Below are 115,343 nucleotides of genomic sequence, written 5' to 3'. Positions count from 1 at the left end.
ACGTCATATTCGACAGATCGAGGCCGCGTATCTGATAGATCCCTTCGACGACCTGGTACAGACCCTGTTTGACCACCACGCCGGACTGGCGCCACAGACTCGGGTGCACCGACGCCGGGCACGGCTCGCGCAAGAAGTCGTAGGAGTCGTTATCCCACACCACCGTTCCGTCAGCAGCGGTGACAATGCCCGGTTCGAGCGCGGCGATGAACCCGCGGTCCGCGTCCGCCAGGTCGGCGGTGTCCGCGAACGGCAGCGTCGTGGCCGCACGCCGCTGGCTCTCAACGATCAACTCGCTCGGCTCGGTCGATGTCGTCATGTCCACCCTCCTTGTCAGCTGAACTTTCTGGGCCTGCCGCTGATATATCGAGCCTCGGTGCTTCAGGGCGGTGTTTCCGTCGATGCGATCACTGCCACGATGACAGCAACGACCAGCACCGCCACCGTCGTCGCGGCAACCGCGCCGCGGCCGTGACCGAAGCGACCTTCGTGCAATGTGCGATTACGCGAAAAACACAATCCCGCAAGCGCCGCCATCGCGATAGCCGCACCGATCGTCGCGACGGCAGCGGGTCGCCACCCGCTGGTCACCGCATGATTGAGCAGCAGCGCGGCGACAGCCATCGCGCTGGTGGCAGTGCGCCGCCAAGAGAGCGCGGTGCGCTCTGCGGCCAGACCGTCGCTCATCGCAGCAATACCGCAATACAGGCCAGCGCCGACACGATGGCGATGCCCAACGACAGGATCGGCACCATGACGGTGTTGGGCAGCGGCTCGCCATTGCGCATCGCCGCGCCGACGCGCCGCCAATGTCCGTACGCACCAACCGCGACGATTACCGCGAGCGCGATGCAGCTCATCGCGAGCGCCCGCCGCAGGCCCGCCATCCGGAACGGTTGCACCAGCGTATGTACCGCAACACCACCGGCGAGCAGCCCGAGCGATGTGCGGATCCAGGCCAGGAAGGTCCGCTCGTTGGCGAGGGTGAACCGGTAATCGATTTCCTCTTCGCCCTCTTCGGATTCCTCAGCGGGATTGGGGAGAGTCACGTCACCTCGGTTTCGACTATCGACCCCTCGGCTTCGGAGGGGCGGGGCCCGTTGGCGCGCACCCATAGCCAGGTCACCGCGAGCATGACGACCAGTGCGGGCTTGCCGAGAATCAAGGCCACGGTGCCGAGGATAACTACCTTGTTCGCCAGATACAGCGGCAACATGACGGCCACATGGACGGCCCAGAACACGAACCAGGCCAGGGTGATTCGACGATGCAGGGGCAACCGGACCGCGGGATCGGCCGGTTGCGCCGGTTCGAGCCGGATTCGGCGGCTCACTGTGTAGCTCAGCGGTTTGCCGGTGAGCAGGGTCGATCCGAACAGCACGGTCAGCACGAGGCACAGTGCCACTTCGGGCAGGTAGAAACCCCGGCCCTCGCCGGTGATCTCGACGAAGAGCGAGAAGACCAGGATGACCAATACCGAAGCAGCGACGACCCGGACCGAATCGCCCCTGATCAACCGGAAGGCCGCCAATACGACGGCGATCAGGATGGCGATGAAGACACCCACTTCCGCGCCCGCCACGGAATAGCCGAGCAGAAACCCGATGGCCGGTGTTGCCCCATCAATGATGTGTCGCGGACCATGCATCGCCTGGAACCTGCCCCAGATCTCGACGCGCACGTTTCTATGTTGCTGCCGGTCAAGGGCCGCAATGTGCTGCTCGTCGGGATTCACGGACACCTCTCCATCGCTGGCCGGTTTCCTGCCGTAAGCAAACAATCCGCTACGTCAGGTTACCGCCGTCGATGTGGTCGTCCACTGAGTTCGCTGCTCGCGGATGCGACCTTGCGGCAGATCCACCGTCAGAGGGGGTTGGCGTCCTGGAAGGTCATCGCGAGTCGATCCACGACCGACGCCATGAGCGCACGTTTGGGTAAGCCGACGGATCGCAGCTCATCGGCCCAGGCATGGTCGCCGAGGGACAACTCGGCGCCGCCGGGCCGGGCACGCATACCGGACGGTTCCATCTGCCACTGTGTGCATCGGGTGATCCCGTCGATATGGGAGTAGGCGTCGAACGATGCGGCACCGTTGCGGCGTCCCGGGACGGACAGGCCGGGCCGGACGGTGAGATCGACGATCAGTTGCCCGTTCTGGTGCAGCACGCCATGACGCACACGGCCTTCGTGCTGTGCATCGAAATCCGCGATCTCCTTGGGAAATCCCCAGATCCCGCGGCCCGCGGCGAGTGTGAATTCACCATCGACCGGGAGACGATGGATGAAGACACCAGCTCCGCCCGTGGACAGGGCCCGGAGATCGCCGAGTGCGGCGGCGGGTCCGGAGGTGTGGTGGCGGACCATGAACGACACGCCGAATTCGTTGTACGGACCCAGATCTCCGTCGATGTAGTCGACGAAGACGAGCGTGCACATGGCGCGCCCGCCGGGCAGCCGAAGAATCTCCAGCCCGGAATAGTCGATCACCCGCTGCGCGGCTGCCGCGGACACCGCATAGGTCGCCATGAACGCGTGCGCGAGCCGGATCCGCACCGGCATCCGGACTTCCTTGCCCAACACGGTATGGGTGCTCATCGAACCTCCCGCCGTGGGCCGCGGCGTGAGCCGACTGCGGGCCGGTCAACGAATCGTGCGGCGTTCACGAATCCTCCAAACTAGAACCCGTTTCAGAATAGCGATAATTTCACCCCACCTTCATCAGTTCCCGCCACGCGAACACATTTCAGAATTTCGACCGGCCCGATGTTCGCCAATTGTCGCGGCCTACTTGATGGACAGCGCCTCGACAAGGTCCGCGACGGCATCGAAGGCGATCACACCATCGAGCGGATTGGAGTAGGTGCGCAACCAGGTGATCAATCCAGCGCGCCCATGGGCGAGCGCAATGATGTCGAAAACGTGTTCGGCGCGCTACTGAACGAGGCACGAGAGTCGGGAGTGGTCAGAAGCGATGTGAACGGCGAGGACGTCCAGGCTGTCGTGGTCGCAGCGCTCGCGGCACAGCGGTACCGCAGAGACGATGGGCGGATCGCGAACCTGATACTGGGGTGCCTACGGCCTTAGCCGACCGGTCAGGCGCGAGGATGGGCCTGGTCGTGGACTTTCTTCAGGCGCTCGATGGAGACGTGGGTATACAGCTGGGTGGTGGCCATGCTGGCGTGGCCGAGCAGCTCCTGCACGATGCGTAGGTCGGCGCCACCCTCGAGCAGGTGGGTTGCCGCCGAATGTCGCAATCCGTGCGGGCCCATATCTGGTGCGCCGGGGATCGCCGAAACGACCTCGTGGACAACCGTTCTGGCCTGGCGTTGATCGAGGCGTTTGCCGCGGCGGCCCAGCAGCAGGGCGCGACCCGAATCGGCGGTGGCGAATGTGGGGCGGCCGTACCGCAGCCAATTCGCGATCGCTGCATCGGCCGGAACGCCGAAGGGCACCGATCGCTCCTTGTTGCCCTTGCCGAGTACGCGGACCAGGCGCCGCTCTCGATCGATATCGTCGAGATCGAGTCCGCACAATTCGCTGACCCGGATTCCGGTGGAGTACAACAGCTCCACGATCAGCCGATCGCGTAAGGCCATTGGATCACGTTGCACCGCACCGGATTCCGCCGCATCCATGGCCGCCACGGCCTGCTGGGTGCCGAGCACCGCAGGCAACACCCGATGCGCCTTCGGCGAACCGAGCCGAAGTCCGGGATCGATCGCGAGCCGCCCGGTACTGGTCAACCACGCAGTAAATGTCCTTGCCGAAGACGCCCGCCGCGCCACGGTGGTGCGCGCCGCACCACCGGCCGACTGCGCGGCCAGCCATGACCGCAACAACGCCAAATCCATCTCTCGCACTGCCGAATCTGGCGACCGCGCAACCAAATGCCCCAGCAACGACCGCGCATCCCCCACATACGCCCGCGCCGTATGTGCCGACCGGTTCCGCCCCAACCGCAGATGCCGCCCATACTCCATCAGCAACCCCTCGAGATCCTCCGGCAACTCCATCTCTCTACCGTCACCACCCCACCCGCTGTTGGCAAGTCAGCACGCCGCACCGACAGCGGATTCGTCTACCTTCCACCCGCACCCGAGCAGCGTCGGTCCGAGGTGCGAGCGCTGCAAAGTCTCGAAGGGCGAACCTTTCACGGTGTCAGCGGAGCGGGAGGGCCAGCACCGTCGAGCGCACGGGCATGACCCGGTGCTCGAGCTCTTGGGGTTCGAGAGCGCGGGACAGTCATTGTTGCGTCTTCTTCGTGGTTCGGTACCAGCCGTTTTCGTCCATTCCGACGAGTCCGGCCAATTCGAGTGCGGGGAGAATGGCGCGAACGGCGGCCAGTTCGAGACCGGCGTCTTCGGCGATGGCTCGTGGCTGGCGGGAGCCGATTTTCGGCAGTACCGCGAAGACCGATGCTTCGTCGCCGAGCAAGCGGTCGCCTGGGTCGGACGACTGCTGAGTCGGTAGCGAAAGACGCAGCGGGCCTGCTTCATCGATGACCTCCTCGGCGCGGGTGACCAGCAGAGCCTCACCTTCGCGGATCATGCGGTGGCAGCCCACCGAGGATGCCGAGGTGATGGGACCGGGGATGGCGAGGGCGGGGCGGCCGAGGCGGCGGGCCCATTTGACAGTGTTTCGTGCACCGCTGCGCAGCCCCGCCTCCACCACGAGAACGCCGTCCGCCAGGGCCGCGATCAGCCTGTTGCGGGCCAGGAATTGGTTCTTGTGGGCAACCGTGCCGGGCGGGTATTCGCTGATCACCAAACCGGTTTCGGCGATCTCGGCCAAGAGCCGCTCATGCTGGGCGGGATAGGCGCGGTCGACGCCGCAGGCGAGGACGGCAATGGTCGGGGCGCCAACGGCCAGAGCGGCGCGATGCGCCATACCGTCGATACCGAAGGCAGCACCGGATACGACCGTCCAGCCTTGCGCGGCCAGATCACCGACGATCTCACCGGTGGCACGATCACCGTACCCGGTACTGCACCGCGCCCCGACCACCGCGATGGCGCGCTCACTCGACTCCAGCAGCGACCGCGGCCCACGCACCCATAGCACCAGCGGCACGGCCCCGTCCCGATCGCGTCCCGGCTCGAGTTGGCTCAGACCCAACATCCGCCAGGCAGGCCATTCCGGATCATCCGGAGTAACCAAACGTCCACCGATCCGCTTCATCACCTCGAGATCTCTTGCCGCACAATCGATCTCCCGCCGCCTCGAAGTAGGCCCCAACAACGACTCCGGCAACGCACACTCCCGCACCGCCCGCGCCGCCTCCACCACCCCAACCGACTCGATCAACAACGACAGCGCCGCACACGGCCCCGCCACCACGCGCGACAAATATGCCCACGCCAACCGTCGCTCATCCCTGCCAACAACCACCTCGGTATTCGCCGACCCCCGATCGTCCAGGTCCACAATCCCATACCCTGAGCGAGGGGATCGCCCGCTCACCACCCCACCAGCACACCCCGCCGCCCCTGATACGTATCCCACATCCGCCCCCTCGGCACCTCTCGCCCAACCGCAATCCGTCCCAGAGATGCCGTCATCCGCCGCATGCTCGCCTGCTGCCGACGCCCCAGCTGTCCAGTCCTCATTCATCGCCCACCCCGCCGTGGAAGTTCGACGCCGCCAGCGCTCACTGTGCACCCCGCTGTCGAAAGTTCAACGCCGCCAGTACATCCTGGGCTCCAGGAAGGTCCGCGCCGCGGAGGTCACAGATTGTCCACGCGACGCGGATGGCGCGGTCGGCGCCGCGGGCGGAGAGGCGACCCAGGCGGAGGGCGGCCTCGACCGGGGCCGTTACTTCGGAGGGCAGCCGGAATCGTTGGCGGAGTATGTGACCTGGGACTTCGGCGTTCGTAGCCCAGCCAAAATCCCTCCAACGGTGTACTGCGGCTTGCCTTGCCGCCGCTACTCGGCCGCGCACGACCGCACTGCTCTCGGCCTCCGCGTCGGCGAGCGATGCGCCCGACTGGCCGTGCATCTGGACCCAGATGTCCATGCGGTCCATCAGCGGTCCGGACAGTTTGCCGAGGTATCGGCGGCGGGCGAGCGGCGGGCAGATGCAGTCGACATCGCGGGCCGGTGCGCAGGGGCAGGGGTTCGCGGCGAGCACCAGTTGGAATCGGGCCGGATAGCGCGCCACTCCGTCGCGGCGGGCGATGCGAACTTCGCCCTCTTCCAAGGGAGTTCGCATCGCTTCCAGGACCTTGGTGCCGATCTCCGCGCATTCGTCGAGGAACAGCACGCCCCGGTGGGCGCGGCTGACCGCACCCGGGCGTGCCGTCCCCGATCCGCCGCCCACCATAGCGCTCGCCGAGGTCGAATGATGGGGCGCGACGAAGGGCGGCATGGTGATCAACGGGTGGTCGTCGGAGAGCGCGCCAGCGACCGAGTGGATGGCCGTCACCTCGAGGGCTTCGGATTCGGTGAGGGGCGGCAGTAGGCCCGGAAGACGTTGCGCCAACATGGTTTTGCCGATTCCGGGCGGTCCGGTGAGCAGCAGGTGATGACCGCCCGCCGCGGCCACCTCCAGTGCCCACCGCGCCTCGTCCTGGCCGACCACCTCGCTCAGATCGCCGCCGTAGCGACCGGTGTCGGGCAGGATGCCATTGGGTTCGACGAGGACGCCCTCGCCACGCAGCCACGCGACAACGGTGCGCAGGCTGGCGGCGCCGAAGACCTCGATACCATCCACCAGACCGGCTTCGGCCAGCGCGGATTCCGGCACGATCACCCGAGACCAGCCCGCACTGCGCGCCGCGATCACCGCGGGCAGTATGCCGCGCACGCGGCGCACCCGGCCGTCGAGCGCCAATTCCCCTAACAGCACAGTCTTTCCGAGCCGATCGGAGGGAATCGCGCCCGCCGCGTCGAGTACCGCGACCGCAAGGGCCAGGTCGTAAACGCTGCCGATCTTGGGCAAGGTCGCCGGGGACAGCGCCAGAATCACCCTGCCGTCGGGCCACTTCTCCCCCGTATTCGCCACCGCCGAGCGCACTCGATCCCGGGATTCCTGCAGCGCGGTGTCGGGCAGTCCGACCAGATGCACCGAGGGCAGGCCCTGTCCGATATCCGCTTCGATCTCGACCAGTTGACCATCCACCCCGGTCACCGCGACCGAATACGCCACCCCCAGCGCCATCAGAACACGGCTTTCAGGTGGTCGATGACCGGACGGTGGCCGCGGTGCAGCAACACCGAAACGACATCGAACCGGATATTGCGCCACGGACCGTCCTGTTCGGCCAGCCACACCAGCGCAAGCCGCCGTATCCGCTGCTGTTTATCGAAGGTGACCGCCTCGGCGGGCGTGCCGAACTTGGCCCCGGTTCGGGTTTTGACCTCTACGAAGGCGGTGACCTCGGTGTCCTTGGCGATCAGATCCAGCTCGCCGTATTTGCACCGCCAATTCCTGCCGATGATCTCCATCCCGGCGGCCTGCAGGAATCGTGCCGCCAGCTCTTCCCCTTGTGCGCCGAGCGCCCGGTTATCTGCCACCAGCCCAGCGTGCCCGGACCGCACCTCCGGTCGACGCCAGCGACCTGGGCGGACAGAAAACCTGTGGATAACCGCTGAGCTGTGCACAACCCGAGCGCCCGGTATTCACGTGCGCCGTATTTGTCGGTACCCCGTGCTATGGAGCCGGATCGGCGCCCATGCGACCACCCCGCAGTGTGGGCGCCCTACTCCGGCAACCGCAGATCCGGCTTCTCCAGTTCCTCGATATTCACGTCCTTGAACGTGATCACCCGAACATGCTTCACGAAGCGCGCGGGCCGGTACATATCCCATACCCAGGCATCGCTCATGCGCACCTCGAAGTACACCTCGCCGTCGGCGTTCTGCGGCCGCAATTCGACGGAGTTGGCCAGATAGAAGCGGCGCTCGGTCTCCACCACGTACGAGAACTGACCGACGATGTCCTTGTACTCCCGATACAGCGAGAGCTCCATCTCGGTTTCGTATTTCTCCAGGTCCTCGGCACTCATCGGGTGGGACGTCCTCCTTCTCGCCGCACTGCGTATATTGACATCATCTCGCATGCGCCGGGTCGGTAGCCACTCGGCTATCCGGTTCGGCGCCGTCGACCAGAACTGCACCGGCCAAAACCTCATCGGCCAGTACCGCGTCGGCGTACTCGGCGGCGGCGACCGGCCGCAGCCCCGCCGCCTCCCGCACATTGCGCCAGGATCGGCGGTGCTCACTGCTCGGTCCGAGCCGTTCGAGCGCGGCGGTATGTTCGGGCGTGTTGTAGCCCTTGTGCGCGGCGAAACCGTAGCCGGGAAAGCGCTCGTCGAGTTCGACCATTATCCGGTCCCTGGTCACCTTGGCCAGAATGCTCGCCGCCGCGATGCAGGCTGCGGCCGCGTCACCACCGATGACCGGCAGCGACGGCACCGGAATACCGGGCACCCGGAATCCGTCGGTGAGCACATATCCGGGCGTCCGCCCGAGCCCGGCGACCGCGCGGCGCATACCTTCGATATTGGCGACATGGATGCCGATCGAGTCGATCTCCCAGGCCGGAACGACCACGACCTTCCAGGCCAGCGCCAGCCGGGTGATGACCGGGTACAGCTGCTCGCGCACCGATTCGGTGAGCTTCTTGGAATCGTCGAGTCCGGCCAGCTTGTCGTAGGCCTTGGGAGCGAGCAGACAGGCGGCGACCACCAGCGGTCCGGCGCAGGGGCCGCGCCCGGCCTCGTCGACGCCCGCGACGGGTCCTAGTCCGCTGCGGATCAGTGCTGCCTCCAGGGTGCGCAATCCGCCTGCCCGACGCATGACAACGCGCGGCGGCCACCCGTTGCCCGGAGTCGCGCCCTTAGCCTGTGCCACTCGACCCTGCCCCACCGTCTAATTATCCTGCGGCCCGCACCGATCAGTTCGTCTGGGGATCCTGCGCTTTCACCGGGCCGATGCGGGTGGGTGGCCAGATCTTGAAGACGGTCTTACCGCGGACATTGTCGATCGGGACGGTGCCCTGCAGATTGTCGCTGACGTGGGCGCGCGAGTCGGCGGACTGATTGCGGTTGTCGCCCATCACCCACAGGTTGCCCTCGGGCACCTTCACCGGGCCGAACACCCGGCCCGCAGGGTATGTCGCATTCTGCTGTCCGGGATACCACGGGTAGTCGTTCTTGACATACGGCTCGTCCAAGGGCTTGCCGTCCACCAGGACCCGGCCCTGTGCGTCACAGCACTGCACGGTCTGGCCGCCGACGGCGATCACCCGCTTCACCAGATCGTTCTCATCCGGCGGCACGAGCCCGAAGAAGGAAAAGAAGTTCTGCACGCCGCGCACTGCGACATTGCTCGACCGGATGGACTGGTAGCGGGTATTCCACGACGGCGGACCGACGAACACCACGACATCACCGGGCTCGGGATTGCCCCAGTAGTAGCTCGGCTTCTCCACGTAGATGCGGTCGCCGATGAGCAGGGTCTCTTCCATCGACTGGGACGGAATGACATACGGGCGTCCGACGAAACTGACCATCAGGGCCGCGATCACCGCGGCGATGACAATGAGGACCGGCAGTTCCTGCCAGAAAGGGCGTTGCTTGCGCTTCGCGCGTCGCGAGCGACGGCCCGCACCCTCGTCGTCCGAACCGGACACAGTCATCGACCCACTTTCGTCTGCCACGCCGAACAGATTAGCCCGGCACCATGACTCACGTCCGGTGCCGGGCTACTGAAGAACTATCGTGCCGAGCTGCGTTGTGCTACAAGGTCAGCGCTTTTCCTTGATCTTGGCAGCCTTGCCGCGCAGATCGCGCAGGTAGTACAGCTTGGCCCGGCGGACATCACCGCGGGTCACGACATCGATGTGGTCGATGTTCGGGCTGTGCACCGGGAAGGTGCGCTCCACGCCGACACCGAACGACACCTTGCGGACGGTGAAGGTTTCGCGGATGCCACCGCCCTGGCGCCGGATCACGACGCCCTTGAAGACCTGGATGCGCTCCTTCGAGCCTTCGATGACCTTCACATGCACGTTGAGCGTGTCACCCGGCCGGAAGTCGGGGACGTCGCTGCGCAGCGACTTTTCGTCGACGAAGTCAAGGGTGTTCATTTCATCCTTCTGATGTTCGCACGAGCAGAGGACCCTGGCGGCACTCGCGTACTCGACCGGTTCATGCTCCGAATAAGGGGTGCTCCATGGGCCGAAAGCACCCAGGGCAACCTGTGCATTGTGCCAGATCGGCGGGGCACCGGAAAAATCGCCCCGGTCCTGCCGCGGGAAAGGCCCCGCTCAGCGGGTGACCGCGCGGTGCACCGCCGCCGCCTCGGTCACGCGGCCGACCAAACGCCGGGAGCACCCTGCACCAGCGCATTCTCGTGAACGCGAGAGCCTTGGGGGTGGTCAGTTGTGGTGGGAGTGGTCGGCCATGGGGAGGTGCCAGTGGGCGGGAGCGGGTGGGGCGGGGACTACGGTGCGGGCCAATTCGGCTTCGGCGGCCTCGCGGACGTGGACTACGTCGGGTTTTCCGGCGACCAGGTCCTGGACGAAGATTTTCGCGCGGATTACTGGGCGGCGGTATCGGCGTTCGCGGACGATGGCGCGGTACATCAGCCGTCGCTTGCCGGGGTAGCGCCAGCGGGCCCATGGTGCGCCCGGTCTGCTCAGGCGTAGCGCGCCTACGACGAGTAGGGGTAGGAAGTACATGCCGAACAGGCCGGTCCAGATCTTGCCTTTCGCGATGACGACCGCCGCGAGCCCGAGGTTCACCACCGCGAAGACGACGATGGAGATCCGGACCTCCATGCTGGGGTCGCGGCGGAAGTCGTTGACATCCAGTAACCACAGCGGATGGAAGCCGAGCAGCAGCAGTCCCGTCACGGCGAGCGCGACGAAGACCGCGTCGACCGAGGTGCGGCCCTGTTCCTCCCAGTACACATCGCGCAGATAGAAGATCAGCGCGAATTCGTCGAGGGTGAGGGCCGCACCGACACCGAAGGCGGCGGCGAGCAGGCTCGCGGTGAGCGTATCGGCACTCTGGTAGGTCGTGACCAACCCGATGCCGGACAACAGCACGAGGATGACCCCGAACACCATGTGGTGGATGTGCACGCCGCCGGAGCGCAGATTTCCGGGCCACCAGCGGACCTGCTTACGGATCAACCGGACGCTGAGCCGGATCAGCAGGAACCCGACGATAAATCCGAGCAGAAAGCATGCCAACGGCAGACGACCATGCGCGATCACATCATCTTCGAGCCACCGTCGCATGGCCGCCTACAACCTCCGCCCGTATCGCCCTACTGTCCGAAACCGGCCCGCCGCAGTGCATCCGCCATCGAACCGCTCGGCGCGGGCGTGTTACGACGCTGGTTGCCCTGGTTGCGGCCCTGATTCTGCTGGCGCCCCTGGCCCTGCTGCTTACCCTGTCCATTCTGCCGCTGCCCGCCGCGATCGGGTCCGCCCCGACCACCCTGGCCACGTCCACGGCCGCCCTCGGCCTTGACGGCACCCGGTTCGTCGTCCAGCCGCAGCGACAGCCCGATGCGCTGACGTGCGACATCAACCTCGAGCACCTTCACCTTGACGACATCGCCGGACTTCACGACCTCGCGCGGATCCTTGACGAAGTTGTGCGACATGGCCGAGACGTGCACGAGTCCGTCCTGGTGCACGCCGATATCGACGAAGGCACCGAATGCGGCCACATTGGTGACCACACCCTCGAGCACCATGCCCGGCTCGAGGTCGGCGACCTTCTCTACGCCCGCCGCGAATTCGGCGGTCTTGAACTCCGGACGGGGGTCGCGACCCGGCTTCTCGAGTTCGGTGATGATGTCGGTGACGGTGGGGATACCGAACTTCTCGTCGGTGAAATCGACGGGCTTCAGCGCGCGCAGTGTCGCGGTATTGCCGATCAGTTCCGACATGCCGCGTCCGGTCGACTCCAGGATGCGCCGCACCACCGGATAGGCCTCGGGGTGCACGGCGGAGGTGTCGAGCGGATCGTCGCCGCCGCGGATGCGCAGGAAGCCCGCGCACTGTTCGAAGGCCTTCGGGCCCAGGCGTGGCACATTCAGCAACGCGGTGCGGCTGCGGAACGGGCCGTGCTGATCACGGTGCGCCACAATGCTTTCGGCGATCGAGTTGGCGATGCCGGATACTCGCGACAGCAACGGCACCGACGCGGTGTTGACGTCGACACCGACCGCGTTCACCGCATCCTCGACCACCGCGCCGAGCGAGCGGGCCAGCAGCGTTTCGGAGACGTCGTGCTGGTACTGGCCGACGCCGATGGACTTCGGGTCGATCTTCACCAGCTCGGCCAGCGGGTCCTGCAGGCGGCGCGCGATCGATACCGCGCCGCGCAGCGAGACATCCATATCGGGTAGTTCCTGCGAGGCGTAGGCAGATGCGGAGTACACCGACGCGCCCGCCTCGGACACCACGATCTTCGTCGGCTTGTTCTCCGGAATGCGCGAGATCAGTTCGGCGGCAAGGGCATCGGTCTCGCGCGAGGCAGTGCCATTGCCGATGGCGATGAGCTCGACGCCGAACCGGGCCACCAGCGCACCGAGTACGGCAAGGGACTTCTCGGTCTGTCCCTGCGGCTTGTGCGGGTAGATGACCTCGGTGGCGACGACCTTGCCGGTCGCATCGACGACCGCGACCTTCACGCCGGTGCGGTAACCCGGATCCAGCCCCATGGTGGCGCGGGTGCCCGCGGGTGCGGCGAGCAGCAGATCGCGCAGGTTCGCGGCGAACACATCGACGGCGTCCTTCTCGGCCGCCTGACGCAGCCGCATGCGGGTGTCGATGCCAAGGCTCACTTGAAGTTTCGTGCGCCATGCCCAACGCACCGTGTCCAGCAGCCAGTTGTCGGCGGCCCGGCCGCGATCGGCGATATCGAACTTCACCGCGATTCGGCCCTCGTAGACCGATCGCGCACCAGGCTCGAGTTCCTCGGTATCCGGTTCGAGCTGCAGTTGCAAGATCTCTTCCTTCTCGCCGCGCAGCAGCGCGAGGATCCGGTGCGAGGGCAGCTTGCTGAACGGCTCGCTGAACTCGAAGTAGTCGGCGAACTTCGCGCCCGCCTCCTCCTTGCCCGCGCGCACGCTCGAGCTGACCTGACCGCGGTTCCACATCAGCTCGCGCAGTTCGCCGACCAGGTCGGCATCCTCGGCGAAACGCTCGACCAGGATGGCACGGGCGCCGTCGAGCTGCTCGGCGGTGTACTGCGCCGGATCGGTGGTCGGATCGCCGATCAGCGCGTCGGCGACCGGCTCGTGACCGGCCTCGCGGGCGATCTGCGCCTTGGTGCGCCGCTTCGGCTTGTACGGCAGGTAGATGTCCTCGAGCCGGGCCTTGGTCTCGGCCATCATCAACTGCCCGAGCAGTGCGTCATCGAGTTTGCCCTGGCCCTTGATGGATTCGATGATGGCGCCGCGGCGCTCGTCGAGTTCGCGCAGATAGCTCAGGCGCTCGTCGAGCTGACGGAGCTGGGCATCATCGAGGCCGCCGGTGACCTCTTTTCGATATCGCGCGATGAATGGCACGGTCGAACCAGCATCCAGCAGCTCGACGGCGGCGCGGACCTGGCTCTCGCGCACGCCGAGCTCCTCGGCGATGCGCTGGCCCACGCTGGCCAGCGCTCTGGTCGCGGCCGGTGCGGCGGCGGTCGTGTCGGTGTTCGTCGCTGAACTGGCGATCTCGGGCGCTGTCGTCACGCCCGAGACACTACCGTTGTCACCCGACAAACGGCCCACGCCCAGGTAAACCGGTACGGGCATGCCCGAATTGCGCGGTGTCACCGTCGGTCGGAAAGGTCCGGTATGGCCTTGGACAGCTCGCGCCTCCTGGGCCTTCTGCCGGTCGTGAGGTGCTCGAACAGTGTAGTCGCAGGCCGACAGTCGAGCAGTTGGCGGAGTTTTGGACGTCCCCGGCGAGTCACCCACGTATGCGCGAAATCAGCGGTCGCTCGGTCTGCGCGCGTCCGAAGAGGCGAGCATTGCCGCACCCAGCTCACGCATTTCAGCCTTACGGATCTTGCCCGTGACAGTCATCGGGAACTCCTCCACGACGTGCACATAGCGCGGGATCTTGAAGTGCGCGAGCTTGCCGGTGCAGAACGCGCGGACCGCGTCGGCGTCCAATGGTGTTGTGCCGTCCTTCATTCGGATCCAGACCATCAGCTCTTCGCCGTATTTCGGGTCGGGGACGCCGACCACCTGAGCGTCGAGGATGTCCGGATGGGTGTAGAGGAACTCCTCGATCTCGCGCGGGTAGATATTCTCGCCGCCGCGGATCACCATGTCCTTGATCCGGCCGGTAATGGCCAGGTATCCGTCATCGTCCATGACGCCGATATCGCCGGTATGCATCCAGCGGGCGGCGTCGATGGCCTCGGCGGTCTTCTCCGGTTCGGACCAGTAGCCGAGCATCACCGAATAGCCGCGGGTGCATAGTTCGCCGGGCACACCGCGCGGCACCGTTAAACCTGTTGCGGGCTCGATGATTTTGACCTCCAGATGCGGTCCGACCCGGCCGACGGTCGCGGTGCGGCGGTCGATGCTGTCATCGCGGCGGGTCTGCGTCGAAACCGGGGAGGTTTCGGTCATGCCGTAACAGATGCACACCTCGCTCATCCCCATGCGATCGATCACGTGCTTCATGACCTCGACCGGACAGGGTGATCCGGCCATGATGCCGGTGCGCAGACTGGACAGGTCGACATCGGTGCCCGAATCCAGTTCCGCGAGCATCGCGATGAACATGGTCGGCACACCGTAGAGCGAGGAGCACCGCTCCGCCGCGACCGCGTCCAAGGTCGAGACCGGATCGAACGAGGGTGCCGGAATCACCACGGCCGCACCATGACTGGTGCTGGCCAGGTTGCCCATGACCATCCCGAAGCAGTGATAGAACGGCACCGGCACACAGATCCGGTCCTGTTCGGTGTAGCCGCAGAGTTCGCCGACGAAGTAGCCGTTGTTGAGGATGTTGTGGTGACTGAGCGTCGCACCCTTGGGGAAGCCTGTTGTGCCGGAGGTGTATTGGATATTGATGGGGTCGTCCATGGACAGGGTCGCGGCGATCGCCGCAAGTCGCTCAGCATCAATATCGGTCCGCGCCAACGCATCCCATTCGGGCGTGCCGAGCACCAGCACCTGCTCCAGACCCGGACATGCCGGGCGGACCTGCTCGATCATGGCAACATAGTTCGAGGTCTTGAACTCCGGCGCGGCGATCAGCAGACGCACTCCGGCTTGGCGCAGTACATATTCCAGTTCGCTGGTGCGGTAGGCCGGGTTGATATTGACCAGGATCGCACCGAGTTTCGCGGTGGCGTACTGGGTGAGGAACCACTCCGCGCAATTCGGCGCCCAGATGCCCACACGGTCGCCCTTGCCGATGCCACGCGCCGAAAGCCCGGTCGCGAGTGCGTCGATCGCGGCCGCGAGTTCGCGATAGGTCCAGCGACGACCGGTTGGACAGTCCACCAGCGCTTCCCGGTCCGCATAGGCGGCGGCCATGCGATCGAAGTCGTCGCCGATAGTGTCGCCGAGCAGCGGGGCTTCCGCGGTGCCGGAGGAGTAACTCGGGAGAGCGGACATCACCGAACCCCCTGCTGCCGCAGGATGAACCGCTGCACCTTGCCACTGGGCGTCTTGGGCAGTGCCTCCACGAAATGCACCTTGCGTGGATAGGCGTGCGCGGCAAATTTTCGTTTCACCAGGGCCTGCAATTCGGCCTCGATTTCGGCGTTGCCCTCGAATCCGTTGCGCAGCACCACGAATGCCTCCAGCACCTCGCCGCGCAGTTCGTCGGGCATGCCGACCACGGCGGCCTCGACCACCCGCTCATCCAGTACCAATACGCTCTCGACCTCGAACGGGCCGATGCGGTATCCGGCCATGATGATGACATCGTCGTCGCGGGCCGAGAAGCGGAAGAAGCCATCCGCATCCTGTGATCCGGCATCACCGGTCAGATACCAGCGGCCGTCGGCGGTGTAGCGCTGCGCGGTGCGTTCCGGAGCGTCGAGATAGCCGAGGAACCACAGCAGGGGGCTGCGTTCGGTATCGATGGCGACCCGGCCCAACTCGCCGATCGGCGCTTCGACATCGGCAACGTCGGCGAGCACCGCACAATGCCAACCCGGCATCGTGCGCCCCATCGAGCCCTCTGGCGCGTCCACCCGCAGCGCATCGTGCCAGGAATTGCAGATGACCATGCCGTGTTCGGTCTGCCCGTAGTGGTCGCGAACCGCGACGCCGAGGGTATCGATCGACCAGGTCACCACATCCGGGGTCAGTGGTTCGCCCGCCGATGAGGCCCGCCGCAGCCGGAGACCGGATGGGGCAGCGGCGCTATCGGCGCGCAAGGCGCGGTAGACCGTCGGCGCGGCGGTGAAATTGGTGACGCCGAACCGTTCGAGTACCTGCCAGGTCAGCGGTGCGGAAAATGCGGCGTGCAGCAGCAGACTGCGGATACCGGAGGCCAGCGGGCTCAGGATCGCCCAGTACAGGCCGTACGCCCAACCCGGGTCGGCGGCGTTCCAGTAGACGTCGTCGGCGCGGACGTCGAGCGAGAACTCCTGGTACGCATGGAATGCCGCGAGCGCACGCACCGGAATCGGTACGCCCTTCGGAGTGCCCGTTGTGCCGCTGGTGAACAGCTGAACCAGCAGCCCATCGCCACCGACGGTTGCGGCAGCGGCTCGCGGGTCGTCAGCCGAATGTTGCGAGAGCAAATCCGCGAACCTCAGCGGTGTCGCCGCCCGTACCTCGGCGTCGCGGCCCGCAATAGGCGTCTGCTCCTCGGCGACATGCCCCGGGACTGTCGCAGTGGCATCCTCGGCAACCGAACTCGCTATCGGCTTTTCGGCGGAGTCCTGGGCTGCGACGGTCGCTGATGTGCGACCGGTCGTCCGACCGTCCCCCACGATGATGACCCGCCACGTCGGCTCGGCCGGGATGTCGTCACCGGGGACGAGTTTGCTCGCCTGATCCGCGTCCGCGATGACGAGCGAGGCACGGCTGGCCTCGAGGCGGAAGGCGATGGCAGGCGGGGCGAAGGCGGTGAACAGCGGGACGTGCACCGCGCCGCGGCGCCAGATGCCGAGCAGCGCCACCACCAGATCCGCGGACTTCGACATCAGTGTGGCGACTCGGTCACCCGGTTCAATGCCGAGATCGGCGAGGGCGGCGGCAAAACGCTGGGAGCGTTCGCGCAGCTCACCGTAGGTGAGATCCGTTGCGGTCAGATCGGGGTCGACGATGGTGAACGCGACCCGGTCGGCGGGATGCCGGTCGCACAGCAGATCCGCCGCGCTGGCATCGGGTCCGTCGTAGGTCTCCAGTAACTCGCGCACGCGCGCGCTCAGGTCCGCAGTCATCTCGCCTCTCCTCATCGGTGATCCAGACCACCTCGATGTCCAATAGGATGTGGGTCACATCACGTCCGGCACTACCCCCGAAAAGGGGTGAGTCTTTTGACCCACACCAGCGCCCTGCTGCGCCCGCGCGACGGCGACGCGCTGCGCTCCGAGATCCGCTGGGTGGCGACCAAGGCGGGGGTGCCGGTGGTATTCGGCGGCGAGGTGCACGATGACGCATTGCTGCTCACCGAATTCGTCGGCACCGTTACCAATGGTCTGCGCGGACTCACCGTGCTGCGCACCTCCGGACTCGGCGGCCGGGTCATGGATATGCGTCGCCCGGCCTCGGTCGCCGACTACCGCAACGCCTCCTCGATCACCCACCACTACGACGGCCCGGTCTTCGGTGAACGCATCCGATCGGTCGTCGCGGTCCCCGTGGTGGTCGACAACCGCTCGCGCGCGGTGCTCTACGCCGCCAACCGCGGCGGCACACCGCTCGGCGACCGCACCGCTGATCTGGTCGTCGCGGCCAGCCGCCGCCTGGCCACCGAGATCACCATCCGCGACGAGGTCGACCGCCGCCTGCGCCTGTTGGAGATGACGACCCCCGCGCCCGATACCGCACCCGCCATCGCCGAGGAACTCCGCGATATCAGCGCCGAACTCCGCGGCGCGGCGCGCTCGGCCGCGGATGAACAGCTCCGCGAACGCCTGCACTCGATCTGCGAACGCCTCACCCGGGTCCTGGTCGGCGACCCGCGGCCGGACGCCCCACGCCTATCCCGCCGCGAACTCGATGTACTCTCCCAGATCGCCCTCGGCTGCACCAATCAGGAAGCCGCCCAACGCCTTTCCCTCGGCACCGAGACGGTGAAGAGCTACCTGCGCAACGCGATGACCAAACTCGACGCACACTCGCGCCACGAGGCCGTGGTCACCGCCCGCCGCCTCGGTTTGCTGCCCTGACGGGCCGCTTTCGGCGCGCGCAATGATCACGGCGTGAAATTCTCGGGGTGGAAATCGACATCGGCACGCGTGCACCGCCTATCGCGTGGTTGCGTGCCGGGCTCGCGGCCGGGCCGATGGCGGCATCGCTGCGTGCGGGTCCGATACGCCGGAACACCACGGGCCGACTCGTCGGACACTCCGGCGGTGAACCTGTCGAGAATCTGAAGTCGGCACGGTGGGGCACGCTGATCCCCGACAAGAACGGCACCTTCGCCATCATCCCGACGGCGTGGCCGCCGCGATGTGGTCAGCGTCCGCCGGTGCAAAACCCTTCGGGGGTGTACTGGCAGGGACGCTCGTCGCGTCCTTTGTACTGTCCATGGTTGCTGCTGAGGGCGCGCTGCCCCTCGCGACCGGAGTCCCGATCATGCGTATCTCGATCCGCGGCCACTCTGACTACGACGAGTTCTGGCATACCAAGATCAGATACAACCAGCACCGCGCCACCGATGAGAGTTGAGGCCATTACTCGACGCACCGTCCCGAGCCCAGCTGCTGTCCGCACAGTCACCTACCCGTCAGTCGATGTACCGTTAGTTAACGATATATTCATCGACGGGTTGATATCTGTTCATTCGGGTGCGACACGCGGATGGGCGCCGCGGCGAAGCTCAGCCGCCGTCCTGGTTGGCGAGCAGATCCGGACGCCGTTCGCGGGTCCGAGCCAGCGACTGTTCATGTCGCCATGCGGCGACCTTGACGTGATCTCCGGACAGCAGGATCGGCGGAACATCCAGACCGCGCCAGGAGACCGGGCGGGTGTAGCTGGGACCTTCGAGCAGTCCATCGGAGAACGAATCCTCTTGGTGGGATTGCTGATTGCCGAGCACGCCGGGGAGCAGGCGGACCACGGCCTCGGCCATGACCAGGACCGCGGCCTCGCCGCCGATGAGGACATAGTCGCCGATGCTGACCTCCTCGACGCGAACCCGGCGGGCGGCATCGTCGAAGACGCGTTGATCGATGCCTTCGTAACGACCGCAGGCAAATACGAGGTGTTCCTCGCTCGCCCAGCGTTGGGCGGTGGCCTGGGTAAAGGGCACACCGGCGGGCGTAGGCACCACGAGCAGCGCGTCAGCGGGGCATACCTCGTCGAGGGCGTCGCCCCAGACGGTCGGCTTCATGACCATGCCCGGCCCGCCGCCGTATGGCGAGTCGTCCACGGATTTGTGCACGTCATGGGTCCAGCGACGCAGATCGTGCACGTCGAGCGAGATCAGCCCCTTGTCGATCGCCTTGCCCAGCAACGCCGTTCGCAGCGGCTCCAGATACTCCGGAAAAATCGTGACGACATCGAGTTTCATGCTGCCCCCTGCTTCTGGCGGGAGATACCTATTGATCGCGCCCATCGATGTGGGCGCACGCCGCTACTCGGGATCGAGCAGGCCTTCGGGCGGATCGATGACCACGAGGTGATCGGCCAGCGAGACGGTCGGCACGATGGCCGTGACGAACGGAATCAGAATCTCCCGGCCGTCGTCCGCGGCACGCACCGAAAGCAGTTCACCCGCGGCCGAATGCAGTACCTCGGTGACCTCGCCGACGACGGTGCCATCGGTGAGCTGGACGGTCAGGCCCTCCAACTCATGGTCGTAATACTCGTCCGGATCCTCCGACGGCGGCAGATCCGCGCTGTCCACGACGAACAGCGTGCCGCGCAGCGCATCGGCGGCGGTGCGATCGGAGACCCCGACCAGCTGCACGAGAAGTCGGCCCGAATGCTCTCGGGCCGACTCCACGGTGAACTCACGGACTTCGTTGGACCGCGCCGCCCGACCGCGCAGCCGCACACCGGGTGCGAAGCGCGCGTCGGGATCATCGGTGCGTACCTCGACGACCAGTTCGCCGCGCACACCGTGCGATTTGGCGACCCGGCCTACGACGAGTTCCATCTAGGCGTCGGTATCGACCACGTCGACCCGGATGCCCCGGCCGCCGATACCGGCAACGAGGGTGCGCAGCGCGGTCGCGGTACGACCGCCGCGACCGATCACCTTGCCCAGGTCCTCGGGATTGACGTGCACCTCGACGGTGCGTCCGCGGCGGCCGGTGATCAGCTCGACCCGGACGTCATCCGGATTGGCGACAATGCCACGAACCAGGTGTTCAACGGCATCGGCGACTACGGCGCTCACGACTCCGCCTCGCTGACGCTCGGCTCCGTCGTGCGCGCCGAGGGCGCAGTGTCTTCGGTTCGCTCGCTGCGCTCGCTCACGACTACTCGGCAGCCTCGGTCTCGGCGGCCTCGTCCTTCTTGGCCTTCTTCTTGGGGGTGACGGCCTCGGCGACCGGCTCGTTATCGGCGGCGGCCAGCGCGGCGTTGAACAGGTCCAGCTTGGACGGCTTCGGAGCCTTCACCTTCAGGGTGCCCTCGGTGCCCGGCAGGCCCTTGAACTTCTGCCAGTCGCCGGTGATCTCCAGCAGGCGCTGCACGGCCTCGGTCGGCTGCGCGCCGACACCCAGCCAGTACTGCACGCGCTCGGAGTTGATCTCGATCAGCGACGGCTCTTCCTTCGGGTGGTACTTGCCGACGTTCTCGATGGCGCGGCCGTCACGACGGGTGCGGGCGTCGGCGATGACCACGCGGTACTGCGGGTTGCGGATCTTGCCGAGGCGGGTGAGCTTGATGCGAACAGCCATGTGCTGATCTGCCTTTCAGTGGATGGTCACGGCACAATTCAGCGACCCGCACGGTCTGCGAGCCCGGTTTTGCGCTTGGAGTGTGTGACCGCCGCGCGGTACGTAACCGGAGACGGGCTGACACTTGTCCAGGAGGACGATGGTCCATTCTGCCAGACTGGCCACCCTCCCCTGAAATCGCGATGTCAGGAAGCGGTAACCCGCCGAGCTAGGACGGGCCGGACGTGACGAACCCTCGGCTGGGCGCGGTGGCGGCGACTGCTTTCGTGGACATGAAGGGGCTGCCCCACCACATTCGCCAGCCGAGTGGGCGGATGGTGACGTCGATCGCACCGGCGTCGGTCATGGTGGTCTGGTACTCGGTGGTCTTGCTGATATCGGCGAGCAGGAGGCGGCCGCCGGGGCGCAGGACCCGCAGCGCCTCGCGGACCGCGGCGGCGCGCCCTTCGGACTTCTTGATGTTGTGGATGGCCAGACTCGACACGACCACGTCGAATGCGCCGTCGGCGAACGGCAGGTCGGTCATGTCGCCGGTATGCAGTTCAACCCGATCGTCGAGGCCCTCGGCCGCCGCATTCGCCGCCGTGGTCTCCTGACTGTTGCCGGACTGGTCGGCGGAGCGCCATAGATCCACGCCGACCGCCCGCCCGGTGGGCAGCCGCCGTGCGACGGCCAGCAGTACCGCTCCGCGACCGCAGCCCAGATCCAGGACCCGCTCCTCGCCGCGCAGCGCGAGATCATCGAGCAGTCGAGCCCAGACCTGGAACTTGCCGCGCCGAGTGGCGTGCAGATACAGCCCGAACTGCGCCGCCATGACAAGGGTGATCGCGGCCAGCACCCACACCACGACGCCGCCGGATAGTGCCAACCCGACGATCACCGTCGCGATCAGGTACCCACCCGTGAGCGCCCCGAGCACGAGCAGCACGGGTGGCGCGTCGACACCATAGGACGCATGTCCTCGGACAGCCGTCATGAACCGATCCTAGCGATCACCAAAGCCATTGGCGGCGAAAACATCTCACCGCGTCGACCGCCACTGGCGGCCGACACCACCCGCGAGCAGAATCCACGGGCCGAGGCGAGACCGCCCTAGCGAACCAGTGGCGCGAGCGTGCGTCCCGCGAGATCGACAGCACCGGGTTCGTGACCGGTGGTCACCATATTGACGATGAGGCCCTGGACACCACTGTCGAGCACCCGGGTCTGCAGTTGCTCGGCGACTTCGGCGGGGGTGCCGACGAATTGGCGGTCGGCGATGGTCTGCTTGCGCTCGTCCTCGGAGAGGGTGGACAGGTCGACGCCGATGCCGCGCAGCATATCCTGCTGTTGTTTGCGCGCACGGTCGCCGTCTTCATCGATCATCAGGAAGCAGAGGAAGCTGACTTCCAAAGTCGCCGGGTCGCGACCGATTTCGGCGCAACGCTGGTGCAGCGCCGCCATCTTGCGCGGGAGTTCGGAGGCGTTGGCGACGATATTGATGTGATCGGCGAAGCGGGCCGCAAGCGCGAAGGTCTTCTTCTCGCCGCCGCCACCGAGCAGGATCGGCAGATCGTTGCGCAGCCGAGGCTCGTTCATGGCGTTATCGGTGTGGTACCACTTGCCGTCGAAGGTCGAATGTTCGCCGCGCAGCATCGGTGTGATGATCTGCAGCGCCTCGTCGAGGCGCTGGAATCGTTCGGTAAAGGTGCCGAATTCGAAGCCGTAGGACTGGTGCTCGAGTTCGAACCAGCCCGCGCCGATACCGAGTACGGCCCGGCCGCCACTCACCAGATCGAGGGTGGTTACGGTCTTGGCCAGCAGCGCGGGATTGCGGTAGGTGTTGCCGGTTACCAACGCCGACAACTGAACTCGTTCGGTGGACGCGGCGATGCCGGACAGCGCGGTGTATGCCTCCAGCATCGGATCGCTCGGCACACCGAGACCGGGCAACTGGTAGAAGTGGTCCATTACGAAGACGGTGTCGAAGCCAGCGGCTTCGGCCTCCCTGGCCTGCGCCACCACAGTCGGAAACAGTTCGCTGACGGGCCGGCCATAGCTGAAGTTGGGCATCTGATAGCCGAGGCGAATGGTCACGGAACCGACCATACGCGCCCGCCGCCGCGAGTTCCGGTTCTTGCTCGTATCAACCCGCTGACCTGGGCAGCAGCACGTCCGGACCGGCCGTCACACGAGCTGTCCTACAGTACGCCCACCCGGCACGCGGCAGAGGTCACCGGTGGCCGGTGACCGGGTTGCGGCGCTTGACGACCCGGCCCCGCAGGACGACGTACTGGGGATCGATGAGCGCGGCCGGGCTGATACGTGGATCCTCCCGGTAGACAACGAAATCCGCCGGTGCACCAGCTTCGATGCCCGGTCGGCCCAACCAGCTGCGGGCATTCCAGGAGGCGGCGCCGAGCGCATCGTGTTCGGACAGCCCGGCCCCGGACAGCGCGGCGATCTCGTCTGCGATACGGCCGTGCCGGATGGAGGCGCTGGCATCGGTGCCCGCGAAAATCGGCACACCCGCATCGTGCGCATTGGCGACCGTGCGGCGGACCCGCGCGTGCAGATCACGCATATGCGCGGCGTAAATGGGGAATTTGCCTGCACTGGCGGCGATTTCGGGGAAGGTATCGATATTGATGAGGGTCGGCACCAGTGCAGTTCCGTGTTCGACCATCATCTCGATGGTGTCGTCGGTGAGGCCGGTGCCGTGCTCGAGGCAGTCGATGCCGGCATTGATCAGCCCCGGCAATGCGTCCTCGCCGAAGACGTGAGCCGTCACCCGCGCGCCATTGGCGTGTGCGGCGTCGATCGCCTCCTTCAGGATCGCGTCGCTCCACAGCGGCCGCAGATCGCCCACCGACCGGTCGATCCAGTCCCCGACGACCTTCACCCAGCCATCACCGAAACGAGCCTGCTCGGCGACGATATCCGGCAGATCGCGCTCATCGTCGACCTCGATGCCGAGCTCGCGGATATAGCGCCGCGGTCGCGCGATATGGCGGCCAGCGCGAATGATCCGCGGGAGTTCCTCGTGCTCGTCGATGAAGCGCGTGTCGACCGGTGAACCCGCGTCGCGCAGCAGTAGCGCGCCCGCATCCCGCTCGGTTTCGGCCTGTGCGATCGCCCCGGCCCGGTCCTCGTGTCCCCCGCCGTACCGAACCCCGACGTGACAGTGCGCATCGACCAGCCCCGGCACGATCCACCCCGCGTCGCAGAGGGTTTCGGCCCCCGTGACCGGCTCGAACGACACCACACCGTCGCGCACCCACAGATCACGCACCTCGGCATCAGGGAGAACCACACCTCGCAGATGCACAAGCAACCTCCTCGACGTCGTCGGCCGCCTCCAACCTAGTGCCGACACCCCTTGACGGCCACTTCGTCGGCCCGCGCAACGTTTCAGCCGGCGCAGACCGCGTTGGCATCCGTGCCGCCCTCCTACGCGCCGGGCACCCGGGTAGCGGGCACCCGGCCGAGCCGGACGAATTCATCGCCGCAGACCGCGCCCAAGTCCGGTGCCGAGCCGCGCGCAGCACGACCTGCCCTGCGCCGCAACAACATTGGCTGCGGACCGCAGTGCTACTTCTTGGGGAAGTTCAGCTTCGAGATATCGAAACCCTCGAGCCCGGGCGGCAACTGGTCCAATCCAGCGGGCATACCGGACAGATCGGGCATACCGGCAGGCATGCCCGGCATCCCCGGGAAGCCACCGCGCACCTTCGGCGGCGTCGGCCCACGGCCCCCCTTCTTGCCCTTCTTGCCCTTCTTCGCATTGGCCCGTCGCGACCCGGGCAGCCCCATCTGGCGACCCATCATGGTCATCATCTTCTTGGCCTCGAAGAACCGGTCCACCAGCTGATTGACTTCGGACACCTGGACGCCGGAGCCATTGGCGATGCGCAGGCGGCGGGATGCGTTGATGATCTTCGGGTTCGCGCGTTCGGCCGGGGTCATGCCGCGAATGATCGCCTGCACCCGGTCGAGCTGCTTATCGTCGACCTGGGCGAGCACATCCTTCATCTGACCCGCACCGGGCAGCATGCCGAGCAGATTTCCGATGGGCCCCATCTTGCGGATGGCGAGCATCTGATCGAGGAAGTCCTCGAGCGTCATCTCGCCGCTGCCGATCTTGCGGGCGGCTTCTTCGGCCTGCTGCTGGTCGTAGACCTGTTCGGCCTGTTCGATCAGGCTGAGCACATCACCCATGCCGAGGATGCGCGAGGCCATCCGGTCCGGATGGAAGACATCGAAGTCCTCGAGCTTCTCACCGGTCGAAGCGAACATGATCGGCGCGCCGGTCACATTGCGGACCGACAGCGCCGCGCCACCGCGGGCGTCACCATCGAGCTTGGTGAGCACCACGCCGGTGAAGCCGACGCCGTCGCGGAAGGCCTCGGCGGTGTTGACCGCGTCCTGGCCGATCATGGCGTCGAGCACGAACAGCGTCTCGTCCGGCTGCACGGCATCGCGAATGCCAGCGGCCTGTGCCATCAACTCGGCGTCGATGCCGAGGCGACCGGCGGTATCGACGATGACCACGTCGTACTGCTTGCTGCGGGCCTCGGCGACACCGGCCTCGGCCACCACGACCGGATCGGCTGCCGAGATGCCGAGCGGATTCTCGCCACCACCGACGGAGGTACCGGGATGCGGCGCGAAAACGGGCACACCCGCACGCTCACCGACGACCTGGAGCTGGGTAACCGCGCCGGGGCGCTGCAGGTCGCAGGCCACCAGTAGCGGCTGATGCCCCTGCCCCTTCAGCAATTTCGCGAGTTTGCCCGCCAGGGTCGTCTTACCGGAACCCTGCAGACCGGCGAGCATGATCACCGTCGGCGGGTTCTTGGCCAGCGTCAGCCTGCGGGTTTCACCGCCGAGGATGCCGATGAGTTCCTCATTGACGATCTTGACGACCTGCTGGGCCGGATTGAGGGCGGCCGAAACCTCGGCACCCTTGGCCCGCTCCTTGATCTTCGCGATGAAACCGCGCACCACGGGCAGCGCGACGTCGGCCTCGAGCAGGGCGAGACGGATCTCGCGACAGGTGGCGTCGATGTCGGCCGGTGACAGACGCCCCTTACCGCGAAGATCCTTGAGGGCACCGGTAAGCCGGTCGGACAGGGATTCGAACACCGATCGCGCTCCTGATCTCGTGGGACGTCACTTGGTATCCCAGGGTAATGGGACAGCCCACCAGTTCGCGCAAGCGGTGCACTTTCCAGGGACTATTCGAGTACGCGACGGCGCGGTTTGGCAGTTTTGCGGTAGTCGTGGTTCTCCAGCGCAACCATGAATACCGCCTCGCGGGCGGTCAGGCCCAGTTCCAGGGCCAGGTCGTCGAGCATGGCCCAACCGGTGCCGGTCGGCACATCGTGCGTGGCGACAGTGGTGGCGATCGTCATAGCGGTGACAGCCTGTTGTCCGGACAGGGTCCGGCCGGGTAGCCAGGAGACGACCCAGCGATCACCGCCGACGCAGCGCGCCATATGCGTGGTCTCATCACTCGTCATCATCGACGCCGAAACGACTTCAATTGCCACCGACCTGCTCCCCTCATGCTCGCGATAGCCAGACGCTCTGATACTAGGGTGCGAGGGGGCCAGCGCCTACCGTTTCAGCAAATCATCTGCAAATCTAAATTAGCTCGGTCAGGAGCCCGTGCTCGATCCGGGCGCCACGCCCTCGGGCGGCTTCGGCGCGGGCCGGGGAACCACCGCCAAGATCGCCTTCTCAATGGTCTCGCGGCGCTGCGGGGTGTCCTCGACCAGGTCGAGACCGAAGGCGTCGACCACCGCCGAACCCATGGTCACCACCTTCGCCCACCGCACGTCGGCACGACATTCGGCAAGCGCCGCCGCCAACCTGCTGAGCAGCCCGATCCGGTCCTCGGCGCGCAATTCGAGCACCAACTGGCCGGTCGAGTTGGCCGACCAGATCACCCGCGGCTGCGCCTGCGCATACGGGCTCGGCCGGGCGCCGGTGGCCTCGCGCTCGCGCTTGGCCAGCAGCGCGTGCAGATCCAGATCGCCGGCGGTCGCCCGGATCAGCTCCTGCCGCAACAGCCCGACGTCCGGCGGATCACCGAATTTGGGCGACACCACGAAGGTATTGACGGCCGAATCGGCTTCGCCGCCGACGGTGGCCGAGAGCACCCGCAGTGAGTGCAGGGCCAGCACCCCGGCAGCATCCGAGAGCAGACCCGGGGTATCCGGTGCGATCACCGTGACGGTGTAGATGTACTTGCCCTCGCCGGGCCGCAGATCGACATGCACACCACCAGCCGCGGCCTTGGCCAGCAATTCGGGTGCGATCGGCTCCGGCTCGGGCAGCTGGTCGCCCGCCATCACCAGGCGGCAGCGCCGCACTAGCTCACCGATCAGTGAAGCCTTCCAATCGCCCCATACCCCGGGGCCGGTGGCCAGCGAATCGGCCTCGGCCAGGGTGTGCAGCAGTTCCAGCAGCTGCACGTCACCACCGAGGGTGTCCACGACGAACTGCACGGTATCGGGATCGGCGAGGTCACGTCGCGTCGCGGTGTCCGGCAACAGCAGGTGGTGGCGCGCGATCGCGCTGAGTGTCTGCACATCCGACGGCCACAGCCCGAGCCGCCGCCCGATGTGGGTGGCCAGTTCGGCCCCGACGACGCTGTGATCGCCTGCCCGCCCCTTGCCGATATCGTGCAGCAGCGCACCCAACATCAGCAGGTCCGGGCGGGCGACCCGAGTGCTCAGCGCACTCGAATAGGCGACTGTCTCCATCAGGTGCCGGTCCACGGTCCAGGTGTGCAGCACATCGCGCGGCGGCAGGTCCCGCACCGCGCCCCATTCCGGAAGTAGCCTGCCCCACAGGCCCGTTCGGTCCAGCGCCTCGACCGCATCGATGGCGCCACGGCCCGCGCCGAGCAGGATCAACAGGTCGTTGAGCGCATCCTTGGGCCAGGGCTCACGCAGCTCCGGCGCGTCCTCGGAGAGCCGATTCAGTGTCGTCGCCGACATCGGCAACCCCGTCTGCGCCGACGCCGCGGCCACCCGCAGGATCAGTCCGGGATCGCGCTGCGGCCGCGCATCCCGCGCCAGCACGACCTCACCGGCATGTTCGACCACCCCCTCATCGAGTGGTCGACGCACCGGCATGCGGCGCAGTCGCGCGAGGCCACGACGCGGCAGCGCATTGGCGGCGGTGCGCAGACCGACATCGACGGAGTAGCTCACCGTCCGCGCGGAATCACTGAGGGTGCGGGCGAGGTCGAAGCGGTCACCGATGCGCAGCGCCGCGCCGATCTCGTCGGCATCCTGGGCACGCAGCTGATCACGCGCCCGACCCGCCACCCGATGCAGCTCCGTGCGAACATCCAGCAACCGCCGGTGCGCCTGTTTCAGACCGCCGCCCGGCACGTCCGGACCGAGCCCTGGCATGGCGTCGGTCAGCTGGGCGATGGCCAGTGCGTCGAGCAGTTGGATATCGCGCAGTCCGCCGCGCCCGTTCTTCAGATCGGGCTCGGCGCGATGGGCAATCGCGCCGCTCCGCTGCCATCTGGTCTCGGCCTGTTCGATCAATTCGTCGAAGCGCGAACGAATTCCGGTCCGCCATTCCCGACGCACCCCACCGATGAGCAGATTGCTCAACTCGATATCACCGACGATATGCCTGGTCTCGAGCATGCCGAGGGCCGCGACGAGATCGCCGGACGCGACGCGCAGCGCCTGTGGAACGGTGCGCACGCTGTGATCGAGTTTGATGTGCGCGTCCCACAGCGGATACCACAGCTGATCGGCCACCTCGGCCACCCGCGCCGGATCGACATCGTCGTGCAACAACACCAGATCCAGATCGGAATACGGCAGCATCTCCTTGCGACCGAGACCACCGACGGCGACCACCGCCAGACCGCTGTCGCGGGTGATGCCGAGTTCGGTGCCCTTGGTGGTCAGCCACAGTTCGAACAGATCGACCAGCGCCGAACGCAGGGATTCGGCATCCAGCCGTGGATTTCTGGGCAGTCCGCCCTCGAGCAATTGATTACGTGCCCGGACCAGATCGGCCGCGCCGTTGGAGACATTCGTGCCGCCGTCCTCGGTTACCTGTCCGCCGTCTTGCTCGTGACTACCCACAAACCCACCGCCCATCAAGATGCGTGCGGCCCCGCCCCGACCGGGCAATCCGGTGGGAGCGGGGCCGCCGCTCGATTTCGATATCTGCCTACAGAGCGTCGGTACCGCGTTCCCCGGTCCGGACCCTGATGATCGACTCCACCGGGGTGACCCAGACCTTGCCGTCACCGATCTTGCCCGTGCGGGAGGCCTCGACGATCACCTCGACGACCTTGTCGACCGAGGCATCGTCGACAACGACCTCGACGCGAACCTTCGGAACGAAATCCACGGAGTATTCCGCACCGCGGTAGACCTCGGTGTGGCCCTTCTGGCGACCGTAGCCCTGTACCTCGCTGACGGTCATGCCCAGCACACCCGCCTGCTCGAGCCCGGATTTGACGTCCTCGAGAGTGAACGGTTTGACGATAGCGGTGATCAGTTTCATGTCGTCATGCCTCCTTGACGGCGGTACGTGCCGTGCCACCCACAGCAGCGAAATCGTATGCCGTTTCAGCGTGCTCGGACTCGTCCATGCCTACCGACTCGGCTTCCTCGCTGGCGCGCAGCCCAATGGTGAACTTCACGATATAGGCAATGATCAGGCTCGCGATGAAGGAGAACGCAAGTACCGCACCGGCACCGACGGCCTGGCGCCACAGCTGGTCGAAACCGCCGCCGTAGAACAGGCCGGTCTTGCCCGCACCCGCCTCCGGCGCGGCGACCAGGCCGACCATCAGGGTGCCGATGATGCCGCCGACAAGGTGCACGCCGACCACGTCGAGCGAGTCGTCGAAGCCGAACTTGAACTTCAGGCCGACCGCCAGCGCACACACCGCACCGGCCACGAAGCCGATCACCAGCGCGCCGACCACGTTCACCGAGGAACAGGACGGGGTGATCGCGACCAGACCGGCCACCACACCCGAGGCCGCACCCAGCGAGGTGGGCTTGCCGTCGCGGAACTTCTCCACCAGCAGCCAGGCCAGCATCGCCGCGCAGGTCGCGAGGGTGGTGGTGATGAAGGTCGAACCGGCCAGACCGCCCGAGGTGACCGCGGAACCGGCGTTGAATCCGAACCAGCCGAACCACAGCAGACCGGCGCCGAGCATCACGAACGGCAGGTTATGCGGCCGGAACGGGGTGCTCGGCCAGCCCTTGCGCTTACCGAGCACCAGCACCAGGGCCAGGCCCGCCGCACCGGCGTTGATGTGGACCGCGGTACCACCGGCGAAGTCGACCGCGAGCAGTTTGTTCGCGATCCAGCCGCCCTCGTGCACGACGTTGCCGTCGGCATCCTTGACATCGAAGTCGAAGACCCAGTGCGCGACCGGGAAGTAGACGACCGTCGCCCAGATACCCGCGAACAGCAGCCAGGCACCGAACTTCAGACGGTCCGCGACAGCACCCGAGATGAGGGCAACCGTAATGATCGCGAACATCAGCTGGAACGCGACGAATACGGTCGCGGGAATGGTGCCCGCGAGCGGGATATTCACGGCTGCGGTGGTGACGGCGCCGCTGGCATCCTTCACTTCGGCAACCGAATTGCCGCCGATCAGACCCTTGAGGCCGAAGAACTGCGCCGGATCACCGACTACGCCGAACTTGTTGTCGCCGAATGCGGCCGAGTATCCGTACAGCGACCACAGCACGCCGACCAAGCCCATGGCGCTGATGCTCATCATGATCATGTTGAGCACATTCTTCGAGCGGACCATGCCGCCGTAGAAGAACGCCAGACCGGGCGTCATCAACAATACGAGTGCCGAACTCGCCAGCATCCAGGCGGTGTCACCGGTGTCCGGTGCACCGGTAAGGGGAAAAGCCACCTTAATGTCCTCCTCATCTCGGGCCCAGCCGACTCCGGCAAATGGACCTGCAGAGAAGGGTCCTCATTCGGTGTTTCATCCACAGAGCTGTGGTGTTTCACCTGCGTGAACGGATGGAGCAGTTGTGTTGCTACCACGTTTCGTAATGTTCGCCCCGGGTTTCCCGGCGGGTGTGAGGCGGTGTTGCCGGAGGTCGGGATGCGTTTACCGAGGAGTAGATACGGCAAACTTCCGGCTCTCAGCGCTCGACCCCCGCTCCCTGATCGGTAGCGGGGGTCGAGCGCGCGCACACGAGACGGTGCCGCGCGACGGGCTGGCTATTCGGTTCAGCCGAGAAGTGCGTCGACGAATGCGCCGGGTTCGAACGGGGCCAGGTCGTCGGCGCCCTCGCCGAGGCCGACCAGTTTCACCGGCACGCCGAGTTCGTGCTGGACCTGGAAGACGATGCCGCCCTTGGCCGTTCCATCGAGTTTGGTAAGCACCACGCCTGTGATATCGACCACTTCGGCGAAGACCCTGGCCTGCATCAGACCGTTCTGGCCGACGGTGGCATCGAGGACGAGCAGCACCTCGTCGACCTTGGCCTTCTTCTCCACCACGCGCTTGACCTTGCCTAGTTCGTCCATCAGACCGGTCTTGGTGTGCAGGCGGCCCGCGGTGTCGATCATGACAACGTCGACGCCGCGGTCGATGCCCGCGCTGACCGCGTCGAAGGCGACGGCCGCGGGGTCCCCGCCCTCCTTGCCACGGACGGTGTCCGCGCCGACCCGCTCACCCCAGGTCTGCAGCTGATCGGCGGCCGCGGCGCGGAAGGTATCGGCCGCACCGAGCAGCACCCGGCGACCGTCGGCAACCAGGACGCGGGCGAGCTTGCCGGTGGTAGTGGTCTTTCCGGTGCCGTTGACGCCGACGACGAGCAGGATCGACGGGTGATCGTCATGGGGGAGCGCGCGGACCGAACGGTCGAGCTCGGGGCGCAGGGCCTCGATCAGCACGTCGTGCAGGACGGCGCGGGCCTGTTCGGTATTGCGGACGCTGCGGACCGCCATTTCCTCGCGCAGGCGCTCGACCACCGCCGCGGTGCTCGCAGTGCCGAGATCGGCGAGGACCAGGGTGTCCTCGACCTCTTCCCAGGAGTCCTCGTCCAGGTCACCGCCGCCGAGCAGGCCGAGCAGGCTCTTGCCGACGGCGTTCTGCGAGCGGGACAGGCGGCCGCGCAGGCGGACCAGACGGCCCGCGGTCGGCTCGATTTCCTCGAGCGCGGGGGCGACCGCGGCGTCCTCGGCGGTGGGCTCGGGGGCGGTTTCGACCGGAGCTTCCGGGCCGGGCGCGGGAGTCGTCGGTGCGGCGGTGTCCGCAGGTGCGACCGTGTCGACATCCGCTGGGGCGGCGGCTTCGGGTTGGGTGGTTATCACGCCCGAATCGACCGAGGTATCCGAATCAGCGGTGGCCGTTGCGGATTCGACCGCACCGTCGGTTTCGGCCGGGGCGGACTCCGCGGTGTCGACATCGCCCTCCGGCAGCGACACATTGGTTATGCCGCGCTTCGGCGCGTCGCGCGGAATCGCCGCGTCGTCGCCGATATGCGGCTGGCCCTCGGTATCGGTTCGCTCGATCGGTGCGGGTTCCGGGCGTGTCGCGGTGGCCGTGCCCCCCTGACTGAAGTTGAAGCCGCCCGAGGCCGTGTACCCACCCGACCGGTCGGTCAGTTCTTTCTCCACGGTGGGCGACGTCAGCGTGACGCGACGGCGTTTGTACAGGACGAATCCAGCGACAAACGCCACCACCAGCACGGCGGCGACAGCGGCAATCAGGATCCAGGCTTCGGAACTCACGACGACCATCCTTGCAGAACCGGATTCTTCGCATTACCACGCCATCCTGGCCCCGACACACAGCCCCCGAGATTTCTTGTCCTGCGGAACTTCTCGCGAATGGACAATAGGATCGGCGACGTGACCGATCGAAACGTGCTTGGGGGGCCGCTGGAAGAGTGCGGCGCCGATCCTCTCACCGGGTTCTACCGGGACGGCTGCTGCAGCACCGGGCCGGAGGATCTCGGTAGCCACACCGTGTGCACCGTCGTCACGGCTGAGTTTCTCGAGCACCAGGCGTCCATCGGCAACGATTTGAGTACGCCGCGCCCGGAGAACAGCTTCCCCGGCCTGCAACCGGGAGACCGGTGGTGTGTGGTGGCCGTGCGCTGGCTGCACGCCCACGAGGACGGTGTCGCCGCACCGGTGGTGCTGGCGGCCACCCATGAAAACGCCCTGGAAGTGATCTCGATGGACATTTTGCGCAAATATGCCGTCGACGTTCCGGACGATGTGAGCGATCTGCTCTAGCGCTATACCGAGGACCCGCCGTCAACCTCTCGCGACTGCCCCGGCCAGGGCGGCGCGGGCGGTTCGTCGGCGGTGTGCCTTTTGGCGGCAGGCGGCGCCGCAGTAGCGGGCCGGGCGGCCGGTCCCGGTCGGTCGGATCGCGGTACCGCAGATCGGGCAGCGCGCGCCACCTGTTTCGTTACGCGAGTCCGTTTCGTCACGAGGTTTGGACTCGACATCGTGTTTCGTAACGGTCCGATTTTCCGGATTCACGCGCATTGCGTCGAGCATGATGGCGGCGGCCCGGATCATCGGGCCGTCCGAGCGCTGACGTCGTTGGATCGCCACGCATCCGGTGAAAATGTCCAGTACGTCAGCGATTTCGATATCGGTGCGGACCGCGCCCTGGCGCTGCGCGGCCGTCAACAGGGCGCCGAGTGCATGGTGGAACCGGTCGCCCGCGCTGCGTAGCAGTGCCTTCGGCCAGCCGTCATCGGACTGGACGATATCGCAGAGCGCCTGGCTGCGTGGGGCCGAGACGACCACCTCGGTACAGAGCGCGAAGAACGCCGCACCCGGATCCGGCGCGTCGAGATGCGCGGCCGCAACGGCGGCTAGCCGGTCGATGCGGTGTTGCATAACCGCTTCCAGCAAATCGGTTTTCGTGGGGAAATGCCGGTAGACCGTGCCCGCGCCCACCCCGGCACGACGCGCGACCTCGGCCAGGGAGACCGAGGTGCCGTGTTCGGCGAAGGCACGTTGCGCGGCGGCCAGCACCAGCGCCCGGTTGCGGCGGGCATCGGCGCGCGCGGCGGCGCCGGGCTGCGCGGGCGGGGATTGCGGAGCAGACATTTCGTTACGGCCTTCCGTGCCGGGACCTGGCCAATCGGGTGATCGCACCCATATCGTCCGAATACGGGTTATCCGACCCGATTGTATCGAGCAGAGTCCGATCGAATGAGAAGGCGAGCATGTCCCCTCAGCAGAACCCGATACTGATCACCGGCGCAACCGGCAAGCAGGGCGGCGCCACCGCGCACCGATTGCTGGCCGACGGCGTCGCGGTGCGTGCGCTGGTCCGCGATCCCGACGCGCCCGCGGCGCACGCACTCGCCGACGCGGGCGCCGAATTGGTGACCGGCGACTTCGACGCACCGGAAACGCTGGACGCCGCCGTCGCCGGTGCGCGCGCCGTATTCCTGGTTCCACCAGCCGCCTTCGGCCCGAACGGTTGGGACGCGGAGTTGGAAGCCACGCGTGGCATCGCAGTGATCGACGCGGCCGTACGCGCCGGTGTCGAGCAGATCGTCTTCACCGGTGTCGCCTCGATGACCGATGACCGCTCCTGGGGCATGGCTGGAAAGGGTCGCATCGAGGATGCGATCGCGGCCAGTGGTCTGCGCTACACCCTGTTGCGCCCGGTGCGTTTCATGGAGAACTACGTCCTGCGTGGCAGTCCGGTGGACGGCATCATCGACGGCGTGCACAGGCACCTGTTCCAGGCGGACCGGCCGCTGCAGATGATCGCCATCGCCGATATCGCGGCCTTCGCCGCACTGGCCTTCGACGATCCGGACCGCTTCCACGGCCGCACCCTCGAACTGGCCGGTGACGCGATCAACCCCGTCGCGGCGGTGGCGGCGATCAACCGCGCCACCGGCCTCACGGTGCGCTACGTCGAGGCGAGCGAGGCCGAAGCGGATGAACTCGGCGAACAGATCGGCAATACCTGGCGGCTCATCCGGCAAAACGGCGGCTGGCACGCCGACATCCCGGCGTTGCGCGAGATCTACCCCGCCCTCACCACACTCGAATCCTGGCTCACCACAACCGGAGCCGCCCTGATCAAGGCGCAATTCGACAACGACGGCCGCGTCGCCGCGCGCTGACCGAACAGCCGCACTCCTTGTCCGCGCCTTGCCGCGGCCGCAATGCTGGTGGCCGTGGCAAGCTCCACGGATGAACGCAGCGGCAGTAGCGCCCAGGTGCAAAGGCCGAAGGCGGGTGCGGCTGTATATCACCGGCTGCGGCGTACGCTCGATGTGGTGAATCTGCGCGAAAAGTGGACCAACCGCAAGCGCCGCGATCCGATCGGCGCCGAGGTCGACGAGATATTCAGCCCCGCGCGCAAGCACATTCACGAGCGCAAGGAATGGGTGGCGGTGGCCAAGTCGGACGACCGCGAATCCGGCGATGATCCGCTCGTCGACCTCGACTCCGGCGTCGCCACGCTCACCCCTCTGGTGGGCCGACCGGCTCAGTAGTGCGGAAGGTGCGTATCCGGATCGCCATTGGTGCGGCCGAGCGCGCGGCGGATCCGGGTGAGCATGTCGAATCTGCTGGTGCTGCTGGCGATTCCATTGCGGCACGCGGCGCCGGTGCGGTGGGTGTCGGGGTGGTCGGGACCGAGGACCCGCAGTTGCACTTCGAGCAGTTGCTCGAATTCGATTGCGGCGGTCGCGGTGTCGCCAGCGCGGTGGCGCGCGTGGGCCAGGTGGTAGCGGGTGGCGAGGGTGCGCGGGTGGTCGACGCCGAGTATTCGACGTTCATCGGCGAGTAGCCGCTCGAGCTCACCGACGGCGGCACGGGAATCGCCGGATGCACAACGCCAGCGGGCCAATTCATTGCGATTCAGCAGTGTGTCGGGGTGATCGTCGCCGAGCACCCGGATGCGATCGGTGAGCAGTCCGGCCAACTCCGCTACCGCGGTGGCCGGATCACCGTGCGCGCCACGCCAGCACGCGAGATCGTGGCGGGTGCGGAAGGTGTTCGGATGCTGCGGTCCGTGCACCCGAATGCGATTGGCCAGTACGTACTCGAATTCCGGGAGCGCGGTGGCGATATCGCCGCTCTCGGCACGGTAGTGCGCGAGATTGGCTCTGGTGCGCAGCGTGTCGGGATGGTCGGGGCCGAGTACCCGCTCGCGGGCCCGGAGCAGTTGCTCGAATTCGACAACGGCCGTGGTCGGGTCGCCGCTCTCGCCGCGCCAATATGCGAGATTGTGCAGTGAGGTCAGCGTGTCGTGGTGGTCGGCTCCGAGTATCCGGCGCCGGTCGTTCAGCAGTTCCCGGTATTCGGCTATGGCGGTGGCGTAGTGGCCCGCTTCACCGCGCCACCTGGCCAGATTGTGCCGGGTGCGCAGGGTATCGGGATGATCGGGTCCGAGCACACGCAGCCGGACCGGCAGTAGCTCCTCGAGTGCGGCGAGCGCGGCCGTGAGATCGCCGCTCTCGCCGCGCCACAGCGCGAGGCGGTGCCAGGTGTGCAGGGTTTCGGGGTGGTCGGGTCCGAGGATCGTGCGTTCGTCGTCGAGCAGCTGCTCGTATTCGGTGATAGCGGTGCCGATCTGACCGCTCTGACCGCGGAAGAACGCGAGACTGTGCCGGGTGCTGAAGGTCTCGGGGTGGTGCGGACCGAGGACCGCGAGTTCATCGCGGAGCAGCTGCTCGTACTCCGCTACCGCGGTGGCGGGGTCGCCGCTTTCCCCACGCCAGTACGCCACGGCATGGCGGGTGCGCAGGGTATCGGGATGGTCGATCGGCAGCACCCGCTGCCGATCGGCGAGCAGTTGTTGGTACTCCTCGACCGCGGTGGCCGGATTGCCACTCTCCCCGCGCCAGCAGGCCAGTTCGTGCCTGGTGCGCAGAGTATGGGGATGGTCGGGGCCCAGGATGCGGATCCGGATCGGAAGTATCTGTTCGAATTCGGCTACGGCGGTGAGGTAGTGACCGATTTCGCCGTACAGGTGGGCCAGGTTGTGGCGCGAGAGCAGGGTAATCGGATGGTCGAGGCCGAGGATGCGCCGCTCATCGGCGATCAGCGCCACGAACTCGGCGATGGCGCTGCGGTGATCACCGCTTTCGCCCCGCCAGTAGGCGATGTTGTTGCGGGTGCGCAATGTGCGCGGATGCTCGGGACCGAGAATGCGCGTCCGGTCGGTGAGCAATTGCTGGAATTCCGCGATGGCGGTGGCGTGGTCACCGCTCACGCCACGCCAGCGGGCGACGTCGTTGCGGGTGATCAGGGTGTGCGGATGGTCGGGTCCGAGCACGCGCTCCTGCTCGGCCAATAGCTGTTGGAACTCGGTGATCGCCCGCACATGATCGCCGCTCTCGGCGTGCAGCTGGGTAACCCGGTGACGGGTCTTGAAGAAGGCCGGATCGGCAGTGCCGGAGATGCGCTGCTGATCGACGAGCAGCTGGTGCAGCTCGATAATGGCGGTATCGATATCACCGCTTTCGCTGCGCCAGTAAGCGAGTTCGTAACGAGCGGTGAGCGTGTCGGGATGATCCGGCCCGAGTACGGCGAGTCGATCGGTGAACAGCCGCTGGAATTCGGCAATGGCCTCGGCCGTCTCGCCCTGTTCGCCACGAAAATGCGCGAGGTCGCCACGGGTGCGCAGGGTCGCCGGGTCATCGGCACCGAGCAGCCGGGTCCGGTCGGCGACCAACTGCTCGAATTCGGCTATGGCGGTGGGGAAAGCACCGCTCTCCCCGTGCCAGCGGGCGAGATTGGTGCGGATGGTCAGGGTGCCCAGGGCATCGGCGCCGAGCACCCGGGTGCTCTCGGCGAGTAGGTTCTGATGGTCGATGGTGGCGGTCGCCAGATCGCCGCTCTCTCCGCGCCAGAACGCGAGATTGTTTCGGGCGGTGAACGTATCGGGGTGCTCCGGGCCGACCGACGCCTCGAACGCCGGAATCCAGGCGGCCCACAGATCGCGATTGTCTGCGGCGCGCGGGGTGTTCAACCGTTCCAGGAATATCAAGGCGGCGGCCGAATCGCCGTAGCCGAGATAGTGCCGCACGGCCGATCGACGGCCGTAATCAATTATCTGGGGCGCGGGTCGGGTCGAGCGCGCGTCCTGCTCGATTGCCTGCGCCAGCGCCCGATGCGCGTCCCGGCGCGCCACCGTGTGCCCCGCGGCACTGAGTGAGCGCCGAAACGCATTGTGCGCCAAGCCGAGCATTTCACCCGAGGTGCCCGGGTGACCGCGGCTGACCAGTACCCCGAGCCGAACGACGAGATCACGAATTCGGTTGGTGCTCAACCCGATACCGAGGAAATCCAGGGCACGTTCCAGCAGTTCGAGCGGCAGGACCGGGCCCGCGCCCGCCGCCACCAGGATGCCGAGCAGCGCGGAAACCGCCTGTGCCGTCGCGGGATCCGCATTGTCGACCACATCGCGAACCCGCCGCCGGACCAGGGCGTCCAGGCCGATCCCCCGGTCCAGATCCGAGGACGTGATATCGGAGTGGATCTCGATCAGCAGCCGGGCCAGCAGCCACCCACCGGTCGGAGTCTGCTGCAGCAGACCGTCGATCCACTCGCGCCAATTGGTGTGCTCGGTGTGGCCGCGGGCCGCCGCGACGGTATCGGCGATATCCGCAGTCGTCGGAGCTGGCACGTCGATGCGCCGCATATGGGCCAGCAGCGGCGAGTTCTCGATGCCGGTTCCCTCGCGGATGCCGACGATGAGATGCACGTGCGCGAGTTCCGGACGACGGGTCAACTCGGCGACCGCGTAAGACAGCAGGGTGCGACTGCCGCGCTTCGGATGATCGAGTCCGTCGACCAGGATATGCACCGGTTTCGACGGGTCGAGCCGGGCCAGCGGCCGTAGGATCTTGATATCGAACTGGTCGAGTCGGCTGCTGTCCTGTTCGGCGAGGTCGAATTCGACCATGCGCGTTGCGGTTTTGAAGCCGTCGAGCCGCCTGCCGAGCTGCTGCGCCAACTCGGCGGTGAACGATTCCAATGAGCTGGTCACGTCGAGAATCACCGCGGCCGTGATGTATTCGGCCTTGATCGGCAGCGTATCCACCCAGCCGGGCCGGATCAGCGTCGCGAGCAAGGTGGATTTGCCACAACCCGCGGGGCCGACCACGCCGCGCAACCGATCCGCACCCGCGTCGACCACCTGGGCCAGCCGCTCGCGCAATGGCTCCGAGACGACCAGACCGTTGATCAGTTGGTCGACGAATCCCGCGGCCGCGCTGCCGCTCACCGCATCCGCACGTCGTGCGACATTGGGCACCAGCCACAGACCGGGATCGCTACTGGCAGTGCGGATTCCGGAGGTGAACGAGAACGACTGCGGCTCCAGCGCTGGGCATTGGCGCAGCGGTCGCACCAGATCCGAAGGCAGTAGGCTTTCACCGCCGTGCGGCACCCCCTTGCCGAATGTGGTGATGATCGTTCGAGTGAAACACCCGAAATAAGCGGGTCCATTACCGGTGGCGACCAACAGTTCGACACGTCCGTTCGGACCGGACGCCTCCGGCCAGCGCCGGGCCGCACCGCGCACGCCCTCCCCCGTCTCGCAGGCGTCGACCAGCACGATCAGACCGTCCAGCGTCGCGGCGCTGTTCAGGTGTTCCTGGATTTCCTGGGTCAGATGAAAGGCATTGCGCAGCTTGGGCAGCTGTGGGGAATCGTGGGCGAGCAGATAGAAATTCTCCGAGGCGGTCGTCATGCCGTGGCCGATAAAGCTGATCAGCAGGGTCGCTTGCTGATTCGAGGCGATCTCGAACGCATCGTCTACGGCGCGGGCCAATTCGTCGATCGTCGGATCCAACAGCGGCCCGCCGGTGCGGGTCGCCGATTGCCAACCCCCGAGCGCCCGCAGTTCGGTGTAGAGACCGGTGGCGAGTTCGCCGGTGAAACCCAATCTGGGCAGCGCTGCGCACTCCGAGCCGACTACCAGCGCCACCCTCCCGCCCATATTCGGCAACCTACTCCGCCCGTGCCCGCCCCCGGGCAACAACGGGAAATCGAAAAGGCCACGATCACAACGGCTTTGTGAGCAAATCGGCCCGATCAATCGTTCGACCACCCCGTAACGCCGTGCTTCCGCCTCCCGGATGTGCGCGATTGCCCCGCTCAGCCCGCCGCCGCACCCACCGGAGCCAGATTCTCCCCGCGCAGGCGCTGACTGATCACCTGGGTAATACCGTCCCCGCGCATGCTGACGCCGTAGAGGGCGTCGGCAATCTCCATGGTCGGCTTCTGGTGGGTGATGACGATCAGCTGACTCTTCTCGCGCAGCTGCTCGAACAGACCGATGAGGCGGCGCAGGTTGGTATCGTCCAGCGCGGCTTCGACCTCGTCCATCACATAGAACGGTGAGGGTCGGGCGCGGAAGATGGCCACCAGCAGCGCGACCGCGGTCAGCGACTTCTCGCCACCCGATAGCAGCGACAGCCGCTTGACCTTCTTGCCGGGTGGGCGCGCCTCCACCTCGATACCGGTGGTCAGCATGTCCGACGGGTCGGTGAGTACCAGCCTGCCCTCGCCGCCGGGGAACAGCTTGGCGAAGACGCCGACGAATTCGCGTTCGACATCCTCATACGCCTCGGTGAAAACCTGCAGGATGCGCGCGTCCACCTCGGCTACCACATCCAGCAGATCCTTGCGCGCGCCCTTGACGTCCTCGAGCTGGGTGGCGAGGAAGTTGTAGCGCTCCTCTAGTGCCGCGAACTCTTCCAGCGCAAGCGGATTCACCTTGCCCAGGGTGGTCAGATCCTTCTCGGCGCGTTTGGCGCGGCGTTCCTGGGTCTTGCGGTCATAGGGCATCGGCGTCGGCGCACTGACCTGCTCACCGCGCTCCTTGGCCTGCTCGTATTCCTGCCACTCCAGATCCGACGGCGGCAGCGGCACATCCGGACCGTACTCGGCGATCAGATCCGACAGCGCGATGCCGAACTGTTCGGCGATGGTCGCCTCGATCTGCTCGATACGCAGTGCCGCTTGGGCTTTGGCGACCTCGTCTCGGTGCACCGCGTCGGTGAGCTGGGCCAGCTGGGTGGTCAGCGCCCGGGCCCGCTCCTTGACCTGCTCGACCTGGGCGGCGCATTCGGTGCGACGGCGCACCAGTTCGTCGCGGCGCGCACCCGCTTGGGCCACAACGGATTCCAGTTCGGCGGCGACCTTCGCACCGGATTCGGCAACGGCGGCGGCGACGGCGGCGGCCTGTTTGCGTGCGGCGTGGGCACGTTCGGCACGGGCCCTGGTCTCGCGTTCGGCGCGGGCCGCCCGGCGCAGCGAATCCGCTTTGCCGCGAACCGATTCCGCACGCTCCTCGGAGGTGCGCACCGCCAGGCGGGCCTCGACCTCCATGGATCGGGCCTCGGCCAGTGCGGCGGCGGCCTCCTCCCGGTCGCGACCCGCCGATTCAGTACCCGCCATGCCCATACCGTCGTCGACATCGGATTCGAGCTCGGTACGGCGCAGCCGTTCTTCGAGATCGGCCAGCGCCGCCAGCGCCTCGTCCCGACCCGATTCGGTTTCCGCGCGCTGACCGGTAAGCCGGTCGACGTCGGCCTGGGCGGTGCGCGCCACCTCGCCGAGCCTGCCGAGCCGGTCGTAGATCACCACCAGGGCCTGATCGGATTCGTGCAGTGCGAGCAACGCCTGGTCGACGGCATCCTTGCGGTCGGCCTGTTCGGCCAGCGCACCGGAGAGAGCCGCCTCGAGTTCCTCGGCGCGGCGCTCGGCGGCGATCAGATCGGCCTTGGCGGCGTCGATATCGGCCTGGATCTCCAGCTGACTCGGTGCGCGATCGGATCCGCCGAGCACCCAACCGGTTCCGGTGAGATCGCCGTCGCGAGTGACCACACGCAATTCCGGCCGGGCGCGGACCAGTTCGGCTGCGGCGGCGAGATCGTCGACCACCGCGACACCGGCGGTCAGTGCGGCAATGGCGCCGCGCACGCTATCCGGGCCGTCCACCACGTCGGCGAGCCAGCGGGCCGCACCGGGCAATGCACCGTTGGACCTCAGCGAACCGCCGTGAGCATCGAACACGAGCGCGGCGCGACCGCCGTCGGCCTCCTTCAGCGCGCGCACCGCGGCATGGGCGGAGTCTCCGGTGTCGGCGGCAACGGCGTCAGCGAGTGGACCGAGGGTCGCGGCGACCGCGGCCTCGAAACCACCGTGCACCCGGATCAGCCCGGACAGCGGGCCGAGCAGTCCCTGCGCGCGATTCTCGACCAGCCAGGCCGCGCCGTCCTTGCGTGCCAGGCCCATGCCCAACGCTTCGATGCGGGCGCCGAGCGAGGCAACCCGCTTGCTGGCGTCGCGGTCCTGTTCACGCAGTTCGGTGACGCGCTGATCGGCCAGTGCGAGCGCCTGCACCGCATGCTCGTGCTGGGCGTCCAGACCCGCCTCACCGGCCTCGAGTTCACCGAGTTCGCCTTGGACGGTATCGAATTCGGTCTGGGCCGCCTCGCCGCGCTGCCGGGCCTCACCGATCGCGACGGTCAGCCGGGTGATCTCCGCATCCACCGACTGCGACCTGGTGCGCAGGGTCTCGACCTGACCCGAGAGCCGGGCCAGCCCCTCGCGCCGGTCGGCGATGGCGCGCACCGCGGCCAGATGCGCCTGTTCGGCAGCCTTGGCGGCCTGCTCGCGTTCGGCGAGTGCGTCGCGTGCCGCCTCCAGGGTTTCGGCCGCGATCTCGACGGCCTCGCGCAGTTCGGCCTCCTCGGCCTGCACGCGGTCGGCCTCGGCCTCGAGCTGCTCGGGATCGCGGCCGCTGCCGACAGGCAGTTCGGTGTGCAGGTTGCGGGCCCGGTCGCCCGCGATGCGGATGGTGGCATTGACGCGCTCGGCCAGTGCGGACAGCTGGAACCAGATCTGCGCGGCGGCCTCGGCGCTCGGGGTCAGCCGGGAAAGCTGGAACTCCTGCTGCGCCAGTGCGGCATTCGCTGCGTCGAGTTCGGTCTGCACGGTGATCTGCTGCTCGCGGGCGTAGGCCTCTTTGCTCTGCTGGCTCTCCAGCTCGTTGCGCCGGGTGACCAGATCGTCGGCGGCCAGGCGCAGGCGCGCGTCACGCAGGTCGGCCTGCACGGTCTGGGCGCGGCGGGCCACCTCGGCCTGTCTACCGAGCGGTTTGAGCTGGCGGCGCAGTTCAGTGGTGAGGTCGGTGAGGCGGGCGAGGTTGGCCTGCATCGCCTCCAGTTTGCGGACCGCCTTCTCCTTGCGCTTGCGATGCTTGAGCACACCGGCGGCTTCCTCGACGAAGGCGCGGCGGTCCTCGGGGCGAGATTCCAGGATGGCGGACAGTTGGCCCTGTCCGACGATGACGTGCATTTCCCGGCCGATGCCGGAGTCGCTGAGCAGTTCCTGCACATCCATCAGACGGCAGGAGCTGCCGTTGATCTCGTATTCCCCCGCGCCGTCGCGGAACATGCGCCGGGTGATGGAAACCTCGGCGTAGTCGATCGGCAGCGCACCGTCGGAGTTGTCGATGGTCAGCGTGACCTCGGCGCGCCCGAGCGGCGCCCGGCCGGAGGTACCGGCGAAGATGACGTCCTGCATCTTGCCGCCGCGCAGCGCTTTCGCACCCTGTTCGCCCATCACCCAGGTGAGCGCATCGACGACATTGGATTTGCCAGAACCGTTCGGGCCGACCACACAGGTGATGCCCGGTTCGAAGCGCAAGGTCGTCGCGGACGCGAAGGACTTGAATCCCTTCAACGTCAGACTCTTCAGGTGCAAATTCGACGACCCTTCCGTGCGCGGTGGTCGGACATACGCCGTCCCATGGAGCGACCAGCCATGCTATCGGTGCCCCACCCTGGACACTCGTAGGGTATCGACTCGCCCCGCGATATCCAGTATTTCAATGTGCTCTGGGTTTGCTCGAGCAGGGGCTCGCGGTGGTGTGGCGGGCGATCCTGCATCGCTTCCGCAACCACCTCGACGACGGCATCCGCCTTGGCTGCTGCGTGTCCCATGGACAAGCGATCTGCCGACCCGCGCGAATATCGCGGACCGACATCGAACCCACGACCGTGAACAGTATGGCAGTCGAAATTCGCTGCGGCAGTGAACAACTCGGCGATAATCCGCCTGGTTCGAGCTGCCGCGATAGCCCACTGCCGACGGCCGGTTCCGCAACCTCGAGGGCGATCATTCCCGGCTGAATCAATCGGATCACGCTTGCGCTATCGCCGAACTCCCGGGACGCATACGATCCAGTCTGATTCGCCAGGGAAACGTTCGTCGGGGAGTGCAGCGCATGCCATCGGCCAAGACCAGCACCGTGCTCGGTCTGGTCCGTCATGCGACGACGCTGCGGCTGACCCGCATCGCCACGCTGGTCGCGGGCAGTCTGGTCTTTCTCTACGCATGTGAGGTCAGCCGGAAAAGCGATCTGTCCGATGTATGGACCCAACTCGCCATCGCCGCCGTGCTCGCCCTGACCGGCCTGATAACCGCCTGGTTCGAGGTGCGAGCCGCCGACCACGCGGTACTCCGCGCCCGCACCGAGATCCGCGGCTTCCTCATCGAATCCGATGGCATATCGGTGCGCGCCCGCATCACCCGCTCCGGCGACCTGGTCTTCCACGGCCACGATTCCAGCGGCACCCACCCCGCGTACGAATGGGACTGGGCCTTCCGCGCGGGTACCTTCCCCGCCATCCGCGCCGCCCTCGGCGGCCAGGGTGACCTGCTCGAACTCCTGGAACGCACGGTTCCGCACTGGGATCGCCGGGATCGCTACGACCCCGGCGCCTGGCTGCACAACCAGGGCATTCCCGCTGCCTTCCGCGAACGCGGCGACTCCTCCAGCCGCACCACGCGCGTCCTGCCGGTCATCAACCCCGAACCCGAAATCGCCGACCATGATCGGGACGCCCCACCGTCCGGCGAATTCACCGGACCACAAGAACTGACGAGCACGCGACGCACCACATCGCCACACCGACGAACCCGCGCCGCAGACCACGATCGGCCTGAACGTTCGGGCCGCGGCCGCGAGCCAGCACCCGAACAAAGCGCACCAACGCCCACGCGCCGCAGAGCCCTCGCCGACCAACGCCGCCCCACCCCCTCGGCCGATGACCGCGCCGACCAACCGGCCGCACGCCGCGGCGAACTCCCAGCACGAAGACGCAACCAGCCGCCGAAAACCCAGCGATATGCACCCGCGAGCGACCGCTGGGACGCACCACTCGACGACGACTTCGACGAGCCACCCAACACCCGCTGGCACGAACCACCTGGTGACCGTTGGGACGCACCATCGAGCGAACGCCACAACGAAGCACTGGGCGATCGCTGGGACGCACCGGTGAGCAGCGACTGGGACACACCATCGAGAGACCGCCGAAGCGATCCATCGAGCGACCGCTGGAATACACCCCCGAACTCCCACTCGGATGCCCCGGCGAGCGACCGGTGGGAGGCGCAGCCGAGCGCCCGCTGGAACGAACCACCGAGCGACGGGTGGGATGTACCGCCGAGCGACCACCAGAACCAACCCCAGGCGTCCCGCCATGCGCGATCGGACACACCCGGCTACGCGCCATCGAACGATCGCCGCGCGGACCCAGCGAACCGACGCCGCGACGACTCACACTCTCGCAATACCGAAACCCCGGACAACTGGCCCGAGACACCGGACGTGCACCACCGCAACATCGCGCCGCGCCCCCGAACCGAAAACTCCGGCGCGCACCGTCATGCCCTATCCAGCGCCAACCACCCCGAATCCCCTTGGCCGCACACGTCCGAATCGCAGAGCCAGCGATGGACCGAACCACCCCAACGTCGTCGCCGCAGATAAATCTCGCCACCCACCGCCCAGCCCCCACATCGGCCGGGCCTGCGAACGCGGCTTGCCCGGTGGCCAACAGACCCGGCAGGCCCTGAGCCGGGCAAGCGTGGATCGGGTTCTGACATCGCACTGACGCGCTGCGCCAGGAACAGGCTTGACATTCCACAATGGAGGGTGCATTCTGATTTCATCTTCCAATGTGGAATATGGATCTAGCTGTTAGGACCTGACATGGAAATCTCGCCTGGTACTCGGGCCTCCGATGTGGAGCGCGAGAAGGTTGTGCGGCTGCTCGGGCGGCATATGGCCGATGGTCGGATCGACCTCGCCGAATACGATCAGCGTGTCGCCCGTGTTTACGAGACCGGAGTGCGCGACGATCTGCAACTGGTGCTGTCGGATCTGCCGAAACTGCCGAAAGAGTCTGCAGTACAGAAGAATTCGACCGCGCGCTTCCCGATCTGGCAGCAGATCGAAGGCACATCGTGGCTCGGCGTCAGCGTGCTGGTGCTCGCCATCTGGGGCGCGATCTCGATCAGCGTCGGTGAATTCACCTACCCGTGGCCGATCTGGGTCATCGGCCCGTGGGGTGCGGTGCTCGCCTTCCGGATGCTGGCCGGTTTCGAATCCGGCCGATTCGGGCGCCACACCAACTGACGTGTGGTCGCGGTCGGCAGCCGGGCACTGCTCGAGCCTTCCGCCGTGTCACACGGATGATGGTGTCGCACATCGGGTTTGCGTATCGATCCGCTGTGGTATTACGGAATCGTGAGGGCTTCAAAGTATTTGGCCTCGCTCGTGAGTGTGCTGGTGGCCGGTTTCGCGATTTCTGTTCTGACCGTTCGCCCTGCCGTCGCGGCGCCGCATGTGGTCGATGACGCTCCGCTGGACGGATCGGTATCGCGGGTGGATATCTATTCGCCCGCGATGGACCGGGTGGTGAGCAACAGGGTGATCCGGGCCGCGGGCGGTCCGGCACCGACGCTGTACCTGCTCACCGGTATCGGCGGTGGCACCGACGGCATCTCATGGTGGGACGATACGGATGTCCGGCAGTTCTTCGCGGACAAGCATGTCAATGTGGTGATGCCGATCGGCGGGGCCTACAGCATGTACACCGACTGGCTCACTGACGATCCGGCGGTCGGCCGCAACCGGTGGCAGACCTACCTCTCCCGGGAACTCCCCGCGGTCCTCGACCCCCGGCTGGGCAGCACCGGTCGCAATGCGATCGCGGGTGTGTCGATGAGTGCGGGATCCGCGGTCGACCTGGCGATTCAGTCACCCGATGTGTACAGCGCGGTGGCGGCCTACAGCGGCTGCCCGTGGACCTCGGACGCGCTCGGGGTGGCGATGATCAGTGCTCAGGTGATCCGCGGTGGCGCCAATCCGGTCAATATGTGGGGCGAGCTGGGCCAAGGAATTTGGCGGGTGCACGACGCATTCACCAATGCCGCCGCGCTGACGGGCAAGACGATCTACCTGTCGGCCGCCACCGGCACCCCGGGCCCGATCGATGCGGGCGGGCTCGGCTTCCCGCCGATCGAGGCGATCGCCAGCTCGTGCACGGACGCGTTCGCCGACCGACTCCGCGAGCTCGGGCTACCGGTCGTCCACGTCAACCGGCCCGAAGGGTCGCATACCTGGGGTCAGTTCGAGACCGACCTGCACGATTCCTGGCCGCATCTGGCCCGCGCACTCGGCGTTTGATCGGGATTCGCCAGCCCGGCGACGCTACGGTGGGATGTCATGGACACCGTCGCCCTCCCGGAGCGCGCCGACGTCCCGTCCCCGCAGACCTCGCGAATGATCGGGCCGGTCCGGCCGGTTGTCGTCGCGGCCGGATGTCTCATCCTGCTGCAGTTGGCAGTTCGCTACTGGGTGGCCGATAGCGGTTACTTCTACTGGGACGACCTCATTCTGGTCGGCCGGGCGGGAACCTATCCGCTCTGGTCGACGGATCTGCTGCTGTACAACCACGATGGACATTTCATGCCGCTGGCCTTCGCTACGGCCTGGGTGGTGACCGCGCTGGCGCCGTTGACCTGGGCGGGGCCGGTGCTGTCGCTGCTGGTCCTGCAACTCGGGGCGTCGGTGGCGGTGCTCCGGATGCTGATCGTGCTGGTCGGCGCGCGCTGGGCGATCCTGGTCCCGCTGGTGTTCTACCTGTTCTGCCCGCTGACACTGCCGGCATACGCATGGTGGGCCGCCGCCCTCAATGCGCTGCCGCTGCAATTCGCCCTCGCCTGGGTGATCGGCGATGCGGTGCGGCTGACCGACAGCGGTCGGCGCCGGTACGCGCTATCGGGGACCGTGGTGTTCGCAGTAGCGCTGCTATTCTTCGAGAAGTCGGCAATCGTCCCGTTTGCCGCCTTCGCCGTTGCCGTACTCACCCGCCACGTCGATGGTCTCGGATCCGCGATCCGCGTGGTTGTACGGCGTGGCGCGGCGCTGTGGGCCGGATCCGGTGTGGTGCTGCTCTGTTGGCTGGCCGGATATCTCACGGTCGTGAATGTTTCGGCGCTGCACAGCAGTCCGGGGGAACTGCGCGAGTTGCTGCCCGGCGCAACATCATTGGGCATTGTGCCGACACTGTTCGGCGGACCGTGGAGCTGGGAGCGCTGGCTGCCGTCGACGCCGTGGGCGAATCCGCCGGGCTGGGCGGTGGTGTTCGCGTGGGTCTGTTTGTCGGCCCTGGCGGTGCTGTCGATACGTGCCCGGCTTCGTATCGGGCCGGTGTGGGTAGCGACGGCGGTATATGTGCTGGTGGCCCAAGTGCCGGTGGCGCTGGCCCGCAGTGGGCCGAATACCGCGGGCGAACTGCTGCAGTCCCTGCGCTACTTCGCCGATATGGCGGTGGTGTTGACCGCGGCGGGTGCGCTGATATTGCGTGCCCGCCCGCGTGACGTGTTGCGCGCCCGCCCGCGTGACAACGTACCCGTGTTGCGTGACCAGGCGCCCGTGTTGGTTCCCGGCCCTGACGCCGATGCGCACTACTCGCGTTTCTGGCCACGTGGCCGCGCCCGTTTGCTGTTGTCCAGCTTGTGTGGCCGCACCTACGCGTTGCGGCTCGGTCCGCGCACCACCGCCGCACTGACGGTGCTGTTCCTCGTGAGCAGCCTCTGGTCCACAACCACCTTCGTGCGCTCATGGCAGATAAACCCGACCAAAACCTATGTCACCAACGTGAAGTCGGCGCTGTCCCACTCCGACGGCGCACCCCTGCTCGAACAGGAAGTGCCGTGGACGGTCCTGAACCCGACGACATACCCCCAGAATCTGACCAGCCGCGTCCTCGCACCGCTCGCGTCCGGCACCACCTTCGCCGATTCGACAACACATCTGCGCATGATCACCGACAGCGGCACGATCGTCGAAGCGGCCGTCTGGTGGAACCGCAGCATCCTGCCCGGTCCGGACTCCAACTGCGGCTACCGAGTTCGAGGCCCCCAACCGACCGACATCCTGATCGACGGCCCCATGCTCGAACACGAATGGACCGTCCAACTCAACTACCTCGCCAACCGAGACGACCGCATAACCGTCTCCTTCGAACACGGCGCCCCAGTCCCCGCCTCCGTCCGAACCGGCCTGAACACCGTCTACATCCGCGTAACCGGCAGCGGCTCCACCCTCCGAATCAGTCCCCGCACCCCCGGCCTCGACCTCTGCATCGGCGTAGGCCCCATAGGCGTCGCCTCCTACGACAACTGATCACCCCACGGCGCGTGCTTCATCTACCAGGAGGAGCAGCCCCCACCACGGTATTCGCTACGCGCTTCAGCTCCGCACATAATTCGGGCCGCCTACCGTTCTCGTGCACCGAAGCCTCGAATGTCACGGTTCCCGCGGCCAGGCCGGACTGCGGATTCCGAGCCACCTCGAATGCGATGTCGCAGAAGTAATCCGACTGCGCCCAATACAGCTGGACCGCAGGCCGGTCGCCGATTGTCAGCGGCGTACTCGCGCGACCGGGCGGACCGAACTACAGAATGGCGAAGGCGACGACCAAACCGAGCGCGAAGTGCGCCGCCGCCACCACGAGAACTTCGGTGGTGTAGGCATCGGCCGCCAGCGCCGCACCGATATCGATGCCGAGTGCCCGCTCGATGACCCGGACCGAGATCACCTGCGCGACAATGCCGACCAACCCATAGACGCTGGCGGCAATGAGCCCCTCGGACAGTTTGCCCGCCGAGGCGTAGGTCGCGAGCACCACGATGAGGGCCATGCTGACCATGCCCGCGGCGGTGACGATAATGGCATTGGGCTTACCCGCGGCGACCAGCGCGCGCAGTTTGCCGGGTGTGGTCAGATCGATGGCGTAGAAGCCGACGAGCATAAGGGCCAAGCCGACAATGGCGTAGAGGATGATGGCTCCGACGCCGGTGCCGAGCGAGTTCCAGTAACCCGATTCGAGGGCAACTGCGGTCATCGTGATCCTTCCGAGGTGAGGTCGCGTGCTGGCTTATTGCGTAATGCGGTGTGGGACAAAGGCGGAGCCATCGTCGGTGATCAATCCCGCGGTCTCGCGGATGCCGAGTCCGGCCGCATTGTCACCGACGATCCAGGCACCCAGAACGGGACGCATATCGTCGAATTCCGGTAGCGGGTCCAGCAATTGGTAGACGAAACCCTCTTCGCCATAGACCCCGCCCGTCGCGGTCTCCAGCCCCGCGCCGACAATGGTCATATTCGCGCCCTCGCGCCCGAGTTTCGGCTTGCGGATGTATTCGGTGAGCTCATTGGGCTGATCGAGGTAGGCGGGCAGCAGATTCGGATGTCCGGGGTACATCTCCCACAACACCGCGAGAATCGCCTTATTGCTGAGCAATGTCTTCCACAGCGGTTCGATCCACATGGTCTGCGGCAGACTCGCGACCACCCGCTTGCCGAAATCGTCGTCGAGCACCCACTCCCACGGATAGAGCTTGAAGATCGCATCGATCGAGCCCTCGGCCAGATCGACGAAACGCTCCAGCTCGCTATCGAATCCGACCTCCTCGATCGGCAGCGCGATGGTGTCGAATCCGGCCTCGGCGGCGGTCTCCTGCATATACGCGGTGGTGACATTGTCCTCGCCGGTGGCATCCGCCCCGGACCAGGTGAAGTGCAGTTGTGACGAGGGCAGGATGTCGCGCAGCTCGGTCCAGCGCTCGACCAGCTTCTCGTGCAGTGAATTCCACTGATCACCATCGGGATACAGCGCGGTCAGCCAGTGCCACTGCACAATTGCGGCCTCGAGCAGTGACGTCGGCGTATCGGCGTTGTACTCCAACAGTTTTGCGGGACGGCGCGCGTCATATCTCAGATCGAAGCGCCCGTAGACATGTGGGTCACTTCGCCGCCATGATTCGGCGATCGGCCCCCAACTCCACTCGGGCAGACCGAAATCCTTGTACCGCTCGGTGAGCACCACCTGCTCGACCGCATTCAGGCACATCGAATGCAGCAATTCGACATCGGCCTCCAGCGCGAGAATCTCCGACATCTCGAATTCGTAGTGCACCGATTCGTCCCAGTACGGCCGGGGCAGACCACTCGCATCCCGTCCCGGTGCGCCGTAGACCAGCCCCTGCCCTTCGATGATCTGCTGCCACCCCGCTCGTGGGGCACTCCGTACTCGCCGCATTACGAACCACCGCCGCCGCTCTTGCTACTGGTGCCGAGGCCGCCGCGGGTAACGGTGCTGCCGCTCTTGGTCGTGATCTGAGCGCCCTTGGGCTGCACCGTGGTTCCGCCCGTCGGCGGTTTGCCGACGGTATTGTTGCCGCCGTAGTAGTAGCGGTATTGGCTGCCGTTGTAGATGAATATCCCGTTGCTGAGCAGGTGCGCGCCGCCCGACCCGGACCCGACGGCGTTCGAGGCCGTCTCGCACTGGTCGTCGGGTGTGACGATCTCCTGACCGTTCTGATCGATCACGGTGCAGTATGCGGTCACCTCGTCGGGCTTGGTCAGCGCGTTGTAGGCGAGGTAGCCACCGCCGACCAATCCCGCGACACCGACGATGGCGACACCGCCGATGAGCACGCGCTTGCGGGTGCGCTTCTTGTGCTCGGCGGCGGCCGCGGCGGCCTGCTGCGCCTCTTCGGCGCGCTTGCGGGCCTTGTCCCGCGCCCGCGCCTCGGCCACCGTCGGCGGACGAGGCTGGGTTACTCCGGGCTCTTGGCGCTGGATGCTGCCCGCTCGCGGCGGTGTTCCGAGCCGACGGGGTTCGGTGCCCGGCGGTACCGGTGCGGGTGTTTCTGATTCGAAGCCTGCGGAGCCGGGAGCTGCCGCGGAGTCGGCTGGACTCGGCTCTGATCCCGCCCCGGTTGATGATGCACCGGCGGCCGGTGCCGAAGGTACGACGCCCGGTGCGGATTCCGGTGCGGCCGACCGCGATCCAGCGGCATCAGCGCCCGGCGCCGAATCGGGCGCACCGGACTGCTCCGCATCGTCTCCCGTACCCGGACCCCCCGTACTCAACGATCACGTCCCTGGGTCGTCGCACCTACCACTAACGCTCCTCGAATCCGGACAAATCGCCCCGCGGGGGTTCCCAGCTTTCCACAACCAGGTCAACCCGACCAGGTGTATCACCCGAACGCAAGAGATCCAGCAACATTTCGCATGCGGGTCGCGGCCCCTCCGCCACCACATGCACCCGGCCGTCGCGCGAATTGGTGGCATATCCGACCACACCGAGCGCCAGCGCCCGCGAACGAGTCCACCAGCGGAAGCCAACGCCCTGCACGTAACCGTGCACCCACGCGCTCAGCCGGACCTGTTCCGGGTGCGGCGCCGCCATCACGCCTCGATATCGAAGGTCAGTGTCACCTTGGCACCCGCCTTCAGCGTCCGGCCGACGGTGCAGACCTTGTCGATGGCGCGCTGGACAGTGACCAGCAACCGCTCCCGCGCCTGCTCGTCCAGGTCGCTGAGGTCGAGTTCGAACACCTCGTCGAGCTGCGGGTACACCTCGTTCTCGCGGTCGGCGTCGCCGGAGACGCGGATGGTCGCGTCGAAACTGTCACCCAGCTTGCGCGCGAGCGGGACGTCCGCGCTCAGTCCGGAGCAGCCCGCCAGGGCGATCTTCAGCAGCTCACCCGGGGTGAACGCACCCGGTACGCCCTGCGATGCGATCAATACCTCGGCACCGCGCGAGCTGCGGCCGGTGTACGCCCTGGTCCCGGTGCGCTCGACCCACAGCGTGGTCGGCTCGGTCGCGGCGGGCGCGCTGGTCGGGGTCGCGGATGCGGTGGTCTGGTCAGCCATGGTTTCGATCCTGCCAGTTCCGCCTCTCCGAATATTCAGGCCATACCAGTTGGGTGCCCCTCGAGTCCCGCTCAGGTCCTGCGTCGTGTGCCTGGTCGGGTCTTGGGCGTACCCGACGAGTTACCCATGTTCTTCCGAAATCAGTTGTCATGTCGCTCGCAACAGCTGCCGCTACCGTCGCTATTCCTGGAAGCGGTATCCCATACCCGCCTCGGTCAGCAGATGCTTCGGATTCGACGGATCAACCTCGAGCTTGCGCCGCAACTGCGCGAGATATACCCGCAGATAATGGGTTTCGGTGGCATACGACGGTCCCCACACCTCGCGCAGCAGTTCACGCCGCCCGACCAGCTTGCCCCGATTGCGCACCAGCATCTCGAGCATCCCCCACTCGGTCGGGGTCAGATGCACCGGCTCACCGTTCTTGGTGACCTTCTTCGCGGCGAGGTCGACGGTGAACGAGGAGGTCACCACCACCGGATCGGCGGCATCGGTATCGGTGGCACCGCGCCGGACCGCGGCCCGCAGCCGCGCCAGCAGTTCGTCCATACCGAACGGTTTGGTGACGTAGTCGTCCGCGCCGGCGTCCAGCGCCTCCACCTTGTCGGTCGAATCGGTCCGCGCCGAGAGCACGATCACCGGGGCGGCGGTCCAGCCGCGCAGCCCGGCCAATACCTCGATACCGTCCATATCCGGCAGGCCGAGATCCAAGATGACCACATCGGGATGCTTATCGGCGGCCGCGCGCAGTGCGGCGGCACCGGTGCCCGCGGTGATCACCTCATAGCCGCGCACCGACAGGTTGATGCGCAGGGCGCGCACGATCTGCGGTTCGTCATCGACCACCAGCACCTTGGTCGACGGTGCATCCTGCTTCTTGTCGGTCATCACGACTTCCTGTGCGGTCCGGGGCAGCGGTGCTTCCACATCGGTTGTGATCATCATCGGCCGCTCACTTCGGTTTCGTCGGCAGGCAGGTCCACGATCATGGTCAATCCTCCGCCCGGTGTCGGTTCGGCGTGCACAGTGCCGCCCATCGCCTCGACGAATCCGCGCACCACCGACAGGCCTAGCCCGACTCCGGTGGTGTTGTCGCGATCGCCGAGCCGCTGGAACGGCTCGAACAATTGCTCCTCGGCCCCCGGCGGCACACCGGGGCCGACATCGATCACGGCGATCGACACGCGGTCGCCGTCACGTTCCGCGGTCACCCGCACGGGTGTGTCGCGCGTCGAATGCCGCAGCGCATTATCGATCAAATTGGCGAGCACGCGCTCGAGCAGACCGCTGTCGGCCCGCACCGAGACCTCGCCGACCTCCACCTTCACCCGATCCATGGCCGCCCGCCGCAGCCCGCGCGCGCCCATCCCGACGCTCACCAGGGCCTGGTGCACCACCTCGTCCATATACACCCGACGGAACTGCGGCTGTACGACACCGACCGCCAGGCGCGACGAATCGAGCAGATTGCCGACGAGCGCGGTCAGCTGATCCACCGATTCCTCGATCGTTTCCAGCAATTCGACGGTGTCCTCGGGCGAGAACTCGATGTCGTCGCTGCGCAGGCTGGACACCGCGGCCTTGGCCCCGGCCAGCGGTGTGCGCAGGTCGTGGCTCACCGCGGACAGCAGCGCCCGACGCAACCGGTCGGCCTCGAGCAATGCCGCGGCGGCGCTGGCCTCCTCGGCGAGCCGGGATTGCCGGACCAATCCGGCCGCCTGGTTGGCGACCGCGTTGAGGACCGGTCGGTCGGTTGCGGCCAGTGGGCGTCCTGCCAGCAGCAACCAGCTCGTCGCATCGCCTGCCTGGATGGCGGTCTCGGCCTCCGATGCGCGCTGCGGCGGACTGGTGCCGACCGCGGCGATCACCTCATCGCCGCACAGCATGCTGACCGCGCGCAGACCATAGGTCTCGCGGACCTGTTCCAGCAGATTGGGCAGATCCGCTCCGTGCAACACGGCACCGGCGAACAGTGTCAGCAACTCGGCCTGGTGGGAGGCCCGGCGCGCCTGGCGGGTCTGCTTGGCGGCCACATCCACCAGCGCCGCGACCGCCACCGCCACGATCAGCAACACCACAACCGTGACGAAACTGTCCGGTTCGGCAATCGTGAGGCTGTAGCGCGGCTCGACGAAGAACCAGTTCAACAGCATGCCCGACAGCAACGCCGACAGTGCCGCGGGGACAACGCCACCCAGCAGCGCGACCGCGACGACGCCGATGAAAAACAGCGCGCTGAGACCGCCGAGTTCGAGATAACCGTCGACCAAGGAGCAGATGACCGAGACCAGCATCGGCACCAGGACGGCCGCCAGCCAGGCGCGGATCGGCTGCCGCGGCATCAGCGAGTAGCGGCGCATGCCACGGTGAGCTTCCTCATGCGTGACCATGTGCACGTCGATCTTGCCGGAGGCCTGCACCACCGCGGAGCCGATGCCCTCGTCGAGCATGCGCGCCCAGCGCGAGCGCCGCGACGTGCCGAGCACCAACTGCGTCGCGTTCACCTCGCGGGCGAACTCCAGCAGCGTATTCGGCACATCATCACCGGTGACCGTATGCAGCGACGCGTCCAGACTGGCGGCCAGTTCGCGCAATCGAGCCAGCCGCTCTGCCGACACACCCGCCAGTCCATCGCCGCGCACCACATGCACGAGCATCAGCTCGGCACTGGATTTGGTCGCAATCCGGCTGGCCCGGCGCACCACGGTCTCCGACTCCGGACCGCCGGTCACCGCGACGACGACGCGTTCGCGCGCCTCCCACAGATCCGTGATCTTGTGGTCGGCACGATATTTCGCCAGGGCGGCGTCGACCTGGTCGGCCAGCCATAGCAGCGCCAACTCGCGCAGCGCGGTGAGGTTACCCGGCCGGAAGTAGTTGCGCAGTGCCGCATCGACCCGGTCCGCGGCGTAGACATTGCCGTGGGACAGCCTGCGCCGCAATGCCTCCGGTGTGATGTCGACCAGTTCGACCTGGTCGGCACTGCGCACCACGGCGTCGGGCACCGTCTCCTTCTGCTGGATGCCGGTAATCTGCTCGACGACGTCGTTGAGGCTCTCCAGATGCTGCACATTGACCGTCGAGATCACATCGATCCCCGCGTTCAGCAAATCCTCGACGTCCTGCCAGCGCTTCTCATGTTTGCTGCCGGGCGCATTGGTATGGGCGAGTTCGTCGACCAGCACCACCGTGGGCTGACGCCGCAGCACCGCCGCCACATCGAGTTCGGGCAGCGTGGTGCCGCGGTAGGCCACCATGCGCGGCGGAATCCGCTCGATACCTGCCAACAGCTCGGCGGTCTTGGCCCGACCGTGTGTCTCCACCACCCCAGCTACCACGTCGCGGCCGCGTTCGAGTCGGCGATGGGCCTCGCCCAACATCGCGTAGGTCTTACCGACTCCCGGGGCCGCACCGAGGTAGATGCGCAGTTGGCCGCGTTTCACTCTTTTATCATCGCGCGCCACGGCGTGTCGCCGGAGATCCGTAGCGGGTTTGTCGCGGCAGCGGATTGCCATGCCCGCGCATCGCGCCCCTCCAACACCGTCGACAGCGCGCGGATGGCCAGCGCGCACAGCACAAATCCGATGATCACCGCGACCGCGACAGCCGACATGACGACCCTTTCACCAACCGACAGAACCCCGGCCGCACTGGATTGCTCCGCATGGCCGGACCTTGACTTTCTACTCCCGTATGCCCCCTTCAACTCGATCTTTACGGTGTGTTGACGGCTTGTCGGCCGACCTTGACGGCATCCTTTCAACCGTGCCCGAACGGTTCGCGTAAATGAACCGTCAATGCTCTCCAATCGTCCGCTAAGGACCCGTAAACACACTCGGCACCAGCTCGAATGACCGCTTGACTCACCCTGTCGCGCTCCGTACAGGGAGCGCCATTGGAGGTTGTGTAAATGTCTGTCGTGGTGTTCACGGTGCTCACCGTGGCGATCTTCGCGCTGCTGGGTCTGGTCCAGCGGGGGGTGGAAAAACTGTGATCGCGAACCTGATCGGTTTGATTCTGGCCGTCCTCGTCGCGATCTACATGGTGGCGGCGCTGCTTTTCCCCGAGAGGTTCTAGGTGAACACGACCACAGCGGGGATCGCCTTCCTGGCGGCCCTGATCATCGCGCTCGCCCTGGTTCATGTGCCGCTCGGCGACTACATGTTCCGGGTCTACAGCGCCAAGAAATACGCCCGCGCCGAGCGGGTCATCTACAAGGCCATCGGTGTGCACCCCGAGGTCGAACAGACCTGGGGCGTCTACGCCCGCAGCGTGCTGGCGTTCTCCGCGGTCAGCGTGCTGTTTCTGTTCTTATTCCAGCTGATCCAGGGCAAACTCCCACTGCATCTCAACGATCCGGGCACCGAGATGACCCCGGCGCTGGCGTGGAACACCGCCATCAGCTTCGTCACCAATACGAACTGGCAGAACTACTCCGGTGAGTCGACCCAGGGCCACCTGGTGCAGATGGCCGGGCTCGCGGTGCAGAACTTCGTCTCCGCGGCCGTCGGTATGGCGGTGGCGGTCGCGCTGGTGCGTGGCTTCGCCCGCAGGCACACCGGTGATCTGGGCAACTTCTGGGTGGATCTGGTGCGGGGCACCATTCGCATTCTGCTGCCGATCGCGTTCGTTTTCGCGATCGTGCTCGTCGCCGGTGGCGCGATCCAGAACTTCCACCTGCACGACCAGATCGCTCAGGCGCTCAACGGCACCGAGCAGACGATCACGGGCGGGCCGGTGGCCAGCCAGGAGGTGATCAAGGAACTCGGCACCAACGGCGGTGGCTTCTACAACGCCAACTCCGCACACCCGTTCGAGAACCCGACGACCTGGACCAACTGGGTGGAGATCTTCCTGCTGCTGGTGATCAGCTTCTCGCTGCCACGCACCTTCGGCCGGATGGTCGGCAGCAAGAAGCAGGGCTACGCGATCGTCGCGGTGATGGGCACGATCGCGCTGATCAGCGTGACCCTGCAGAACTTCTTCCAGTTGCAGCACCACGGCACCGTCCCGACCGCGATCGGCGCATCCCTGGAGGGCGTCGAAACCCGTTTCGGCGTTGCGGACTCCGCGACCTTCGCGACCGCGACCACGCTGACCTCGACCGGTGCGGTGGACTCCTTCCACGACTCCTACACCAGCCTCGGCGGCATGATGACCATGTTCAATATGCAGCTGGGTGAGGTCGCACCGGGTGGTACCGGTTCAGGTCTGTACGGCATGCTCATCCTCGCGGTGATCACCGTCTTCGTCGCCGGTCTCATGGTCGGGCGCACCCCGGAATACCTCGGCAAGAAGATCACCCCGCGCGAGATCAAACTCGCCGCTTCCTACTTCCTGATCAGCCCGCTCATCGTGCTCGTCGGCACGGCCGCCGCGATGGCCATGCCCGGACAACGCGCCGGCATGCTCAACTCCGGACCACACGGACTCTCGGAAGTGTTGTACGCCTTCACCTCCGCAGCCAACAACAACGGCTCCGCTTTCGCCGGCTTGAGCGGCAACACCGAGTGGTACAACACCGCCCTGGGCCTGGCCATGGTCTTCGGCCGCTTCCTGCCCATCATCTTCGTACTGGCCCTCGCCGGTTCACTCGCCCAACAGGGACAGACCCCCGAATCGATCGGCACACTGCCGACGCACCGGCCGCAGTTCGTCGGCATGGTCGTCGGCGTCACCGTGATCCTGGTCGCGCTGACCTTCCTGCCCGCACTCGCACTCGGGCCGCTCGCCGAAGGAATCCACTGATATGTCCACTACGGCAACCGAACCGAACACCGCATCGGTCCACAATCGCGAGCGCAAACGTGGCGTCCAGCGGGGCGTGCTCGACCCGAAGATGCTGCTGACGTCCATTCCCGACGCGGTGAAGAAGCTCGATCCGCGCGTCATGTGGCGCAATCCGGTCATGCTCATCGTCGAGATCGGCGCGGTCTGGTCGACCGTGCTCGCGCTGACCAAGCCGACGTTCTTCTCCTGGGCAATCGTCGTATGGCTCTGGCTCACCGTCATCTTCGCCAATCTGGCCGAGGCGGTGGCGGAGGGACGGGGTAAGGCCCAAGCCGATACGCTGCGTAAAGCCAAGACCGACACCATGGCTCGGCGACTGGTCAACTGGTCGCCCGGCGCGCGCATCGTCGAGGAAAGCGTCGGGGCTCCTGCGCTGCAACGCGGCGACTATGTCGTGGTGGAGGCGGGCCAGGTCATTCCGGGTGACGGTGATGTCGTGGACGGCATTGCCTCGGTGGACGAATCGGCCATCACCGGCGAATCCGCACCGGTCATCCGGGAATCCGGTGGTGACCGATCGGCGGTCACCGGCGGCACCACGGTGCTCTCGGACCGGATCGTCGTCAAGATCACCCAGGAGCCGGGTGCGAGCTTCATCGACAAGATGATCGCCCTCGTCGAGGGTGCGTCACGGCAGAAGACGCCGAACGAGATCGCGCTGAACATCCTGCTCGCGGCTTTGACCATCATCTTCGTGTTCGCGGTCACCACCCTGCAGCCGCTGGCGATCTTCGCCAAGTCGAACAACCCAGGGGTGCCCGATACTTCGGCACTGGATGTGCACGGCGTCACCGGAATCGTGATGGTCTCGCTGCTGGTATGTCTGATCCCGACCACCATCGGCGCGCTGCTGTCGGCCATCGGCATCGCCGGTATGGACCGCCTGGTCCAGCGCAACGTGCTCGCCATGTCCGGACGCGCCGTCGAGGCTGCCGGTGACGTGAACACCCTGCTGCTGGACAAAACCGGCACCATCACCCTCGGTAACCGCCAAGCCTCGGAATTCGTACCGATGCCCGGCATCCCGGATGACGAACTGGCCGATGCCGCACAGCTTTCCAGCCTCGCCGACGAAACCCCCGAGGGTCGCTCCATCGTCGTGTACGCGAAACAGGCGTTCAACAAACGTGAGCGCACCCCGGGCGAGCTGACCGGCGCGACCTGGGTGGAATTCACCGCCCAGACCCGCATGTCGGGTGTCGACCTGGCCGACGGTCACCAGCTGCGCAAGGGCGCAGCCAGCGCCGTGACGGAATGGGTTCGCGCGCAAGGCGGGGACGTGCCCAACCAGATCGGCGTGATCGTCGACGGCATCTCCGCCTCGGGCGGTACCCCGCTCGTCGTCGGCGAGGTCAACAACGGCAAAGCCCGGCTGCTCGGCGTCATCCACCTCAAAGACGTAGTGAAGCAGGGCATGCGGGAGCGCTTCGACGAAATGCGCCGCATGGGCATCCGCACGGTGATGATCACCGGTGATAACCCGTTGACCGCCAAGGCGATTGCCGATGAGGCCGGTGTGGACGACTTCCTCGCCGAGGCCACACCGGAGGACAAGCTGGCGCTGATCAAGAAGGAGCAGGACGGCGGTCGGCTGGTCGCCATGACCGGTGACGGCACCAACGACGCCCCCGCACTGGCCCAAGCCGATGTCGGTGTCGCGATGAACACCGGCACCTCCGCAGCCAAAGAGGCCGGAAATATGGTGGATCTGGATTCGGATCCGACCAAGCTCATCGAAATCGTGGAGATCGGCAAACAGCTGCTCATCACCCGCGGTGCGCTGACCACGTTCTCGATCGCCAATGACATCGCCAAGTACTTCGCGATCATTCCCGCGTTGTTCGTGGCGCTGTTCCCGGGCCTCGACCTGCTCAATGTCATGCGTCTGTCGAGCCCGCAATCGGCGATCCTGTCGGCGGTCATCTTCAACGCGCTGGTCATCATCGCGCTGATCCCGCTGGCGCTGCGCGGGGTGAACTACACCCCCACCAACGCCTCGAAACTGTTGACCCGCAACCTGACGATCTACGGCCTCGGCGGCATAGTCGCACCGTTCATCGGCATCAAACTCATCGACCTCGTTGTCCAACTCCTCCCCGGGATGTCCTGATATGCGAATGTCAACTTGGATCCGGCAGCACCTGGCCGCGTTGCGTGCGCTACTGGTACTCACCGCGATCACCGGAATCGCCTACCCCATTGCGGTCTTCGCGGTCGCCCAGATTCCCGGCCTGCACGATAAGGCGGACGGATCGCTGATCACGGTCGACGGCAAGGTCGTCGGCTCCAGCCTGATCGGGCAGTCGTTCACCGATAAAGACGGCAACGCGCTGGCGCAGTACTTCCAGAGCCGCCCGTCGGCCGCGGGTGACGGCTACGACCCCCTCTCGACCGCGGCGAGCAACCTCGGCCCGGAGAGCATCGTGGACACCCTCGACGCGGATCCGGCGAACGTGAAGTTGAGCCTGCTCTCTACCGTGTGCTCGCGCAGCAAGGCGATCGGCGACCGTGAGGGGGTCGACGGCAGCCGTCCGTTCTGCACCAATGACGGTGTCGGCGCGGTGCTCTCGGTGATCGGACCACGCGACGCCGACGGCGAGGTGTCGCATCCGGTGCAGGTCGTCAGCGTCAACGAGGCGTGCCCGACGACACCGTTCCTCGACACCTACAAAGGTGTCAAGGTCGAATGCGCCAAACCAGGCGAGGACTACACCATCGGCCGGATCGTCCCGATCTACGGCGACGCCTCGACCGACACCCCTGTCCCCACCGATGCCGTTACCGCGAGTGGTAGTGGCCTCGACCCGCACATCTCGCCGGAGTACGCCGCCATCCAGGTGACGCGAATCACCAAGGCCCGCAACATCTCCGCAGATCAGGTACGCGCACTAATCGATGCGCATACCGACGGCCGAACCCTCGGCTTCCTCGGTGAACCACGCGTCAACGTGGTCGAACTGAATATCGACCTCGACAGCAAGTACCCGTTCCACGGGTAGGCCCAACGTCGGCACGAGCGCCCATTCCCGAACGGAATCCACTGGATCACACCGGGAATGGGCGCTTCGCGCATTCCGTCAGCTGTCCTCGACGCAACCGAAACAAAACGCCGCGGCGGCGAGATACTGACGGCATTCCGGGCCGTGCCCCGCGTGTGTACTACAGATGAACCGCGCCCGGTCCAGATCCAGATCCATGATGGGCTCCGCGCTGCAATCACGGTGCTGTGTGATCCACAGATCCCTGATATCCAGTGATGTCTGCATCGTGCACCTCCAGCCTGCGAGTATCAGTGGAGAAGCATGGCAATTACATGGCTGGCATACCCGATCCCGCGCGATTCATCCACATCAGGTGATCAACTGCCAGTCATCGGGCACGCGCGCGGCAGTGATCTGATCACCCTCCGCGACCAGATCGACCGTCACCGAATCCAACTTCAGATCGCTCAGCGCGACCCTGCCCCATACCGATGGCAGCTGCGGATGCACGGTAAGCGTGCGGGCGGGTACGTCGGGATCCAAGCCGAAGAAGGCACGCACCAGCAGCAGCGGAGCCGCACTCGCCCAGGCCTGCGGTGAGCAGGAGGTCGGATACGGGACCGGAACCGCGAACTGGTCGCGCGGAAATCCGCAGAACAGCTCGGGTAGTCGACCGCCGAAAGACGCCGCCGCATCGAGTAATCCGCAAGCGAGCCGGGTGGCGAGCTCGACCGCGCCCGGTATGTGCCGGTAGCGCAGCAGACCCGCAACGGCGATCGCGGTGTCATGCGGCCACACCGAGCCGCAGTGATAGCTCATCGGGTTGTAGGCGCCCATCGTCGAGGCGAGCGTGCGCAGCCCGAAGCCGGTGTCCATCTCCGGGCCCGCCAGCCGCTCGATGAGTTGGGCGGCATGCTCGTCACTGGCGATGCCGGTCCAGAGACATTGCGCCGCATTGCTGGTCAGGGCGTCGACGTGCTGTTTGCGGCCGTCCAGCGCGACCGCGTACCACCCTCGGCCCGGCAGCCAGAACTGTTCGGCGAATTTGCCGCGCAGTTCGGCGGCGCGCTCGCGCAACCGAGTCGCAGCACTGAGGTCGCCGAATGCCTCGGCCAACTCCGCGCGGGCCTGCAATGCGGCATATGCATAACCTTGCACCTCACACAGCGCGATCGGCGCCTCCGCGAGATGTCCTGCGGCATCGTTGATTCCGTCGAAACTATCCTTCCAACCCTGATTGGCCAGGCCGCGGTCGGTGGCGCGACGGTATTCGATGAAGCCGTCGCCGTCGCGGTCGCCGAATTCGGTGATCCACTGCACCCCGGCGTCGGCAGCGGGCAGCAGCGCCTTGATCACCTCCGGATCCGCACCCCACCGATGACATTCCGCCAGCAGCATCACGAAAAGTGGGGTGGCGTCGGCGGTTCCGTAGTAGGTACTGCCGCCGAGCACATGCCCGCTGGCCGGGCCGCGGCGCATTTCGTGCATGATCCGTCCCGGCTCCTCCTCGGTGAGCGGATCGACGCTCTGACCTTGCAGTTCGGCCAACTGCTGCAGTGTGCCCAGCGCGAGATCCACTTCCAACGGCAGCGCCATCCACGCGGTGAGCAGACTGTCCCGACCGAACAGGGTCATGAACCACGGCGCACCCGCCGCAACGAATGGACGGCTCTCGCCGCTTTCGTCGTGGATCTGCAAGGCGCCCAGGTCACTTTCCGAACGCCGCAACACCTGAGTGAGCACCGGATCCACCGCGGTGATCTTCGTCGCGGTATGCCGCCAGGCCGCCATCTTCCGGCTCGGCGCACTGAGACCATGGTGCTCCCCCGGCGCCAATGGCGCCTGCACCCGCTGATTGCCAACCGTCGGCTGGGCCACGATTTCGGTCTGCCAGGTTTCGCCTGGCGGCACGACAACCCGCCAGATCAGCGTTCCGGGCAGGAATACGGGCTCGACGGTCGCCGAGACCGAGAGCCCGCGGGTCCGATCGGCGCGGTCGTGCAGCAGCAATTCCCCTTCGGCCACCGTGACCTCGGCCCGACCGTGCGCGGCGCGGCCTTCCTTGACCGCGAACAGGTCGATGAAATCGGCGTCGACATGCAGTTCCAAGGCGACCGCGGTGGCCTCCCTGCCCATATTCTGCAGGCTCAGCACCTCGTGCATGCCGTCGGCGACGAGACGTTCGCGCACCACCAGCAGTGTGCTGTCGGCCATTCCCGCCTGCGGCGGTCGGCGCAGCACAAATCTGGCGGCGAACGCCTCAGGGCTCAGCACCGACAGCGATTCGGCGGGTTTGCCGTCCACCAGCAACTCCCAGCGGGAGATGACGCGGGTGTCCCGGAAAAACAGCCCGTGTGGTCGCCCCGGTTCGACATCGCCGAGCCGGTCCGACAGACAGAAGGTGCCGCCCTCGACCAAGGTCACCGACCCCCCGCAGCCGCCGAATCCCGATGGCTCACCGGCATTCAGCGGCGCGGGACTCGGCGTACTGCCGACTTCTGCGGTCATACTCGTTCGCTCGCGGGAATCCGGACCGGCATCGTCTCCCCGAGCAATCGTGCCGCACGAGTCTGTCGCCGCGAACGCAAGAGCCGGTGATAGACCTGCTCATAGCCGCGGCCCAGCGGACCAGCGCCGAAGTTCGCCTCGACGTGCGCGCGGCACACTGCCGGATCCACATCGCGCACTTCCTCTATCGCGGCGGGCAATTCGGCGGGATCATCGCAGATCCGGCCCGTGACACCGTCGATGACGACCTCCTCGACCGCGCCACCGCGCAACGCGACCACCGGCGTGCCACAGACCATCGCTTCGATCATCACCATGCCGAACGGTTCCTCCCACCTGATGGGGAACAGCAGGCAGCGCGCATTCGCGAGCAGTTTGCGCTTGGCCGTTGCGTCGGCCATGCCGAACAGATGATCTCGTTCGGTCAGCAGCGGGCGCACCTCTTTCTCGAAAAACGCCTGCTCGGGCGGTTCACTGCACTTGCCAGCGAGCACCAGCGGAATACCGGCCTCGTGCGCGGCCTGCAACGCCAAATGCGGCCCCTTGGCCTCGGTGAAGCGCCCGAGGAATAGTGCGTAGTCGCCCTTCTCCACTTGGAACGGCCACTGATCGACATGCAGGGCGTTGTGTACGCGACCGACCCAGTTCAGATCCGGAGCCAACTCGCGCTGCCGGTCGCTGATGGCCACCAGCGACACTTCCTGGCCCAATTCGCGGTAGTACCGGCGGGAATCGCCCTCGTCGACCGGCCCGTGCACGGTCACCACGGTGGGGAGGCCGAGGCCCATATAGGCCGGGGCATTCAGCGGTCCGGCAAAGGTGTGGTCGTGCACCAGATCCACCCCGGAGGTGCTCGCGATCTGCTCGATCGCCCTTCGCACCTTCAATGCGTGGACGACTTCGGGGAACGGCTCGCCGAGCCGTTCGGGCAATGCGCGATCCCAGACCGGGATGAATTTAGCCTTGGTACCGGGTTCACCGGCACCGAACAAGGTCACGTCGTGGCCGCGGGCAACCAGTGCATCGACCAAATCGGCGACAACCGCCTCGACGCCCCCATAGGCCTTCGGCGGTACGTCGAAGTAGGGCGGAACAACCATGGCAATGCGGAATCGTTCACCAACGTGCTCAGTGGACAGCAGATCCGAAGAGGCAATGGGCGCCGCAAGCGGCGCGAATAAGCCTGCGCTCATGACCATCCTTCCAGGGACAACCTTGGGCACATCCACCCAGCGACTCGGTGCGCTGGGCGCCGAACAAGCTGGCCGCCGCGGCGGAGGTGGAGACAGAGCCTGCACCGCCGTCCATCAGGGCTCGGTTGGCCTGGTCACGCCGATCGGCGTGAACAGGGGGGCCGCACCAAGACGTACCTCATCGCGACCCATTCAAACCAGGCAGTTTGTCCGAAATCTTACATAGTGAGATTTCAGACCGCGCTGACCGCCCTCGAAATCAAGGGGCCTTGCACGGTCTTGACATATATCGAAATGGTAGTGACGCCGGCGGCGGCTGGTCAGCGCGCAACCGTATCCGCGATGCCACGCCGGACCTCGCCGGGACTGTGCTCGACGCGCGGCACGGCTCGGGCGGCCGAGGAACGAAGTTGCCAAGGCACACTGGTCACCATCACCCCCGGCTCGAAGAGCAGGCGGGCCTTCAGCCGCAGTGAGCTCTGGTTGTGCAGCAGGTTCTCCCACCAGTGCCCGACCACGTACTCGGGGATGAAGATGCTGATCACATCGCGCGGCTGGGATTTGCGCATCCGCTTGATGTAATCGATGACCGGACGGGTGATTTCGCGGTAGGGCGATTCGATCACCTTGAGCGGTATGGCGACATCGTGGCGTTCCCAATCCTGGTGCAGCTGACGGGTATCGGCGTCATCGACATTGACGGTGATCGCCGTGATGGTGTCCGGCCTGGTGGCACGGGCGAACTGAACGGCGCGCCGAGTTGCCTTGTGCCAGCCCGATACCAGCACCAGGGCATGTACCCGGGCAGGCAGGGTCTCCGACTCGTCATCGACATCGAGTTCGGCACGCACGGCGGTGTAGTGACGGTGGATCAGATACATCAGCACCACCAGGATCGGCATCGCGAAGACGACCAGATACGCGCCGTGGGAAAACTTGGTGATCATGACGACGACCAGAACGACGCCGGTGAAGCAGGCGCCGAACGCGTTGATCAGGCGCCCCCGATGGATGCGCAACTTCTCCGATGATGTTGTCGCGGTGGCCAGTTCGCGGTTCCAGTGCCGAACCATACCGGCCTGGCACAGGGTGAACGAGGTGAATACGCCGACGATATAGAGCTGGATCAGGCGCGTCGCCGAACCGTCGAAGGCGTAGATGAGCACGCCCGCGATGACCGCGAGCAGGATGATGCCATTGGAGAAGGCCAGCCGGTCGCCGCGGGTGTGCAACTGCCGCGGCATGTACCTGTGTTGCGCCAGAATCGAATTCAGCAGCGGAAAGCCGTTGTAGGCGGTGTTCGCCGCGAGGATCAGGATCAGCGCGGTCGTCACCATGAGGAAGTAGAACGGAATACTGTTGCCGCCGAAGACCGCGGCGGCGATCTGTGCGATCACGGTGCGTTGCGGATCGGCATTGCAGTCGCCCGGAAATCCGATGAGATCGCAGGTGTTCTCGGTGACCCTGGTGTGGGTGATCATCGCGAGCGCGGTGACACCGCCGAACATGGCGATCGAGATGACACCCATCGCCGTCATCGTGCGGGCGGCATTGAGCGCCTTGGGCTTACGGAATGCGGGTACCCCATTGGAGATGGCCTCCGCGCCGGTCAGCGCGGTACAGCCGGACGAAAAGGCACGCAGGACAAGGAAGGCCAACCCGGCCGCGCCGAGTCCGAACTGTTCGGCATGGATTTCGTAGTGTGCGCTCTCGGCGACCGGCGCGTGCCCCAGCGCGGTCCGGCCGAGTCCGACGACAACCATGACCATTACCCCGACCACAAACGCATAGGTCGGCACCGCGAACGCCCGCCCGGATTCCCGCACGCCACGCAGATTCATTGCGGTCAGGAAGGCAATGAATCCGATATTGATCGCGACCCGGTGCGCATTCAGATCGGGCACCGCGGAGATGATGTTGTCCACTCCAGCGGCGACCGAGACCGCCACCGTCATCACATAGTCGACGAGCAGCGCCGCCGCGACCACCAGGCCCGGCACCGCGCCCAGATTCTTGGCGACCACCTCATAGGAACCACCGCCGGACGGATAAGCCTGCACCACCTGCCGATAGGACAGCACGACGACGGCCAGCAGCACGATCACCGCACCGGCGACCCACGGCGCCAAATGCAGATAGGCCAGCCCGCCGAGGGTGAGAATGAGCAGGATTTCCTGTGTCGCATATGCCACCGAGGACAGCGGGTCGCTGGCGAAGATCGGCAGCGCAAGTCGCTTCGGCAAAAGCGTTTCACCGAGCCTGTCACTCCGGAACGGTCGCCCCAGAACGAGACGTTTGACGAGGTCGATCGGTGAAGCCACGATGGGCCAGCCTAAGGCCGCAGGATAGGTACGACCGTGCCAGCAGCCGTATTGATTTCGTAAAAATCGGTACGGCGCCCCACAAAGATCTCCTCAGGAACGCCCGCGTCCAGGGCCGCGCGACTCGATCGATAGTCGCTCTACCATGCGCGGTATACGCATACATATAATATAGCCATGTTCGATCCGATCAGCCTCGCCGTCGGGGCCGCAATCGCCGGTGTCGGCTGGGCGGCCGGGCGCTTCGGGCGGCGCACGCCCGCCGAACCTGTCAAAGCGCGCTGCGGCTGCGGCCACGACCTCGCGCTACATGATCCAGAGGCGGGCGTCTGTCACGTCGAGACAAGTCGAAAGACCGGATACGGCATGCGTGCATGGGTTCGATGCGGTTGCCGCCGCTACACGGGTCCGATACCGGTCGAGGAATTCTTCAGTCGACCGATCATGCCGTCGACCGACTGATCAGGCATCGATCACCACCTTGCCGGTGGCCTCCGGTGCGATGAAGCCGAGCAGGTGCTCCGCCTCGGCACGTACGGCGTCCTCGTCCGCCGCCGAGAGCGGATGCCATGGCTGGATGCGCACGGTATCGCCGACCAGCGACCAGCGACCGTGCACGAATCCGTCGACCAGATACATCGGCACACCGGCCGAGGCCACCTTGGCGATCCGGTTACGATCCTCGTCATCGATCACCCTGCGGCGGTCCTTGTGGCCGAGCAGCGCGTTATCGAAGGCGGGCAGAAAGCGCACGGGCACTTCGAGATTCGCGTCCGCCAGCGGTGCATCGGGCAGGTCGAAGAGCTCCTTGCCGAACTCATCGCGGAAGACGCGCAGGCGCGGACGCAGGCCGTCCATCACCGCGGCCAGTTTGGTGACACCGGCCCATGCCTGCACATCGGCCACGCTCGCCGGACCGAAGGCCGCCAGATAACGCAGGATCAGCGTCTCGGGTTGTGCCTCGGCCATGGGTGCGCCGATCCACTCCTCGGCGATATTGATCGTGACGGACCGATTGCGCCACGCACCCCACGCCCCGGTGTCCGGACCGTGCACCACCGGAACCAGCACCTCCACCGACTCCGCCAGCCGGCGGGTGTGGCGATCCGGAAAGCGTTCGGCGAGTAGCCTGCCCAGCTGCGCACGCGACATTTCCCGACCGGACAACAGCTCGCGGCCAGCCGCGGCGAGCTCGTCGAGATCGATGCCCTCGATCTCGGCGCGGTAGTACGGCGCCTGCAGCGCCGCATGCACCACCGGCCGCACGGTCGGGCGCAACCAGCGAAAGTCCTCGGCGTCGGCCAGATGGACGGTGCGACGGATCATGGTGGAGCGCACCAGCCTTCGATCCCGCAGCAGTGCGGCGAGATCCTCGTGCCGGAACCCGTTCAGCCGCGCCCACAACCCGACATACGGCCAGTTCGGCTCCTGCCCCTGCACAGCGACCAGATGCCGGACGAGTTCGAACGGGTTCAACTCGACCCGTTCCACCAGCATCTGGCGCACCAGCAGGGTGCGGTTGAGCTGTCGCAGCGATAATTCCGTCACGGCGCCCATTCTGTCCTAGGCGTAGCGATCGTTTGCGGGGCGCTCGAAAAGGCCAGCCGCCGACATTGATCAGACCGCGGCGGGCTGCATGCGCAGCGGCACGCCGATCCGGTTCCACAGGTTGATCATCGCGGTGACCGCGACCAGACCGGCCCGCGCGCCCTCATCGAAGTTCTTCTCGACCTCGGCCCAGATCTCATCGCCGACACCGTGCTCGCCGAGCTTGGTGACCGCTTCCGCATAGGCGAGCGCGGCCCGTTCGGCCTCGGTGAATTTCACCGACTCCCGCCAGGCGTTGAGGTAATAGATCCGCTGTTCGGTCTCCCCTGACATCCGCGCGTCGGTGGTGTGCATATCGATACAGAACAGGCAGCCGTTGATCTGGGAGACACGAATCTTGACCAGTTCCCGCACGACCGGGTCCAGCGGTCCGCGGCGGATGGCTTGTTCGGCGGCGAACCAGGCCTGATAGATCTCGGGTGCCACCTCGGCGAGCTGCATGCGTGACATAGGTCGTCCTCTCTCGATATCGCTTACCCGAGTTAGACGGGACGGCCGCCGAATCTGTGACAACGTCACGAAGTCGGTAGACAGCGACCGCGATCCGGCAGCTCACCGCACGGCTCATTGCCGTGCTCGCGCAGCACATCCTTACCCGTGAGATCGGTCAGGAAGTGCAGGAAGCTCGCGCCGAGCGAATCGCCAGGGAGTTCGCCGTAGCTGTAGGCGTATTCGACGCCCCAGAACGGATAGGTGCGGTTGACGGCGGCGGCACGGTCGGCGGTTACGCCGCCGATGGCCAGCGTCTTGGCACCGGACTTCACCGCCTCGGAGAACTCGCTGTAGCCGATGGCGCCCGGAATCTCGCTCACCGCCTTCTGCATATCCTTGGTGACCTGCACATCGCAATATTTGGCCGCCGAGGGCACCGAATCCTTGATCGCGACACAGCTCACATGCGGGCGATCGGGCTGCGGACCGCCGAGTATCCGGCGCTCCAACGTATTTCGGGTGCCGGATCCCGGTATCCGATTGACCAGCACAACGGGCAGATCGGGACCGCCGAGTTCGCGCCAGTTGGTGATCCGGCCCTGATACAGATCCTGGATCTGCGCCACGGTCAGATCGGTGATGCCGACATCCTTGTGCACGATCACGGTGAACAGCGACAACGCGAGCGGACGGTCCAGCAACGGTTGATAGCCATCACCCTTCGGGCCGTCGCTGATCGTCAGCAGATCGGGATCGTCCTTACCCGCTTCGGCGAGGCGGTCCAGACCGCGTTCGGTGCCCTCGAATCCAAAGGCGAATTCCGCTCCGGTGCAGCGCTTCCCGTACTGGGCCGCCGCATCTCGAATAACGGGCTCGAACGCCGACGAACCGACCAGCGTGAGTTTGCCAGCGGCACAATCCAATGGCGTCGGGTCGGGCTCCACCGCGGATACGACCAGCTGGACGCCTATCACCGCGACCAGGAAGGCGACGAGCGCCACCATTACTCGCGAAATACCGGTGCGACTCTGGGTTTCGATGATTCGCCCACCCCTGATGCCACCGCGCAGCACCGGTGTCGGATACTCCCCTGTGCCCTCCGAGCGCTGCAGAATCGCCAGGATCTTGTAGTGATCGGCGCGATTCAGCAGCACTCTCGGCAGATCAATGACACCGATATGCCCGGCCGTATCCTCGCGGACCGCGATGCCCGAATCCCGGTCCAGCGAATCGGCCAGCCCCGGATGGCTGAGCTCGGTCACCGCCATACCGATTACCCGGCGCTGCGGAAAGTTCAGATGTAGGCCGACCCGGCCCGCCTCGGGCGCCTGGTAGTCGTGCGTGTCGATCGGTGTCGCACCGCTGTTTTCGATGCGGACCAGCACTACCGACAGATCCTTCAGCGGCGGACTCACCCCATCGTGTTCCGGACGCAACTGGGGCAATACACCTGGAAAGACCGATTCGATCTCACCGGTGACCGGCGTATCCATCTGCACGCGATAGCCGAGTTCCTTGCGTCCGACGAATACGAACTCCCAGAGGAATGCGATGATCGGCACCACGATACCGATGAGCGCAAGGACGATTTCGATCGGAAATCCGCCCACCAGTGCAGCCACCCCCAAGAGATCTATGTGCCAACCATTTTCGGGCGTCATCCGGCCTGATCCCGAATCCCGCACGATTGTTCGGCAACAGTTAACCCGGCGTCCAACCCGGCCGTGCGATCAGGTGTGCGTTACTGCGATGCGCCGGTCGCGGTCGATCTGCCCACCCCGACGGCCATCGCGATCAAACCACGTCCGCGGTCGCCGACTCCGTCCATGCCAGCAGCTTGTCCACCGGCCAGGTATTGATAACCCGTTCCGCCGCAACACCATTCGCGACGGCGCGCTCGCAGCCGTAGCCCTGCCAATCCAATTGGCCCGGGGCATGCGCATCGGTGTCGATCGAGAAGTAACACCCCATCTCATCGGCCAGCCGCAGCAGCCGAGAGGGCGGGTCGAGACGTTCGGGACGGCTGTTGATCTCCACGGCCGTGCCGTAACTCCGGCATGCCTCGAAGACCAGCTCGGCATCGAAAGTCGACTCTGGCCGAGTACCCCGCTCGCCGGTGATCAATCGGCCGGTGCAATGCCCGAGCACATCCACATTCGGATTCGCGACCGCGTACACCATTCGCTTGGTCATGGTCTCGCTTTCGGCGCGCAGATGCGAATGTACGCTCGCGACGACGATATCCAGCTCGGCGAGCAGATCGGCCTGCTGATCCAGGGTCCCGTCATCGAGGATGTCCACCTCGATCCCGGTGAGGATTCGAAACGGCGCCATCCGCTCGTTGAGCTCCGCGACCACATCCAGCTGCCGCCGCAGTCGGTCGGCGGAAAGTCCGTTCGCGACGGTCAGCCGCGGCGAATGATCGGTCAGTGCGCAGTATTCGTGACCGAGCGCGGCGGCGACACCCATCATCTCCGCGATCGGACTGCCGCCATCGGACCAATCGGAATGCGTATGCAGATCACCGCGCAACTGAGCCCGCAGCGGCTTACCGGGTGTGCCGATCGGCTGCGCGGCCTGGCGCAATTCGCTCAAATATGCTGGTACCGCACCGGAATACGCCTGTTCGATGACGGCGGCGGTCTTCGGTCCGATGCCCGCGAGCTCGCGCCAGCTGCGCGCCGCACGATGGGTCGCGAGCTCGTCGTCCGGCATCCCCGCCACGATATCGGCGGCTCGCCGGTAGGCCTTCACCCGATGTGATTGCGCCCGTCCACGTTCGAGCCAGAAACCGATCTCGCGCAGCGCCTCCACCGGACCCGGACCATTGCCCGGATCCGGTACGGCGACCGAATCATCTTGCACCACAGCAGCTATCGAATCCTGCTGTACTTGATGAAGGCCACCCCGTCCTCGAATACCCGGCTGGTGATCACCCGGAACCTGGCCGCGTCCGGCAGTCGCGACCCGGAACCGAACAGTGAACGGCCACGGCCGAGTACGACCGGATACAGCTTCAGGAAGATCTGATCGATCTCCGGCAGCAACACCTGCGCCAGTTCCCCGCCGCCGCACAGCCAGATCCCGAGTCCGTTTTCCCGCTTCAGCTCTTGCACTTTCGCCAGCGGATCGGCCGAGATCAGCTCGACCGAAGGATCCGGGCTCTCCGGCAACGTCGTCGATACGACGAACTGCCGCAGATGCGCATACGGGCTCGAGGTTCCGGTGCGAACACCGAAGTCGTGGGTCTTGCGACCCATCAGCACGGTGTCGAAGTAACGGTTGCGCTTATCGATGCCGAGGGCCTCTCGCACCTTCGTCGGCAGGGTCTCGGGGTACTGCGCGGTGATCGCCGGGCCGTGATCGCCACCGACCGGAAAGAAGTCGACCGACCCCTCCTCGGTGGCGATGAACCCATCGATTGTCGAGGCGACGTAGTAGGTGAGTTTGCGCATTTGTCCTTCCTCCACGGCCGGTCTGGTTTCCGAACCGCCTAGAAGAACGGTAGCTCGCTAATGCGACCGGCGGCGGGCCTTCGGCTGGCAGCGCGGGCAGGAGTAGGAAGAACGATTCATGAACTTCTCGCGCAGGATGGGCGCACCGCAGCGACGGCAGGGTTCGTCTTCGCGGCCGTAGACCGCGAGCGCGCGTTCGAAGTAACCCGATTGGCCGTTGACATCGACATATAGCGCGTCGAAGGAGGTGCCACCGGCGGCAAGCGCCTCCCCCATCACGGCGCCGACCTCGGCGAGCAGGGTGCGCACGGCGGGTCTGGTCAAGCCGGACGCCAGCCGATTGCCATGGATTTTCGCGCGCCACAGCGATTCGTCGGCGTAGATATTGCCGACCCCGGAGATCACCGTCTGATCGAGCAGAACGCGTTTGATCTCGGTCTGTTTGGCGCGCAGCGCGGCCACCACGACTTCGGGGTCATAGCGCGGATCGAGCGGATCCCGCGCGATATGTGCGACGGGCTCGGGCACCGAGGTGCCGTCCACCTCGACCAACGGCGCGAGCGCCCACCCGCCGAAGGTGCGCTGGTCGACGAAGCGCAGCTGGCTGCCGTCGTCGAGGGTCGCCAGGATATGCGCGTGCTTCTCCACGGGGGCATCGGCAGGTTGCACCAGCATCTGCCCGCTCATTCCGAGATGGACCACCAGCGAGGTATCGGGTTCATCGAAGGTGAGCCACAGGTACTTGCCGCGACGTTCGGCAGCCGCGACCCGCAGACCCTTCATCCGAGCCGTCAGATCGTCGGCGCCTTCCAGATGGCGGCGCACCGACCTGGGGTGGGTCACCGTGACAGATTCGATGACCCGCCCGACGACATGTTCGGCGAGTCCGCGCCGAACGACCTCGACCTCGGGAAGTTCGGGCACGTCAGACTTCGTCGGTCAGCGACTGATAGGCGGCGCCCGCGGCCTTCTGCTCGGCTTCCTTCTTGGAGCGGCCGACGCCCTGACCGTACGGACGACCGCCGATCACGGTGGTCGCGGTGAATTCCTTGTCGTGGTCGGGACCTGTCGAGGTGATCTCGTAGCTGGGCACACCGAGACCGCGCTCGGCGGTGAGCTCCTGCAGACTGGTCTTCCAGTCGAGCCCCGCGCCCATTCTCGGGCCGCGCTCGAGCAGGTCGGCGAACAGCCGCAGCACCACCTCACGCGCGACATCGATACCGTGCTCGAGATGCACCGCACCGAGCAGTGACTCCATGCCATCGGCGAGAATGCTCGGCTTGTCCCGGCCGCCGGTGAGCTCTTCGCCCTTACCGAGCAGCAGGTGCACGCCGAGCCCGCCTGCACCGAGCCCGCGCGCCACCTCGGCGAGCGCGTGCATATTCACCACGCTCGCCCGCAGCTTGGCCAGTTCGCCCTCGGACTTGTCCGGGTGCTCGTGGTACAGCCGCTCGGTAATGCTCAGGCCGAGGACCGAGTCGCCGAGGAATTCCAGACGCTCGTTGGTCGGCAGCCCGCCGTTCTCATATGCGTACGACCGGTGCGTCAGCGCCAGCCGCAGCAGATCGGCCGACACGTCGACGCCGAGCGCCGCGAGTAGGCTCGCATGTTCACTGGACGGGCCGGGTTCGTCCTTGCTGGCGGTCACGTCGATACGACAGGTCGAACGATCAGACAGCAGCGGTAACCTGGCGGCCCTTGTAGGTGCCGCAGGAGGGGCACGCGATATGCGGCAGGGTCTTCTCGCCGCAGGCGCGGTTCGGGCACGTGATCAGGGTCGGCGCGGTGGCCTTCCACTGGCTGCGCCGCGACCTGGTGTTGGAACGGGACATCCGGCGCTTGGGAACGGCCACGACTACTTCTCCTCTTGTCCTATTGCTCGCCAGTTAGGCAGCACGGTCTTACTGGTCTGGTCTAAACGTCTGGGTCGGCACCCGCATCGGGGCTGCCATTGCCGGGCGACTCGGTGGCGAACTTCGCCAACCCGGCCCAGCGAGGGTCAAGTATCTCATGCCGGTGGTCCGAACCCGCAATCGCCATCCGGACACCGCATTCCGGACACAGACCCGCGCAGTCCGGAGTGCACAGCGGCTGCAGCGGCAGCTCCAGGCCGATCTGGTCCGTGATCACCAGTTCCAGGTCGATCTTGTCGTCCACCAGGCGGTAGATCTCGTCGTCCTCGGTGGTCTGCTCGGTGGTGCTGTCCGGATAGGCGAACAGTTCCGTGAGGTGAATGTCCACCGTGCCGGTGAACGGTTCGAGGCAGCGCGAACACTCCCCCGCCGTCGGCGCGGTGACCGTCCCGGTGACGAGCACACCCTCGGACACCGCCTGCAACCGCAGATCGAGATCCACCTCGGCGCCCGCCGGAATGGCGATCAGATCCAGCCCGATCCGCTCGTCGGTGGTGACCACGCGATGCAGCTCTTTCATCGTGCCGGGGCGACGGCCCAGGCTGATGACATCCAGCACGAAACCCGCGTCCGGCGTGCGGCGCGAGGCCGTACGAGGACGCGATGCGGAACCGGAACCGGCGGACATCACGAACTCACTTCACATTCGAGGGGAAATGGGCAACCACTCAACAATACGCGAGAGCACGGTGTACGCCCAAACCGACTGAAACATGCCGAATCGGTGCGGAATATCAGCGGCGATAGTCGGCCGCGTAATCCGGAGCGCCCGCACCGGAACGCAGTTGGTGACGCCCGCCGCGGACGGTCCGCAGGGTGGCGTTGAGGTTCTCTTCGAAGTCGGCGAGCCTGCTGTCGACATAGTGGTCGCACTCGTCGCGCATCCGTTCGACCTCTTCATGTGCGCCGTCGATGAGCCGGGCCGATTCGGCGTGCGCGGCGCGCACCACCTCGGTCTGCGTGACCAGGCGATCGCGCTCGGCCTCACCCTCGGCGACCGAGCGGCCATAGGAGGCCTTGCCCGCCTCGATCATCCGCTCGGATTCCACGCGCGCCCGGCCGGTGACGGCCTCGAATTCGGCATTGCCGTCGGCGACGACGCGGTCGGCCTCGGCCTGGGCGGTGTTGACGAGATGATCGGCGTGCGCGCTGGCCTCGGCCACCATCCGGTCGGCGTGCGCCTTGGCGTCGGCGAGGATCCGGTCGGCCTCCTCGCGGGCCGATCCGATGGTCTGCTCGGCCTGTTCGTTCGCGGTCGTCACCGTCGTCTCGGCGGCGGAACGGGCATCGGAGACGATCTTGTCGCGATGGTCGAGCACATCCTGGGCGTCGTCGAGTTCGCCTGGCAGCGCATCGCGCACATCGTCGAGCAGTTCGAGCACATCGCCGCGCGGGACGATGCAGCTGCGGGTCGGCGGGATGCCGCGTGCTTCCTCGACAATGGCGACCAGCTCGTCGAGTGCTTCGAATACGCGATACATGCTCTTACCCCACTCTCCTGCAGACCTACGGCGAAATTTCCGCCGAAGCCCAGTGTGCCCCTCGTCACGGCTCGTGCCGAGTCACCCATCGGTGTGTCGTGCGGGTGTCTCGTACGCCACAAAAACAAGTGGAGGATACGTCTCCACTTGGTGTTACATTTATCCAGAAGGTCCGAACAAGATCTTCTTAAGTGGATCGCAGGCCCCGACCGGGACTGTGGAGATAGAGGAGGCCAACCGGGCGGATTCCTTCACCCGACGATTGACTAGTTCCGATTGTTCAGTACATACTGAACACGCAATACGTGAGGAACCTCTCGAGAGTCGGCGGAAGGATGCGATGACCATCGCGGTTATCCGTACCGAAGGCTCGTGTGGGATCGGAAAGACAATGACCGTACTGGAACTACCGCGGACGGCGGCACTGCCGACGAGTAGTTTGTATACGCCGTGGGCGGGGCCGTACCCGGTCCTGCGTATTGCGACGGCGTATCGGTTCGCCCAGCTCATGCAGTACCTGCGCGGCGATCGGGCGCTGGCCCAGTTGATCCGCTTCGCCCTGGTCGGCGGTTCCAGCAACGTTGCCTATGTGCTGTTGTTCTTCGCGATGCACGGCGTCGGCCCACTGGTCGCCAATATCGCCGGCTCGATCGTGAGCACTGTGATCGCCAATGAACTGCACCGTCAGCTCACCTTCCACGCGGCGGGCCGGGTCGGCTGGTTCACCGCACAGTGGGAGGGCGGCGGACTCGCGCTGGTCGGGCTCGGCATCACCACCGCCGCGCTGGCCGCGCTCGAGGTATGGACCCCCGGCATGGGCAACACGTTCCAGGCCACTGCCATCCTCGCCATTACCGCCGCGGTCGGCGGCATGCGCTTCCTCGCCCTGCGCGGCCTGGTCTTCTGAGATGCTCCCCCGCCTCCCCGCGCCTTTTGCCGGTCGTAAGTGCCACGAAAATCACGTCCCTCCCGGACCGGCGGTTGGGAGTTGCATGTCGTTTGGGCGTACCCGGCGAGTTACCCATGTACGCACGAAATCAGTCGGCCAGTAGCAGCCCTAATACGATTCGCCTCGGTCCCGAGCTTGGGACCGAGGCGAATCGTATTAAGAGCTCCGCTCAGCCTTTCCGTTCCGCCAGGCGATCGAGTAGGCGCTTGTGGACGGCGGGCGGGAGCATATCGGTGACATCGCCGCCGTAGGCCGCCACCTCCTTGACCAGCGAGCTGGACAGGTAGCTGAAGGTCGGGTTGGTGGCGATGAAGAAGGTGTCCACGCCGGAGAGCTTCTTGTTCATCTGGGCCATCTGCAGTTCGTAGCCGAAATCGGTGGCATCGCGCAGACCCTTGACGATTGCGGTGAGGCCCTCCTGCTTGGCGAAGTCCACAAGCAGGCCCTGCCAGGACTCCACCCGCACATTGGGCAGGTGCGCGGTGGCCTCGCGCAGCATCTCCATGCGTTCCTCGACACTGAACATGCCCTGCTTCTTGGGATTGACGCTGACGGTCACCACGACCTCGTCGAACTGCACCGCAGCCCGGGCGAAGACGTCGATATGTCCATTGGTCACCGGGTCGAATGAGCCCGGGCACATCGCTCCTGCCATGGACAGACGGTATCAGGAACTCCGATGGCCACCTCGGACGCCGCGATGGCGGAGTTACTCCGAGGCGAATTCGGCTAGTTCGATGCGGGTTTCGCCATATTTACGCGCCTTCGCCGGGATATAGCCTGCGGGCCAGACGATCTCGGGTGAGCGGCTGGAGCGCTCGACGGCGACGAATGCGCCGGGCGCCAGCCAGCCGTGCTCGACCAGGGCGCGCAGGTCGGCGGTGACCGCGGTGGTGTCGACGTCGTAGGGCGGATCGGAGAAGACCACGTCGTAGCCCCCCGCACCGCCACCGGCCAGAACGCTGGCGACGGCCCCGATGCGGAGTTCGGCGCCGGGCAGCCCGAGATCGGCGATATTGCCGCGCACGATCGCGGCGGCCTTGCGATCGGATTCGATGAGCAGGGCGCTGGTGGCGCCGCGCGAGAGCGCCTCCAGACCGAGCGCGCCGGATCCGGCGTACAGGTCGAGCACCCGGACGCCGTCGAAATCGATGCGGGCGTCGAGCGCGCTGAACAGTGCCTCGCGCACCCGATCCGAGGTGGGCCGGGTACCGGCGGGCGGGACGCGCAGTCGCCGCCCGCCCGCGCTGCCCGCGACGATCCGGGTCATTCCGCCGCGGACTCGCGCACGGTCAGTTCGACCAACAGGTCGCCACCCTCGACCTGCTGCACCTTGCCGATCGCGACCCGCCCGACGATGCCGGCACGCGGTGCGGTGATCGCGGCCTCCATCTTCATCGCCTCGATGGTGCCGATGATGTCGCCCGCCGCGATCGAATCGCCTTCGGACACAGCCAAAGTGACCACACCGGCGAACGGCGCGGCGATATGGCCCGCATTGTTCTTATCCGCCTTCTCCGCGGCCGGGATATCGCTGGCGACGGAGCGATCTCGCACCGCGACCGGGCGCAGCTGGCCGTTCATGATGCACATGACCGTGCGCATACCGCGCTCGTCGGGTTCGGAGATCGCCTCCAAGCCGATCAGCAGGGTGACACCCTTCTCCAGCTGCACGCGGTGTTCCTCACCGCGGCGCAGACCGTAGAAGAACTGGTTGGCCGACAGGCCCATGGTGTCGCCGTACTTCTCCCGGTGGGCGTTGAATTCGGCCGTCGGGCCGGGGAAGAGCAGCCGGTTGAGGGTGGCGCGGCGCTGTCCGGAGGTTCCGTTCAGTCCGGCTTCGTCCTCGGCGGTGAGCGGTGTCTCGGGCTTGGCCGGACCACGGCCGGCCAGTGCGCGACTGCGGAACGGTTCGGGCCAGCCGCCGGCCGGGGTGCCGAGTTCGCCACGCAGGAAACCGATTACCGAATCCGGAATGTCGTAGCGCCCCGGATCGGCGGCGAAACTCTCGATGTCGACACCGGTACCGACCAGTGCGAGTGCGAGGTCGCCGACCACCTTCGAGGACGGGGTGACCTTGACCAGGCGGCCCAGCAGCCGGTCCGCCGCGGCGTATTTCGCCTCGACCTCTTCGAAGCGGTCACCGAGGCCGAGTGCGATGGCCTGTTGCCGCAGATTCGACAGCTGACCACCGGGGATTTCGTGGGTGTAGACCCGTCCGGTCGGCGCGGGCAGCCCGGATTCGAAGGGCGCGTACACCTTTCGCAGCGCCTCCCAGTACGGCTCCAGATCGCAGACGTTCTGCAGGTTCAGGCCGGTGTCGAATTCACTGTGCGCCGCCGCCGCGACGATCGCGGAAAGTGCAGGCTGTGAGGTGGTTCCGGCCATCGCGGCGCTCGCACCGTCGACCGCGTCGGCGCCGGCATGCCAGGCGGCCAGATAGGTCGCCAGCTGACCGCCGGGGGTGTCGTGGGTGTGCACGTGGACCGGCAGATCGAAGTTGCTGCGCAGCGCGGTAACGAGTGTCGCCGCCGCGGGTGCCCGCAGCAGACCTGCCATATCCTTGATGGCGAGCACATGCGCGCCGGCGTCGACGATCTGCTCGGCCAGCTTCAGGTAGTAGTCGAGGGTGTAGAGCGTCTCGTCCGGGTTGCTCAGATCGCCGGTGTAGCTCATCGCGACTTCCGCAATGGCCGTACCGGTTTCGCGCACCGCATCGATGGCCGGACGCATCTGGTCGACATTGTTGAGCGCATCGAAGATGCGGAAGATGTCGATGCCGGTTGCGGTCGCCTCCGAGACGAACGCGCGCGTCACCTGCTCGGGGTAGGGGGTGTAGCCGACGGTATTGCGGCCGCGCAGCAGCATCTGCAGGCAGATGTTCGGAATCGCCTCACGCAACGCCGCCAGCCGCTCCCACGGATCCTCGTACAGGAAGCGCAGCGCCACATCGTAAGTCGCGCCACCCCACGCCTCGATGGAGAGCAGTTCCGGTGTCAGGCGTGCGACATGTCCGGCCACACCGAGCAGACCGTTGGTACGCACGCGCGTGGCCAACAGCGACTGGTGTGCGTCGCGGAAGGTCGTATCGGTCACCCCGACGGCCTGCTGCGCACGCAGCGCCTGCGCGAAACCCTCGGGGCCCAAGCGCAGCAGACGTTGCCGAGAACCGTCCGGCGGGGGCACGCTCAAATCGATGGCGGGCAACTTATCGTGCGGATACACCGTGGTCGGGCGCTCACCATGCGGCTTGTTCACGGTGATATCGGCCAGGTAGTTCAGGATCTTGGTGCCGCGGTCGGCCGAGCCGCGCAGGGTCAGCAGCTGCGGGCGCTCATCGATGAACGAGGTGGTGACCCGGCCCGCCTTGAAGTCCGGATCGTCGAGCACCGCGAGCAGGAACGGAATATTCGTGGTGACGCCGCGGATGCGGAACTCCGCGAGCGCACGGCTGGCCCTGGCCACCGCCGCGGGCAGATCGCGACCGCGGCAGGTGAGCTTGACCAGCATCGAGTCGAAGTAGGCGCCGATCTCCGCGCCCAGATTCGCACCGCCGTCGAGACGGATGCCCGCACCGCCGGGGGTGCGGTAGGCGGTGATGCGGCCGGTATCGGGGCGGAAGCCATTGGCCGGATCCTCGGTGGTGATCCGGCACTGCAGGGCAGCACCGCGAATGGTGACCTTCTCCTGGCTCAGGCCGAGCTGTTCCAGGGTCTCCCCCGCCGCGATGCGCAGCTGGGACTGCACCAGGTCGACATCGGTGATCTCTTCGGTCACCGTGTGCTCGACCTGGATGCGCGGATTCATCTCGATGAAGACGTGGTTGCCGCGCTCGTCGAGCAGGAATTCGACGGTGCCGGCGCAGCTGTAGCCGATCTGGCGGGCGAAGGCGACCGCGTCATTGCAGATGCGCTCGCGCAGTGCCGGATCGAGGTTGGGTGCCGGGGCGAGCTCGATCACCTTCTGGTGGCGACGCTGCACCGAACAGTCGCGCTCGAACAGGTGCATGACATTGCCGTGCTGGTCGGCCAGGATCTGCACCTCGATATGGCGCGGATTCACCACGGCCTGTTCCAGGAAGACCGTCGGATCGCCGAATGCCGACTCCGCCTCGCGGGAGGCGGCCTCGATCGATTCGCGCAGCTGTGCCGGATCGGCGACCCGCCGCATACCGCGGCCGCCGCCGCCCGCGACGGCCTTGACGAAGATCGGGTACTCCAGTTCCTGAGCGGCCACGAGCAGCTCGTCGACATCGGCCGACGGCGCGCTCGAACGCAGTACCGGCAGTCCGGCCGCCCTGGCCGCCTCGATCGCACGGGCCTTGTTACCCGCGAGTTCGAGTACCGCGGCGGACGGACCGATGAAGGTAATACCCTCGCGCGCACAGGCCGCCGCGAGGTCCGGGTTCTCCGACAGGAAACCGTAGCCGGGGTAGATGGCGTCGGCTCCGGCGGACTTGGCCGCCGCGATGATCGCCTCGATGGACAGATACGCCCGGACGGGGTGGCCCTGTTCGCCGATCTGATAGGACTCGGCTGCCTTCAACCGGTGGACCGAATTGCGATCCTCGTACGGGAATACCGCGACGGTTCCGATGCCGAGTTCGTAGGCCGCGCGGAAGGCACGGATCGCGATCTCGCCACGGTTGGCAACCAAGACTTTCGAGAACATTGACCTAAGGTACCCGGCCCGGAATGCAGCCCTGACAGGGAAGTCCCCTTCGCAGGAATCTTCACAACCATTCCTAGCAGACTTGCGAAGTTGTGTTCATCCAGTCGTCACATACTGTGTTGAATTTGCCGCGCCTGCGGCGCGGCGTGTTCGCGGCCCCGAAAGTCAGCATCGCGTAGCGATTCGGTGGGGGGTGGCGGTCGGGCGAAGGGTGGGCCTGCGCAGCGAACATCATGATCACAGGTATGCCGTCAAAACCCGGTTGCGCGCCCGCCTATGCTTGGTGTTGCAGCTGGTTCGCCGTGCGCAGACGAGATGGAGCCCCGACGTCGCGTCAACGGAGTCGAGTTCGCCCACCGGAATACTGGTGTGCGGACGAGAGGGAACCCGGTGAGAATCCGGGACTGTCCCGCAGCGGTATGCAGGAACGACCGCCGTCATCAGCACTGGGTAGGCCGTAGCGATTGCTTGCCGATCGCTCGAAACGGTCAGCCCGGGAAGCGACGGCCAGTAGGTGAGCCCCGTACGGGGTCGGCCAGAAGGCCCGTGCCCGCAAGTCCGAAGACCTGCCAGCCGTGTCGGATACGCCGTATCCGGCGGCCACCGCCTCGTGGATTGGGCGCGCGGACCACCAGTGCGACCTGTCGGGCTCCATAGTTGGTTTTTCCAGTCGTTGGATTTTCCGGCACGTCACTTGGTCTCCGTGAGCTCGTAGGGCGATGGTCTTCGATCTCAGCACTGGAGAAATTCGTGACTGTTTCGCATAACCCGTTCACCGCAACGGTTCTCGGTCTCCCGCGGGTGGGGCCGCACCGTGAGCTCAAGCGTGCCACCGAGTCGTACTGGGCCGGACACATCGACGCCGAGCAACTGCACGCGATCGCACGCAACCTGCGGCGCAATCAGCTGACCGAATTGCATTCGGCCGGACTCGATGCCATTCCGGTCGGCACCTTCTCCTATTACGACCAGGTGCTCGATACCGCCGTGCTGCTCGGAGCGCTGCCGCCCCAGGTGGCCGGAATCGCCGATCCGCTGGATCGCTATTTCGCCGCGGCGCGCGGCACCGATACGGTCGAGCCCCTGGAAATGACCAAGTGGTTCGATACCAACTACCACTATCTGGTGCCGGAGATCGGCCCGGAGACCGCGTTCTCACTGCACCCGTCGAAGGTGCTGGATGAACTGCAGGAGGCGCTAGCCCTCGGGGTGCCCGCGCGGCCGGTGGTGGTCGGTCCGATCACCTTCCTGAAACTGGCGAAGGCGACGGGCGGTGCCGCGCTCGATCGCCTCGACGAGTTGGTGCCGCTCTACCGTGAGCTGTTGCGGCTGCTGGCCGTGGCAGGTGCGGAGTGGGTGCAATTCGACGAGCCGGTGGTGGTCACCGATCTGACCGCCCACGAGATCGACCTGATCCAGCGCACCTATGCCGAGCTGTCGGCCGCGACGGATCGTCCGGCGCTGCTGGTGGCGACCTATTTCGGCAGTCCCGGCCCGGCGCTGGCCGCCCTGGCCGAGACCGGAATCGAAGGCATCGCAGTGGACTTCACCACTGCCGCCGATCTCTCCGCGGTGGCTGGGGTACCGGCGCTCGCGAACAAGCTGCTGGTCGCGGGTGTGGTCGACGGCCGAAATGTCTGGCGGGCCGATCTGGATCGGGCGCTGACGACACTCGGCGCGCTGCCGGGTTGCGCGAAATCCGTTGCGGTGTCGAGTTCCTGCTCACTGCTGCACGTGCCCTACACGCTGGCGCCCGAAACCGGCCTCGACGAACGGTTGCGCTCGTGGCTGGCATTCGGTGCGGAGAAGGTCGCCGAGGTGCGCTTGCTCGCGACCGCACTGAGCGCGGGGCCGGAGGCGATCACCGCCGAATTGGCCGCCGCCCGTTCGGCACTTGCTACCCGGCGTACCGATCCCAGGCTGGACAATCCGCAGGTCCGGGCGCGGTTGGCGGCGCTCGGTCCGGATGCCACCCGGCGGTCCCCCGCGCCGCAGCGACGGGTGCTGCAGGCCGAACGGCTGCGGCTGCCGTCATTGCCGACCACGACGATCGGTTCGTATCCGCAGACCTCGGCGATCCGGCTCGCGCGGGCGGCACTGCGCAAGGGCGAGATCGATGCGGCCGAGTACGTGCGTCGGATGCGCTCGGAAATCGCCGATGTCATTGCGCTGCAGGAGAAATTGGGGCTCGACGTGCTGGTGCACGGCGAGCCGGAACGCAATGACATGGTGCAGTACTTCGCCGAACAGCTCGACGGATTCGCCGCCACCGAAGCGGGCTGGGTGCAGTCCTACGGCACCCGCTGCGTGCGGCCGCCGATTCTGTTCGGCGATGTGGCCCGACCCGCGCCGATGACCGTCGACTGGATCGGCTACGCGCAATCGCTCACCGATAAGCCGGTCAAGGGCATGCTCACCGGCCCGGTGACGATTTTGGCCTGGTCGTTCGTGCGCGACGATCAGCCATTGGCGGATTCGGCACGCCAGGTGGCATTGGCAATAAGGGACGAGACGATCGATCTGCAGGCCGCGGGCATTCGGATCATCCAGGTCGACGAGCCCGCACTGCGGGAGCTGTTGCCGCTGCGCGCGGCCGACCAGGGCGCGTATCTGGGGTGGTCGGTCGGGGCGTTCCGGCTGGCGACCTCAGGGGTATCGGATGCCACCCAGATCCACACCCACCTGTGCTATTCGGAATTCGGCGAGGTCATCGATGCGATCGCCGGACTCGATGCCGATGTCACCTCGATCGAGGCGGCGCGTTCACATATGGAAGTGCTCGACGACCTCAACGCACGCGGCTTCGATCTCGGCGTCGGACCCGGTGTCTACGACATTCACTCGCCCCGGGTGCCGAGCGTCGAGGAGATCACCGCTTCGCTGCGCGCGGCGTTGAAAGCCGTTCCCGCCGAACGACTCTGGGTCAATCCGGACTGCGGGCTGAAGACCCGCGGGCCGGTCGAGGTCGAGGCCTCCCTGCGCAATCTGGTCGCGGCCGCGGCCGCGGTGCGCTGAATATCTCGGCATGACCGAATAGCGCCCGCCCTCCCCGTTCACGGGGAGGGCGGGCGTATCCGGCACCGGGTGCGTGGTCGAGGGGACCACTCGCGCCATCAATGAAATACACTACGTATCAAGGTGATTCGGTCCCAGGAAACGGTCGCAGCCGGCGGCGGGGCGGGTGCCTGTCACAAACCTCACCATTGCGCACAATCGGCCGCATCCGCGACCGAGCACTCAATCCCCGTCGCCAACCCGCAGGACATCCCGAGCAACGATCCATACGTAACCCCTCCTCATACGTCGCCATCAGATATCACCCCCGATGCCCTATTCGACGCGCGCCCGAACGATTCGGTTCCCGAATTCCCAAAGATCTTTCCGGGCGGACATCGGGCGGGAACCGCTACTCGGCGGCGTCGGTGCCGAATGCTCGGTTTATGGCAGCCATATCGAAGTAGTCGCGCCAGGCGGTGATGGCACCGTCGGCGACTTCGAAGACGCCCATTACCGGCAGCGGGGTGTCTTTGCCGAGGCCGCGCAGGGTGTCGGTGCGTTCGTTCATCACGATATTGCCGCTGGCGACCTGGTGGTGGATATCGAAGTCGATGGATTCGAAGCTAGTGAGGAATCCGGCGATGAACTCGCGTATGGCGGCACGGCCGTGGATCGGCTCCATCGGAATGTTGTGGTAGACGGCGTCTTCGGCGAAGAAGGCACTGATCCGGTCCGGGTCGGGATCGGCCCAGCTGCGGCACATGGCGGTGACGATATCGTCGGGACTCGACATTCGGTTCGCTCGCTTCCTTGCGCCCATGCGATGGGCACATCGGTCGATTCGATCTCACCGATTACACCAAACAGTCGCTTGGTCGAGGAGGGCTTCGCCGCGATCATCCGTCGAGGCTGTGCGCCGCCGCCCCCGAGACCAGCAGTTCGCGCTGCGGCACCCCGACGTATTCGGACAGCGGACGGATGAGGGCATTGGCGGCGGACTGCTCGATGATGTGGGCGGTCCACCCGGTAATGCGACTCATCACGAAGATGGGTGTGAACATCTCGATGTCGAAGCCCATCAGGTAGTAGGTGGGACCGGCGGGAAAGTCGAGATTGGGCTCGATGCCGGTGGCCTCGGCCATGGCCTGCTCCAATGCGGTATACATGCGCAGCCAGCGCTGACCGCCGGTCACCTCGGCAACTCGCGCAAGAGCATCGCGCATTGTCGGCACCCGCGAGTCGCCGTTCTTATAGACGCGATGCCCGAACCCCATCACCTTCTGTTTGCCGGACAGCTTCGCGCGCAACCACTCCGCAGCGCGTTCGGGCTCACCGATCTCCAGCATCATGTGCATGACGGCCTCATTGGCGCCACCGTGTAGCGGACCCTTGAGCGCGCCGATCGCCGCGGTGATCGCGCTGTACATATCCGAGCGAGTCGAGGTGACCACCCGCGCGGCGAATGTGGATGCGTTGAAACTGTGTTCCGCGTATAGGATCAGTGAAATCTCGAAGGCGCGCACGATGCGCGGATCCGGAACCTTTCCGAAGCACATATTCAGAAAGTTCTCCGCGAAGCCCAGTTGTGCGTGCGGCGCAATAGGATCCAGCCCATGGCGGCGGCGCATATCGGCCGCGATCACCGTGGGCAGCGCCGCGGTCAGTCGCAGCGACTTCGCCAAGAGCGCCCGATCATCCTGCGCGGCATCGAGATCCGGATCCTGGGCGCCCAGGTAGCTGACCACCGTCCGGACCACATCCATCGGATGACAGTTGTCCGGCAGCTTCTCGATCAGCGACAGGATCGACCGATCGACGCGACGCTGTGCGCGTTCACGCTGGCACAGTCGTTGGAGTTGGGCGGCATCGGGCAGTTCGCCATACCACAGCAGATACGCGACCTCCTCGAAACCGCAGTGCCGCGCCAGATCCTGCACCGCATAGCCGCGGTAGGTCAGCGAATTGGTCTCGGGCACCACCTTGGAGATGCTGGTGGTATCGACCACCACCCCGGCCAAGCCCTTCTTGATATCGGTCATGGTCACTCGCTCACGGTGAAATTGAAGATTCCGGAATCGAAGTTGTTGTACTGCTGGTAATCCAGCAATTCGTAGAGCCGCGCCCGGTGCTGCATCTGCCGCACCAATCCGGATTGCGTTCCGGTGTTGATGATTTCACGCAGACCCCGCTCGACCGCGTACATCGCCAAGCGCAATGTGGTTACCGGATAGATAACGGCGTTATAGCCGAGATCGGCCAGCGTGCCCGCGGACAGCAGCTCCGACTTGCCGAACTCGGTCATATTCGCGAGCAACGGAATATCCACCGCCGCACGAAACTTCGCGAATTCGGCGGCGTCGGTCAGCGCCTCGGTGAAGATCAGATCCGCACCGGCGTCGGCATATGCCCTGGCCCGGTCGATCGCCGCGTCCAGCCCTTCGGTCCCCCGCGCATCGGTGCGCGCGCAGACGACGAAATTCGGGTCACGCCGGGCCGCGACCGCGGCACGCAAGCGGCGAACCATCTCGGCAACCGGAACCACCGCCTTACCGTCGAGGTGACCACAGCGCTTGGGATTCACCTGGTCTTCGATATGACAGCCCGCCAACCCGGCATCTTCCAGCAGGGTCACCGTGCGCGCCGCATTCATCGGCTCGCCGAATCCGGTATCGGCATCGATCAGCACCGGCAGATCGGTCACCCGCGCGATCTGCTGTCCGCGCGCGGTCACCTCGGTGAGCGTGGTCAGCCCGATATCCGGCAGCGCGAGTTCGGCCGAAACCACCGCTCCGGAGACATAGACGCCCTCGAAGCCGAGCTGCTGAATCAGCTTGGCCACCAGCGGATTGAATGCCCCGGGCCAGCGCTGGAGCCGCCCGGAGGCCAACCCGGACCGCAGCGCCGCACGCTTATCGGCCGCACTCGTGGCGGCGGCCAGCAGTCCGGTCACCGCGACCGCCGCCCTAGGCTGGACCGATGAGCGAAACTTCGCACAGCGATTCGATGCCGGGTGGTGGGTCCGAAGATCACCGCCTGCGCTACCGACTGATCACCGGCGTCGACGACGCTACCTTCTGCGAGCGGATCAGCGGCCTGCTCGATCAGGGTTACCGGCTGCACGGATCGCCCGCCGTCACATTCAACGGCACCGAGGTGATCGCCGCACAGGCGCTGGTCTGGGGCGAGGAGTAGGGCGAGCATCAGAAGATCCCCTCCCGTGCCATCGGCGCCCGCCCCAGGACCTCGGGCGATACGGTGAATGTCAGCTGATCCAGTGCACCGGCGGCCAATGCTGGCGTGCGCTGCACTGCGTCGAGGAAGCGTTGCTGCTCCGCGGGATCGATGACACCCTCGGCGAGCGTTCGGAACTTCGCGAGGTATTGCTCGCGGGCGAACGGCCGCGCGCCGAGCGGATGCGCATCGGCGACCGCGAGTTCGTCGATGATCGTTTCGCCGCTTTTCAGGGTCACGACAGCCCGTGCCCCGAAGGCCTTTTCATTCGGATCAATGGCGTGATAGCGGCGAGTCCACTCCGGATCCTCGACGGTAGAGATCTTGCGCCACAGCGCGACGGTATCGGCCCGGCGTGCGCGCTCGGGCGCATACGACCGCTCGTGATGCCAACCGCCGTCTTGCAGTGCGACCGCGAAGATATAAGGAACGGAATGGTCGAGCGTCTCCCGACTGGCCTGCGGATCGAACTTCTGCGGATCACCGGATCCGGTGCCGATCACCACATGCGTGTGCTGGCTGGTGTGCAAAACGATCGTGGCGATCTGATCGAGATCGCCGATGCGCGAATGCATTCGGCGCGCGAGATCGATGGGTGCCTGACTCTGGTATTCGGCCGAATGCTCCTTGGTGTAGCTGTCCAGGATCGCGCGCTTGGCTTCGCCCGGGCTCGGCAGCGGCACCTGGTATTCCGCGTCCGGACCGCCGAGCAGCCAGGCGATGACGCCGTCCGCGCCCTCCCAGATCGGCGCGGGCGCACCCTCGCCGCGCATGGCGCGATCCACCGCCTCCACCGCCATCTTCCCGGCAAATGCGGGGGCATAGGCCTTCCAGCTGGAGATTTCACCCTTGCGGGATTGCCGGGTCGCGGTAGTGGTGTGCAGCGCCTGCCCGATCGCCTGATAGATCGTCTCGGTGTCGAGTCCGAGCAGCGTCCCGATGCCCGCGGCAGCGGACGGACCGAGGTGGGCGACGTGATCGATCTTGTGCTCGTGCAGGCAGATTCCGCGCGCCAGGTCGATCTGGATCTCGTAACCGGTGGCCAGGCCACGGATCAGCTCGGCGCCGCTGCGTCCGGTGTGCTGGGCGACGGCGAGAATCGGCGCGATGTTATCGCCCGGATGCGAGTACTCGGCGGCGAGGAAGGTGTCGTGAAAGTCGAGTTCGCGCACCGCGACTCCATTGGCCAACGCGGCCCACTCCGGCGACACCCGGTCGGGCGCGGGCAGCCCGAAAACGGTGGCACCCGCCCGACCCGGCCGCGGCAGGTACGGCTGCGCAACAGCCTGTGCCCGCGCGCTGGCCACCGGTCCGCGAACCAGGGCGGCCGCGGCGACGGCCGCATTGTCGATGATCCGGTTCACGATCATCTCGGCCACCTCGGCGCGCACCTCGACCGGATCGGCGGCAACCTCGGCAATCTTGGCGGCCAGATGTTCCGAGCGCGGAAAGTCCTCGGCGGCGCCGCGGGCGCGTACGATATGTGTCTTCATCCATCCTCCGGTTACATGCGGCGGGCCAGCTGCCCACTTCGCACGCTACGCAGGATTGATCGACGGCAAAATCCCTTGCAACAGCAGATTTCTGCGGGCGAGAATCACGCATTTTGCGATGTTTGCAAATTCCGAGGGCTACCATCTTGCGGTGCGCAAGATGTACGCGGGCGCCCGACTGAGGCGGTTGCGCGAAGAACGGCGGATGACCCAGGCGGCACTGGCGAAATCGCTCGATCTATCGCCCAGCTACCTCAACCAGCTCGAGCGCGACCAGCGACCGCTCACCATTCCGGTGTTGCTCAAACTCAACGCCACCTTCGACCTCGACGTGCAATTTTTCGCCGCCGACTCCGATGCCCGCTTGGTATCGGATCTGCACGAGGTGCTGGTGGACGCGGCTGGCGGCGATAGTGCGCCGCTGACCGAGGTGGAGGAGCTCGCGACGCGACTACCGGAGGTTGCCCGGATCGTCGTCGCGATGCATCGGCGACTGCGCGCCGCGACCGATCAACTCGATCTGCTCTCGGCCCGGGTGGCCGCGCCGACCGGTGCTCCCGGTGTGCCCATGCCGTACGAGGATGTCCGGGACTTCTTCTACGACCACCACAATCACATCGCCCAACTCGATCACGCGGCCGAACAGCTCTTCGAGGAGTGCGGCCTGAGCATCGGCTCGCTCGATCGGCAACTCGCCAGGGTGGCCGAGGAGCGCGCCGGAGTGACCGTGCTGGTGCGTGGTGATGGCGCGGATCCGTCCATCCCGAAACGGCATTACGATCCGGACAGCCGCACCCTGACCCTGGCGCGGCGGCTGCGTCCCGGGCAGCGTGCCTTCCAGATCGCCACCACGCTCGGATTTCTGTTGTACGGCAGGGACCTGGATGCTGTGCTGGCCGAAACACCGTCGCTCATCAGCGAATCCCGGACGCTGGCGCGAATCGGGTTGGCCAACTATTTCGCGGGTGCGCTGGTCCTGCCCTACGGGCGCTTCCTGCGGTCGGCCGAGGAGTTGCGCTACGACATCGATCTGCTCAGTCTGCGTTTCGAGGTCGGCTTCGAGACCATCTGCCACCGGTTGAGCACGCTGCAGCGGCAGGGGCAGCGCGGTGTTCCGTTCTTCCTCGTCCGCACCGACCGCGCGGGCAATATCTCGAAACGCCAGTCCGCCACCGCATTCCACTTCTCCCGAGTCGGCGGCAGCTGCCCGCTGTGGGTGGTGCACGAGGCCTTCGCGAATCCCGGCCGCACCCTGACCCAGATCGCTGCGATGCCCGACGGCCGCCGCTATTTGTGGATCGCCCGCACCGCACTGACGGCGCCGCACGGATTCGGCACGGCCACAAAGGACTTCGCGATCGGCCTGGGTTGCGATATCGAATACGCCGACCGGCTGGCCTATTCCACCGGGCTGCATCTGGACAATCCGGCCGCCGCGGTGCCGATCGGTGCGGGCTGCAAGGTCTGCGAGCGCCCCTCCTGCCCCCAGCGCGCATTCCCGCAGATCGGCAGTCCGCTCGCGATCACCGAACATATGAGTACTGATCTGCCCTATCCACGGATCGGACGTTGACCGACGAGCTCCGGATCAGGACTTGGCCAGATATTCGATGCGTTCGGAGTCGACGGCGGCGCGCATCATGCTCGCCAACCCAGGATGCTTGCGCAGACCGGGGTCGGCTTCGACGACCTCGCGCGCGAGTTCCTGTGCGGCGGTGATGACTTCGAGGTCATCGAGCAGGGAGAGCAGGCGCAGTGAGCGCGCGGTGCCGGACTGGGCGGCGCCGAGAACATCGCCTTCGCGGCGTTGGCGCAGATCGAGGACCGCGAGTTCGAAGCCGTCGGTGGTGGCGGCGACCGCGTCGAGCCGGGCCATGGCGGTGCCGGTGGGACCGGCGTCGGTGATGAGCAGGCACAGGCCGGGATGTTTGCCACGGCCGATCCGCCCGCGCAGCTGATGCAGCTGGCTGACGCCGAAGCGGTCCGCGTCCACAATGACCATGACGGTCGCGTTCGGCACATCGACGCCGACCTCGACGACGGTGGTACAGACCAGCACATCGATATCACCATCGTTGAATGCCCGCATCACCTGGTCCTTTTCATCGGTCGGCAGTCTGCCGTGCAGTAGCCCGACCCGGACGTTCGCCAATGGGCCGGTACGCAGCATGTCGAAGACCTCGACGGCTGCGGCGGTGGTCGGACCTTCCTGCTCGGGACCGTCCTTCGACCTGCCGGACTTCTTGCCGTTGCGGCTCTTGCCGTTCTCCTCGTCGTCGCCGATGCGCGAGCACACCACATAGGCCTGCCGACCGGCCGCGACCTCCTCCTGGATGCGCTCCCAGGCGCGGTCCACCCAATTCGGATGCTGTTTGCGCGGCACCACCTTCGAGACGATCGGTGAGCGGCCCCGGGGCAGCTGGGTGAGGGTCGAGGTCTCCAGATCGCCGAGGGTGGTCATGGCGATGGTTCGGGGTATCGGGGTCGCGGTCATGACCAGCAAATGTGGGCTGGCACCGGCTTTCGCCTTGGCGCGCAACGCATCCCGCTGCTCGACGCCGAACCGGTGCTGTTCGTCGACGATCACCATGCCCAGATCGAAGAACTCCACCGCGTCCTGGATCAATGCGTGCGTACCGATGACGATGCCGGCCTCGCCGGTGACCGCGTCGAGCAGTGCGGCCTTCTTCGCCGACGCCGACATCGAACCGGTCACCAACACCACCTTGGTCGCCTGGTCCGCGGCACCGAGTTCACCCGCGGTGCCGAGATCGCCGAGCATCGCGCGCAGCGACCGATAGTGCTGAGCGGCAAGGACTTCCGTCGGCGCGAGCAGTGCGCACTGTTGTCCGGCGTCGACCACCTGCAACATCGCGTGCAGTGCGACAATCGTCTTGCCCGAACCCACCTCACCCTGCAGCAGCCGGTGCATCGGATGGCTGCGCGCGAGATCGTCGGAGATCTCCGAGATCACCTGCCGCTGTCCCTCGGTCAGTTCGAAGGGCAGGCGGGTATCGAAAGCCGCCGCGATGCCGTCGGAGCGCGGTGGACACGGTCGGGCCGTCCGCCCCTCCGCGTCGTGTCGCCGCTCGGCGAGTACCAGCTGCAGGGCCAGCGCCTCGTCGAAACGCAAACGCTCCCTGGCCTGTTCGATATCGGATTTGTGCTCGGGCAGGTGGATCAGGCGCAGTGCGTCGGAGACCTTCATCAGGCCGCGATCCTCGCGCAGCGCGCTCGGCAGCGGATCGTCGATCGGATCGAGCTGATCGAGCACCTGCCGGACACAGGCCAGCAGATCCCAGCTCTGCACCTTGGCGGTCGCCGGATACACCGGAATGAATTCCCGTTCGAAGAACGAGACATCCACTCCCTCTTTACCTTTCGCACTCTGCGCCAGTCCGCGCAGTGCACCGCCGCCGCGCACCGAGGTGAGGTTCTCGATCGAGGCCTCTTCCTTATCGGGCAGGATCAGATAATCGGGATGCGAGAGGTTCCAGCGGTCCGGCCGCCACCAGTGCACGGTGCCCGACATCATCGCCCGGACACCTTCGCGGACAAGGTAACTCACCTTGTCGCCATTGAAGAAAGTGATATCGATCGGGGCGACCGAACCGGTATCGAGGGCCACCTTGAGCAGTCTGCCCCTGCGGTTCTTCATCGGCCGCAGTTCGGTTTTCGTCACCCGGCCGATGACGGTGATGTGCGCACCCTCTTCCGGCTGCTCCTGGGTGAGCGGCTGGCCCTGGGTCGCATAGCGCAATGGGTAGTGCCGCAACAGATCCTCGACGGTGTGCATGTCGAAGGCATCGGCCAGCGGCTCGGCGGCCTTCACGCCGAGCAGGTGGTCCAGCCGGTCACTCAGTGTCGCCATATCCCTATTCCACCCCAATCTGCACCAGATCCGCGTGCTGCCCACCGGAGTACACGCTCACCTCGATGCCGGGGAAGCCGTCCGCGATATGCGCGGCGAGTTCGGCCGCGAGTTCGGCGGGGGCCGCCGCGCCCATGAGCAAGGTGACCAGCTCGCCACCGAAGGCGAGCATCCGGTCGAGCAGGGTCCGGCCCGCGGTCGGCACATCCCGGTCGATCACCACCACATCGTGGCCGACCAGGCCGAGTCCATCGCCCGCATCGCAGGTGCCGACCATGGTGAGGGCCCGCTCGGTGGCGGCGCGCAACGATCCCCACCGGGTAGCGGCCGCCGCCTCCGACATCGCGAAGGCATCGTCCACCGCGATCCGCCCACAATCGTGCACGGCCAGTGCCGCCAATCCCTGCACCATGGACCCGCTCGGCAACAGCAGCACGTCGCGGTGCGCGTCACGAGCCGCGACACCGACCGCGACCAGCTCGTGCGCGGGCAGAGCGCCATTCGGCAATACCAGCACCTCCCGATTCGGCAGCTGTCGGATCGCGCCGAGCAGCGCGGCGCTGGTGACCGTGCCGTCGCCGCCGAGCACCACCGCTCCCCCGGCTTCGAACAGCGCCGCGGCCCCATCGCCCGCCACCACGGCCAGCACTCCGCGGTCCGCGCGTCCATCGTGATCGGTCCAGGCAGGCGCGAACGGTTGGGCGGTGATGGCGAAACTTTCGATGCGGATGGCGCTCAGGGTGCCGGTTGCGATGCCCGCTTCGACCGCGGCTCCGGCGTCGGCGCAATGTACGTGCGCGGACCAGGAGCCCGCGCCGTCACCGACCACCACAACGGAGTCGCCGAGTTCGGCGAGGCGATCGCGGAGGCGGGCTATGCGTCGGTTGTCGGTATCGGAGAGGAGGTACATCACCTCGAAGTGCGGTTCGGCGCTGTTCCGAGGTTCGGCACCGTTGCGGGATTCGAGGCCGCCCTGGCATTCGACGCTGCCCTGGGACTCGGCACCGCTGCGCGACGGCGAGCCGTCATATGCCGCGACGACGTCCATGTCGCCACGTTCGACATGCGCCTGCGAGGCTGCGAACTCGCCGCGCACATACTGCGGCCGATCAGGTGTCTCCCCGAGCGTGACCGCGACCAGACTGTCGAGCAGCACCACGAGCCCACGGGCACCCGCATCGACCACCCCGGCCTCGCGCAACACCCCGAGCTGGGCAGGTGTGTCGCCGAGCGCCTTGGCGGCACCGTCGGCCGCCGCCACCGCGACCTCGGCCAGCACGGGGCCCGGACAGGCCGCGGCACAGTCGGACGCCCGATCCAGCACGGTCAGGATGGTCCCCTCGACCGGCACACTCAATGATTCGCGCACCAATGCCGAGGCCGTGGCCAGCGCCGCGCGCAGCGTATCGGCGGTCAGCAGGCCATGCCGCACCGCTTCGGCGATCCCCCGCAGCACCTGCGAAAGGATGATTCCCGAGTTGCCGCGCGCACCGAGGGTCGCACCGCGCGCCATCGCGGCGGCCACCTCATATGTGGACGAGACAGCGGCTGTCGACGAGGCGGCGGCCATCGCGGCCTCGGCGGCCTGCATCGCCGCCCGCATCGTTGCCAGCATGTTCGTGCCGGTATCGGCGTCGGCGATAGGAAAGACATTGAGCGCGTTGATCTCCTCGCGCCGTTGTTCGAGACCCTCGAGGCAGACCCGGCCCCAGCGCAGCAACGCCGGGCCGTTGAGAGCATTCGACCCGACAGCGGATGGAAGTTCTGCGTCACCGCGGCCATCTCTCGTCATGTCCCGCACTCCGGGCACCGCCACCTCTCTCCGCGATCGTCCACACCGCTAGCGACTGCTGGCAGGTCGCTCGAACGGGCCTGCCACCGTTCGCCAGGTTAGCTGGCGAGACCGACAGTCGATCGGCGACACCGATCCACTACGATCGGTGGTGTCCACGGGCCGTTGCTCCATGACCCGGTTTGGCGGATCCGGACCCCGCCAGCTACCCTTGCAGGGTTGCCTAGCGCGGCCGAGGCCGGTCTGCGCTGGCCGACGTCAGTCGGCAGGGCATTAAGACATCGTTTCCGGACATGCTGCCGACGTGCAGCAGTCCCCACATGACATGAAGGAGTTCGCGACTATGGCTGCCGTCTGCGACGTCTGCGCCAAGGGCCCCGGCTTCGGGAAGTCGGTCTCGCACTCGCACCGGCGTACCAACCGTCGTTGGAACCCGAACATCCAGACCGTGCGCGCCCAGGTCGCCCCGGGCAACACCCGCCGCATGAACGTGTGCACCTCCTGCCTGAAGGCCGGAAAGGTCGTTCGCGGCTGATCTGCCTCGAGGCCGATCCAACCGAGACCGAACATACGCCCCGACACCATCCGGTGCTCGGGGCGTAGTCTTTTCCGCCTCCCCGAATCTTTTGCCGGTCGTCAGGTGCGACTGACGATGCGTCGCGGGCCCGAGTCGACTCTTGGACGTACCCGACGAGTTACCCATGTGCTTGCGAAATCAGTTGCCGGGCAGTCAAGCTTTCCGGGATGACCGAGCCGACCCCACCGTGGCGGATCACGGCACTCGCCGCCGAACACGTCCACAGCCTGGCCGAATGCCATATCACCTGCTGGCGTGAGGCCTACCGCGGCCTGGTCCCGGACCACGTACTCGACGCCTTCGACGTGCACCGCCGGGCGGAGCAATGGGAACGCCTTCGGATCCGCTACCCGAACAGCACCCACGTCGCCCTGGTCGACGATCACGTTATCGGCTTCGCCAGCGTCGGCGCATCCCGCGACGAATCCCCGGTGACCCCAACCGAACTCAACGCCCTCTATGTCCGCGCCGCCTGGTACGGCACCGGCGTGGCCGACGCCCTGATCCGCGCCGCCCTCCCCGCCGACATCCCCTGCTCGCTCTGGGTCTTCGAGAAAAACCCACGCGCCCAGGCCTTCTACCGCAAACACGGCTTCGAACTGGACGGCACCACCCGAATAGAAGCCTTCACCCCCGCCACCGAAGTCCGCATGGTGCGCGGAGTCGAATAGCGCGGCGAGAACTTGTCCGATTAGGGCCCAAATACCCAAATCGCTTGCGCCGGTGGTCAATGTCGTAACGACACGTGTTCCGCAAACGGTTTTCCCCGCATGATGCTCACACGAGGGGGAAACGCGCCGGTCAACGCATCAACGGTGGCGCTGGTGCTGTCATGGGGGTCCGAGCACGAGGTCGATCCGCAGGCGCTGCTATTGACCGACACGGGAAAGATCCGATCCAACGACGATTTCGTGTTCTACAACGCCCCACGGAATCCCTCGGGGTCCGTTGCGCTCGAGACCACTCCCCCCGGAAGCGCGACGATCGGGATCAACCTGACGGCCGTCGAATCCGATGTGACCCGGATCGTAATTGCGGGATCGGTCGACCATGGTTCCTTTCGGGATGTGTCCGGTCTCAGGGTATCGGTTCGCAGTTCGGGCACCGAGTTGCTCAGCTTCGACGCCGAGCAGCCCGACATGGTGACCGCGATGGTGCTCGGCGAGTTCTACAGGAGAGCGGGGGCATGGAAGTTTCGCGCGGTAGGCCAAGGCTGGGGCAGTGGGTTGCGTGGGCTGGCCGAGGAATTCGGTGTCGAGATCGACGATCCAGCCGATGGTGAACCCCCAGCCGGTCCAGCCGTCAGCCCTCCAGTCGGCACACCCGTCGCCACGCCCCACCGAACAATGCCCGCCACCATGCCCCGTACGGCCGCGGGCTGGTATCAGGATCCAGACGATTCCGGCCAAATCCGCTGGTGGAACGGCTTGACTTGGAGTGCGGACAGGCGACAATTCTTCGCGTCCGATCCCGCGATCTGCGAACGCTGTGGACGGCCGAAGCGGGTACCGCGGTTCGGCTCGATTCCACCGTGCCGTGCCTGCGAATCCGAGGTTGCCGGGTTCATGGAGGTATGGCGGTCACAGGCATGGCAGGTTCTGACCACATCTGGTCCTCGTGGCGATGCATGGGATGACCTGTGGATCGCGCTGCGATTCCAGCGGATCGACGAGGCCACCGGGGGCGAGGCAATGCGCCCCCTCGCCCTGGCATATCTGGAGCGCGTTGTCGCATTCTCGTTTGCCGATGACGAGATCGAACAGCACGAGATGGATGACTTCGAACATGCCATCGCCGACCTGCAATCAGCCATCGGGCTCTCGCCCGCGGACCAGTTCGTCAGCCAACTTCGTCAGCGTATGCTCCGCGGTCGCTCGCTCACTCAGGTGCGGGCTGGCGATCTGCCACGGATCCAACGGCCCGGGCTGCACCTGGAAGCCGATGAAACATTGTATATCGACGTGAACGCAACCCAGGTCAAGTACCTGGCCAGTGGGCCGAGGCACAACAGCGGAAGGCTGATCGGCAGCAGCAAGAAGGTCAGGTTCGTCGGCACCGGAGCAGGAACCGAACTGCCGTGGGCGAAGATCGTCTCGGTTGCACCCGAATACGGGAATGTCGTCATTGCGGCGACAACCGCGCGCGGAGGCGGCACATACCAGGTACCGGATCCCGAGTATGTCGCTGCGGTGTTGGAGGGAGCCCTGCGAGTGGCCAAGCGGCTGGTACTCGCGCCTGGACAGCGCGACATCCGCTCGATTCCGCCAGACGTGAAATCCGAAGTGTGGCAGCGTGATAGAGGCCGGTGCTGCCAATGCGGGGACCAGCATTACCTCGAATTCGATCACATCATCCCGCTGAGCCGCGGTGGCGCGACAAGTGTCGCCAATCTCCAGATCCTGTGCCGAAGGTGCAATCTGGAGAAGGGTGCACGCATGTGAGTGCCCGGATACGGCGCCAGCCGGGTGCAATGCCGATGGGCAGCGATAGGGTGCTGGACATGACCTCGACTGCGCAAACCGAGTACGTCACCATTGCGGACGGCGTTCTGCAGATCACGATTGCTACCGCCGCCAATGGCACTTCTATGGACTTCCAGGGGATTACCGCCGGGACAGAGGCATTGCGGGCGGCGGGGCGTGAGGTGGGGGCCGTGGTGTTGACGGGGAGCGGGGCGAACTTCTGCGCGGGTGGGAATGTGCGGGGGTTCGCCGAGGCGGAGGATCGGGCGGGACATATTCATGGGCTGGCGACGGTGCTGCACGACTTCGTGCGGGCGCTGGACGAGACGACGGTGCCGGTGGTGGTCGGGGTGCAGGGCTGGGCGGCGGGAGCCGGGATGAGCCTGGTATGTGCGGCCGATATCGCCATCGGCGGGCCGAGCACCAAGTTGCGTCCGGCCTATCCGGGTATCGGCCTGAGCCCGGACGGCGGGATGTCGTGGACGCTGCCGCGCATCGTCGGTGCGGGACGGGCGCGCGAAATCCTGCTCACCGATGCGATTCTCACCGCCGAGGAGGCCGTGCGGCTCGGCATCCTCAGCCGCTTGGTCGACGACGAGCAGGTGCGCGACGAGGCCATGAACCTGGCCCGAACCTTCACGACCGGACCACGATCCACCTACGCGAGCATCAAATCACTACTGGCACGGTCGAATTCGGCGACGCTGAGCGAACAGCTCGACTATGAACGCGATGCGATCGCCGCCGCGGCGAACAGTCCGGCGGGCATCGAGGGCGTCAATGCGTTCATCGAGAAGCGCAAGCCGAAGTACGTTTAGTCACAAACGGATTCGGTCTCCATCGCCCGAGTCTCCAGCACGAATTTGGCGACCGCGTCGGTGAAGGCGTCATTGTCGTCACCGGCCGCGGTATGCGCCGCACCACCGATCTCGACCAACTGCGCATGCGGCACCATCTCCCGAAACGCCGCGGCTCCCTCGGGCGTCACCACATCGGACTGCATACCGCGCACCAGCAGCACCGGTATCGTCAGGACACGCGCCGCGACCTCCATCTGCTGGCTCATCTCGCTCGCATCCTCCACGCGGTCCTTGAGCATGTCCGGATCCCAGTGCCAGTACCAGCGCCCCTCGCGTTGCCGCAAGTTCCGCTGCAGACCATCGGTGTTCTTGGGCCGCGGGCGGTGTGGCATATATTCGGCGACCGCGTCGGCGGCCTGCTCCAGTGTGTCGAATCCGCCGCGATGTTTGCCGAGGAAGTCGATCACCCGCGCGACACCGGTCGGTTCGGGTCGGGTGACGATATCGACGAGCACCAACGCGCTGATCGCCTCGCCACCGGGCACCATCGTGGTGAGCAGGCCGGTGATCCCGCCCATGCTCGCTCCGACCACGACCGCGGGCGCACCCAACTGCTCGAGCACATTGACCAGATCCGCGACCATCGTGTCGCGCCGGTAATTCGCATCCGCCGCCCACTGACTGTCGCCGTGGCCGCGGGCGTCCAGCGTGACGACCCGCATCCCGGCGGCGGCCAGCTTCGCCCCCGTCTGCTTCCACGAGTGTCGGGTTTGTCCGCCACCGTGGAGGAACAGCACGAGCGGGCCGTCCGCCGGGCCGAACTGGTCGGCCGCCAGCTCGATCCCATCCGAACCACGCAGGTGCAGCCGAGTCGGATCGAGCAGGTTGTTCGCATTACTCACGATCCGAGGATCGCACAGCATCCGTGGGGCCTCTTGTTGACCCCCGGTCAACGGGACGTCAGCAGTTCCACTTACCTTGCGCGCTGAGGGTGTTCTGCAGCAAGCAGGCGACCTTCGCATTCACCGAAGAAGAAATGGTGGAGGAGCCATTCGAGGTGAATTCCTCACCGACCGGGGCGGCGTTGCCGGTCGAGGTGGTGTCCGCGGCGGGCTCCAGTCGCAGCGGGGCCGCACTCGCGGTGGCTGCGCCGCCGGCCATGGCCGCGCAGAATGCCAGCGCGACGGTGGCGCCGCGGACGGTCTTGATGTGCATTGAATTGTGCTCCTCTACTTTGTTTTACCTCAGCGCCCGGGATCAGGGCAGGCGCCAGTCAACAGGTTCGGCACCCAGTTCGTCGAGTAGTTCATTCACTCGCGAGAAGGGTCGCGAACCGAAAAACCCGCGCGAGGCCGACAGGGGCGACGGATGCACGGATTCGATATAGGGCACCTCGGCCTCGGCCAGCTGCGGCTTCAGTGTCTGCGCGTCGCGACCCCACAGGATCGCGACCAGCGGTTCATCCCTGGCCACCAGGGCGCGAATCGCCTGGTCGGTCACTGCTTCCCAGCCCTTGCCGCGATGGGAGGCGGGCTGTCCCGGCGAGACCGTGAGGACTCGGTTCAGCAGCAGCACACCCCGATCCGACCACGGACTCAGATCGCCATTGGACGGTGTGGTGTAGCCGAGGTCCTTGCTGTATTCGGCGAAGATATTGGCGAGGCTGCGCGGAACCGGCGAAACATCGGGGGCGACAGAGAAACTCAGCCCCATCGGATGGCCGGGCGTCGGATATGGATCCTGGCCGACGATCAGCACGCGCACCGCGTCGAACGGGCGCTGGAAGGCGCGCAGCACATTCTCACCGGCCGGTAGATAGCCACGGCCCGCGGCGTTCTCCGCGCGCAGGAATTCGCCCATGTCCGAGATCTGCTCCGCAACGGGTTCGAGAGCCTTCGCCCAACCCGGATCCATGATTTCCGTCAGTGGTTTCGCGCCCATGACCGCACAACCTATCGTGGCTCGGGCTCGGATGCCGAGTCCACCCCGCTGAACGATTCCCAGCCACCGCTGCCCGGCCGTCGCGCACCGTCGACAGTGACGCCGTGACCTGCCAGCACCCGTCCGATCGGCGTCCAGCCCGGCGGCAATTCCCGCCGCGCCGACCAGGTTCCGACGAAGGCGTGATCCTCGCCGCCGGTCAGAATCCATTGCGTCACATCGGCATCCAGGCGTCGCGCAATCGCGTCCAGTTCCGGATCGCGCAATGCGGTCGAACCGATATCGATGGCCACGCCGGACGCCTCGGCGATATGGCCCAGATCCGCGAGCAGTCCGTCCGAGATATCGGTCAGCGAGTTGGGGATCGCGGCCGCGGACGACCCGAGCACGCCCTCCCCTGAGGTATCCGAATCATCCGGTCCGGCAGCAACATCGACGATCGCGGCCAGCACCGCCGAGTAGGGCGGCTGCGGGACCCGATGGGCCGCAAGCGCTTCGGCAACGAGCTCGTCGTCCGGATCGACCTCGGCGGTCAGGGCCGCCAGCCCGGCGGCGGACCAGCCGAGCCGACCGGCCACCGCGACCGTATCCCCCACGCGCGCACCGGCTCTGGTGATCGGCGCGCGACCGTCCAGATCGCCGAAGGCGGTGACCGAGATGACCAACTGCGGGCTGCGCACCACATCACCGCCCGCGATCGAACCACCGGCCCGCCCCGCCTCGGCCCACATACCGTCGGTGAGACCGTCGATGACCTCGACCGGCGTATCGGCCGGACAACCCAGCGCCACCACGAATGCGGTCGGCACCGCGCCCATCGCAACCACATCGGCCGCGTTCTGCGCGATCGCCTTCCGCCCGATATTGCGGGGATCGGACCAATCGAGCCGGAAGTGGCGATCCTGAACCAGCATGTCGGTTGTCACCACGAACCGGCCGTCCGGCGCGGCCACCACGGCGGCATCGTCGCCGGGACCGAGCAGTACGCCGGGCGCCTGGACCCGGCCCGCGTTGATCCGCTCGATCAGTGCGAACTCCCCCAGCTCACGCACTGTCCGCGGTGGCGTGCTTTCGCTGATGACCGGTCCCTTCCCGACGTCGTGCTGGCTGGAATCCGACCGAGGGTACCCTTTCCAGGGCAATCGAGTACTACCAGGCCGGTGCGCAGCATCCATCCCCGCAACCGGTGCGAACAGGAAGGACCGGTGAGCATGGCGGCGGAGTCGTCGGAGCGCGATTCGTCGAGGGCGGATTCGCCGAAGGCCGAGAAGTCGAAGGCCGAGAAGTCGAAGGATGCCGAGCTGTCATCGGACACGGCGGAGTCGGCTGCCGATAGCGCCGTCGCGCCGGGCGCCACAGCGGAGAACGCGCCCCTGCCCGTCACCGAGACCTCCGAAGATGTCGACGCCGAGTCCGAAACGGCCGATAGCGGCCCGGAGGACGCTGCTGCCGAGTCAGCCGGCGCCGAATCGGCCCCCGAAACCCGGGGCTACCCACCCGCGCTGATCGCGACCGCCGTCGCACTACCGGTGGTGCTGGTAGTCGCCGTCCTCGTCGCCGCCGTGCTGGCCCGCCGCGCGCCGACCGAACGCGAACCCCTGGTACTCGGTCCGGTCCCCGCGCCCGCCGCGACCGGACCCGCCTGCACCGCCTTACTGCCCGCACTACCGGTCGACCTCGGCGACTACACCAAATCCACCCTGGTGGAACCCGCTCCGCCCGCGACCCGTGCCTGGCAGCGCAAGGACGGCGGCGATCCCATCGTGCTGCGCTGCGGCCTGGAGCGCCCGCTGGAGTTCAACCGCGCCTCCGCGCTACAGATCGTCAATGGCGTGCAGTGGTTCGAGGTCCGCGATGCCGCCGCCAAGGCCAGCACCTGGTTCGCCGTCGACCGCGAAACCTATATCGCGCTGACCGTTCCCGACGGCTCCGGACCGACTCCGCTGCAAGGAGTTTCGGACACCATCACCGCGAATCTGCCGGCGAAACCGATCGAACCCGGCCCCCTGCCGAACTGACCGCCACCCTGGAGCGATAGGCCGCTCGGCCGCTAACGCAGGCCGGTACCCCGTGCCAGCGCGGTCTCGATCAGCGTGGAAACCAGTGTCCGGTAGTCGATTCCGGTCGCTTCCCACATGCGTGGGTACATCGAGATCGATGTGAAGCCGGGCATCGTATTGATCTCGTTGATCACCGGCCCCTCGGCAGTGACGAAGAAGTCGACCCGGGCGAGTCCCTGGCAGTCCAGCGCCTTGAACGCGCGCACCGCGAGTTCCCTTATGCTGTCGGACACTTCGTCGTCCAGCTTCGCCGGAACGTCGAATTCGCAGACATCGTCAAGGTATTTGGTTTCGAAGTCGTAGAACTCCGGCGCCGCGGCATCGGCATCCGGCATCCGGATCTCGGCCACCACGCTGGCCTCGACCCGGCCGTCCGGAAATTCCAGTACACCGCATTCGACTTCACGTCCGAGGATGCCCGCCTCCACGATCACCTTCGGATCGTGTTCCCGCGCCGCGGCGATCGCCGCGTCCAACGTACTCCAGTCGGTGACCTTGGTAATGCCGATCGAGGAGCCTCCGCGTGCCGGTTTGACGAACACCGGAAGTCCGAGCCGCGCCCGATCGTCCGCGCCGAGCGTGTCGGCACCGCGCCGCAACACCACCTGCCGCCCGATCGGCAGCCCCTCGGCGGCGAGCAGCTTCTTGGTGAATTCCTTATCCATACCCGCAGCGCTGGCCAGCACGCCCGGCCCGACATATGGCACCCCGGCCAATTCGAGCATGCCTTGTAGCGTCCCGTCCTCGCCGAACGGGCCGTGCAGGATCGGGAACACCACATCCACCGAACCCAGCGTCGCACTCGGATCGTCCAGCGCGACCAGCGCTCCAGACCGGCTCGGGTCGGCGGCCAAGGTCAGCGCGGTGCCGGTGCTGTCCACCGCGGGCAGCGCATTGTCCTTGGAGCCGTCCACAGCGACTGCCTGCAGGTCGGTCGAAAAGGTCAGCGCGGCCACATCGGAGCCGCCGAGCACCCAGGCGCCGTCGTGGGTGATGCCGATGGGCACCGCCTCGTACTGTTGCGGATCCAGGTTGCGCAGCACGCTGCCAGCGGATACACAGGACACGGCGTGCTCGTTACTGCGCCCGCCGAACACCACAGCCACCCTGATCCGGTTCGTCATGAACCGAACCGTACCCGTTATGCGGGGCGAACCAACCTCGCGCCCGTGCGATGCCAGCGTTCGGCCCTATTCCGGTTTGATCTGCCGTCCCAGCAGTTTGTCGACCGCCGCACGCACCGAAACTCCCTCATGACACACCAGGTGTACCGATGTGGTCAGCGGCATCTCCACATTGTGCGCGGCGGCCAGCGCCCGAATGGATGTGCACGACTTCACACCCTCGGCGACCTGGCCATGGGTTGCCTCCTGGGCCGCCTCCATGGACCCGCCCGCCCCGAGCACATGCCCGAATGACCGGTTGCGCGACAGCTGCGAGGTGCAGGTGGCGACCAAATCGCCCACCCCGGCCAAACCCGCAAGCGTGACCGGCTCCGCGCCGAGCGCGACCCCGAGCCGGATGATCTCGGCCAGCCCGCGGGTGATCAGGCTGGCGATCGAGTTGTCACCCAACCCCATTCCCGAGGCGATGCCGCAGGCAAGCGCGATGACGTTCTTGCAGGCACCGCCGATCTCACAGCCGATCACATCGGTATTGGTGTAGGGCCGGAAGTATCCGTTGGCGCAGACCTGCTGCAGCGCGGCCGCCCGCGCGGCATCGGTGCAGGCGATCACGGTGGCCGCGGGCTGCTCGGCGGCGATCTCCCTGGCCAGATTCGGCCCCGACAGCACCGCGATGCGGCTCTCGTCGGCACCGGTGACCTCGCCGATGACCTGACTCATCCGCAGTAGCGTTCCGGTCTCGATGCCCTTGGCGAGACTGAGCAGCGCCGCGTCCGGCCCGATCGAGTCCTTCCACGTTTCGAGATTCGCGCGCAAGGATTGAGACGGAACCGCGAGTACGACAATGTCGGCCCCATCGAGCGCTTCAACGTGATCGTGGGTGGCCGCGATCGGCGGTAATCGCACGTCGGGCAGATAGAACGGATTGCGATGTTCGGTGGCGAGCGCCTTCGCCACCTCGGGCCGCCGGGCCCAGATCGTGACCTCGGTTCCCGCGTCCGCCAACACCTTCGCGAACGCGGTCCCCCACGATCCCGCGCCCAGCACTGCCGCCCTCGTCATCTGCCCAATATGCCACGGAAGCACTCGTGGAAGGATTAGGACCATGCGTCCGCATGCCGTGCACGCCGTGATCGCGGTCAAGAGCCTCGATCGGGCCAAGAGCCGCCTGGCCGACCGGCTGCGCCCGGAGCACCGGGCACAGCTGGTGCTCGCCATGCTCGCCGACACCGTATCCGCCACCGTCGCGGTGCGGCAGATCGCGTCGGTCACCGTGGTGACCCCGGATCCGGTGGTCGCCGAGCTGGCGGGCTCGCTCGGCGCGGCGGTCCATCCCGAACCTCGCCGTGCGGTGCTCGACCCCACCGACCCGGACGGTCTGAACACCGCACTCACCGATGCGGCGACCACGCTGCGGCACCGGTACGGCCCGGTCGAACTGCTGGCCCTACAGGCGGATCTGCCCGCCCTGCGCCCGGACGAGCTCTCGGACATGCTGAGCACCGCACCGGTCGGGGTGCGCTCGGTCGTGGTGGACCACGCGGGCACCGGCACCGCCGCGCTATTCGTCGGCGACACCGTCGCGGCGCTGGACCCACGTTTCGGGCCCGGCTCCGCGGTCCGGCATATCGCCGCCGGCGCGGTCGATCTGCGCGGTGACTGGCCGGGATTGCGGCTGGATGTGGACACCGCAGACGATCTCGATCGTGCCATCGACCTCGGCACCGGGGATTCGACGTGCGCTGCCCTGCAGGACATCGGCTGGCCGATTCGCGTTCACGAGGGCGTGCGCCGGGTGTGCTAGCCGATCGCCACGACCGGCGTGATACTCACGTCAATGATGACGTCGGGCTGCACAGGGCCCGGTTAGTAGGGGATGATCGTTAACGTGAGTGAGCGAAGCGAGCGATTCCCGTACCAGCGCGCATCGCGCCTGTCGGTGCCGCGTGCCAGCGAGGCATGGGCATGAGCGAGACCGAGACCGTCAAGCAGCAACTGCTGCCGAACCCACTGCCTGCCGCGACACCGTTGGCCGACGATGCGGTGGTGCAGCGGTTGCCACGTGATCGCTACCTGAACCGTGAGCTCAGCTGGCTCGACTTCAACGCGCGGGTACTCGCCCTCGCCGAGGACGCGTCGCTGCCGTTGCTGGAACGCGCGAAATTCCTGGCGATCTTCGCCTCCAATCTGGACGAGTTCTATATGGTCCGCGTCGCCGGTCTCAAACGCCGTGCGGAGACCGGACTTTCGGTGCGTTCGGCGGACGGCCGTTCGCCCACTGAGCAACTGGAGCTGATCGCGGCGCGTACCCAGGAGATCGCCGACCGGCATGCCCGCGTTTTCCTCAACTCGGTACTGCCCGCGCTGACCGCCGAGGGCATTGCCATCATCGATTGGTCCGATCTGGACGACGATGAGCGCCAGCGCCTCTCGGGCTATTTCCAGGACCAGGTCTTCCCCGTCCTCACCCCGCTGGCGGTGGATCCGGCCCACCCCTTCCCCTACATCAGCGGACTGAGTCTCAACCTCGCGGTGACGGTGAAGGATTCCTCCACCGGCGCCGAACACTTCGCCCGCGTCAAGGTGCCCGATAACGTCGATCGCTTCGTCCGGGTGCGGCGAAACGAGTCCGGATCCCCCGTCGCGGCCTTCTTGCCGATGGAAGCGCTGATCGCCGCACACCTCGATCTGCTGTTCCCCGGTATGAAGGTGGTCGAGCACCACTCGTTCCGCATCACCCGCAATGCCGATTTCGAGGTCGACGAGGACCGCGACGAGGATCTGCTGCAGGCGCTGGAGCGCGAACTGGCCCGCCGCCGCTTCGGTTCGCCGGTCCGACTAGAGGTCTCCGACGATATGACCGAGCACATGCTCGACCTGCTGTTGCGCGAGCTCGAGGTCGATCCCGGGGATGTGATCCAGGTGCCGGGTCTGCTCGACCTGTCCTGCCTCTGGCAGGTGTACGGCGTCGATCGGCCCAATCTCAAGGACGCACCGTATGTGCCCGCGACGCCTCCGGCGTTCGGCGAGCGCGAAACCCCGCGCAATGTCTTCCAGGCGCTGCGCGAGGGCGACGTCCTGGTGCACCACCCCTACGACTCGTTCTCCACCAGCGTGCAGCGCTTCATCGAACAGGCCGCCGCCGACCCGCAGGTGCTCGCCATCAAACAGACCCTGTACCGGACCTCCGGTGACTCCCCGATCGTGAACGCGCTCATTGACGCGGCCGAGGCGGGCAAGCAGGTCGTGGCGCTGGTCGAGATCAAGGCACGCTTCGACGAACAGGCCAACATCAAATGGGCCCGCGCGCTGGAGCAGGCGGGCGTGCACGTGGTCTACGGTCTCATCGGCCTCAAGACGCACTGCAAGACCTGTCTGGTGGTGCGCCGCGAGGGTGCGACCATCCGCCGCTACTGCCATATCGGCACCGGCAACTACAACCCGAAGACCGCGCGGCTCTACGAGGACGTCGGGTTGCTCACGGCCGCACCGGAAATCGGCGCCGACCTGACCGATCTGTTCAATTCGCTCACCGGCTACTCGCGAAAGGCCAACTACCGCAACCTGCTTGTCGCTCCGCTGGGTGTGCGCGCCGGAATCATCGACCGCATCCAGCGCGAGACCGAACTGGCCGAAGAGGGCGTCCCGGCGCGAATCCGGATGAAGGCCAATGCAATTGTCGACGAGCAAGTCATCGACGCGCTCTACCGAGCTTCTCAGGCCGGTGTACCGGTGCAGATCGTGGTGCGCGGCATCTGCGGTCTGCGACCCGGTGTCGAGGGAATGAGCGAGAACATCGAGGTGCGCTCGATTCTCGGTCGCTTCCTGGAGCATTCGCGGATCATGCACTTCCAGGCCCAGGACGAATACTGGATCGGCAGTGCCGACATGATGCACCGGAATCTGGACCGGCGCGTGGAAGTCATGGCGCAGGTGAAGGATCCGAAGCTGTGCGAGCAGTTGGGGTCGGTATTCGACTCCGCCCTGTATCCGACGACCCGTTGCTGGATCCTTCAACCTGACGGCAACTGGCAGGCTTCGCCCGACGGCGCCGACCGAGACGGTGCCCATGTACGTGACCACCAAGAATTCCTGATGCGAATGCGGAGACCGGATCACCAGTGAGTGGTACGACGGGATACGACATGGACGGGGGACCGTTCTGGGATCCCCGGGTAACAGCCAACATTCACGCCGCCGGTGCGGTGCTGTGGCGCAGGACGGCCGACGGTTCCGGTGCCATCGAGATCGCGGTGGTGCATCGCCCCAAGTATCAGGATTGGTCGCTGCCCAAGGGCAAACTCGATCCGGGCGAGACGCCGGTGCTCGCCGCGGTGCGTGAGGTCGGCGAAGAAACCGGCCTGGACTGCCGTCTGGGCCGCTATCTCGGGCACGTCACGTATCCGATTCCGGGACACCGGAAATTGAAGCGAGTGGACTACTGGGCAGCCGAGGTCGCAGGTGGGGCGTTCAGCGCCAATTCCGAGGTCGATGTGCTGTCCTGGTACACCTTGGACCGGGTGATGGACCAGCTGTCGTATCCGATGGACCGCCAGGTGCTGCGCGCCTTCACCCGCCTGCCCGCGGCCACCGCCACGCTGCTACTGGTTCGACACGCCAAGGCGGGCAGCCGGGGCCGATTCGACGGCCCGGATGAGCAGCGCCCACTGGAGCGGGAAGGGCAGGCCCGGGCACAGGCGCTGGTCCCGAATCTGCTGGCGTTCGGTGCATCCGAGATCTATTCGGCCGATCCGGTGCGCTGCGTCCAGACGGTGACGCCGCTGGCCGAGAAACTCGGCGAAACCATCGCCATCGAGCCGCTGTTTTCCGAAAGCGGTTATGCCGCAGCGCCAGACAAGGCCCGAGAACGCGCTATCTCCCTGGTATCGGATCGCGCGGTGCGCGTTCTGTGCAGTCAGGGCAAGGTAATTCCCGATCTGCTGCAGTGGTGGGCCGATCGGGACGGCATCACGCTGCCGTCCGCGCGCAACCGCAAGGGCAGCGTGTGGGTACTGTCTTTTGCCTCAGGGCGGTTGGTCGCCGCCGACCACCTCGACCGGTCGCTGTCGGCCGCCATCGTCAAATCCTGACCCCAATGGGGACCGCAACCGTCACGCGGTCGCTACTGGACCCCAAATTCGGACATAGGCAGCTAAAACGGCCCTGGGGCGAACCCCAGGGCCGTTTTTAGCCGGTACAGGGAGTGATTCCGCTCAGTGGAACCGAATCACTCGATGGCGCTGGACCTTCAGCCGCATTTGCGGCCTCGAACCGCTGCGTCAGCGAGCGCGGCGGGCCGGAGCCTTCTTGGCCGCGGTCTTCTTCGCGGGCGCCTTCTTCGCGACGGTCTTCTTCACGGCCGTGGCCTTCTTGGCCACCGTGGCCTTCTTGGCCGGAGCCTTCTTGGCGACGGCCTTCTTGACGGCCGCCTTCTTCGCGACCGCCTTCGCGGCAGTTGCCTTGCGGGCGGTCGTCTTTGCCGGGGCCTTCTTCGCCGCGGTCTTCTTGGCGGGCGCCTTGGTGGCGGTCGCCTTCTTGGCGGCCGCCTTCTTCGCCGCCACCTTCTTGGCGGCCGCCTTCTTCGCCGCCACCGGTGCATTCGCGCCGCGCTTTACGGCGGGGCCGCTCGCGGTCAGCTTCTGCTTACCCGCGATGACGGCCTTGAACTGAGCACCCGGGCGGAACGCAGGCACCGAAGTGGGCTTCACCTTGACGGTTTCGCCGGTGCGCGGGTTCCTGGCAACTCGAGCCGCACGCTTACGCTGTTCGAACACACCGAATCCGGTGATTGTGACGCTTTGACCCTTGTGCACAGCGCGCACGATGGTGTCGACCACATGCTCGACTGCCGCGGTGGCCGTGCGCCTGTCCGTACCCAACTTTTCGGTCAGAACGTCGATCAGTTCCGCCTTGTTCATTGAATCCTCCGCAGACTAATGGCCCGTCGTCGGACCGACTAGGTACCACGGTAAACCCACTTTGAGCAAGAGTCTATGTGCCACGCCAAAATTCATGTGGTTTAGCACACGTCCAGCTACCGCCCCTAGGGCTGTACAGCTATCACTACCGGGTGATTACGCCTGCGAAATATGTGCCGGAAGGGTTGTGGGTTTCCAACTTGGCCTTGCCTTTTCGAACTCATCGATGACGTCACTGCGCCGGAGGGTGAGCCCGATGTCGTCCAATCCTTCGAGCAGACGCCACCTGGTGTAGTCATCAATATCGAACGGCAACACGACGGTTCCGGCCGTCACCGTGCGCGCCTCGAGGTCTACAACCAATTCGAGACCGGGCTGTTCCTCGAGCAACTTCCAGAGCATTTCGACATCGTTCTGTGACATCTGCGCGGCCAACAGACCACCCTTGCCCGCATTGCCGCGGAAGATGTCGGCGAAGCGTGATGAGATGACGACACGAAAGCCGTAGTCCGACAGCGCCCATACAGCGTGCTCACGCGAGGATCCGGTACCGAAGTCCGGCCCCGCCACCAGCACACTGCCCCGGTTATAAGGCTCGGTGTTCAGAATGAAGTCCGGGTCGGATCGCCATGCTGCGAACAGTCCGTCCTCGAATCCTGTGCGCGTCACCCGCTTCAAGTACACGGCCGGAATGATCTGATCGGTGTCGACATTGGATCGGCGCAGCGGCACTCCGATCCCCTTGTGGACGGTGAAGGCTTCCATTTCTGCTGATTCTCCTGGGTCGTTAGGCGATTTGAGCCGACCGTTTCGAGCGACCTGCAAGCAGTCGCTACGACTGCCGTTTCGAGTGACCTGTGGGCGGTCGCTATGGCCGGAAGTGCGAATCGATGCGGGCGCAACGCGTCCGCACGCCGATCAGTCCAGATCCGCCGGTGCGGACAGGGTGCCGCGGACCGCCGTCGCGGCCGCTACGAGCGGGGAAACCAGGTGTGTACGGCCACCTTTGCCCTGTCGACCCTCGAAGTTGCGGTTCGATGTCGAAGCACAACGCTGACCGGGCGCGAGCTGATCGGGATTCATTCCCAAGCACATCGAGCAGCCCGCCTGACGCCATTCGGCGCCCGCCGCGATGAAAATCTCGCCCAGTCCTTCTTTTTCCGCCTGTGCGCGCACCCGCATAGACCCCGGTACAACCAACATTCGCACACCGTCGGCGATGCGGCGTCCCTTCAAAATCCCGGCTACAGCGCGCAAATCCTCGATGCGCCCGTTGGTGCACGAACCGACGAATACCGTATCGACCGACACCTCTCGAAGCGGAGTTCCCGGCTCCAAGTCCATGTATCGCAGCGCTTTCTCCGCGGACTCCCGCGCCGTATCGTCGGCAATCTGCGCGGGATCGGGCACCGTCTCACCCAGTGGCGCACCCTGTCCCGGATTCGTGCCCCAGGTGACGAACGGGGTCAGCGCATTGGCGTCGATGTGCACCTCGGCGTCGAAAACCGCGCCCTCATCGGTCTGCAACGCCTCCCAGGCGGCCACTGCGGCGTCCCAGTCGGCTCCCTGCGGCGCGTGCGGGCGTCCTTTGAGGAATTCATAGGTGGTTTCGTCAGGGGCGATCATTCCGGCCCGCGCACCCGCTTCGATCGACATGTTGCAGATGGTCATTCGCGCCTCCATGGACATGGCGCGAATGGCCTCGCCGCGATACTCCAGCACATAGCCCTGACCGCCGCCCGTACCGATCTTGGCGATGACGGCCAGAATCAGGTCCTTACTCGTGACACCGGGCGGCAATTGGCCGTCAACGGTGATCGCCATGGTCTTGAACGGACGCAGTGAGAGGGTCTGCGTGGCAAGGACATGTTCGACCTCGCTGGTGCCGATACCCATCGCCAGCGCGCCGAACGCACCGTGGGTCGAGGTGTGGCTGTCGCCGCAAACCACCGTCATACCCGGCTGCGTCAAACCGAGTTGCGGCCCGACGACGTGCACGATGCCCTGATCCAGATCCCCCATCGGATGCAGTCGCACACCGAATTCCGCGCAGTTGTGGCGCAGGGTCTCGACCTGGGTGCGCGAAATCGGGTCGGCGATCGGCTTATCGATATCGATGGTCGGGACGTTGTGATCCTCGGTCGCGATGGTGAGATCGGGACGGTGCACGGGGCGACCGGCGGCGCGGAGCCCGTCGAAGGCCTGCGGACTGGTCACCTCGTGCACGAGGTGCAAATCGATGTAGATCAAATCCGGCTCACGGGAGGCGCCTTCGCCCTCTCCGCGGGCAACGACGTGCTGCTCCCACACCTTTTCGGCCAGTGTGCGGCGCTCGGCCATTCTCGATCACCTTTCCGACGAGCAACCGGTTCGCACGATCTGGGCTGAGGCGCGGTTCCGGCTGCACAATTTGGCTATCCGGCGCGTCGGGAGCGAGCAGAGCGCTTAAGTGGCTTTCTCAACATCCGAGACGCTAATATCGTTCTATGAGACAGCATAGCGGTATCGGCGTCCTCGACAAAGCGGTGTCAGTGTTGTATGCCGTCGCGGAGCACCCCTGCGGTCTCAATGAGCTGTGCACCCGCACCGGACTGCCCCGCGCCACCGCCCATCGCCTGGCTGTAGGGCTCGAGGTACACCGGCTGCTGGCCCGCGACAACAACGGCCTGTGGCGGCCGGGCCCGGCCCTCGCCGAACTCGCCGCCGGTGCCACCGATCCGCTGCACGAGGCCGCCTCGGCAATTCTCCCGCGCCTGCGCGAGATCACCGGCGAGAGTGTCCAGATCTACTGCCGCGACGGCAATGCGCGGGTATGCATCGCCGCCCTGGAACCACCGGTCGGACTGCGCGATACCGTGCCGATCGGCGCGCGACTGCCGCTCACCGCCGGATCGGCGGCCAAGGTGCTGCTGGCCTGGGCGGATCCGGAATTGCAGCGCACCATCCTGGCCGATGCGGTCTTCGGCGAGCGCGCGCTGGCCGAGGTACGCAAGCGCGGCTGGGCGCAGAGCGCCGCCGAGCGGGCCAGCGGTGTGGCCAGCGTCTCCGCACCCGTGCGCGATGCCGCGGGTCATGTGATCGCGGCCGTTTCGGTATCGGGCCCGATCGATCGCATGGGCCGCAGACCCGGCGCACGCTGGGCGGCCGACCTGGTCGCCGCCGCGGACGCATTGCACAAGAGGCTGTAACACGTTCTAGTTCGAACATCTAAGGTTGGTGCGCATGGGAGTAAACCAACGGGCGCAGATCGTCATGTCCGATGCCGAGATCACCGAGTTCCTGCAGCGCAGCCGCATCGCGACGCTGGCAACCATCGGCCCGAACGGCACGCCGCATCTCATCGCGATGTGGTATGCCCTGCTCGACGGCGAGGTCGCACCCGATGGCTCGGTCCGCAAGCTGCCCGAGCTGTGGTTCGAAACGAAGGCGAAATCGCAGAAGGCCGTCAACCTGCGCCGCGACCCGCGCATCACCTGCATGGTCGAGGCGGGTCACACCTACGACCAGTTGCGCGGGGTCTCCATCGAAGGCCACGCCGAGATCATCGACGATCCGGAGAAGCTGTTCGCCGTCGGCGTCAGCGTCTGGGAGCGCTACACCGGTCCCTACAGCGAGGAAGTCCGCCCGCTGGTCGAACAGATGCTGCACAAGCGCGTCGCCATCCGGGTGGTCCCCGATCGCCTGCGCAGCTGGGACCATCGCAAACTCGGCCTGCCGGAGCTGCCCCTCGGCGGCACCACCGCGCAATCGCTGGACTGATCGCGGCACGCGGGCGATATCCGACTGACACACCGCGCCCCCGCACAGTAGCGTCAACCCTGTTCGACCCGAATCGGCAGCGCGACGACGCCCCTTGGCGCGGTGCGCGGTCGCGACGACGAGGAGCAGACGATGGCGGAAGCGGATAGTTCCAACGGCAGCGCGGGGTCCAGCGCCGAAGAGGTCAAGCGCAAATTCAAGGAAGCCCTGGAGCGCAAGAACCAGCACCACGCCAAGTCGACCGATCATATGGACGGACGATCCAAGGCAACCTCCGCCCACGGCAACGCCAGCCACAAACGCGAGTTCCGCCGCAAGAGCGGATAAAGCCCCACCACCCCACCAAAAGGCCCCCCAGCCCCCACCTGGAGGGCCTTTTGCATCTCCCCCACTTCCGGCCCCCACCGACAGCCACACCAAATACCGACCGCCCCCAAACGACCCCACATCCCCAGTTCAACCTCGCCCGCCCGAAACCCCTCCAACGACCAAGCACCCACCCCGCCCCGTGCCCACCCCAACATGGATCGGCCGAGAATGCGCTGATGCAGGTGTGCTCTCGACGTTTACCTGCATGAGCGCATGGTGATCACTTGTCCAGAGGTTGCACACCCCTCCTCGTCGGTGGTGAGCCCGCGCGAGAGGTCGACGGTGCTGGAGACGCGGGGCGCAGCTGGGAACCCAGGCCCAGGAACAATGCATCGGCGAGCCACCAGTCCGGGACCTATGTGACCACCAACGGTCCGGCACGCATGCGACCAAGAACCACCAACCCGGCACCCTGCGACCAAGAACCACCAGCCCGGCACCCTGCGACCAAGAACCACCAGCCCGGCACCCCGCGACCAAGAACCCACCAACCCGGCACCCCGCGACCAAGAACCCACCAACCCGGCACCCCGCGACCAAGAACCCACCAACCCGGCACCCCGCGACCAAGAACCCACCAACCCGG

General features: G+C 66.2%; 102 protein-coding genes and 1 riboswitch (1 of these 103 cut by a window edge). Of the genes, 29 read left to right on the top strand and 73 right to left on the bottom strand.

Going from position 1 to position 115,343, the window contains the following annotated elements; translation table 11 throughout:
* The 5 genes from ACWEO2_RS05940 to ACWEO2_RS05920 form a co-directional block, all read right to left on the bottom strand.
* Positions 1–319, bottom strand: partial view of an alkyl/aryl-sulfatase gene (locus ACWEO2_RS05940; protein ID WP_452404318.1) — the beginning only. It extends 1,583 nt beyond the left edge of the window; 319 of the gene's 1,902 nt are visible here — the first part of the coding sequence; the start codon lies at positions 317–319; its stop codon lies off the left edge, out of view.
* 62 nt (positions 320–381) lie between these two features.
* Positions 382–687, bottom strand: coding sequence for a DUF202 domain-containing protein (locus ACWEO2_RS05935; protein ID WP_354957021.1), 306 nt, complete (start codon positions 685–687; stop codon positions 382–384).
* On the bottom strand, positions 684–1,049 hold the full coding sequence (locus ACWEO2_RS05930; RefSeq protein ID WP_355177494.1) for a YidH family protein: 366 nt from the start codon (positions 1,047–1,049) through the stop codon (positions 684–686). The genes ACWEO2_RS05935 and ACWEO2_RS05930 overlap by 4 nt, the downstream gene beginning before the upstream one ends.
* The gene (locus tag ACWEO2_RS05925; RefSeq protein WP_452404317.1) at positions 1,046–1,735 is read right to left on the bottom strand and encodes a DUF3159 domain-containing protein; all 690 of its coding nucleotides are present in this window, start codon (positions 1,733–1,735) and stop codon (positions 1,046–1,048) included. The genes ACWEO2_RS05930 and ACWEO2_RS05925 overlap by 4 nt, the downstream gene beginning before the upstream one ends.
* A 128-nt stretch (positions 1,736–1,863) precedes the next feature.
* Positions 1,864–2,595, bottom strand: a complete 732-nt coding sequence (locus tag ACWEO2_RS05920) for an acetoacetate decarboxylase family protein (protein ID WP_452404316.1) — start codon at positions 2,593–2,595, stop codon at positions 1,864–1,866.
* Positions 2,596–2,892: 297 nt separating this feature from the next.
* On the opposite strand from ACWEO2_RS05920, the gene ACWEO2_RS05915 reads away from it, so the two are divergent.
* Positions 2,893–3,084 (top strand): SbtR family transcriptional regulator, encoded by a 192-nt coding sequence (locus tag ACWEO2_RS05915; RefSeq protein ID WP_452404315.1) that lies wholly within the window; start codon positions 2,893–2,895, stop codon positions 3,082–3,084.
* A gap of 8 nt (positions 3,085–3,092) precedes the next feature.
* On the opposite strand, the gene ACWEO2_RS05910 is transcribed toward ACWEO2_RS05915, so the two are convergent.
* The 12 genes from ACWEO2_RS05910 to ACWEO2_RS05855 all read right to left on the bottom strand — a co-directional run bounded on the left by ACWEO2_RS05910 (position 3,093) and on the right by ACWEO2_RS05855 (position 17,372).
* Positions 3,093–4,013: a tyrosine recombinase XerC gene (locus tag ACWEO2_RS05910; RefSeq protein WP_452404314.1), complete on the bottom strand. Its 921-nt coding sequence runs from the start codon at positions 4,011–4,013 to the stop codon at positions 3,093–3,095.
* 229 nt (positions 4,014–4,242) lie between these two features.
* Positions 4,243–5,361 (bottom strand): DNA-processing protein DprA, encoded by a 1,119-nt coding sequence (gene dprA, locus ACWEO2_RS05905; protein ID WP_452404313.1) that lies wholly within the window; start codon positions 5,359–5,361, stop codon positions 4,243–4,245.
* 286 nt (positions 5,362–5,647) lie between these two features.
* Positions 5,648–7,156 carry a YifB family Mg chelatase-like AAA ATPase gene (locus ACWEO2_RS05900; RefSeq protein ID WP_452404312.1) on the bottom strand — a complete coding sequence of 503 codons (1,509 nt, stop codon included), beginning with the start codon at positions 7,154–7,156 and terminating at the stop codon, positions 5,648–5,650.
* Positions 7,156–7,512, bottom strand: a complete 357-nt coding sequence (locus ACWEO2_RS05895; RefSeq protein WP_354957029.1) for a YraN family protein — start codon at positions 7,510–7,512, stop codon at positions 7,156–7,158. The genes ACWEO2_RS05900 and ACWEO2_RS05895 overlap by 1 nt, the downstream gene beginning before the upstream one ends.
* Positions 7,513–7,697: 185 nt before the next feature.
* The gene (locus tag ACWEO2_RS05890) at positions 7,698–8,003 is read right to left on the bottom strand and encodes a DUF2469 domain-containing protein (RefSeq protein ID WP_011210678.1); all 306 of its coding nucleotides are present in this window, start codon (positions 8,001–8,003) and stop codon (positions 7,698–7,700) included.
* A gap of 43 nt (positions 8,004–8,046) precedes the next feature.
* The gene (locus tag ACWEO2_RS05885; protein ID WP_452404311.1) at positions 8,047–8,865 is read right to left on the bottom strand and encodes a ribonuclease HII; all 819 of its coding nucleotides are present in this window, start codon (positions 8,863–8,865) and stop codon (positions 8,047–8,049) included.
* Between the two features lie 28 nt (positions 8,866–8,893).
* The gene (gene lepB, locus ACWEO2_RS05880; RefSeq protein WP_452404310.1) at positions 8,894–9,637 is read right to left on the bottom strand and encodes a signal peptidase I; all 744 of its coding nucleotides are present in this window, start codon (positions 9,635–9,637) and stop codon (positions 8,894–8,896) included.
* A 108-nt stretch (positions 9,638–9,745) separates the two neighbouring features.
* Positions 9,746–10,087 (bottom strand): 50S ribosomal protein L19, encoded by a 342-nt coding sequence (gene rplS, locus ACWEO2_RS05875; protein WP_011210681.1) that lies wholly within the window; start codon positions 10,085–10,087, stop codon positions 9,746–9,748.
* 291 nt (positions 10,088–10,378) lie between these two features.
* Positions 10,379–11,245, bottom strand: coding sequence for a hypothetical protein (locus tag ACWEO2_RS05870; RefSeq protein WP_452404309.1), 867 nt, complete (start codon positions 11,243–11,245; stop codon positions 10,379–10,381).
* A 29-nt stretch (positions 11,246–11,274) separates the two neighbouring features.
* Positions 11,275–13,683 carry a Tex family protein gene (locus ACWEO2_RS05865; RefSeq protein ID WP_452404516.1) on the bottom strand — a complete coding sequence of 803 codons (2,409 nt, stop codon included), beginning with the start codon at positions 13,681–13,683 and terminating at the stop codon, positions 11,275–11,277.
* A gap of 258 nt (positions 13,684–13,941) precedes the next feature.
* Positions 13,942–15,588 carry an AMP-binding protein gene (locus ACWEO2_RS05860; RefSeq protein ID WP_452404308.1) on the bottom strand — a complete coding sequence of 549 codons (1,647 nt, stop codon included), beginning with the start codon at positions 15,586–15,588 and terminating at the stop codon, positions 13,942–13,944.
* Positions 15,588–17,372 (bottom strand): AMP-binding protein, encoded by a 1,785-nt coding sequence (locus ACWEO2_RS05855; protein WP_452404307.1) that lies wholly within the window; start codon positions 17,370–17,372, stop codon positions 15,588–15,590. The genes ACWEO2_RS05860 and ACWEO2_RS05855 overlap by 1 nt, the downstream gene beginning before the upstream one ends.
* A 96-nt stretch (positions 17,373–17,468) precedes the next feature.
* Here ACWEO2_RS05855 and ACWEO2_RS05850 point away from each other — a divergent pair, with 96 nt between their 5' ends.
* A complete protein-coding gene (locus tag ACWEO2_RS05850) occupies positions 17,469–18,323 on the top strand; it encodes a response regulator transcription factor (RefSeq protein ID WP_452404306.1) in 855 nt (284 codons plus the stop codon).
* Positions 18,324–18,976: 653 nt separating this feature from the next.
* On the opposite strand, the gene trmD is transcribed toward ACWEO2_RS05850, so the two are convergent.
* From trmD to ftsY, 13 genes are all read right to left on the bottom strand, one after another.
* A complete protein-coding gene (gene trmD, locus ACWEO2_RS05845) occupies positions 18,977–19,669 on the bottom strand; it encodes a tRNA (guanosine(37)-N1)-methyltransferase TrmD (protein WP_452404305.1) in 693 nt (230 codons plus the stop codon).
* Between the two features lie 63 nt (positions 19,670–19,732).
* Positions 19,733–20,257 (bottom strand): ribosome maturation factor RimM, encoded by a 525-nt coding sequence (rimM, locus tag ACWEO2_RS05840; RefSeq protein WP_355177472.1) that lies wholly within the window; start codon positions 20,255–20,257, stop codon positions 19,733–19,735.
* Positions 20,258–20,500 carry an RNA-binding protein gene (locus ACWEO2_RS05835; protein WP_327101130.1) on the bottom strand — a complete coding sequence of 81 codons (243 nt, stop codon included), beginning with the start codon at positions 20,498–20,500 and terminating at the stop codon, positions 20,258–20,260.
* An 82-nt stretch (positions 20,501–20,582) separates the two neighbouring features.
* A complete protein-coding gene (rpsP, locus tag ACWEO2_RS05830) occupies positions 20,583–21,005 on the bottom strand; it encodes a 30S ribosomal protein S16 (RefSeq protein ID WP_452404304.1) in 423 nt (140 codons plus the stop codon).
* A gap of 208 nt (positions 21,006–21,213) precedes the next feature.
* Positions 21,214–21,981: a class I SAM-dependent methyltransferase gene (locus tag ACWEO2_RS05825; RefSeq protein WP_452404303.1), complete on the bottom strand. Its 768-nt coding sequence runs from the start codon at positions 21,979–21,981 to the stop codon at positions 21,214–21,216.
* Between the two features lie 116 nt (positions 21,982–22,097).
* Positions 22,098–23,081, bottom strand: coding sequence for an LLM class F420-dependent oxidoreductase (locus ACWEO2_RS05820; RefSeq protein ID WP_452404302.1), 984 nt, complete (start codon positions 23,079–23,081; stop codon positions 22,098–22,100).
* A 136-nt stretch (positions 23,082–23,217) separates the two neighbouring features.
* Complete coding sequence (locus ACWEO2_RS05815) at positions 23,218–24,312, bottom strand: amidohydrolase family protein (RefSeq protein ID WP_452404301.1); 1,095 nt, start codon at positions 24,310–24,312, stop codon at positions 23,218–23,220.
* A gap of 263 nt (positions 24,313–24,575) precedes the next feature.
* Positions 24,576–26,129, bottom strand: a complete 1,554-nt coding sequence (gene ffh / locus ACWEO2_RS05810) for a signal recognition particle protein (protein WP_452404300.1) — start codon at positions 26,127–26,129, stop codon at positions 24,576–24,578.
* Positions 26,130–26,221: 92 nt separating this feature from the next.
* A complete protein-coding gene (locus ACWEO2_RS05805) occupies positions 26,222–26,536 on the bottom strand; it encodes a hypothetical protein (protein WP_452404299.1) in 315 nt (104 codons plus the stop codon).
* 108 nt (positions 26,537–26,644) lie between these two features.
* Positions 26,645–29,122 carry a [protein-PII] uridylyltransferase gene (locus ACWEO2_RS05800; RefSeq protein ID WP_452404298.1) on the bottom strand — a complete coding sequence of 826 codons (2,478 nt, stop codon included), beginning with the start codon at positions 29,120–29,122 and terminating at the stop codon, positions 26,645–26,647.
* Between the two features lie 73 nt (positions 29,123–29,195).
* Positions 29,196–29,534, bottom strand: a complete 339-nt coding sequence (locus ACWEO2_RS05795; protein ID WP_040868325.1) for a P-II family nitrogen regulator — start codon at positions 29,532–29,534, stop codon at positions 29,196–29,198.
* Between the two features lie 4 nt (positions 29,535–29,538).
* Positions 29,539–30,918 carry an ammonium transporter gene (locus tag ACWEO2_RS05790; RefSeq protein ID WP_355177456.1) on the bottom strand — a complete coding sequence of 460 codons (1,380 nt, stop codon included), beginning with the start codon at positions 30,916–30,918 and terminating at the stop codon, positions 29,539–29,541.
* Between the two features lie 326 nt (positions 30,919–31,244).
* Positions 31,245–32,753 carry a signal recognition particle-docking protein FtsY gene (gene ftsY, locus ACWEO2_RS05785; protein WP_452404297.1) on the bottom strand — a complete coding sequence of 503 codons (1,509 nt, stop codon included), beginning with the start codon at positions 32,751–32,753 and terminating at the stop codon, positions 31,245–31,247.
* Positions 32,754–32,873: 120 nt separating this feature from the next.
* On the opposite strand from ftsY, the gene ACWEO2_RS05780 reads away from it, so the two are divergent.
* On the top strand, positions 32,874–33,263 hold the full coding sequence (locus tag ACWEO2_RS05780) for a DUF2237 family protein (RefSeq protein WP_354957120.1): 390 nt from the start codon (positions 32,874–32,876) through the stop codon (positions 33,261–33,263).
* Between the two features lie 21 nt (positions 33,264–33,284).
* Here ACWEO2_RS05780 and ACWEO2_RS05775 read toward each other — a convergent pair whose 3' ends face one another.
* On the bottom strand, positions 33,285–34,094 hold the full coding sequence (locus ACWEO2_RS05775; RefSeq protein ID WP_452404296.1) for a TetR/AcrR family transcriptional regulator: 810 nt from the start codon (positions 34,092–34,094) through the stop codon (positions 33,285–33,287).
* Positions 34,095–34,213: 119 nt separating this feature from the next.
* On the opposite strand from ACWEO2_RS05775, the gene ACWEO2_RS05770 reads away from it, so the two are divergent.
* Positions 34,214–35,131, top strand: a complete 918-nt coding sequence (locus tag ACWEO2_RS05770; RefSeq protein ID WP_452404295.1) for an NmrA family NAD(P)-binding protein — start codon at positions 34,214–34,216, stop codon at positions 35,129–35,131.
* Between the two features lie 54 nt (positions 35,132–35,185).
* The gene (locus tag ACWEO2_RS05765) at positions 35,186–35,506 is read left to right on the top strand and encodes a hypothetical protein (RefSeq protein ID WP_452404294.1); all 321 of its coding nucleotides are present in this window, start codon (positions 35,186–35,188) and stop codon (positions 35,504–35,506) included.
* Here the strand turns inward: ACWEO2_RS05765 and ACWEO2_RS05760 are convergent.
* Together ACWEO2_RS05760 and smc are read right to left on the bottom strand one after the other, a co-directional pair.
* A complete protein-coding gene (locus ACWEO2_RS05760) occupies positions 35,500–39,963 on the bottom strand; it encodes a tetratricopeptide repeat protein (RefSeq protein WP_452404293.1) in 4,464 nt (1,487 codons plus the stop codon). The two genes, ACWEO2_RS05765 and ACWEO2_RS05760, sit on opposite strands and share 7 nt — an antisense overlap.
* A gap of 158 nt (positions 39,964–40,121) precedes the next feature.
* Positions 40,122–43,739: a chromosome segregation protein SMC gene (smc, locus tag ACWEO2_RS05755; RefSeq protein ID WP_452404292.1), complete on the bottom strand. Its 3,618-nt coding sequence runs from the start codon at positions 43,737–43,739 to the stop codon at positions 40,122–40,124.
* Between the two features lie 523 nt (positions 43,740–44,262).
* Here smc and ACWEO2_RS05750 point away from each other — a divergent pair.
* The 4 genes from ACWEO2_RS05750 (at position 44,263) to ACWEO2_RS05735 (ending at position 49,518) form a co-directional block, all read left to right on the top strand.
* Entirely contained in the window at positions 44,263–45,813 is a 1,551-nt protein-coding gene (locus tag ACWEO2_RS05750; protein WP_452404291.1) for a hypothetical protein, read from the top strand.
* Between the two features lie 222 nt (positions 45,814–46,035).
* On the top strand, positions 46,036–46,461 hold the full coding sequence (locus tag ACWEO2_RS05745) for a DUF1707 SHOCT-like domain-containing protein (protein ID WP_355177440.1): 426 nt from the start codon (positions 46,036–46,038) through the stop codon (positions 46,459–46,461).
* 111 nt (positions 46,462–46,572) lie between these two features.
* The gene (locus ACWEO2_RS05740; protein ID WP_452404290.1) at positions 46,573–47,514 is read left to right on the top strand and encodes an alpha/beta hydrolase; all 942 of its coding nucleotides are present in this window, start codon (positions 46,573–46,575) and stop codon (positions 47,512–47,514) included.
* 39 nt (positions 47,515–47,553) lie between these two features.
* Entirely contained in the window at positions 47,554–49,518 is a 1,965-nt protein-coding gene (locus ACWEO2_RS05735; RefSeq protein WP_452404289.1) for a hypothetical protein, read from the top strand.
* A gap of 271 nt (positions 49,519–49,789) precedes the next feature.
* On the opposite strand, the gene ACWEO2_RS05730 is transcribed toward ACWEO2_RS05735, so the two are convergent.
* The 8 genes from ACWEO2_RS05730 to ACWEO2_RS05695 all read right to left on the bottom strand — a co-directional run bounded on the left by ACWEO2_RS05730 (position 49,790) and on the right by ACWEO2_RS05695 (position 56,674).
* Positions 49,790–50,239 carry a DUF350 domain-containing protein gene (locus ACWEO2_RS05730; RefSeq protein WP_452404288.1) on the bottom strand — a complete coding sequence of 150 codons (450 nt, stop codon included), beginning with the start codon at positions 50,237–50,239 and terminating at the stop codon, positions 49,790–49,792.
* 33 nt (positions 50,240–50,272) lie between these two features.
* Complete coding sequence (locus tag ACWEO2_RS05725; RefSeq protein ID WP_452404287.1) at positions 50,273–51,436, bottom strand: glutathionylspermidine synthase family protein; 1,164 nt, start codon at positions 51,434–51,436, stop codon at positions 50,273–50,275.
* Entirely contained in the window at positions 51,436–51,936 is a 501-nt protein-coding gene (locus ACWEO2_RS05720) for a hypothetical protein (protein WP_452404286.1), read from the bottom strand. Before ACWEO2_RS05720 ends, ACWEO2_RS05725 begins: the two co-directional genes overlap by 1 nt.
* A gap of 367 nt (positions 51,937–52,303) precedes the next feature.
* The gene (locus ACWEO2_RS05715) at positions 52,304–52,594 is read right to left on the bottom strand and encodes an acylphosphatase (protein ID WP_354957103.1); all 291 of its coding nucleotides are present in this window, start codon (positions 52,592–52,594) and stop codon (positions 52,304–52,306) included.
* Complete coding sequence (locus ACWEO2_RS05710) at positions 52,594–53,061, bottom strand: OsmC family protein (protein WP_354957102.1); 468 nt, start codon at positions 53,059–53,061, stop codon at positions 52,594–52,596. Before ACWEO2_RS05710 ends, ACWEO2_RS05715 begins: the two co-directional genes overlap by 1 nt.
* A 180-nt stretch (positions 53,062–53,241) precedes the next feature.
* Entirely contained in the window at positions 53,242–53,949 is a 708-nt protein-coding gene (locus ACWEO2_RS05705; protein WP_355177863.1) for a response regulator, read from the bottom strand.
* Positions 53,950–54,002: 53 nt separating this feature from the next.
* A complete protein-coding gene (locus ACWEO2_RS05700; protein WP_452404285.1) occupies positions 54,003–56,504 on the bottom strand; it encodes an ATP-binding protein in 2,502 nt (833 codons plus the stop codon).
* A complete protein-coding gene (locus ACWEO2_RS05695) occupies positions 56,501–56,674 on the bottom strand; it encodes a hypothetical protein (RefSeq protein WP_452404284.1) in 174 nt (57 codons plus the stop codon). The genes ACWEO2_RS05700 and ACWEO2_RS05695 overlap by 4 nt, the downstream gene beginning before the upstream one ends.
* Before the next feature lie 377 nt (positions 56,675–57,051).
* Between ACWEO2_RS05695 and ACWEO2_RS05690 the strand changes: the two genes are divergently transcribed.
* Genes ACWEO2_RS05690 through ACWEO2_RS05675 form a run of 4 tightly spaced genes read left to right on the top strand, consistent with a single transcriptional unit; the run spans position 57,052 to position 61,850 of the window.
* Positions 57,052–57,138, top strand: coding sequence for a potassium-transporting ATPase subunit F (locus ACWEO2_RS05690; RefSeq protein ID WP_355177861.1), 87 nt, complete (start codon positions 57,052–57,054; stop codon positions 57,136–57,138).
* Positions 57,139–58,809: a potassium-transporting ATPase subunit KdpA gene (kdpA, locus tag ACWEO2_RS05685; RefSeq protein WP_452404283.1), complete on the top strand. Its 1,671-nt coding sequence runs from the start codon at positions 57,139–57,141 to the stop codon at positions 58,807–58,809.
* A 1-nt stretch (position 58,810) separates the two neighbouring features.
* Entirely contained in the window at positions 58,811–60,961 is a 2,151-nt protein-coding gene (gene kdpB, locus ACWEO2_RS05680; RefSeq protein WP_452404282.1) for a potassium-transporting ATPase subunit KdpB, read from the top strand.
* A 1-nt stretch (position 60,962) separates the two neighbouring features.
* A complete protein-coding gene (locus ACWEO2_RS05675; protein ID WP_452404281.1) occupies positions 60,963–61,850 on the top strand; it encodes a potassium-transporting ATPase subunit C in 888 nt (295 codons plus the stop codon).
* A gap of 78 nt (positions 61,851–61,928) precedes the next feature.
* Here ACWEO2_RS05675 and ACWEO2_RS05670 read toward each other — a convergent pair whose 3' ends face one another.
* The 4 genes from ACWEO2_RS05670 to ACWEO2_RS05655 form a co-directional block, all read right to left on the bottom strand.
* Complete coding sequence (locus ACWEO2_RS05670; protein WP_354957095.1) at positions 61,929–62,117, bottom strand: hypothetical protein; 189 nt, start codon at positions 62,115–62,117, stop codon at positions 61,929–61,931.
* Positions 62,118–62,201: 84 nt separating this feature from the next.
* Complete coding sequence (locus ACWEO2_RS05665) at positions 62,202–64,340, bottom strand: amylo-alpha-1,6-glucosidase (RefSeq protein ID WP_452404280.1); 2,139 nt, start codon at positions 64,338–64,340, stop codon at positions 62,202–62,204.
* Positions 64,337–65,440 (bottom strand): glycosyltransferase family 4 protein, encoded by a 1,104-nt coding sequence (locus tag ACWEO2_RS05660; RefSeq protein ID WP_452404515.1) that lies wholly within the window; start codon positions 65,438–65,440, stop codon positions 64,337–64,339. The genes ACWEO2_RS05665 and ACWEO2_RS05660 overlap by 4 nt, the downstream gene beginning before the upstream one ends.
* 413 nt (positions 65,441–65,853) lie before the next feature.
* Positions 65,854–67,854 (bottom strand): APC family permease, encoded by a 2,001-nt coding sequence (locus ACWEO2_RS05655; protein WP_452404279.1) that lies wholly within the window; start codon positions 67,852–67,854, stop codon positions 65,854–65,856.
* A gap of 177 nt (positions 67,855–68,031) precedes the next feature.
* Here ACWEO2_RS05655 and ACWEO2_RS05650 point away from each other — a divergent pair, with 177 nt between their 5' ends.
* Positions 68,032–68,316 (top strand): hypothetical protein, encoded by a 285-nt coding sequence (locus ACWEO2_RS05650; RefSeq protein WP_354957092.1) that lies wholly within the window; start codon positions 68,032–68,034, stop codon positions 68,314–68,316.
* Here the strand turns inward: ACWEO2_RS05650 and ACWEO2_RS05645 are convergent, their stop codons facing one another.
* The 10 genes from ACWEO2_RS05645 to ACWEO2_RS05600 all read right to left on the bottom strand — a co-directional run bounded on the left by ACWEO2_RS05645 (position 68,317) and on the right by ACWEO2_RS05600 (position 76,743).
* Complete coding sequence (locus tag ACWEO2_RS05645) at positions 68,317–69,402, bottom strand: winged helix DNA-binding domain-containing protein (RefSeq protein WP_452404278.1); 1,086 nt, start codon at positions 69,400–69,402, stop codon at positions 68,317–68,319. It abuts the gene before it with no gap.
* A gap of 69 nt (positions 69,403–69,471) precedes the next feature.
* Complete coding sequence (locus ACWEO2_RS05640) at positions 69,472–69,912, bottom strand: carboxymuconolactone decarboxylase family protein (RefSeq protein ID WP_354957090.1); 441 nt, start codon at positions 69,910–69,912, stop codon at positions 69,472–69,474.
* Positions 69,913–69,977: 65 nt separating this feature from the next.
* Positions 69,978–71,555 carry a PstS family phosphate ABC transporter substrate-binding protein gene (locus ACWEO2_RS05635; RefSeq protein ID WP_452404277.1) on the bottom strand — a complete coding sequence of 526 codons (1,578 nt, stop codon included), beginning with the start codon at positions 71,553–71,555 and terminating at the stop codon, positions 69,978–69,980.
* Positions 71,556–71,688: 133 nt separating this feature from the next.
* Positions 71,689–72,762, bottom strand: coding sequence for a PHP domain-containing protein (locus ACWEO2_RS05630; RefSeq protein WP_452404276.1), 1,074 nt, complete (start codon positions 72,760–72,762; stop codon positions 71,689–71,691).
* 5 nt (positions 72,763–72,767) lie between these two features.
* Positions 72,768–73,349 carry a dihydrofolate reductase family protein gene (locus ACWEO2_RS05625; protein ID WP_354957511.1) on the bottom strand — a complete coding sequence of 194 codons (582 nt, stop codon included), beginning with the start codon at positions 73,347–73,349 and terminating at the stop codon, positions 72,768–72,770.
* 57 nt (positions 73,350–73,406) lie between these two features.
* Positions 73,407–74,273 (bottom strand): bifunctional DNA-formamidopyrimidine glycosylase/DNA-(apurinic or apyrimidinic site) lyase, encoded by an 867-nt coding sequence (gene mutM, locus ACWEO2_RS05620; RefSeq protein ID WP_452404275.1) that lies wholly within the window; start codon positions 74,271–74,273, stop codon positions 73,407–73,409.
* 1 nt (position 74,274) lies between these two features.
* On the bottom strand, positions 74,275–74,997 hold the full coding sequence (rnc, locus tag ACWEO2_RS05615) for a ribonuclease III (RefSeq protein ID WP_452404274.1): 723 nt from the start codon (positions 74,995–74,997) through the stop codon (positions 74,275–74,277).
* Between the two features lie 22 nt (positions 74,998–75,019).
* On the bottom strand, positions 75,020–75,202 hold the full coding sequence (gene rpmF, locus ACWEO2_RS05610) for a 50S ribosomal protein L32 (protein ID WP_014987105.1): 183 nt from the start codon (positions 75,200–75,202) through the stop codon (positions 75,020–75,022).
* Positions 75,203–75,263: 61 nt separating this feature from the next.
* Positions 75,264–75,890, bottom strand: coding sequence for a YceD family protein (locus tag ACWEO2_RS05605; RefSeq protein WP_452404273.1), 627 nt, complete (start codon positions 75,888–75,890; stop codon positions 75,264–75,266).
* Between the two features lie 106 nt (positions 75,891–75,996).
* On the bottom strand, positions 75,997–76,743 hold the full coding sequence (locus ACWEO2_RS05600; RefSeq protein WP_452404272.1) for a DivIVA domain-containing protein: 747 nt from the start codon (positions 76,741–76,743) through the stop codon (positions 75,997–75,999).
* Positions 76,744–77,134: 391 nt separating this feature from the next.
* On the opposite strand from ACWEO2_RS05600, the gene ACWEO2_RS05595 reads away from it, so the two are divergent.
* Entirely contained in the window at positions 77,135–77,650 is a 516-nt protein-coding gene (locus ACWEO2_RS05595) for a GtrA family protein (protein WP_452404514.1), read from the top strand.
* Between the two features lie 211 nt (positions 77,651–77,861).
* On the opposite strand, the gene coaD is transcribed toward ACWEO2_RS05595, so the two are convergent.
* The 3 genes from coaD to ACWEO2_RS05580 are packed head-to-tail and all read right to left on the bottom strand — an operon-like array spanning position 77,862 to position 82,363.
* Positions 77,862–78,347 carry a pantetheine-phosphate adenylyltransferase gene (gene coaD, locus ACWEO2_RS05590; RefSeq protein ID WP_452404271.1) on the bottom strand — a complete coding sequence of 162 codons (486 nt, stop codon included), beginning with the start codon at positions 78,345–78,347 and terminating at the stop codon, positions 77,862–77,864.
* Between the two features lie 54 nt (positions 78,348–78,401).
* Complete coding sequence (rsmD, locus tag ACWEO2_RS05585) at positions 78,402–78,962, bottom strand: 16S rRNA (guanine(966)-N(2))-methyltransferase RsmD (protein WP_452404270.1); 561 nt, start codon at positions 78,960–78,962, stop codon at positions 78,402–78,404.
* Positions 78,959–82,363 (bottom strand): pyruvate carboxylase, encoded by a 3,405-nt coding sequence (locus ACWEO2_RS05580; RefSeq protein WP_452404269.1) that lies wholly within the window; start codon positions 82,361–82,363, stop codon positions 78,959–78,961. Before ACWEO2_RS05580 ends, rsmD begins: the two co-directional genes overlap by 4 nt.
* Positions 82,364–82,711: 348 nt before the next feature.
* Positions 82,712–82,952: riboswitch (cobalamin riboswitch) on the top strand.
* A 161-nt stretch (positions 82,953–83,113) separates the two neighbouring features.
* On the opposite strand from ACWEO2_RS05580, the gene metE reads away from it, so the two are divergent.
* Positions 83,114–85,378 carry a 5-methyltetrahydropteroyltriglutamate--homocysteine S-methyltransferase gene (metE, locus tag ACWEO2_RS05575; RefSeq protein WP_452404268.1) on the top strand — a complete coding sequence of 755 codons (2,265 nt, stop codon included), beginning with the start codon at positions 83,114–83,116 and terminating at the stop codon, positions 85,376–85,378.
* A gap of 391 nt (positions 85,379–85,769) precedes the next feature.
* On the opposite strand, the gene ACWEO2_RS05570 is transcribed toward metE, so the two are convergent.
* The 3 genes from ACWEO2_RS05570 to prpB all read right to left on the bottom strand — a co-directional run bounded on the left by ACWEO2_RS05570 (position 85,770) and on the right by prpB (position 88,310).
* Complete coding sequence (locus ACWEO2_RS05570; RefSeq protein ID WP_354957522.1) at positions 85,770–86,153, bottom strand: nuclear transport factor 2 family protein; 384 nt, start codon at positions 86,151–86,153, stop codon at positions 85,770–85,772.
* 103 nt (positions 86,154–86,256) lie between these two features.
* Positions 86,257–87,399 carry a bifunctional 2-methylcitrate synthase/citrate synthase gene (locus ACWEO2_RS05565; protein ID WP_452404513.1) on the bottom strand — a complete coding sequence of 381 codons (1,143 nt, stop codon included), beginning with the start codon at positions 87,397–87,399 and terminating at the stop codon, positions 86,257–86,259.
* Between the two features lie 2 nt (positions 87,400–87,401).
* On the bottom strand, positions 87,402–88,310 hold the full coding sequence (gene prpB / locus ACWEO2_RS05560; protein WP_452404267.1) for a methylisocitrate lyase: 909 nt from the start codon (positions 88,308–88,310) through the stop codon (positions 87,402–87,404).
* Between the two features lie 26 nt (positions 88,311–88,336).
* On the opposite strand from prpB, the gene ACWEO2_RS05555 reads away from it, so the two are divergent.
* On the top strand, positions 88,337–88,552 hold the full coding sequence (locus ACWEO2_RS05555) for a DUF1737 domain-containing protein (protein ID WP_452404266.1): 216 nt from the start codon (positions 88,337–88,339) through the stop codon (positions 88,550–88,552).
* A gap of 8 nt (positions 88,553–88,560) precedes the next feature.
* On the opposite strand, the gene ACWEO2_RS05550 is transcribed toward ACWEO2_RS05555, so the two are convergent.
* On the bottom strand, positions 88,561–90,084 hold the full coding sequence (locus ACWEO2_RS05550; RefSeq protein WP_452404265.1) for an MmgE/PrpD family protein: 1,524 nt from the start codon (positions 90,082–90,084) through the stop codon (positions 88,561–88,563).
* 151 nt (positions 90,085–90,235) lie between these two features.
* On the opposite strand from ACWEO2_RS05550, the gene ACWEO2_RS05545 reads away from it, so the two are divergent.
* Positions 90,236–91,657, top strand: coding sequence for a short-chain fatty acyl-CoA regulator family protein (locus ACWEO2_RS05545; RefSeq protein WP_354957526.1), 1,422 nt, complete (start codon positions 90,236–90,238; stop codon positions 91,655–91,657).
* A 15-nt stretch (positions 91,658–91,672) separates the two neighbouring features.
* Here ACWEO2_RS05545 and recG read toward each other — a convergent pair whose 3' ends face one another.
* Positions 91,673–93,955 carry an ATP-dependent DNA helicase RecG gene (recG, locus tag ACWEO2_RS05540; RefSeq protein ID WP_452404264.1) on the bottom strand — a complete coding sequence of 761 codons (2,283 nt, stop codon included), beginning with the start codon at positions 93,953–93,955 and terminating at the stop codon, positions 91,673–91,675.
* Positions 93,956–93,959: 4 nt separating this feature from the next.
* Positions 93,960–95,747: a DAK2 domain-containing protein gene (locus ACWEO2_RS05535; protein WP_452404263.1), complete on the bottom strand. Its 1,788-nt coding sequence runs from the start codon at positions 95,745–95,747 to the stop codon at positions 93,960–93,962.
* Positions 95,748–96,090: 343 nt separating this feature from the next.
* Between ACWEO2_RS05535 and rpmB the strand changes: the two genes are divergently transcribed.
* The 4 genes from rpmB (at position 96,091) to ACWEO2_RS05515 (ending at position 99,604) form a co-directional block, all read left to right on the top strand.
* A complete protein-coding gene (gene rpmB, locus ACWEO2_RS05530) occupies positions 96,091–96,282 on the top strand; it encodes a 50S ribosomal protein L28 (protein WP_011210730.1) in 192 nt (63 codons plus the stop codon).
* Positions 96,283–96,491: 209 nt separating this feature from the next.
* Positions 96,492–96,995, top strand: coding sequence for an N-acetyltransferase family protein (locus tag ACWEO2_RS05525; protein WP_452404262.1), 504 nt, complete (start codon positions 96,492–96,494; stop codon positions 96,993–96,995).
* A 99-nt stretch (positions 96,996–97,094) separates the two neighbouring features.
* Entirely contained in the window at positions 97,095–98,765 is a 1,671-nt protein-coding gene (locus tag ACWEO2_RS05520; RefSeq protein ID WP_452404261.1) for a TerD family protein, read from the top strand.
* A gap of 59 nt (positions 98,766–98,824) precedes the next feature.
* On the top strand, positions 98,825–99,604 hold the full coding sequence (locus ACWEO2_RS05515) for an enoyl-CoA hydratase/isomerase family protein (RefSeq protein ID WP_355177375.1): 780 nt from the start codon (positions 98,825–98,827) through the stop codon (positions 99,602–99,604).
* Here the strand turns inward: ACWEO2_RS05515 and ACWEO2_RS05510 are convergent.
* The 4 genes from ACWEO2_RS05510 to thiL are packed head-to-tail and all read right to left on the bottom strand — an operon-like array spanning position 99,601 to position 102,579.
* Positions 99,601–100,488, bottom strand: coding sequence for an alpha/beta fold hydrolase (locus ACWEO2_RS05510; protein WP_452404260.1), 888 nt, complete (start codon positions 100,486–100,488; stop codon positions 99,601–99,603). The two genes, ACWEO2_RS05515 and ACWEO2_RS05510, sit on opposite strands and share 4 nt — an antisense overlap.
* Positions 100,489–100,546: 58 nt before the next feature.
* Complete coding sequence (locus tag ACWEO2_RS05505) at positions 100,547–100,801, bottom strand: hypothetical protein (RefSeq protein WP_355177373.1); 255 nt, start codon at positions 100,799–100,801, stop codon at positions 100,547–100,549.
* 42 nt (positions 100,802–100,843) lie between these two features.
* Positions 100,844–101,527, bottom strand: coding sequence for a uracil-DNA glycosylase (locus ACWEO2_RS05500; RefSeq protein WP_452404259.1), 684 nt, complete (start codon positions 101,525–101,527; stop codon positions 100,844–100,846).
* Between the two features lie 11 nt (positions 101,528–101,538).
* The gene (gene thiL, locus ACWEO2_RS05495) at positions 101,539–102,579 is read right to left on the bottom strand and encodes a thiamine-phosphate kinase (protein ID WP_452404258.1); all 1,041 of its coding nucleotides are present in this window, start codon (positions 102,577–102,579) and stop codon (positions 101,539–101,541) included.
* A gap of 321 nt (positions 102,580–102,900) precedes the next feature.
* Here thiL and ACWEO2_RS05490 point away from each other — a divergent pair, with 321 nt between their 5' ends.
* A complete protein-coding gene (locus tag ACWEO2_RS05490) occupies positions 102,901–103,545 on the top strand; it encodes a DUF3515 domain-containing protein (protein ID WP_452404512.1) in 645 nt (214 codons plus the stop codon).
* A gap of 32 nt (positions 103,546–103,577) precedes the next feature.
* Here ACWEO2_RS05490 and ACWEO2_RS05485 read toward each other — a convergent pair whose 3' ends face one another.
* Positions 103,578–104,711: a D-alanine--D-alanine ligase family protein gene (locus ACWEO2_RS05485; RefSeq protein ID WP_452404257.1), complete on the bottom strand. Its 1,134-nt coding sequence runs from the start codon at positions 104,709–104,711 to the stop codon at positions 103,578–103,580.
* A gap of 66 nt (positions 104,712–104,777) precedes the next feature.
* The gene (locus ACWEO2_RS05480; protein ID WP_452404256.1) at positions 104,778–105,773 is read right to left on the bottom strand and encodes an NAD(P)H-dependent glycerol-3-phosphate dehydrogenase; all 996 of its coding nucleotides are present in this window, start codon (positions 105,771–105,773) and stop codon (positions 104,778–104,780) included.
* A gap of 43 nt (positions 105,774–105,816) precedes the next feature.
* Between ACWEO2_RS05480 and cofC the strand changes: the two genes are divergently transcribed.
* The 3 genes from cofC to ACWEO2_RS05465 all read left to right on the top strand — a co-directional run bounded on the left by cofC (position 105,817) and on the right by ACWEO2_RS05465 (position 109,801).
* Entirely contained in the window at positions 105,817–106,515 is a 699-nt protein-coding gene (gene cofC, locus ACWEO2_RS05475; protein ID WP_452404255.1) for a 2-phospho-L-lactate guanylyltransferase, read from the top strand.
* Positions 106,516–106,676: 161 nt separating this feature from the next.
* Positions 106,677–108,836 carry an RNA degradosome polyphosphate kinase gene (locus tag ACWEO2_RS05470; protein WP_452404254.1) on the top strand — a complete coding sequence of 720 codons (2,160 nt, stop codon included), beginning with the start codon at positions 106,677–106,679 and terminating at the stop codon, positions 108,834–108,836.
* 20 nt (positions 108,837–108,856) lie between these two features.
* A complete protein-coding gene (locus tag ACWEO2_RS05465) occupies positions 108,857–109,801 on the top strand; it encodes an NUDIX hydrolase (RefSeq protein ID WP_452404511.1) in 945 nt (314 codons plus the stop codon).
* Positions 109,802–109,990: 189 nt separating this feature from the next.
* Here ACWEO2_RS05465 and ACWEO2_RS05460 read toward each other — a convergent pair whose 3' ends face one another.
* From ACWEO2_RS05460 to leuC, 3 genes are all read right to left on the bottom strand, one after another.
* A complete protein-coding gene (locus ACWEO2_RS05460) occupies positions 109,991–110,629 on the bottom strand; it encodes an HU family DNA-binding protein (RefSeq protein ID WP_452404253.1) in 639 nt (212 codons plus the stop codon).
* 156 nt (positions 110,630–110,785) lie between these two features.
* Entirely contained in the window at positions 110,786–111,394 is a 609-nt protein-coding gene (gene leuD / locus ACWEO2_RS05455; protein ID WP_355177366.1) for a 3-isopropylmalate dehydratase small subunit, read from the bottom strand.
* Between the two features lie 153 nt (positions 111,395–111,547).
* Positions 111,548–112,969, bottom strand: a complete 1,422-nt coding sequence (gene leuC / locus ACWEO2_RS05450) for a 3-isopropylmalate dehydratase large subunit (RefSeq protein WP_452404252.1) — start codon at positions 112,967–112,969, stop codon at positions 111,548–111,550.
* A gap of 146 nt (positions 112,970–113,115) precedes the next feature.
* On the opposite strand from leuC, the gene ACWEO2_RS05445 reads away from it, so the two are divergent.
* From ACWEO2_RS05445 to ACWEO2_RS05435, 3 genes are all read left to right on the top strand, one after another.
* Complete coding sequence (locus ACWEO2_RS05445; protein WP_354957543.1) at positions 113,116–113,817, top strand: IclR family transcriptional regulator; 702 nt, start codon at positions 113,116–113,118, stop codon at positions 113,815–113,817.
* A gap of 34 nt (positions 113,818–113,851) precedes the next feature.
* Positions 113,852–114,388: a pyridoxamine 5'-phosphate oxidase family protein gene (locus tag ACWEO2_RS05440; RefSeq protein ID WP_452404251.1), complete on the top strand. Its 537-nt coding sequence runs from the start codon at positions 113,852–113,854 to the stop codon at positions 114,386–114,388.
* Between the two features lie 132 nt (positions 114,389–114,520).
* On the top strand, positions 114,521–114,715 hold the full coding sequence (locus tag ACWEO2_RS05435) for a DUF5302 domain-containing protein (RefSeq protein ID WP_433683616.1): 195 nt from the start codon (positions 114,521–114,523) through the stop codon (positions 114,713–114,715).
* Positions 114,716–115,343: the final 628 nt, after the last annotated feature.

Source organism: Nocardia sp. NPDC004278 (genome assembly GCF_053602975.1).
This window is presented reverse-complemented; position numbering and strand designations above follow the sequence as displayed.

What these genes read in the sequence shown, in the direction of transcription:
- ACWEO2_RS05935 (WP_354957021.1), bottom strand. Translation starts at nt 687, where the DNA reads ATGAGCGACGGTCTGGCCGCAGAGCGCACCGCGCTCTCTTGGCGGCGC.
- ACWEO2_RS05920 (WP_452404316.1), bottom strand. Translation starts at nt 2,595, where the DNA reads ATGAGCACCCATACCGTGTTGGGCAAGGAAGTCCGGATGCCGGTGCGG.
- ACWEO2_RS05915 (WP_452404315.1), top strand. Translation starts at nt 2,893, where the DNA reads ATGGGCGAGCGCAATGATGTCGAAAACGTGTTCGGCGCGCTACTGAAC.
- ACWEO2_RS05910 (WP_452404314.1), bottom strand. Translation starts at nt 4,013, where the DNA reads ATGGAGTTGCCGGAGGATCTCGAGGGGTTGCTGATGGAGTATGGGCGG.
- ACWEO2_RS05900 (WP_452404312.1), bottom strand. Translation starts at nt 7,156, where the DNA reads ATGGCGCTGGGGGTGGCGTATTCGGTCGCGGTGACCGGGGTGGATGGT.
- ACWEO2_RS05890 (WP_011210678.1), bottom strand. Translation starts at nt 8,003, where the DNA reads ATGAGTGCCGAGGACCTGGAGAAATACGAAACCGAGATGGAGCTCTCG.
- lepB (WP_452404310.1), bottom strand. Translation starts at nt 9,637, where the DNA reads ATGACTGTGTCCGGTTCGGACGACGAGGGTGCGGGCCGTCGCTCGCGA.
- rplS (WP_011210681.1), bottom strand. Translation starts at nt 10,087, where the DNA reads ATGAACACCCTTGACTTCGTCGACGAAAAGTCGCTGCGCAGCGACGTC.
- ACWEO2_RS05870 (WP_452404309.1), bottom strand. Translation starts at nt 11,245, where the DNA reads ATGCGACGGTGGCTCGAAGATGATGTGATCGCGCATGGTCGTCTGCCG.
- ACWEO2_RS05860 (WP_452404308.1), bottom strand. Translation starts at nt 15,588, where the DNA reads ATGTCCGCTCTCCCGAGTTACTCCTCCGGCACCGCGGAAGCCCCGCTG.
- ACWEO2_RS05855 (WP_452404307.1), bottom strand. Translation starts at nt 17,372, where the DNA reads ATGACTGCGGACCTGAGCGCGCGCGTGCGCGAGTTACTGGAGACCTAC.
- trmD (WP_452404305.1), bottom strand. Translation starts at nt 19,669, where the DNA reads ATGAAACTCGATGTCGTCACGATTTTTCCGGAGTATCTGGAGCCGCTG.
- rimM (WP_355177472.1), bottom strand. Translation starts at nt 20,257, where the DNA reads ATGGAACTCGTCGTAGGCCGGGTCGCCAAATCGCACGGTGTGCGCGGC.
- rpsP (WP_452404304.1), bottom strand. Translation starts at nt 21,005, where the DNA reads ATGGCTGTTCGCATCAAGCTCACCCGCCTCGGCAAGATCCGCAACCCG.
- ACWEO2_RS05825 (WP_452404303.1), bottom strand. Translation starts at nt 21,981, where the DNA reads ATGACGGCTGTCCGAGGACATGCGTCCTATGGTGTCGACGCGCCACCC.
- ACWEO2_RS05800 (WP_452404298.1), bottom strand. Translation starts at nt 29,122, where the DNA reads ATGGGCGGTGGGTTTGTGGGTAGTCACGAGCAAGACGGCGGACAGGTA.
- ACWEO2_RS05795 (WP_040868325.1), bottom strand. Translation starts at nt 29,534, where the DNA reads ATGAAACTGATCACCGCTATCGTCAAACCGTTCACTCTCGAGGACGTC.
- ACWEO2_RS05775 (WP_452404296.1), bottom strand. Translation starts at nt 34,094, where the DNA reads ATGTCTGCTCCGCAATCCCCGCCCGCGCAGCCCGGCGCCGCCGCGCGC.
- ACWEO2_RS05770 (WP_452404295.1), top strand. Translation starts at nt 34,214, where the DNA reads ATGTCCCCTCAGCAGAACCCGATACTGATCACCGGCGCAACCGGCAAG.
- ACWEO2_RS05760 (WP_452404293.1), bottom strand. Translation starts at nt 39,963, where the DNA reads ATGGGCGGGAGGGTGGCGCTGGTAGTCGGCTCGGAGTGCGCAGCGCTG.
- ACWEO2_RS05750 (WP_452404291.1), top strand. Translation starts at nt 44,263, where the DNA reads ATGCCATCGGCCAAGACCAGCACCGTGCTCGGTCTGGTCCGTCATGCG.
- ACWEO2_RS05745 (WP_355177440.1), top strand. Translation starts at nt 46,036, where the DNA reads ATGGAAATCTCGCCTGGTACTCGGGCCTCCGATGTGGAGCGCGAGAAG.
- ACWEO2_RS05735 (WP_452404289.1), top strand. Translation starts at nt 47,554, where the DNA reads ATGGACACCGTCGCCCTCCCGGAGCGCGCCGACGTCCCGTCCCCGCAG.
- ACWEO2_RS05730 (WP_452404288.1), bottom strand. Translation starts at nt 50,239, where the DNA reads ATGACCGCAGTTGCCCTCGAATCGGGTTACTGGAACTCGCTCGGCACC.
- ACWEO2_RS05725 (WP_452404287.1), bottom strand. Translation starts at nt 51,436, where the DNA reads ATGCGGCGAGTACGGAGTGCCCCACGAGCGGGGTGGCAGCAGATCATC.
- ACWEO2_RS05715 (WP_354957103.1), bottom strand. Translation starts at nt 52,594, where the DNA reads ATGGCGGCGCCGCACCCGGAACAGGTCCGGCTGAGCGCGTGGGTGCAC.
- ACWEO2_RS05710 (WP_354957102.1), bottom strand. Translation starts at nt 53,061, where the DNA reads ATGGCTGACCAGACCACCGCATCCGCGACCCCGACCAGCGCGCCCGCC.
- ACWEO2_RS05705 (WP_355177863.1), bottom strand. Translation starts at nt 53,949, where the DNA reads ATGACCGACAAGAAGCAGGATGCACCGTCGACCAAGGTGCTGGTGGTC.
- ACWEO2_RS05695 (WP_452404284.1), bottom strand. Translation starts at nt 56,674, where the DNA reads ATGTCGGCTGTCGCGGTCGCGGTGATCATCGGATTTGTGCTGTGCGCG.
- kdpB (WP_452404282.1), top strand. Translation starts at nt 58,811, where the DNA reads ATGTCCACTACGGCAACCGAACCGAACACCGCATCGGTCCACAATCGC.
- ACWEO2_RS05675 (WP_452404281.1), top strand. Translation starts at nt 60,963, where the DNA reads ATGCGAATGTCAACTTGGATCCGGCAGCACCTGGCCGCGTTGCGTGCG.
- ACWEO2_RS05670 (WP_354957095.1), bottom strand. Translation starts at nt 62,117, where the DNA reads ATGCAGACATCACTGGATATCAGGGATCTGTGGATCACACAGCACCGT.
- ACWEO2_RS05665 (WP_452404280.1), bottom strand. Translation starts at nt 64,340, where the DNA reads ATGACCGCAGAAGTCGGCAGTACGCCGAGTCCCGCGCCGCTGAATGCC.
- ACWEO2_RS05660 (WP_452404515.1), bottom strand. Translation starts at nt 65,440, where the DNA reads ATGGTTGTTCCGCCCTACTTCGACGTACCGCCGAAGGCCTATGGGGGC.
- ACWEO2_RS05650 (WP_354957092.1), top strand. Translation starts at nt 68,032, where the DNA reads ATGTTCGATCCGATCAGCCTCGCCGTCGGGGCCGCAATCGCCGGTGTC.
- ACWEO2_RS05640 (WP_354957090.1), bottom strand. Translation starts at nt 69,912, where the DNA reads ATGTCACGCATGCAGCTCGCCGAGGTGGCACCCGAGATCTATCAGGCC.
- ACWEO2_RS05635 (WP_452404277.1), bottom strand. Translation starts at nt 71,555, where the DNA reads ATGACGCCCGAAAATGGTTGGCACATAGATCTCTTGGGGGTGGCTGCA.
- ACWEO2_RS05625 (WP_354957511.1), bottom strand. Translation starts at nt 73,349, where the DNA reads ATGCGCAAACTCACCTACTACGTCGCCTCGACAATCGATGGGTTCATC.
- ACWEO2_RS05605 (WP_452404273.1), bottom strand. Translation starts at nt 75,890, where the DNA reads ATGTCCGCCGGTTCCGGTTCCGCATCGCGTCCTCGTACGGCCTCGCGC.
- ACWEO2_RS05600 (WP_452404272.1), bottom strand. Translation starts at nt 76,743, where the DNA reads ATGTATCGCGTATTCGAAGCACTCGACGAGCTGGTCGCCATTGTCGAG.
- ACWEO2_RS05595 (WP_452404514.1), top strand. Translation starts at nt 77,135, where the DNA reads ATGACCGTACTGGAACTACCGCGGACGGCGGCACTGCCGACGAGTAGT.
- coaD (WP_452404271.1), bottom strand. Translation starts at nt 78,347, where the DNA reads ATGGCAGGAGCGATGTGCCCGGGCTCATTCGACCCGGTGACCAATGGA.
- rsmD (WP_452404270.1), bottom strand. Translation starts at nt 78,962, where the DNA reads ATGACCCGGATCGTCGCGGGCAGCGCGGGCGGGCGGCGACTGCGCGTC.
- ACWEO2_RS05580 (WP_452404269.1), bottom strand. Translation starts at nt 82,363, where the DNA reads ATGTTCTCGAAAGTCTTGGTTGCCAACCGTGGCGAGATCGCGATCCGT.
- ACWEO2_RS05570 (WP_354957522.1), bottom strand. Translation starts at nt 86,153, where the DNA reads ATGTCGAGTCCCGACGATATCGTCACCGCCATGTGCCGCAGCTGGGCC.
- ACWEO2_RS05565 (WP_452404513.1), bottom strand. Translation starts at nt 87,399, where the DNA reads ATGACCGATATCAAGAAGGGCTTGGCCGGGGTGGTGGTCGATACCACC.
- ACWEO2_RS05555 (WP_452404266.1), top strand. Translation starts at nt 88,337, where the DNA reads ATGAGCGAAACTTCGCACAGCGATTCGATGCCGGGTGGTGGGTCCGAA.
- ACWEO2_RS05550 (WP_452404265.1), bottom strand. Translation starts at nt 90,084, where the DNA reads ATGAAGACACATATCGTACGCGCCCGCGGCGCCGCCGAGGACTTTCCG.
- recG (WP_452404264.1), bottom strand. Translation starts at nt 93,955, where the DNA reads ATGGCGACACTGAGTGACCGGCTGGACCACCTGCTCGGCGTGAAGGCC.
- ACWEO2_RS05535 (WP_452404263.1), bottom strand. Translation starts at nt 95,747, where the DNA reads ATGACGAGAGATGGCCGCGGTGACGCAGAACTTCCATCCGCTGTCGGG.
- rpmB (WP_011210730.1), top strand. Translation starts at nt 96,091, where the DNA reads ATGGCTGCCGTCTGCGACGTCTGCGCCAAGGGCCCCGGCTTCGGGAAG.
- ACWEO2_RS05525 (WP_452404262.1), top strand. Translation starts at nt 96,492, where the DNA reads ATGACCGAGCCGACCCCACCGTGGCGGATCACGGCACTCGCCGCCGAA.
- ACWEO2_RS05520 (WP_452404261.1), top strand. Translation starts at nt 97,095, where the DNA reads ATGATGCTCACACGAGGGGGAAACGCGCCGGTCAACGCATCAACGGTG.
- ACWEO2_RS05515 (WP_355177375.1), top strand. Translation starts at nt 98,825, where the DNA reads ATGACCTCGACTGCGCAAACCGAGTACGTCACCATTGCGGACGGCGTT.
- ACWEO2_RS05505 (WP_355177373.1), bottom strand. Translation starts at nt 100,801, where the DNA reads ATGCACATCAAGACCGTCCGCGGCGCCACCGTCGCGCTGGCATTCTGC.
- ACWEO2_RS05500 (WP_452404259.1), bottom strand. Translation starts at nt 101,527, where the DNA reads ATGGGCGCGAAACCACTGACGGAAATCATGGATCCGGGTTGGGCGAAG.
- ACWEO2_RS05485 (WP_452404257.1), bottom strand. Translation starts at nt 104,711, where the DNA reads ATGACGAACCGGATCAGGGTGGCTGTGGTGTTCGGCGGGCGCAGTAAC.
- ACWEO2_RS05480 (WP_452404256.1), bottom strand. Translation starts at nt 105,773, where the DNA reads ATGACGAGGGCGGCAGTGCTGGGCGCGGGATCGTGGGGGACCGCGTTC.
- cofC (WP_452404255.1), top strand. Translation starts at nt 105,817, where the DNA reads ATGCGTCCGCATGCCGTGCACGCCGTGATCGCGGTCAAGAGCCTCGAT.
- ACWEO2_RS05470 (WP_452404254.1), top strand. Translation starts at nt 106,677, where the DNA reads ATGAGCGAGACCGAGACCGTCAAGCAGCAACTGCTGCCGAACCCACTG.
- ACWEO2_RS05465 (WP_452404511.1), top strand. Translation starts at nt 108,857, where the DNA reads ATGGACGGGGGACCGTTCTGGGATCCCCGGGTAACAGCCAACATTCAC.
- ACWEO2_RS05460 (WP_452404253.1), bottom strand. Translation starts at nt 110,629, where the DNA reads ATGAACAAGGCGGAACTGATCGACGTTCTGACCGAAAAGTTGGGTACG.
- leuD (WP_355177366.1), bottom strand. Translation starts at nt 111,394, where the DNA reads ATGGAAGCCTTCACCGTCCACAAGGGGATCGGAGTGCCGCTGCGCCGA.
- leuC (WP_452404252.1), bottom strand. Translation starts at nt 112,969, where the DNA reads ATGGCCGAGCGCCGCACACTGGCCGAAAAGGTGTGGGAGCAGCACGTC.
- ACWEO2_RS05445 (WP_354957543.1), top strand. Translation starts at nt 113,116, where the DNA reads ATGAGACAGCATAGCGGTATCGGCGTCCTCGACAAAGCGGTGTCAGTG.
- ACWEO2_RS05440 (WP_452404251.1), top strand. Translation starts at nt 113,852, where the DNA reads ATGGGAGTAAACCAACGGGCGCAGATCGTCATGTCCGATGCCGAGATC.
- ACWEO2_RS05435 (WP_433683616.1), top strand. Translation starts at nt 114,521, where the DNA reads ATGGCGGAAGCGGATAGTTCCAACGGCAGCGCGGGGTCCAGCGCCGAA.